Source organism: Albidovulum aestuarii, from assembly GCF_029961185.1.
Classification (GTDB): Bacteria; Pseudomonadota; Alphaproteobacteria; order Rhodobacterales; family Rhodobacteraceae; genus Albidovulum; species Albidovulum aestuarii.
Genome location: NZ_JASBQQ010000010.1, coordinates 1 through 113,705, shown reverse-complemented (window position 1 = coordinate 113,705; position 113,705 = coordinate 1). Strand labels below are relative to the sequence as shown.

At 63.9% G+C, this 113,705-nt stretch carries 108 protein-coding genes, 1 tRNA gene and 1 riboswitch (1 of these 110 running past the window's edge); of the genes, 53 read left to right on the top strand and 56 right to left on the bottom strand.

Annotated features, from left to right (window positions below):
• The 4 genes in view from QKW60_RS18885 to QKW60_RS18870 are tightly spaced (at most 59 nt apart) and all read right to left on the bottom strand, a layout consistent with a single transcriptional unit that may run on beyond the window.
• On the bottom strand, positions 1-193 hold the 5' end (the start) of the coding sequence (locus QKW60_RS18885) for an esterase-like activity of phytase family protein (protein WP_282371012.1). 704 nt of this gene lie to the left of the window's left edge; the window shows 193 of its 897 coding nt (coding positions 1-193); the start codon lies at positions 191-193; the stop codon falls past the left edge of the window.
• Entirely contained in the window at positions 166-1,062 is an 897-nt protein-coding gene (gene mepA / locus QKW60_RS18880; RefSeq protein ID WP_282371011.1) for a penicillin-insensitive murein endopeptidase, read from the bottom strand. The genes QKW60_RS18885 and mepA overlap by 28 nt, the downstream gene beginning before the upstream one ends.
• Positions 1,059-2,432: an MFS transporter gene (locus QKW60_RS18875; protein WP_282371010.1), complete on the bottom strand. Its 1,374-nt coding sequence runs from the start codon at positions 2,430-2,432 to the stop codon at positions 1,059-1,061. The genes mepA and QKW60_RS18875 overlap by 4 nt, the downstream gene beginning before the upstream one ends.
• A 59-nt stretch (positions 2,433-2,491) precedes the next feature.
• Entirely contained in the window at positions 2,492-3,022 is a 531-nt protein-coding gene (locus tag QKW60_RS18870) for an acyl-CoA thioesterase (RefSeq protein ID WP_282371008.1), read from the bottom strand.
• A gap of 139 nt (positions 3,023-3,161) precedes the next feature.
• Between QKW60_RS18870 and QKW60_RS18865 the strand changes: the two genes are divergently transcribed.
• Both QKW60_RS18865 and recQ read left to right on the top strand, forming a co-directional pair.
• Positions 3,162-3,455 carry a YggT family protein gene (locus QKW60_RS18865; protein WP_282371006.1) on the top strand — a complete coding sequence of 98 codons (294 nt, stop codon included), beginning with the start codon at positions 3,162-3,164 and terminating at the stop codon, positions 3,453-3,455.
• A gap of 63 nt (positions 3,456-3,518) precedes the next feature.
• Complete coding sequence (gene recQ, locus QKW60_RS18860; protein ID WP_282371004.1) at positions 3,519-5,564, top strand: DNA helicase RecQ; 2,046 nt, start codon at positions 3,519-3,521, stop codon at positions 5,562-5,564.
• A gap of 44 nt (positions 5,565-5,608) precedes the next feature.
• Here the strand turns inward: recQ and QKW60_RS18855 are convergent, their stop codons facing one another.
• Positions 5,609-7,852 (bottom strand): response regulator, encoded by a 2,244-nt coding sequence (locus QKW60_RS18855; RefSeq protein WP_282371001.1) that lies wholly within the window; start codon positions 7,850-7,852, stop codon positions 5,609-5,611.
• Between the two features lie 164 nt (positions 7,853-8,016).
• Here QKW60_RS18855 and QKW60_RS18850 point away from each other — a divergent pair, with 164 nt between their 5' ends.
• Together QKW60_RS18850 and pbpC are read left to right on the top strand one after the other, a co-directional pair.
• Positions 8,017-13,455, top strand: a complete 5,439-nt coding sequence (locus QKW60_RS18850; protein WP_282370999.1) for an alpha-2-macroglobulin family protein — start codon at positions 8,017-8,019, stop codon at positions 13,453-13,455.
• On the top strand, positions 13,452-15,485 hold the full coding sequence (gene pbpC / locus QKW60_RS18845; RefSeq protein WP_282370997.1) for a penicillin-binding protein 1C: 2,034 nt from the start codon (positions 13,452-13,454) through the stop codon (positions 15,483-15,485). The genes QKW60_RS18850 and pbpC overlap by 4 nt, the downstream gene beginning before the upstream one ends.
• Positions 15,486-15,581: 96 nt before the next feature.
• On the opposite strand, the gene QKW60_RS18840 is transcribed toward pbpC, so the two are convergent.
• The 4 genes from QKW60_RS18840 to QKW60_RS18825 all read right to left on the bottom strand — a co-directional run bounded on the left by QKW60_RS18840 (position 15,582) and on the right by QKW60_RS18825 (position 19,091).
• Positions 15,582-16,760 carry an acetyl-CoA C-acyltransferase family protein gene (locus QKW60_RS18840; protein WP_282370995.1) on the bottom strand — a complete coding sequence of 393 codons (1,179 nt, stop codon included), beginning with the start codon at positions 16,758-16,760 and terminating at the stop codon, positions 15,582-15,584.
• Positions 16,761-16,789: 29 nt separating this feature from the next.
• Positions 16,790-17,626, bottom strand: a complete 837-nt coding sequence (locus QKW60_RS18835; RefSeq protein WP_282370993.1) for a metallophosphoesterase — start codon at positions 17,624-17,626, stop codon at positions 16,790-16,792.
• Between the two features lie 46 nt (positions 17,627-17,672).
• Entirely contained in the window at positions 17,673-18,416 is a 744-nt protein-coding gene (locus QKW60_RS18830; RefSeq protein WP_282370991.1) for a metallophosphoesterase, read from the bottom strand.
• Positions 18,417-18,482: 66 nt separating this feature from the next.
• Entirely contained in the window at positions 18,483-19,091 is a 609-nt protein-coding gene (locus QKW60_RS18825; RefSeq protein WP_282370989.1) for a dimethylsulfonioproprionate lyase family protein, read from the bottom strand.
• A gap of 198 nt (positions 19,092-19,289) precedes the next feature.
• Between QKW60_RS18825 and QKW60_RS18820 the strand changes: the two genes are divergently transcribed.
• From QKW60_RS18820 to QKW60_RS18805, 4 genes are all read left to right on the top strand, one after another.
• Entirely contained in the window at positions 19,290-21,035 is a 1,746-nt protein-coding gene (locus QKW60_RS18820) for a DNA polymerase III subunit gamma/tau (RefSeq protein WP_282370987.1), read from the top strand.
• A gap of 10 nt (positions 21,036-21,045) precedes the next feature.
• Positions 21,046-21,399: a YbaB/EbfC family nucleoid-associated protein gene (locus QKW60_RS18815; protein WP_282370986.1), complete on the top strand. Its 354-nt coding sequence runs from the start codon at positions 21,046-21,048 to the stop codon at positions 21,397-21,399.
• Positions 21,400-21,406: 7 nt separating this feature from the next.
• On the top strand, positions 21,407-22,006 hold the full coding sequence (gene recR / locus QKW60_RS18810) for a recombination mediator RecR (protein WP_282370985.1): 600 nt from the start codon (positions 21,407-21,409) through the stop codon (positions 22,004-22,006).
• 147 nt (positions 22,007-22,153) lie between these two features.
• A complete protein-coding gene (locus tag QKW60_RS18805) occupies positions 22,154-22,546 on the top strand; it encodes a carboxymuconolactone decarboxylase family protein (RefSeq protein ID WP_282370984.1) in 393 nt (130 codons plus the stop codon).
• 77 nt (positions 22,547-22,623) lie between these two features.
• Here the strand turns inward: QKW60_RS18805 and QKW60_RS18800 are convergent.
• Both QKW60_RS18800 and QKW60_RS18795 read right to left on the bottom strand, forming a co-directional pair.
• Positions 22,624-22,700: transfer RNA gene (locus QKW60_RS18800), tRNA-Met, on the bottom strand.
• Between the two features lie 62 nt (positions 22,701-22,762).
• On the bottom strand, positions 22,763-23,773 hold the full coding sequence (locus QKW60_RS18795; protein ID WP_282370982.1) for an NAD-dependent epimerase/dehydratase family protein: 1,011 nt from the start codon (positions 23,771-23,773) through the stop codon (positions 22,763-22,765).
• A 116-nt stretch (positions 23,774-23,889) separates the two neighbouring features.
• Here QKW60_RS18795 and selD point away from each other — a divergent pair, with 116 nt between their 5' ends.
• Entirely contained in the window at positions 23,890-26,070 is a 2,181-nt protein-coding gene (gene selD, locus QKW60_RS18790) for a selenide, water dikinase SelD (RefSeq protein WP_282370980.1), read from the top strand.
• A gap of 105 nt (positions 26,071-26,175) precedes the next feature.
• On the opposite strand, the gene mnmH is transcribed toward selD, so the two are convergent.
• The 4 genes from mnmH to nudC all read right to left on the bottom strand — a co-directional run bounded on the left by mnmH (position 26,176) and on the right by nudC (position 29,501).
• The gene (mnmH, locus tag QKW60_RS18785; protein ID WP_282370978.1) at positions 26,176-27,240 is read right to left on the bottom strand and encodes a tRNA 2-selenouridine(34) synthase MnmH; all 1,065 of its coding nucleotides are present in this window, start codon (positions 27,238-27,240) and stop codon (positions 26,176-26,178) included.
• Positions 27,241-27,277: 37 nt separating this feature from the next.
• Positions 27,278-27,874, bottom strand: coding sequence for a L,D-transpeptidase (locus QKW60_RS18780; RefSeq protein ID WP_419762704.1), 597 nt, complete (start codon positions 27,872-27,874; stop codon positions 27,278-27,280).
• Between the two features lie 155 nt (positions 27,875-28,029).
• Positions 28,030-28,503, bottom strand: a complete 474-nt coding sequence (locus tag QKW60_RS18775; protein WP_282370974.1) for an SRPBCC family protein — start codon at positions 28,501-28,503, stop codon at positions 28,030-28,032.
• A gap of 38 nt (positions 28,504-28,541) precedes the next feature.
• Positions 28,542-29,501, bottom strand: a complete 960-nt coding sequence (gene nudC / locus QKW60_RS18770) for an NAD(+) diphosphatase (protein WP_282370971.1) — start codon at positions 29,499-29,501, stop codon at positions 28,542-28,544.
• A 215-nt stretch (positions 29,502-29,716) separates the two neighbouring features.
• Between nudC and QKW60_RS18765 the strand changes: the two genes are divergently transcribed.
• Together QKW60_RS18765 and QKW60_RS18760 are read left to right on the top strand one after the other, a co-directional pair.
• Positions 29,717-31,696 carry a bifunctional 2',3'-cyclic-nucleotide 2'-phosphodiesterase/3'-nucleotidase gene (locus QKW60_RS18765; RefSeq protein ID WP_282370970.1) on the top strand — a complete coding sequence of 660 codons (1,980 nt, stop codon included), beginning with the start codon at positions 29,717-29,719 and terminating at the stop codon, positions 31,694-31,696.
• 84 nt (positions 31,697-31,780) lie between these two features.
• Positions 31,781-32,119: a hypothetical protein gene (locus QKW60_RS18760; protein WP_282370968.1), complete on the top strand. Its 339-nt coding sequence runs from the start codon at positions 31,781-31,783 to the stop codon at positions 32,117-32,119.
• Between the two features lie 15 nt (positions 32,120-32,134).
• On the opposite strand, the gene QKW60_RS18755 is transcribed toward QKW60_RS18760, so the two are convergent.
• The 15 genes from QKW60_RS18755 to deoC form a co-directional block, all read right to left on the bottom strand.
• The gene (locus tag QKW60_RS18755; protein WP_282370966.1) at positions 32,135-33,415 is read right to left on the bottom strand and encodes an amidohydrolase family protein; all 1,281 of its coding nucleotides are present in this window, start codon (positions 33,413-33,415) and stop codon (positions 32,135-32,137) included.
• Positions 33,415-34,359 (bottom strand): ABC transporter permease, encoded by a 945-nt coding sequence (locus QKW60_RS18750; RefSeq protein WP_282370963.1) that lies wholly within the window; start codon positions 34,357-34,359, stop codon positions 33,415-33,417. Before QKW60_RS18750 ends, QKW60_RS18755 begins: the two co-directional genes overlap by 1 nt.
• Positions 34,359-35,408 (bottom strand): ABC transporter permease, encoded by a 1,050-nt coding sequence (locus QKW60_RS18745; RefSeq protein ID WP_282370962.1) that lies wholly within the window; start codon positions 35,406-35,408, stop codon positions 34,359-34,361. The genes QKW60_RS18750 and QKW60_RS18745 overlap by 1 nt, the downstream gene beginning before the upstream one ends.
• Positions 35,398-36,942: an ABC transporter ATP-binding protein gene (locus QKW60_RS18740; RefSeq protein ID WP_282370961.1), complete on the bottom strand. Its 1,545-nt coding sequence runs from the start codon at positions 36,940-36,942 to the stop codon at positions 35,398-35,400. Before QKW60_RS18740 ends, QKW60_RS18745 begins: the two co-directional genes overlap by 11 nt.
• Positions 36,942-37,967, bottom strand: coding sequence for a BMP family protein (locus QKW60_RS18735; RefSeq protein ID WP_282370959.1), 1,026 nt, complete (start codon positions 37,965-37,967; stop codon positions 36,942-36,944). Before QKW60_RS18735 ends, QKW60_RS18740 begins: the two co-directional genes overlap by 1 nt.
• A gap of 96 nt (positions 37,968-38,063) precedes the next feature.
• Entirely contained in the window at positions 38,064-38,759 is a 696-nt protein-coding gene (locus tag QKW60_RS18730; RefSeq protein ID WP_282370957.1) for an ABC transporter ATP-binding protein, read from the bottom strand.
• Entirely contained in the window at positions 38,760-39,461 is a 702-nt protein-coding gene (locus QKW60_RS18725; RefSeq protein ID WP_282371048.1) for an ABC transporter ATP-binding protein, read from the bottom strand. It abuts the gene before it with no gap.
• Positions 39,458-40,399 carry a branched-chain amino acid ABC transporter permease gene (locus QKW60_RS18720; protein WP_282370955.1) on the bottom strand — a complete coding sequence of 314 codons (942 nt, stop codon included), beginning with the start codon at positions 40,397-40,399 and terminating at the stop codon, positions 39,458-39,460. Before QKW60_RS18720 ends, QKW60_RS18725 begins: the two co-directional genes overlap by 4 nt.
• Complete coding sequence (locus QKW60_RS18715) at positions 40,396-41,277, bottom strand: branched-chain amino acid ABC transporter permease (protein ID WP_282370954.1); 882 nt, start codon at positions 41,275-41,277, stop codon at positions 40,396-40,398. The genes QKW60_RS18720 and QKW60_RS18715 overlap by 4 nt, the downstream gene beginning before the upstream one ends.
• A gap of 40 nt (positions 41,278-41,317) precedes the next feature.
• Positions 41,318-42,610: an ABC transporter substrate-binding protein gene (locus QKW60_RS18710; RefSeq protein ID WP_282370952.1), complete on the bottom strand. Its 1,293-nt coding sequence runs from the start codon at positions 42,608-42,610 to the stop codon at positions 41,318-41,320.
• A gap of 106 nt (positions 42,611-42,716) precedes the next feature.
• Positions 42,717-44,075: a hypothetical protein gene (locus QKW60_RS18705; protein ID WP_282370950.1), complete on the bottom strand. Its 1,359-nt coding sequence runs from the start codon at positions 44,073-44,075 to the stop codon at positions 42,717-42,719.
• Positions 44,075-44,656 carry an amino acid synthesis family protein gene (locus QKW60_RS18700; RefSeq protein ID WP_282370948.1) on the bottom strand — a complete coding sequence of 194 codons (582 nt, stop codon included), beginning with the start codon at positions 44,654-44,656 and terminating at the stop codon, positions 44,075-44,077. The genes QKW60_RS18705 and QKW60_RS18700 overlap by 1 nt, the downstream gene beginning before the upstream one ends.
• Before the next feature lie 251 nt (positions 44,657-44,907).
• Entirely contained in the window at positions 44,908-45,606 is a 699-nt protein-coding gene (locus tag QKW60_RS18695) for a fumarylacetoacetate hydrolase family protein (RefSeq protein WP_282370946.1), read from the bottom strand.
• On the bottom strand, positions 45,603-47,960 hold the full coding sequence (locus QKW60_RS18690) for an aldehyde dehydrogenase family protein (protein ID WP_282370944.1): 2,358 nt from the start codon (positions 47,958-47,960) through the stop codon (positions 45,603-45,605). The genes QKW60_RS18695 and QKW60_RS18690 overlap by 4 nt, the downstream gene beginning before the upstream one ends.
• 7 nt (positions 47,961-47,967) lie before the next feature.
• A complete protein-coding gene (deoC, locus tag QKW60_RS18685) occupies positions 47,968-48,942 on the bottom strand; it encodes a deoxyribose-phosphate aldolase (RefSeq protein WP_282370943.1) in 975 nt (324 codons plus the stop codon).
• Between the two features lie 221 nt (positions 48,943-49,163).
• Between deoC and QKW60_RS18680 the strand changes: the two genes are divergently transcribed.
• Positions 49,164-49,490 (top strand): hypothetical protein, encoded by a 327-nt coding sequence (locus QKW60_RS18680; RefSeq protein ID WP_282370942.1) that lies wholly within the window; start codon positions 49,164-49,166, stop codon positions 49,488-49,490.
• 6 nt (positions 49,491-49,496) lie between these two features.
• On the opposite strand, the gene uraH is transcribed toward QKW60_RS18680, so the two are convergent.
• Positions 49,497-49,856, bottom strand: coding sequence for a hydroxyisourate hydrolase (gene uraH, locus QKW60_RS18675; RefSeq protein ID WP_282370941.1), 360 nt, complete (start codon positions 49,854-49,856; stop codon positions 49,497-49,499).
• 146 nt (positions 49,857-50,002) lie between these two features.
• Here uraH and puuE point away from each other — a divergent pair, with 146 nt between their 5' ends.
• The 4 genes from puuE to QKW60_RS18655 all read left to right on the top strand — a co-directional run bounded on the left by puuE (position 50,003) and on the right by QKW60_RS18655 (position 54,211).
• The gene (gene puuE, locus QKW60_RS18670) at positions 50,003-51,418 is read left to right on the top strand and encodes an allantoinase PuuE (protein WP_282370940.1); all 1,416 of its coding nucleotides are present in this window, start codon (positions 50,003-50,005) and stop codon (positions 51,416-51,418) included.
• Positions 51,415-52,251 carry a bifunctional allantoicase/(S)-ureidoglycine aminohydrolase gene (locus tag QKW60_RS18665; RefSeq protein WP_282370939.1) on the top strand — a complete coding sequence of 279 codons (837 nt, stop codon included), beginning with the start codon at positions 51,415-51,417 and terminating at the stop codon, positions 52,249-52,251. The genes puuE and QKW60_RS18665 overlap by 4 nt, the downstream gene beginning before the upstream one ends.
• Before the next feature lie 71 nt (positions 52,252-52,322).
• The gene (locus tag QKW60_RS18660) at positions 52,323-52,817 is read left to right on the top strand and encodes an ureidoglycolate lyase (RefSeq protein WP_282370938.1); all 495 of its coding nucleotides are present in this window, start codon (positions 52,323-52,325) and stop codon (positions 52,815-52,817) included.
• Positions 52,818-52,864: 47 nt separating this feature from the next.
• Entirely contained in the window at positions 52,865-54,211 is a 1,347-nt protein-coding gene (locus tag QKW60_RS18655) for a uracil-xanthine permease family protein (protein WP_282370937.1), read from the top strand.
• Positions 54,212-54,256: 45 nt separating this feature from the next.
• Here the strand turns inward: QKW60_RS18655 and QKW60_RS18650 are convergent, their stop codons facing one another.
• The 6 genes from QKW60_RS18650 to bhcA all read right to left on the bottom strand — a co-directional run bounded on the left by QKW60_RS18650 (position 54,257) and on the right by bhcA (position 60,337).
• A complete protein-coding gene (locus tag QKW60_RS18650) occupies positions 54,257-54,796 on the bottom strand; it encodes a hypothetical protein (RefSeq protein ID WP_282370936.1) in 540 nt (179 codons plus the stop codon).
• A 92-nt stretch (positions 54,797-54,888) separates the two neighbouring features.
• Positions 54,889-55,875, bottom strand: coding sequence for a type I glyceraldehyde-3-phosphate dehydrogenase (locus tag QKW60_RS18645; protein WP_282370935.1), 987 nt, complete (start codon positions 55,873-55,875; stop codon positions 54,889-54,891).
• Between the two features lie 98 nt (positions 55,876-55,973).
• Positions 55,974-56,933 (bottom strand): iminosuccinate reductase BhcD, encoded by a 960-nt coding sequence (gene bhcD, locus QKW60_RS18640; RefSeq protein ID WP_282370934.1) that lies wholly within the window; start codon positions 56,931-56,933, stop codon positions 55,974-55,976.
• Between the two features lie 77 nt (positions 56,934-57,010).
• Entirely contained in the window at positions 57,011-58,174 is a 1,164-nt protein-coding gene (bhcC, locus tag QKW60_RS18635) for a 3-hydroxy-D-aspartate aldolase BhcC (RefSeq protein ID WP_282370933.1), read from the bottom strand.
• A gap of 10 nt (positions 58,175-58,184) precedes the next feature.
• Positions 58,185-59,153: a beta-hydroxyaspartate dehydratase BhcB gene (gene bhcB / locus QKW60_RS18630; RefSeq protein ID WP_282370932.1), complete on the bottom strand. Its 969-nt coding sequence runs from the start codon at positions 59,151-59,153 to the stop codon at positions 58,185-58,187.
• Positions 59,150-60,337 (bottom strand): L-aspartate--glyoxylate aminotransferase BhcA, encoded by a 1,188-nt coding sequence (gene bhcA, locus QKW60_RS18625; protein WP_282370931.1) that lies wholly within the window; start codon positions 60,335-60,337, stop codon positions 59,150-59,152. The genes bhcB and bhcA overlap by 4 nt, the downstream gene beginning before the upstream one ends.
• 174 nt (positions 60,338-60,511) lie before the next feature.
• On the opposite strand from bhcA, the gene bhcR reads away from it, so the two are divergent.
• Positions 60,512-61,321 carry an HTH-type transcriptional regulator BhcR gene (bhcR, locus tag QKW60_RS18620; RefSeq protein WP_282370929.1) on the top strand — a complete coding sequence of 270 codons (810 nt, stop codon included), beginning with the start codon at positions 60,512-60,514 and terminating at the stop codon, positions 61,319-61,321.
• Between the two features lie 98 nt (positions 61,322-61,419).
• Here the strand turns inward: bhcR and QKW60_RS18615 are convergent, their stop codons facing one another.
• The 3 genes from QKW60_RS18615 to QKW60_RS18605 all read right to left on the bottom strand — a co-directional run bounded on the left by QKW60_RS18615 (position 61,420) and on the right by QKW60_RS18605 (position 64,641).
• Positions 61,420-61,905 (bottom strand): hypothetical protein, encoded by a 486-nt coding sequence (locus QKW60_RS18615; protein ID WP_282370927.1) that lies wholly within the window; start codon positions 61,903-61,905, stop codon positions 61,420-61,422.
• Between the two features lie 15 nt (positions 61,906-61,920).
• The gene (locus QKW60_RS18610; protein ID WP_282370925.1) at positions 61,921-63,891 is read right to left on the bottom strand and encodes a protein meaA; all 1,971 of its coding nucleotides are present in this window, start codon (positions 63,889-63,891) and stop codon (positions 61,921-61,923) included.
• 123 nt (positions 63,892-64,014) lie between these two features.
• Complete coding sequence (locus QKW60_RS18605; protein ID WP_282370923.1) at positions 64,015-64,641, bottom strand: hypothetical protein; 627 nt, start codon at positions 64,639-64,641, stop codon at positions 64,015-64,017.
• Positions 64,642-64,821: 180 nt separating this feature from the next.
• On the opposite strand from QKW60_RS18605, the gene QKW60_RS18600 reads away from it, so the two are divergent.
• From QKW60_RS18600 to QKW60_RS18575, 6 genes are all read left to right on the top strand, one after another.
• A complete protein-coding gene (locus QKW60_RS18600) occupies positions 64,822-66,249 on the top strand; it encodes a 1-acyl-sn-glycerol-3-phosphate acyltransferase (RefSeq protein ID WP_336619176.1) in 1,428 nt (475 codons plus the stop codon).
• Between the two features lie 96 nt (positions 66,250-66,345).
• The gene (gene ccrA, locus QKW60_RS18595; protein WP_282370919.1) at positions 66,346-67,638 is read left to right on the top strand and encodes a crotonyl-CoA carboxylase/reductase; all 1,293 of its coding nucleotides are present in this window, start codon (positions 66,346-66,348) and stop codon (positions 67,636-67,638) included.
• Between the two features lie 340 nt (positions 67,639-67,978).
• Complete coding sequence (locus QKW60_RS18590; protein WP_282370917.1) at positions 67,979-68,194, top strand: hypothetical protein; 216 nt, start codon at positions 67,979-67,981, stop codon at positions 68,192-68,194.
• On the top strand, positions 68,139-68,852 hold the full coding sequence (locus tag QKW60_RS18585) for a helix-turn-helix transcriptional regulator (protein WP_282370916.1): 714 nt from the start codon (positions 68,139-68,141) through the stop codon (positions 68,850-68,852). The genes QKW60_RS18590 and QKW60_RS18585 overlap by 56 nt, the downstream gene beginning before the upstream one ends.
• Before the next feature lie 71 nt (positions 68,853-68,923).
• Positions 68,924-69,556, top strand: a complete 633-nt coding sequence (locus QKW60_RS18580; protein ID WP_282370915.1) for an acyl-homoserine-lactone synthase — start codon at positions 68,924-68,926, stop codon at positions 69,554-69,556.
• A gap of 42 nt (positions 69,557-69,598) precedes the next feature.
• On the top strand, positions 69,599-71,128 hold the full coding sequence (locus tag QKW60_RS18575; RefSeq protein WP_282370914.1) for an ATP-dependent DNA helicase: 1,530 nt from the start codon (positions 69,599-69,601) through the stop codon (positions 71,126-71,128).
• Positions 71,129-71,174: 46 nt separating this feature from the next.
• Here the strand turns inward: QKW60_RS18575 and QKW60_RS18570 are convergent, their stop codons facing one another.
• Positions 71,175-71,960, bottom strand: a complete 786-nt coding sequence (locus tag QKW60_RS18570) for a HalD/BesD family halogenase (RefSeq protein ID WP_282370913.1) — start codon at positions 71,958-71,960, stop codon at positions 71,175-71,177.
• A 102-nt stretch (positions 71,961-72,062) separates the two neighbouring features.
• On the opposite strand from QKW60_RS18570, the gene QKW60_RS18565 reads away from it, so the two are divergent.
• Entirely contained in the window at positions 72,063-72,947 is an 885-nt protein-coding gene (locus QKW60_RS18565; RefSeq protein ID WP_282370912.1) for a LysR substrate-binding domain-containing protein, read from the top strand.
• Here the strand turns inward: QKW60_RS18565 and QKW60_RS18560 are convergent.
• A complete protein-coding gene (locus QKW60_RS18560; RefSeq protein ID WP_282370911.1) occupies positions 72,934-73,254 on the bottom strand; it encodes a DUF1244 domain-containing protein in 321 nt (106 codons plus the stop codon). The two genes, QKW60_RS18565 and QKW60_RS18560, sit on opposite strands and share 14 nt — an antisense overlap.
• Before the next feature lie 15 nt (positions 73,255-73,269).
• Positions 73,270-74,013 carry an N-formylglutamate amidohydrolase gene (locus tag QKW60_RS18555; protein WP_282370910.1) on the bottom strand — a complete coding sequence of 248 codons (744 nt, stop codon included), beginning with the start codon at positions 74,011-74,013 and terminating at the stop codon, positions 73,270-73,272.
• A gap of 135 nt (positions 74,014-74,148) precedes the next feature.
• Between QKW60_RS18555 and pyk the strand changes: the two genes are divergently transcribed.
• The 6 genes from pyk (at position 74,149) to pheT (ending at position 80,491) form a co-directional block, all read left to right on the top strand.
• Positions 74,149-75,594 carry a pyruvate kinase gene (gene pyk / locus QKW60_RS18550; RefSeq protein ID WP_282371047.1) on the top strand — a complete coding sequence of 482 codons (1,446 nt, stop codon included), beginning with the start codon at positions 74,149-74,151 and terminating at the stop codon, positions 75,592-75,594.
• 129 nt (positions 75,595-75,723) lie between these two features.
• Complete coding sequence (rpmI, locus tag QKW60_RS18545; protein WP_282370909.1) at positions 75,724-75,924, top strand: 50S ribosomal protein L35; 201 nt, start codon at positions 75,724-75,726, stop codon at positions 75,922-75,924.
• Between the two features lie 12 nt (positions 75,925-75,936).
• Positions 75,937-76,299, top strand: a complete 363-nt coding sequence (gene rplT, locus QKW60_RS18540) for a 50S ribosomal protein L20 (protein WP_282370908.1) — start codon at positions 75,937-75,939, stop codon at positions 76,297-76,299.
• A 129-nt stretch (positions 76,300-76,428) separates the two neighbouring features.
• Entirely contained in the window at positions 76,429-77,511 is a 1,083-nt protein-coding gene (gene pheS / locus QKW60_RS18535; protein ID WP_282370907.1) for a phenylalanine--tRNA ligase subunit alpha, read from the top strand.
• Complete coding sequence (locus QKW60_RS18530; RefSeq protein WP_282370905.1) at positions 77,511-78,080, top strand: hypothetical protein; 570 nt, start codon at positions 77,511-77,513, stop codon at positions 78,078-78,080. The genes pheS and QKW60_RS18530 overlap by 1 nt, the downstream gene beginning before the upstream one ends.
• Before the next feature lie 2 nt (positions 78,081-78,082).
• Positions 78,083-80,491: a phenylalanine--tRNA ligase subunit beta gene (gene pheT / locus QKW60_RS18525; protein WP_282370903.1), complete on the top strand. Its 2,409-nt coding sequence runs from the start codon at positions 78,083-78,085 to the stop codon at positions 80,489-80,491.
• Here pheT and QKW60_RS18520 read toward each other — a convergent pair.
• Positions 80,481-81,392, bottom strand: coding sequence for a LysR family transcriptional regulator (locus QKW60_RS18520; protein WP_282370901.1), 912 nt, complete (start codon positions 81,390-81,392; stop codon positions 80,481-80,483). The two genes, pheT and QKW60_RS18520, sit on opposite strands and share 11 nt — an antisense overlap.
• 85 nt (positions 81,393-81,477) lie before the next feature.
• On the opposite strand from QKW60_RS18520, the gene QKW60_RS18515 reads away from it, so the two are divergent.
• Positions 81,478-82,137: a class I SAM-dependent methyltransferase gene (locus QKW60_RS18515; RefSeq protein ID WP_282370899.1), complete on the top strand. Its 660-nt coding sequence runs from the start codon at positions 81,478-81,480 to the stop codon at positions 82,135-82,137.
• Positions 82,138-82,157: 20 nt separating this feature from the next.
• On the opposite strand, the gene QKW60_RS18510 is transcribed toward QKW60_RS18515, so the two are convergent.
• Positions 82,158-82,448 carry an Rdx family protein gene (locus QKW60_RS18510; protein ID WP_282370897.1) on the bottom strand — a complete coding sequence of 97 codons (291 nt, stop codon included), beginning with the start codon at positions 82,446-82,448 and terminating at the stop codon, positions 82,158-82,160.
• A 251-nt stretch (positions 82,449-82,699) separates the two neighbouring features.
• Between QKW60_RS18510 and QKW60_RS18505 the strand changes: the two genes are divergently transcribed.
• The 9 genes from QKW60_RS18505 to QKW60_RS18465 all read left to right on the top strand — a co-directional run bounded on the left by QKW60_RS18505 (position 82,700) and on the right by QKW60_RS18465 (position 91,671).
• Positions 82,700-83,953 carry an arylsulfotransferase family protein gene (locus QKW60_RS18505; RefSeq protein ID WP_282370895.1) on the top strand — a complete coding sequence of 418 codons (1,254 nt, stop codon included), beginning with the start codon at positions 82,700-82,702 and terminating at the stop codon, positions 83,951-83,953.
• Complete coding sequence (locus tag QKW60_RS18500; RefSeq protein ID WP_282370893.1) at positions 83,946-84,185, top strand: hypothetical protein; 240 nt, start codon at positions 83,946-83,948, stop codon at positions 84,183-84,185. The genes QKW60_RS18505 and QKW60_RS18500 overlap by 8 nt, the downstream gene beginning before the upstream one ends.
• Position 84,186: 1 nt before the next feature.
• Complete coding sequence (locus QKW60_RS18495) at positions 84,187-84,558, top strand: hypothetical protein (RefSeq protein ID WP_282370891.1); 372 nt, start codon at positions 84,187-84,189, stop codon at positions 84,556-84,558.
• The gene (locus tag QKW60_RS18490) at positions 84,551-85,579 is read left to right on the top strand and encodes a sulfotransferase (protein ID WP_282370889.1); all 1,029 of its coding nucleotides are present in this window, start codon (positions 84,551-84,553) and stop codon (positions 85,577-85,579) included. The genes QKW60_RS18495 and QKW60_RS18490 overlap by 8 nt, the downstream gene beginning before the upstream one ends.
• 160 nt (positions 85,580-85,739) lie before the next feature.
• On the top strand, positions 85,740-87,221 hold the full coding sequence (locus QKW60_RS18485; RefSeq protein ID WP_282370887.1) for an AMP nucleosidase: 1,482 nt from the start codon (positions 85,740-85,742) through the stop codon (positions 87,219-87,221).
• Between the two features lie 141 nt (positions 87,222-87,362).
• Positions 87,363-87,650 (top strand): HU family DNA-binding protein, encoded by a 288-nt coding sequence (locus tag QKW60_RS18480; protein ID WP_282370885.1) that lies wholly within the window; start codon positions 87,363-87,365, stop codon positions 87,648-87,650.
• Between the two features lie 180 nt (positions 87,651-87,830).
• A complete protein-coding gene (gene ilvD, locus QKW60_RS18475) occupies positions 87,831-89,660 on the top strand; it encodes a dihydroxy-acid dehydratase (protein ID WP_282370884.1) in 1,830 nt (609 codons plus the stop codon).
• A 21-nt stretch (positions 89,661-89,681) separates the two neighbouring features.
• On the top strand, positions 89,682-90,557 hold the full coding sequence (locus QKW60_RS18470; RefSeq protein WP_282370883.1) for a DMT family transporter: 876 nt from the start codon (positions 89,682-89,684) through the stop codon (positions 90,555-90,557).
• 154 nt (positions 90,558-90,711) lie between these two features.
• Complete coding sequence (locus QKW60_RS18465) at positions 90,712-91,671, top strand: MBL fold metallo-hydrolase (RefSeq protein ID WP_282370881.1); 960 nt, start codon at positions 90,712-90,714, stop codon at positions 91,669-91,671.
• A gap of 14 nt (positions 91,672-91,685) precedes the next feature.
• On the opposite strand, the gene QKW60_RS18460 is transcribed toward QKW60_RS18465, so the two are convergent.
• The 3 genes from QKW60_RS18460 to QKW60_RS18450 all read right to left on the bottom strand — a co-directional run bounded on the left by QKW60_RS18460 (position 91,686) and on the right by QKW60_RS18450 (position 93,910).
• On the bottom strand, positions 91,686-92,171 hold the full coding sequence (locus QKW60_RS18460; protein WP_282370879.1) for a flavodoxin family protein: 486 nt from the start codon (positions 92,169-92,171) through the stop codon (positions 91,686-91,688).
• Positions 92,172-92,210: 39 nt separating this feature from the next.
• Positions 92,211-93,314 carry a chorismate synthase gene (gene aroC, locus QKW60_RS18455; RefSeq protein WP_282370878.1) on the bottom strand — a complete coding sequence of 368 codons (1,104 nt, stop codon included), beginning with the start codon at positions 93,312-93,314 and terminating at the stop codon, positions 92,211-92,213.
• A gap of 125 nt (positions 93,315-93,439) precedes the next feature.
• Positions 93,440-93,910 (bottom strand): nucleoside deaminase, encoded by a 471-nt coding sequence (locus QKW60_RS18450; RefSeq protein WP_282370877.1) that lies wholly within the window; start codon positions 93,908-93,910, stop codon positions 93,440-93,442.
• A 106-nt stretch (positions 93,911-94,016) separates the two neighbouring features.
• Positions 94,017-94,124: riboswitch (TPP riboswitch) on the top strand.
• Positions 94,125-94,163: 39 nt separating this feature from the next.
• Here QKW60_RS18450 and QKW60_RS18445 point away from each other — a divergent pair.
• The 7 genes from QKW60_RS18445 to QKW60_RS18415 all read left to right on the top strand — a co-directional run bounded on the left by QKW60_RS18445 (position 94,164) and on the right by QKW60_RS18415 (position 99,895).
• Entirely contained in the window at positions 94,164-95,159 is a 996-nt protein-coding gene (locus tag QKW60_RS18445) for a thiamine ABC transporter substrate-binding protein (protein ID WP_282370876.1), read from the top strand.
• A 2-nt stretch (positions 95,160-95,161) separates the two neighbouring features.
• The gene (locus QKW60_RS18440; protein ID WP_282371045.1) at positions 95,162-96,724 is read left to right on the top strand and encodes an ABC transporter permease family protein; all 1,563 of its coding nucleotides are present in this window, start codon (positions 95,162-95,164) and stop codon (positions 96,722-96,724) included.
• A complete protein-coding gene (locus QKW60_RS18435) occupies positions 96,717-97,412 on the top strand; it encodes a thiamine ABC transporter ATP-binding protein (RefSeq protein ID WP_282370875.1) in 696 nt (231 codons plus the stop codon). The genes QKW60_RS18440 and QKW60_RS18435 overlap by 8 nt, the downstream gene beginning before the upstream one ends.
• A gap of 87 nt (positions 97,413-97,499) precedes the next feature.
• The gene (gene parA, locus QKW60_RS18430) at positions 97,500-98,132 is read left to right on the top strand and encodes a ParA family partition ATPase (protein ID WP_282370874.1); all 633 of its coding nucleotides are present in this window, start codon (positions 97,500-97,502) and stop codon (positions 98,130-98,132) included.
• A 62-nt stretch (positions 98,133-98,194) separates the two neighbouring features.
• Positions 98,195-98,494 (top strand): TFIIB-type zinc ribbon-containing protein, encoded by a 300-nt coding sequence (locus QKW60_RS18425; RefSeq protein ID WP_263739320.1) that lies wholly within the window; start codon positions 98,195-98,197, stop codon positions 98,492-98,494.
• Positions 98,495-98,562: 68 nt separating this feature from the next.
• A complete protein-coding gene (locus QKW60_RS18420) occupies positions 98,563-98,880 on the top strand; it encodes an antibiotic biosynthesis monooxygenase family protein (protein WP_282370872.1) in 318 nt (105 codons plus the stop codon).
• A 115-nt stretch (positions 98,881-98,995) separates the two neighbouring features.
• Entirely contained in the window at positions 98,996-99,895 is a 900-nt protein-coding gene (locus tag QKW60_RS18415) for a bestrophin family protein (RefSeq protein WP_282370871.1), read from the top strand.
• Here the strand turns inward: QKW60_RS18415 and QKW60_RS18410 are convergent.
• The 4 genes from QKW60_RS18410 to QKW60_RS18395 form a co-directional block, all read right to left on the bottom strand.
• Positions 99,888-100,910, bottom strand: a complete 1,023-nt coding sequence (locus QKW60_RS18410) for an LLM class flavin-dependent oxidoreductase (RefSeq protein ID WP_282371043.1) — start codon at positions 100,908-100,910, stop codon at positions 99,888-99,890. The two genes, QKW60_RS18415 and QKW60_RS18410, sit on opposite strands and share 8 nt — an antisense overlap.
• Positions 100,911-101,086: 176 nt before the next feature.
• Positions 101,087-102,358 (bottom strand): bifunctional folylpolyglutamate synthase/dihydrofolate synthase, encoded by a 1,272-nt coding sequence (locus QKW60_RS18405; RefSeq protein WP_419762705.1) that lies wholly within the window; start codon positions 102,356-102,358, stop codon positions 101,087-101,089.
• A 92-nt stretch (positions 102,359-102,450) separates the two neighbouring features.
• A complete protein-coding gene (gene accD / locus QKW60_RS18400; RefSeq protein ID WP_282370866.1) occupies positions 102,451-103,368 on the bottom strand; it encodes an acetyl-CoA carboxylase, carboxyltransferase subunit beta in 918 nt (305 codons plus the stop codon).
• Between the two features lie 64 nt (positions 103,369-103,432).
• Positions 103,433-104,332: a CPBP family intramembrane glutamic endopeptidase gene (locus tag QKW60_RS18395; RefSeq protein ID WP_282370864.1), complete on the bottom strand. Its 900-nt coding sequence runs from the start codon at positions 104,330-104,332 to the stop codon at positions 103,433-103,435.
• 144 nt (positions 104,333-104,476) lie between these two features.
• Here QKW60_RS18395 and QKW60_RS18390 point away from each other — a divergent pair, with 144 nt between their 5' ends.
• The 5 genes from QKW60_RS18390 to QKW60_RS18370 all read left to right on the top strand — a co-directional run bounded on the left by QKW60_RS18390 (position 104,477) and on the right by QKW60_RS18370 (position 109,679).
• On the top strand, positions 104,477-105,172 hold the full coding sequence (locus QKW60_RS18390; protein WP_282370863.1) for a hypothetical protein: 696 nt from the start codon (positions 104,477-104,479) through the stop codon (positions 105,170-105,172).
• An 82-nt stretch (positions 105,173-105,254) separates the two neighbouring features.
• A complete protein-coding gene (locus QKW60_RS18385) occupies positions 105,255-106,028 on the top strand; it encodes a DUF6478 family protein (protein WP_282370861.1) in 774 nt (257 codons plus the stop codon).
• 11 nt (positions 106,029-106,039) lie between these two features.
• Entirely contained in the window at positions 106,040-106,417 is a 378-nt protein-coding gene (locus QKW60_RS18380; RefSeq protein ID WP_282370860.1) for a hypothetical protein, read from the top strand.
• 186 nt (positions 106,418-106,603) lie between these two features.
• A complete protein-coding gene (locus QKW60_RS18375; RefSeq protein WP_282370859.1) occupies positions 106,604-108,622 on the top strand; it encodes an NADPH-dependent 2,4-dienoyl-CoA reductase in 2,019 nt (672 codons plus the stop codon).
• A gap of 151 nt (positions 108,623-108,773) precedes the next feature.
• Positions 108,774-109,679, top strand: coding sequence for a LysR family transcriptional regulator (locus QKW60_RS18370; RefSeq protein WP_263739309.1), 906 nt, complete (start codon positions 108,774-108,776; stop codon positions 109,677-109,679).
• A gap of 32 nt (positions 109,680-109,711) precedes the next feature.
• Here the strand turns inward: QKW60_RS18370 and QKW60_RS18365 are convergent, their stop codons facing one another.
• The 4 genes from QKW60_RS18365 to QKW60_RS18350 are packed head-to-tail and all read right to left on the bottom strand — an operon-like array spanning position 109,712 to position 112,665.
• Positions 109,712-110,641, bottom strand: coding sequence for an OmpA family protein (locus QKW60_RS18365; protein WP_282370856.1), 930 nt, complete (start codon positions 110,639-110,641; stop codon positions 109,712-109,714).
• Positions 110,638-111,204: a peroxidase-related enzyme gene (locus tag QKW60_RS18360; RefSeq protein ID WP_282371041.1), complete on the bottom strand. Its 567-nt coding sequence runs from the start codon at positions 111,202-111,204 to the stop codon at positions 110,638-110,640. The genes QKW60_RS18365 and QKW60_RS18360 overlap by 4 nt, the downstream gene beginning before the upstream one ends.
• Before the next feature lie 25 nt (positions 111,205-111,229).
• A complete protein-coding gene (locus QKW60_RS18355) occupies positions 111,230-111,937 on the bottom strand; it encodes a GNAT family N-acetyltransferase (protein WP_282370855.1) in 708 nt (235 codons plus the stop codon).
• Positions 111,934-112,665, bottom strand: a complete 732-nt coding sequence (locus tag QKW60_RS18350) for a competence/damage-inducible protein A (protein ID WP_282370854.1) — start codon at positions 112,663-112,665, stop codon at positions 111,934-111,936. The genes QKW60_RS18355 and QKW60_RS18350 overlap by 4 nt, the downstream gene beginning before the upstream one ends.
• A 99-nt stretch (positions 112,666-112,764) precedes the next feature.
• Here QKW60_RS18350 and map point away from each other — a divergent pair, with 99 nt between their 5' ends.
• The gene (map, locus tag QKW60_RS18345; RefSeq protein WP_282370853.1) at positions 112,765-113,592 is read left to right on the top strand and encodes a type I methionyl aminopeptidase; all 828 of its coding nucleotides are present in this window, start codon (positions 112,765-112,767) and stop codon (positions 113,590-113,592) included.
• The last annotated feature ends 113 nt before the right edge of the window (positions 113,593-113,705 follow it).

Below are 113,705 nucleotides of genomic sequence, written 5' to 3'. Positions count from 1 at the left end.
CAGTGTCGGAGATGGCAAAAAAAAGCACACCGCCATCGGTCAGATCGAACCCGGAGAAACCTCCGAAATGCGGGTCATCGGCCAGTTGCCAGATAAAAGTTCCGACATAAGTCGCACGCGGCGGCGCCGATGCACCTCCCGCTACGATCAGCGTCGCGGTCAGGATTACTGCGAGGCGAGAACGGCTGAGCATTGCTTGGGCAGATCGGCCATTGTGAACTCACGCGCGCCTTTCTTGCGCGGCCCCTTCTTCTTTGACGGCTTCGGCGGGTTTCTGAGCTGCTCCAGATAGTCCGTCACCCACCAGGTCAGGGTCTCGTCGCAGCCGGTTCCGCCATTGGACAGGTCCGAAACCGTCGGTGTCTGGGTCTGACAAAGGCCCGAGCCTTTCGGGCATTTAAGCCGCACGTGGAAATGCGTGTTGTGGCCGTAGAGCGGGCGGATCTTCTGAAGCCAGGACTTGTCCGACCGCTTGGCGGTCTTGCACATCTCGACTTTCACCGCGGCCGCGACAAAGATCCGGTCGACGCGCGGGTCCGAGGCGGCGGCCTTCAGGAGTGCATGATGGGTGCGTGTCCAGTTGCCATTGACGCGGGTCTGATCCTCGGTCCGCACGGAAATGGAGCTGATGCTCTCCCGCTCGCCCCGGCTAAGGTTCAGGCGTTTCGGCGGCAGCATCCAGATGTCGGCGTCGAGCCCGATCTGGTGACTGGAATGGCCCGATGTCATCGGCCCGCCGCGCGGCTGGCTCATATCGCCGACATAAAGCCCGGCCCATCCCATCTGTCGGGCCGTAACCGACAGGTCCATGACATATTGCACAAGTTCTGGATGGCCCCAGTTGCGGTTCCGGGAAAGCCGCATCGCCTGCCAGGTCGGCCCGGTTTCCGGCAGTTCCACGAACCCCGCGCCGCAGCCCTTGGCATAGGTGCCGATCGCATGCGGCTTTTGCGTCGAGGCGGCGCGCTTGGCGCCGAACAACTGGTTCGCCAGCGGATCGGCCAGAGCCGGGCCGCCGGCAGCGAGTGAAAAAGCCAGAAAAGCCGCGAGTATCCGCCTCATGCCATTCCTCTGTCGCCATCGGGTTTCACCCAGACTAGCAAGACAAGGCCGATAAGAAAAAGACCGATAAGCGGAGTAATGCCCAATTGCTGGCTGCCGGTCATCGTCGACATGATCGCGATCAGCCCCGGCGCAAGGAATGACGTCGCCTTTCCTGAAAGCGCGAAGAGGCCAAAGGCCTCGGCGGCGCGGTCGGGCGTCGTATGGCGCACCATCAATGTCCGGCTGGCAGCCTGAATCGTCCCGCCTGCCGCACCGATCAGGCCGCCGCAGACATAGAAGATCACGTCGGGCAGGGCGGAGTTCGCGGCGATAGCGATGCCGACGATGCTTTCCCGGTTCATCCCTGCAACGATGCAGCATACGGCAATCAGCACGAGGATCGAGGCCTTGATCACCGGCTTCGGCCCGAACCTCTGGTCGGCGTAGCCGCCGAGCCAGCTTGCCAGAGCCGCCGTGACCCCGCCCAGAATTCCGAAAATGCCGATCTGGGTGATCGACCAGTTAAGCACACCAGACGCATAGACCCCGCCAAAGCCGAACAACCCGTTCAGCGCGTCGCGGTAGAACATCGAGGACCCGAGATAGGCGGCCAGGCTTCTGCGCCCGGTCAGGCCCCGTATCGACTGCCAGAGCCCCGTCAATGCCGCGCCCGCGCGCTGCACCATCCCTGCGGGGCGCTTTGGTTCACGCACCCAGAGGAAGAACGGGATCATGAAGACGATGAACCAGATCGCCGAGAACGGCCCGACAAAGCGGGTGCCCTCCAGCGTTGACGGATCAAGCCCGAAAGCCGGTGCCAAGCCGATCAGCGTGCGCCCGGTGTCGCCATTCTCGGCAAAAAACAGAAGCATGATGATCAGCGCGATCAGCCCGCCGAGATAACCGAAAGCAAAGCCGCTGCCCGAGACCGAGCCGAGCTTTTCATCCTCGACCAGCGAGGGCATGAGCGCATTGGTGAAGGTCGTGGCAAACTCCATCGCGATGAAGCCGATGCCGAAGAAAAAGACCGCCTGCGCCAGCATCGGTGCCTCGGGCGTCAGTTGCCAGACGCCAAGGGCACCGACGACATAGAGGAGCGAGAAGAACCAGATCCAGACCATCCGCCGCCCCGACCCGTCGGCAATGGCCCCAAGGATCGGCGACAGAATGGCGATCGCAATCCCGCAGATTGACAGGCCAAAGCCCCAATAGGCCTGCGCCTCGGCCTTGGCGACGGATTCCGTCAGTCCCGCGGCCATGAACTCCGCCGTCGCGACCTTGGCGAAATAGGGGCCGAAGATGAAGGTAAGCAGCAGGGTGTTGTAAGGCTGGCTTGCCCAGTCGAAGAACCACCAGCCCCAGATGCGCTTGCGTGCCGATACGGTCATTTTCCTGCCCTCGCCTGTTGGCGGCGATCAAGCCCGAAAAGCCGCCCGCGCGCAAGCACTCAGCGAAGCGGCGGCCAGGGGCGTTCGGCATCCGCCGCGATCCAGCCCCGAACCCATCCAGGCAAATCGGGGCTCGTCGCCTCCAGACCAAGCGCTTCAAGCACCTCGGCCGGCGGCACAATCCCTTGCGGCGAGGTCACGGCAGAACGCAATAGCATATGGCTCGTGCATTCGCCTTTCCGCCACATGCTCTGTTCCATGTAGATGAACCGCGCGTCCCAGCCGATGCAGCGGCTGAGAATCTCCACCCGGTCGAACATCCGCACCCGGCGGCGATAGCGCACGGTATTGCCCGCCACCGTGATCGCCCAGCGTTTCTGCCGCAGTACCCGGCCAAGGCCGGTGCGCACCGCGAGGGGTATGCGCCCCAGATCGAACAGGGTCAGCGTGCGGCCGTTGTTCAGTTCGGCCCAGAGGTCGAGGTCCCAGGGCCAGCAGATGTGATGCGAGACATGGGTGTCGGTCAGGCCAAGCGGCGTGGCCCGGCTTGAGGTCCAGATTTCCTTGGTCATGCGGAGGAAAGGATACATCGGGCTCCTCGCGGGAATTGGCGCGCCGCTGGCCTGCCGCAGGCTGACCGCGCCGTCAATCAGTCACGTTGCGTAAGATGTTGCGCCGGGTCGTCCCGGCCATTACTTCTGGCCGGACCGAGATATGCCGGAGCACCTGATGCAGTCGTTGTACCAAATCCTGATGTTGATCCTACAAATCGTCTGGGTCGTCATGATCGCGCATATCGTCATGTCGTGGTTGATCAGCTTTCAGGTGCTCAATCTGCGCCAACCGCTGGTTTCGCAGATCTGGTACGGGCTGAACCGGCTTCTCGAACCGATCTATGCCCCGATCCGCCGATTCCTGCCCCATACGCCGGGGCTCGACCTCGCGCCGCTGGTCGCCTTTATCGGCCTGATCGCCATCCGTATCGTTCTGACCAACAACGCCGGCTTCTTCTACGGCTACTGAGCCTTGCCCCTACCGGGGGCATGTGAAAAGCTCCGGTCATCGAGCCAACAAGAACGCGAGCCCATGACCCGCGCCGAGGATTTTCTCGCCTCCATATTCGGATTTTCGGCTTTCCGACCCGGACAGGCCGAGATCGTCGCCGCCGTCGCGGACGGGCGAAATACGCTTGCCATCATGCCCACGGGCGGCGGTAAGTCGCTCTGCTTTCAGCTTCCGGCCCTGATGCGCGATGGCGTGACGGTGGTGATTTCACCGCTGATCGCACTGATGCGCGACCAGGTTCGCGCGCTGCGCGAAGCGGGGGTGGAAGCTGGGGCGCTGACCTCGGGCAATACCGAGGAGGAAACCGAAGAGGTTTTTCAGGCGCTGGATGAGGGGCGGCTGCGTCTGCTTTACATGGCGCCAGAGCGGCTCGCCTCGGGCGGCACGCTGACGCTGCTAAGACGGATCGGCACCAGCCTGATCGCGGTGGACGAGGCGCATTGCGTCAGCCAATGGGGTCACGATTTCCGCCCCGACTATCTGCGCATCGGCGAATTGCGCCGCGCGCTGAACGTGCCCTTGGCTGCCTTCACCGCAACGGCGGATGAGGAGACACGGGCCGAGATCGTGACCCGCCTGTTCGACGGGCACGCGCCAGAAACCTTCCTGCGCGGCTTCGACCGACCGAACATCCATCTGGCTTTCGAGGTCAAGGACCAGCCCCGCCGCCAGATCCTGACCTTCGCCGCGACGCGCAAGGGACAGTCGGGCATCGTCTACTGCGGCACGCGGGCCAAGACTGAGACGCTGGCGCAGGCCTTGTGCGAAGCTGGGCACATCGCATGCGCTTATCACGCCGGTCTCGACCCCGATACAAGGCGCGAGGTCGAGGGCAGGTTCCAGCGCGAGGACGGGCTGATCGTCGTGGCCACCGTCGCTTTCGGCATGGGCATCGACAAACCCGATATCCGCTGGGTCGCCCATGCAGACCTGCCGAAATCGATTGAGGCCTATTATCAAGAGATTGGCCGCGCCGGACGCGACGGAGCGCCAGCCGAGACGCTGACGCTTTACGGTCCCGACGATATCCGCTTTCGCCGCACGCAGATTGACGAGGGGCTGGCGCCCGCTGACCGCAAATCCGCCGATCATGCACGCCTGAACGCTCTGCTGGGTCTGGCCGAGGCGACCTGCTGCCGCCGTCGTCGCCTGCTGTCCTATTTTGGCGAAACCGCAGAGCCCTGCGGCAATTGCGACCTCTGCGACACCGCGCCGGACCTGTTCGACGGCACGGAAGCGGTGAGGAAGGCGCTGTCAGCGATCCTTCGAACCGGGGAAAGTTTTGGTGCCGGGCATCTGATCGACATCCTGACCGGCAGTGTCACCGACAAGGTCCGCCAGCGTCGGCACGATGAACTGCCGACCTTCGGCGTGGGCCGAGACCTGCCCAAGGTGCAGTGGCAGGCGATATTCCGGCAGATGATGGGATACGACCTGATCCGCCCCGATCCCGAACGCCACGGCGCCTTTCGCATGACCGATGCGGCGCGGCCAATCCTGAAGGGTGAAGCCTCGATCACGCTGCGCCGCGATACAATCCGCAAGGCGGTGGGAAAGCCTGTGGTGAAGACACTGGTTTCGGAAGAAGATGCGCCACTTCTCTCGGCGCTCAAGGCCAAGCGCCGGGCACTGTCCGAGGCCGCGCGTATGCCCGCGTACATGATTTTTCCCGACCGCACCTTGATCGAAATGGCCGAAACCCGGCCCACAACACTGGACCAGATGGCGCGGGTCAGCGGGGTCGGTGCGAAAAAACTGGAAAGCTACGGTCAGGCGTTTCTTGAGGTGATCACTGGCGCCGGAGAGGAGATGCACCCAACCCGCCGCAAGCTGGCCGGCCGTGCTGAGGGTGAACTGTTCGACCTCCTGATGCTGGCACAAGCCGAATTGTCGCGCGGATCCGATGGAATCGACAAATACCTGAGCTGCACGCATTCGACGCTGAAGAAAATCGCGGAAGCCCGACCGAGGACCCTCGCTGAACTGGGGCGCATCCAGGGTATGGGTGAGCAGAAGGCCGAACGGTTTGGCGCGGCGTTTCTGGGCATTCTCACGACGGAAGGCTGAAAGGGCGGGAAGGCAGTCGGGTTTGTTCCCACCTCACGTCAGGGTCACACCGTGTGTCGTGTATCACCCGCTGCGGGCCTCGTGCCTAGCGGTGGACGCGCCTCGACCGGACATAGTTCTCCGATTTTGTCTGCAATCGCTGCTTTCTTGAGTGGCTTGGTCAGATAGTGGTCAATCCCGGCAGCGAGAATGGACTCGCTATCACCATCCATGGCATGGGCAGTAAGTGCGACGACGGGTGTGCGGACCAATCCGCGCTCGACTTCAATGGCCCGGATCGTACGGCTGGCCTCACGTCCATCCATTTCGGGCATTGAAATATCCATGAAAACCACATCTGGTCGGAAGCTGCGCCACTGCTCCACCGCCTCGCGTCCGTCATTCGCGAATTGCAGGTCGATGTCGAAATCCGCCACCATCTTGCGGAAAACGAGCTGATTGGTGCGATTGTCTTCGGCCGCCAGCACACGCATCTGGCGTTTCTCTCCCAAAGTTGGGGGCGGTGCGGCGGGATCAAGTGGCAGGAACGCCTCCTTTGGGCCGGGATAGGACAGGTCCTGAAGTACCCGGAACAGCTCGGATCGCAGGATCGGTTTTTGCAGGACAGCTGCCATGTCGCTGGTTCCGCCCTCCGCCGCATCGGGATCCGACGACAGGAGCAGGATCGGCGATACGATCCCGGCCGTGCGAAGCCGGGCCGCCAATTCCGGCCCCTCCAGCTCCGGCATGTCGTGATCGGTCAGGATCACGTCGAACGCGTCGCCACCCGCCACCGCCTGCAGCGCCTCGGCCCCGCTGCGGCACATCGTGACCTCCAGCCCGTAGGTCTGAAGCTGGCGTTCAAGGATCACCCGGTTGATCTGCACATCATCGACAATTAGCGCACGTTTTAAAAGGATCGGACGATCGGGCTTGTCAATGACCTGTACCGGCTCGGCCGGGGCGAAGGTCACCCGAAAGCCAAAGCACGATCCCTGACCGGGTTCGCTGTCGACCCAGATCGTGCCGCCCATCAGTTCCACCAGTTGACGGGTGATAGCCAAACCCAGCCCGGTCCCTTCGAACTTGCGGTTCGACTGCTCCTCGACCTGATTGAACTCGCCGAAGATGTGGTCAATGTAGTCCGGCGGGATGCCGATTCCGGTATCTTCGATCGTGATATGCAGGTCGAACCGGCGGTCAGGCAATTCCAGCCCGACGACACGCGCCAGCACATGCCCTTCGGACGTGAATTTGACCGCATTGCCCAAAAGGTTCGTCAGTATCTGCCGCATGCGCCCCGGATCGCCGACATAACGGGTCGGCAGGAAGAGGTCGAAATCGACCAGCAGCTTGATCCCCTTGTCCCGGGCCGAGGGTTGCAGCAGCAGCACCACCTCGTGCAGGCAGCGTTCCAGATCGAAGGGTTCGGGATAGAGCTTCAGCTTTTCCGCCTCGATCTTTGAGTAATCGAGTACGTCGTTGATGATCGTCAGAAGCGCCTCGCCCGATGACTTGATCGTCTCGGCAAAAAGCCTTTGCTCCTCGTTCAGATCAGTGTCGATGAGCAGTTCGGCCATGCCCACGACACCATTCATCGGCGTGCGGATTTCGTGGCTCATATTGGCGAGAAAGGCCGACTTCGCGCGGTTCGCGGACTCGGCCCTCGCCCTCGCTTCCTCCAGTTCCGCCTCGCGGTCCACCGCCTCGGTGATGTCGAGCGCCATGGAAACCATGTCACCCTCGGATCCATGCCGGTCAATGAAACGGATATAGCGGCCGTCTGTCAGCCGCACCGTCTTCGGCGGGATTTCGGCCCGGGTGATCCGTTCAGTCATTTCGTGACGCCAGTCGTGTATGTCGCTGTTATCCAGATCGACGATCCCGGCCTCGGCCAGTGTTGCAATCATCACGTCGTAGTGGATGCCGGTTTGGATATCCGTCCGACCATCGAAGAGCGCAAACCACGCCCCGTTCGCCGCCACAAGCCGCATCTCGGTGTCAAAGACCGCGAACCCGTCCTGAATGGTCTCAACCGCTTCCCACAGGCGCCGTTCGGCGATCTCGGCCGCGTCGGTGGCGCGGCGCAGGTCGCACATGACCTGGCTGTTCTGCCCCTTGAGCGATTCGGCTTCGCAGCGGGCCTGTTCCAGTCCATGACGCTGTTCGACAATCTGGTCCGACAAATGACGCGCATGAAGCGACAGTTGTGAATTGGCCGCGAACAGCTCGCGCTTTTTCTGTTCCAGCAGGCGTTCGGCCGCAAGGCGCGCGCGCCGTTCCTTGGCGAGTTTCTCGGCTATGCTCACATCCTGTCTCCGGCCCGTCCGCGCTGGATGATGCCCACGCGTTTTCGACAATCGCGGAAGGGGGTGAAGGAACGCTTAAATGCCGTGACTTTCCGAAGCGCCTGACTTGCGAATCCTGCCCCCGCCTGCCAGCATCAGAGCATTGACCGGAAATGGAGATTTCGATGCGCGCCCTTGTGACAGCGGCCCTCGCGGCTAGTCTTCTGGTGGCTGGTGAAGCGCCGGCGCAGGATCTGATCCCCGATCGCCGCGCGGTTCTGGTCGAGAATATGGATTTTCCGGGCGGTGATCTGCGCGCGCTTTATGACATTGGCTTTGATGCGTGCCACGCGGCTTGCCTTTCCGACAACGCCTGCACGGCATTCACCTATAACCGCCGCGCCTCTTCCTGCTTCGCGAAATCCGGTGCCGGGGAACCGGTGCCTTATGACGGCGCGATCTCGGGCCACATTCTGGAAGCCGCGCCCGGAGCCGCAGAGCGCGCTCAGGTCCGGGCGGCGGAGCTTGGCTTTCTGTCACCGGACGACCTTCAGGCGGCCTACGATCAGGCGCGCGATCTTGCCGCCGAACATGTGTCAGGTGGTGCGACTGCCGCAGATTTGCTCGCCGCAGCCGATACCGCCCGCCGGAACGGCAATACGAAAGCCGCGGCAAACCGGCTGGGCGCCGCGCTGAACATCACCGATGCCGCAGATCAATGGGCGGATTATGCCGACCTGCAACTGGACCTGCGCGACTATGCGAATGACAAGGTCCGGCAGAACCCGCGCAAATCGGCCTCTGCCGCGATCAATGCCTATCTTCGGACCGACAATACGGGCCTGAGGGTCACGGCCTTGGTGACCCTGGCCCGCGCGATGGAGAAGATGAAACGGGGTCGCGACATGATTCCGGCCCTGCGACTGGCGCAAAGTGTCCAGCCACGTGATGACACGGCGGCGATGCTAGACGACGCCATCGGCAAATACGGGTTCCGCATTTCCGAAACGCAGGTCGAGGCGGACGGCGCCAGCCCACGGATATGTGCCTTCTTCAACGAAGACCTCGTCCGGTCCGGCACCGACTACGCCCCCTTTGTGAAACTGCCCGAAGCGGGCCTGTCAGTGGAGGTATCGGGACGCCAGATCTGTGTCGTCGGCTTTACCCATGGCACAAGGGCAACGCTGACTTTCCGCGAAGGGCTGCCCGCCGGTTCGGGTGAGGTTCTGGCCAGGGATATCCAGATCACCCAATACATCCGCGACCGCTCGCCTGCGGTCCGCTTCCCCGGCCGCGCCTATGTCCTGCCGCGCGTGGGGGCGAAGGGCATCCCGGTCGAGACGGTGAATGCCGATACGCTCGACCTCACGCTTCTGCGCCTTTCCGACCGCAACCTGATCCGCGCGATTCAGGGCGGCATGTTCGGCCGCCCGCTCGACTATTGGTCGGCCGAGAACCTGAAATCCGAGGTGGCCGAAGAAGTGTGGCAGGGGACTGGCGAGGTCACGTCAGAGGTCAACCGCGACATGACCACGCTGCTGCCGCTTGACGGGATCATGTCCGACCTCGGCCCCGGCATCTATGCGCTTCAGGCCGCCATTCCGGGCAAGGACCCCTATGACAATCCCGCCGCGACGCAGTGGTTCGTGATCTCCGACCTTGGGCTGACGGCGATGGAAGGCGTGGACGGGCTGCATGTCTTTGTCCGCGCCCTGTCAGACACTTCCGCCAACGAGGGCGTGACCGCCACGCTGCTGTCGCGCGCCAATGCGGTAATCGGGACGGTGACCACGGATGCCGGGGGGTATGCCCGGTTCGATGCCGGGCTGACCGCGGGAACGGGCGGGGCCGCGCCGGCCTTGGTGATGGTCGAGAAGGGCGAGGATATGGCCTTTCTGCCTCTGACCGAGGCCGAGTTTGACCTTTCAGACCGCGGCGTCGCGGGGCGTGAGGCGGCCCCGCCTATCGACGTCTTCCTCTCGACCGACCGGGGCGCCTACCGCGCGGGCGAAACCGTGAACGCCACCATCCTTGCCCGCGACCAGAAGGTCGACGCGCTGGCCGGGCTGCCGATGACCGCGCGGCTGATCCGCCCCGACGGGGTCGAATATTCACGCGCGCTTCTCGACCACGCAGGCGCGGGCGGTTTCGTCGGCAATCTGCCGCTTGCCGGAAGCGCACCGCATGGGACATGGCGCATCGAGGGCTTTGTCGAAGAGGGCAAGCTGCTCGCCTCACAGAGCTTCCTTGTCGAGGATTTCCTGCCCGAACGCATCGACTTTGACCTGACCCTGCCCGAAGGTGCCCTGCGCCTGACCGACCAGCCGCCGCTGACGGTCGCGGCGCGCTACCTCTTTGGCGCGCCGGGGGCGGAACTGGATGTCGAGGGTGATCTGCGGATCACGGCGTTGACCGCGCTCGACGCCTTCCCCGGCTATATCTTTGACCGCTACGATGAGCCGTTCTCGCCCCATCGCGACGCCTTGGAGGACGCGCCACAGACCGATGCCGATGGAAGCGCAGTCCTCTCGGTCAGCTTCCCCGATCTGGGCGAGGCCGCGAACCGGCCCTTGGAGGCCAGCATCGCCGTGCGGGTCAAGGAAGGGTCCGGCCGTCCGGTCGAACGCAGCATCGCCCGGCGCATCCTGCCTGATGACCCGGTCATCGGCATCAAACCCTTGTTTGAGGATGGCACAGTGCCGCAGGGGGCCGAGGCCGGTTTCAACCTGATCGCGGTCGGGCCGGATGAAGAACCGGCCACCCGCAATGTCACCTGGACGATCAACCGGATCGAACGGAACTATCAGTGGTATTCGCTCTACGGCAACTGGGACTGGGAGGTGACGACAACCCGCTCCCGCGTGGCAAGCGGCGAGGCGCGACTGACGCCCGAAGGGCCGGTGGGCATTTCCGCCCCGGTCGACTGGGGCAATTACGAACTGGTGGTGGAGGCGGCGGAGGGCGCCCATACCGCCTCATCTGTCGAATTCTACGCAGGCTGGTACGTCCCCGCCGATGCTGCGGAAACGCCTGATACGCTGACCGTCGCACTCGACAAAGACGCCTATCGGCCGGGTGACACGGCGCGGCTCAGGATCGAACCGCGCAGCGACGGCGTGGCGCTGGTCACGGTCCTGTCGAACCGTCTGGTCGACATGAAGGCCGTCCCGGTGACGGCGGGTGAGAACGTGATCGAACTGCCGGTCACCGATGATTGGGGCGCGGGGGCCTATGTCACCGCCTCGGTGATCCGGCCCCTGAACGATGATGCCGGCCGGGCGCCGACGCGGGCGCTGGGCCTCTCCTACGCGCCGGTCGATCCCGGCGCACGCAGGCTATCCGCCGCCTTCGAGGTCGCGGCGGAAGCCGATCCGCGCGGGCCATTGCCCGTCGCGCTGAAGGTCGATGCGCCCGAAGGGGCGGAGGTCTTCGCCACCATCGCCGCAATCGATCTCGGCATCCTCAATCTGACCGGTTTCCAATCCCCCGACCCCGAGGGTCACTATTTCGGCCAGCAGAAACTCGGCGTTGGCATTCGCGATCTTTACGGGCGGCTGATCGACGGTCAGACCGGTGCCATGGGCGCTGTCCGCTCCGGCGGCGATGCGGCGGCGGGCATGAAGATGCAATCGCCGCCCCCGACCGAGGAACTGGTCGCCTATTTCGCGGGGCCCCTGACCATCGGCGCCGATGGCTACGCGCGCACGGAATTCGACCTGCCGAGCTTCAACGGCACCGTCCGGCTGATGGCCGTGGTCTGGTCCGACAAGGCGGTCGGGCAGGCGGAAAGTGATGTGCTGGTGCGCGACCCGGTGGTCGTCACCGCCTCGGTCCCCCGCTTCCTCGCACCCGGCGATCAGGCGCGGATGCTGCTGGAAATCGTCCATGCCGCCGGTCCTGCCGGGCGCATGGGGCTTGATGTGACGGCCTCCGGTCTGAGCCTTGGCAATGCGCCATCGGGTCTCGATCTGGCCGAAAAGGGCAAGACCGCGATCACCGTCCCGGTCACGGCAGGCGGGGCTGAGGGTCTGGGCATGATCCGGGTCGCGCTGACGACTCCCGACGGCAAGCAACTGGTCAAGGACCTGACCATCCCGGTTCAGGCCAACGATCCCGAAACCGCGCGCCAGACCCGTTTCGATCTGGCCGCCGGTCAAAGTTTCACGCTGGATCAGAATGTCTTCGCCGACCTCCTGCCCGGTTCCGGCCGCGCCACTCTGGCCGCCGGACCGATTGCCCGCTTCGATGCGCCGGGGCTTCTGGCCTCGCTCGACCGCTATCCCTATGGCTGCACCGAGCAACTGACCTCCAAGGCGCTGCCGCTCATATACTTCGAACAGGTCGCCTCGGCCGTGGGCAGCGCACCGGCGAGCGACATCCGCAAGCGGGTGGAGGAGAGCATCGCGGAGATCCTGATCAACCAGTCCTCCAACGGCTCGTTCGGGCTCTGGTATCCCGATAGCGGTGACCTCTGGCTTGACGCCTTTGTCACCGACTTCCTGAGCCGGGCGAAGGGGCAGGGTTATGCTGTGCCCGACACCGCCTTCCGCAATGCGCTCGACAACCTGCGCAACCAACTCAACTACGCCCCCGATTTCGACGAGGGCGGCGGGGCCTATGCCTATGCGCTGATGGTGCTGGCGCGCGAAGGGGCGGCGGCGATGGGCGATCTGCGCTACTATGCCGATGTCAAATCCGGGGCCTTCGATACGCCGATCGCCTCGGCCCAGCTTGGGGCAGCACTTGCCTCCTATGGCGATCAGCGGCGCGCCGACCAAATGTTCACGCAGGCCGCCGAACAGCTCAACCGGCGCGGCTTCAACGAAAACCGGATCTGGCGGGCCGACTATGGCACCAACCTTCGCGACGCGACCGCCCTGCTGACGCTCGCGGCCGAGGCCGGATCGCAGGCCGTGAATGCCGATACGCTTGGCAACACCGTTGCATCCGTCATGGCGGGGCAACGGCTGTCCACGCAGGAAGCGAGCTGGGCGCTTCTGGCCACCAATGCGCTGATTGACCGGGCGGGGGCAGAGGGCTTCACCGTCAATGGCGCTGCTGTTGACGGTCCGATGGTCCGGGTGCTGGACGCCGATACGGCGATCCCGCAGGTGATCACCAACACCACGGCCCGCGACGCAACCGTCACGCTGACCACCTTCGGTGTGCCGACAGAACCCGAACCGGCGGGCGGCAAGGGCTATGCAATCGCGCGCAGCTACTACACGCTCGATGGCGAACCGGCCGACATCGCGACGCTCAAACAAGGCACCCGCCTTGTCGCGGTGATCGAGGTCACGCCGCATGACGGCAGCGAGGCGCGGCTGATGGTCAACGATCCATTGCCCGCCGGGTTCGAGATCGACAACCCCTCGCTTCTGCGCGCGGGCGATATCGCGGCGCTCGACTGGCTGGAGACGGCGGATACGCGGATGACCGAGTTCCGGCAGGAACGGTTCCTTGCCGCCGTTGACTGGGGATCGGACCGGCCCTTCCGGCTGGCCTATATCCTGCGCGCCATCACTCCCGGCACGTTCCGCCACCCGGCGGCGAGCGTCGAGGATATGTACCGACCCGATTACCGGGCACGGACGGCGGTCGGGCAGGTTGCGGTGACGGAGTGAAACGCCACGCGGCCTTCCTGCTGGCCGGTCTTCTTTTTACGACCGGGCTGGCACGGGACGCGGTTGATCAATGGATCGACCGTACCGACCTGCCACTCCTGACCGTCGAGACCGGGACCGAGGTTGTCGCCCGCGACGGCACGCTTCTGCGCGCCTTTACCGTGGCCGACGGCCGCTGGCGGCTCGATCCCGGCCCGGTCGATCCGGGTTTTGTTGCCATGCTGATCGCCTATGAGGACAAAAGGTTCTACGACCATCCCGGTGTCGATCCCATTGCGATGCTGCGGGCGGGCCTGCAGGCCGCGTGGAATGGCCGCGTGGTTTCGGGCGGCTCGACCCTGACCATGCAGGTGGCGCGGCTGCTGGAGGAAAGCGGCACCGGCAGGCTGGAGGGCAAGCTGCGCCAGATCCGTGTTGCGCTGGCACTGGAACGGCGGCTGACCAAGGAGGACATCCTTGGCCTCTATCTTCGCCTCGCACCCTATGGCGGTAACCTCGAAGGCATCCGCGCGGCCACACTCTCATATTTCGGCAAGGAACCGCGCCGCCTGACCCCCGCCGAGGCAGCTCTGCTGGTAGCCCTGCCTCAATCGCCCGAAACACGCCGCCCCGACCGCTACCGGAACGCGGCTTCCGAGGCCCGCACCCGTGTCCTCGACCGGATGGTCGCCGACGGTGCGATTGGACCAGACCGCCGGGCCGCCGCTTTGACCGAACCCGTGCCAGACATCCGCCTGACATTCCCTGCACTTGCGCCACATCTCGCCGAACGCCTCAGGCGTGAGATGCCAAAAACCCACCGCATCGAAACCACGATCGACGCCCGCTTGCAACAAAGCCTTGAGGCGCTGGCCGCCCGCAGCGCCCGCTCCTCGTTCGCGCGTGCTTCGCTCGCGCTTCTCGTCGCCGATCATCGCACGGGCGAGATCCTCGCCTCCGTCGGCTCGCCGGACTGGACGAACGACAAACGGGCGGGCTTCATCGACATGACCCGTGCGGTGCGGTCCCCCGGCTCAACCCTGAAACCCTTTGTCTATGCGCTGGCCTTCGACGAAGGCCTCGCCCATCCCGAAACCCTGATCGAGGACCGACCCATCGCCTTCGGCACCTATGCCCCGCAGAATTTCGACCGGCAGTTCCGGGGCACGATCACCGCGCGCGAGGCGCTGCAATTGTCACTGAACATCCCCGTGGTTAGCCTGACCGAGGCGATCGGTCCGACCCGGCTTCTTAGCGCCTTGTGCCAGTCAGGCGGGCATCCGGACCTGCCCGGCGGGCAGCCCGGCCTTGCCGTCGCGCTCGGCGGCGTGGGGATTACTCTCGAAGACCTCGTTCAGGCCTATGCCGCGCTTGCTCGGCTCGGCGAGCCGATCCGGCTTCGTACAATTTCTGATGCGCCCGAAGCGACAGGCCAGCGCCTCTTTGGGCCCGAAGCAGCCTGGCTCACCTCCGATATTCTCGCCGGGCTCCCCCCGCCCGCGGGCGCGCCCGCCCACCGGATCGCCTACAAGACCGGCACAAGCTATGGCCACCGCGACGCCTGGGCTCTGGGTTTCGACGGGGCGCATGTGGCGGGCGTCTGGATGGGTCGGGCCGATGGTGCCTCGGTCCCCGGCGCCTTCGGCGGCGACCTGGCGGCTCCGATCCTCTTCGACGCCTTCGCAAGGTTGAAGCCCGCGACCGATCCGCTGCCCGCGCCGCCGCCCGCGACACTGATCCTGCCCACCGCCCGGCTGCCGCAACCGCTGCAACAGTTCCGCCCGCGGGGGGCCGCGTTCGCAACCGCCGCCGACGCCCCCGAAATCGCCTTCCCGCCCGACGGCGCCGAAGTGGAAGCCGGTCCGGCGCTCGCGCTCAAGGTCCGGGGCGGCACGCCGCCCTTCACCTGGCTCGCCAATGGCGCACCGCTGATCCTCGCCGACCGCGCCCGCGAAACCGCGCTGCGCGATCCCGGACAGGGCTACCTCAGCCTCTCGGTCATCGACGCGAACGGAAAAAGCGCCACCTCCACGGTGACGCTTCGTCCCTGATCTTTTTTCAGTGCGAAAACTCCCCACCGGAGGCAGGCCTCGCGAACCGCGCGGCCCCGGCGAGTGGGGGCTCGATGCCCCCAGAGACGGCGCCCGTCAGACCCGCTCGATGGCCAGCGCGATGCCCTGACCGCCCCCGATACACATGGTGATCAGCGCCTTCTTGCCGCCGATGCGCTCCAGTTCGTACATCGCCTTGATGGTGATAATCGCGCCTGTCGCACCGATCGGATGGCCAAGCGCCACCGCGCCGCCATTGGGGTTCACCTTGGCCGGATCGAAGCCGAGCCCCTTCGTAACCGCCAGAGCCTGCGCCGCGAAGGCTTCGTTCGATTCGATCACGTCGAAATCACCGACCGACAGGCCGGTGCGCTTTAGAAGGGCCTCGACTGCCGGAACCGGGCCGATCCCCATAACTTCCGGCCGCACCCCGGCATGGGCATAACCCAGAACCCGGGCGCGGGGTTTCAAACCCGCCTTTGCCGCCGCATCGGCACGGGCGAGCACAACCGCGCCCGCGCCATCATTGATGCCGCTCGCATTGCCTGCCGTCACCGTGCCGTCCTTCTTGAACACGGTTTTCAACCCGCCAAGCGCTTCGAGGCTCGTGGCCTTCGGATGCTCGTCGGTGTCGAAAACCACGGTGCCCTTGCGCGAGGCGATCTCCACCGGCGCGATCTGATCCTTGAACCGGCCTTCAGCGATCGCCTTCGCGGCCCGCTCCTGGCTTTCCATTGCGAAGGCGTCTTGTGCCTCCCGGCTGATGTCGTGCTCCGCCGCGACGTTCTCCGCCGTCACGCCCATATGGCCGGTTCCGAACGGGCAGGTCAGCGCCCCGGTCATCATGTCCAGCGCCTTGGTGTCGCCCATCTTCTGGCCCCAGCGGGCGGCCTGCAACGCGTAAGGAGAGCGGCTCATGTTCTCTGCCCCGCCGGCAAGGGCGAAATCGGCGTCACCCAGGGCCAGCGATTGCACGCAAGAGACGATGGCCTGCACGCCCGACCCGCAGAGCCGGTTCACGTTCATCGCGGGCGTGCCGTTCGGCACACCGGCCTGCATCGCAGCAACGCGGCTCAGATACATGTCGCGCGGTTCGGTATTGATGACATGACCAAAGGCGACATGGCTGATCTTTTCACCCTCGACCCCGGCGCGCTCCAGGGCCGCCTTGGCAGCCACGGTGGCGATGTCGATGGGGGCCATGCCCGCCAGACTTCCTCCAAAGGTCCCGATCGCCGTGCGTGCGCCGGAAAGAATCACGATGTCGTCGTTCATGTCAGCCCTCCATGGATGTTGGGTGGATGTTAGATGCCGCGGCGCAGCATGACTAGTGTGATTTCGGGCGGCTGTAAAATCCGCAAGGGAAGACCGGAATACCCGATCCCGCCCGACACGATCAGATGCCGATCGCCCTCCTGGATATGACCATAGGCATAACGCCCGCCATAGCGCGACGGTGTCATTGGCCGCCAGCCGAAGAGGTTTGCCTGCCCGCCATGAGTGTGGCCGGAGATCTGAAGAAATGCGCGAGCATCACCTTCGGCGAAATAGTCAGGTTCATGCGCCATCAGGATTGCGGCCGCACCCTCGGGTACATCGGCAAATGCGGCCTCGGGATCATGAAACCCCGGCAGGTGCAGGTGTTTACGGGCGCCCTGGCTGTCCATCCCAGCCAGCCAGAAGCTGCCGCTGCCATGGGCGATTTCGCAAGACCGGTTGGCCAGATGGCTGATCGGGCTCGTCTCAAGCGCCTGGGCCACCGAGTTGCGGGCAAAACGGCTTTGCCGCGCCAGCCTGCAATCCCACCAGTCATGGTTTCCCAGAACCGCGAAGACCCCGAGCGGGGCGGAAAGCGACGCAAGCTCTGCAACAATCTGTTCCGCCTCGACAAAGCGCGCGGGCAGCTTCCTGTCGACGATGAAATCGCCCGGCAGAAGGATAAGGTCTGCTCCGAGTCCATTTACCTGACTGACCATACGCCGAAGTGCGGCAAGCGATGTCCACGGATCGCAGACATGCAGATCGGCAAAGATCGCCATGGTCAGATCCGGCAACGTCCAGCGCGGATCGGTGATGACATGGCGGACAACGCGCGGATGACTGTAGGCCGTGATCGGCGCGAAGAGCTTTCGCGGCTTCACAGAAACCGACCCTGGTCGGTTCTGGGGGGATTGTAATGCCTCGGAGTCATGCCGTGTTGGGGCGGATCGCTTCCCGTCCGAACCCATCGAGCAGCCAGACTTTGCCATCCTCAACCACCACCGTCGACAGGGCATGGCCATAACCTGCTCCGCTGTCGATGTTCAGACGGTTGCCGTAGTGGGTGACGGCATCGACCGGCGTATGGCCATGAACGACCAGGTGCCCATGATCGCCACGAAAATCATGAAAATCGCGCCGGATCCACAGAAGATCGTCCTCGCTCTGCGCAGCAAGCGGAACACCCGGCCGGATACCGGCATGAACGAAAAGCACTCCTCCCCGGGCAAAGGACGTCGGCAGACCCCGCAGAAAGGTCATATGCGCCTCGGGCACCTTCGAAGACGCCTCTTCGTGCAGGTCGTGCAGCAGACGTTCGCCTGCCCGCTCGACCCCGTAGGAGGCCAGCGTCGTTTCGCCGCCAAGACGGGGGTGAATCCAGTGCAGCTCTGCCCTGAGGCCGGGGTCGTGGCTGTCGGGATCGGCCATGAAGCCAGTGAACATCCGGTCGTGATTGCCCTTGAGCGTGACCCACGGCTTCCCGGCCTCATGCCCCCGCATCAGATAGTGGACAACGCCCCGGCTGTTGGGTCCGCGATCAACAAGATCGCCAATATGCACCACGGGCGCGTCCGCGTCGCCAACCCGCGCCCGGTCCTCGGCAATCCACCGATGCGCCTCTTCCAGCTTGTCGAGATGGCCATGAATGTCGCCGATCGCGTAGGTACGCATGTCTGTCCGTCCGAGGAGTACGGGCGGACCCTATCGCGGTGCCCGAGTGGGGGCAATGCGCCCCGGTCAGGCAACCTGCACTTCGGGATCGGGCAGAAAGGCATAGGAATGGGTGTTCACATCGCCCGACCAGCGCCAGAGCGCCAGAACCCCCTCGGGACCGGTGCGGAAGGCATGCGGCATCAGGCTTGGGTGGTGGATCATGTCGCCCGGACGACGGATGCGGCGATCCTCTCCGGCGGTCCAGAACGCTTCACCGGCTAGGATCACATAGGTCTCGTCGGCATCATGATTGTGCAGCGCATAGTAGCTGTTCGGGCTTTGGTAGAAGAGGCCAAGGCGGAGGTCCGGCGCCGGGATCGGCCCTTCCGGCCCCATGAGAGTGGTCACAGCGCAGATCGCGGCGGCGTCGTCGCTCATCCGGTCGGCCACGGGATTTGTGCCCCAGGGGATCAGGTGCTGTGCGGCAAGGATGGCCTTTGCGGCCGGAAGCTCCGCGGTCGCAAGCAGGTCACGCATCAGGGCGTCGAGTGCACAGGGCTCCTGAAGCGCGAAGGCCTCGGGCGCGGGTGTTGTCGTCAGGGCATGCGCCGTCCGCTCTGCCGCATCCCGTCCTTCGACGCGGTAGATATCGGCAAGCGCAGTCAGGAGTGCGTCAAAAACCGGCGGGTGCATATCGCGGACCTTTCAGCCAAGACTTTCGGCCAGTCTTGTGCCGTTTTTTCAGCGGAGACTGATCCAATCGCGACGAAAACCCGGTCGTTAATGTGCGATTGGGGCAATCCGCGTTCGATCCGGGTCGCGTCAGCCTTCGGGTGGACGGCAGCCACGCACCCGCCTAGTCTTCACCCGATACGAATCCCGGGAAGACCGATGAGTGAAGAGACAGGGACCCGCTACCAGGTCCTCGCCCGTAAATACCGCCCTGAAACCTTCGCCGACCTGGTCGGCCAGGAGGCGATGGTTCGTACGCTGAAGAACGCCTTCGCCGCTGATCGGATCGCGCAGGCCTTCATCATGACCGGCATCCGGGGGACGGGTAAAACCACGACCGCCCGGATCATCGCAAAGGGCATGAACTGCGTCGGGCCGGACGGTGCAGGCGGGCCTACCACCGATCCCTGCGGCAAGTGCGAGCATTGCGTGGCGATCATGGAGGGCCGCCATGTCGATGTGATGGAGATGGACGCGGCCAGCCGCACCGGCGTCGGCGATATCCGCGAGATTATCGAAAGCGTCCATTACCGGGCCGCCTCGGCGCGCTACAAGATCTACATCATCGACGAGGTCCACATGCTGTCGACAAGCGCGTTCAACGCGCTTCTGAAGACGCTTGAGGAACCCCCCGCCCATGTGAAGTTCATCTTCGCCACGACCGAGATCCGCAAGGTGCCGGTCACGGTCCTGTCACGCTGCCAGCGCTTCGACCTGCGCCGGATCGAGCCCGAAGTGATGATCGCACTTCTGAAAAAGATCGCGACGGCTGAGAAGGCCGAGATCACCGACGATGCGCTGGCGCTGATCACCCGCGCGGCCGAGGGTTCCGCCCGCGACGCGACCTCGCTTCTCGATCAGGCAATCAGCCATGGCGCAGGGGAAACCACCGCCGATCAGGTCCGCGCCATGCTGGGACTCGCTGATCGTGGTCGGGTGCTCGACCTTTTCGATCTGATCCTCAAGGGCGATGCAGCTGGGGCTTTGAACGAAATCGGCGGGCAGTACAGCGACGGCGCCGACCCGATGGCGGTCCTGCGCGATCTGGCAGAGATCACCCATTGGGTTTCTGTCATCAAGATCACGCCCGAGGCCGCCGACGACCCGACTGTTCCGCCCGAAGAACGCGCGCGCGGGCTTCAAATGGCCGACGCCTTGCCGATGCGGGTGCTGACACGCATGTGGCAGATGCTGCTGAAGGCGCTGGAAGAGGTCGCGGCCGCCCCGAACGCCATGATGGCGGCCGAAATGGCGGTCATCCGCATGACCCATGTCGCCGACCTGCCCGACCCTGAACAACTCATGCGCCGCATGGTCGAAGGCCCCGGTCCTTCCGCCCCCTCACCGACCGGACGTGGCCCCACGCCCGGTGGCGGGGTGACCTATGCCGCGCCGCGCGCGCAGGTGACGGCCAGCCCAACCGGCAACGGCACGGCCACCGCGCTCGCCCGCGATCCGGAAGTGGCGCTCTCCCGTTACGCGAGCTTCCCCGCCGTAGTCGAACTTATCCGCGCCAACCGCGATGTGAAGCTGCTTCTGGAGGTGGAAAGCCATATCCGCCTTGTTCACTACGCTCCGGGCCGGATCGAGTTTGAACCGACCGCCGATGCGCCGCGCGATCTTGCGGCCACGCTCGCCCAGCGCCTGCAAAGCTGGACCGGCGTGCGCTGGGGTGTCTCGGTGGTGTCCGAAGGCGGTGCAAAGACCATCGTCGAGGCGCGGAACGCCCGCGAAGACGCGGCCCGCGAGAAGGCAAAGGAAAATCCCTTGGTGCAGGCGGTTTTCGCGGCCTTCCCCAAGGCCCATATCACCGCTATCAGAACCCCGGACGAGGTTCAGGCCGAAGCCCAGGCAGAAGCGCTGCCCGAGGTCGAGGACGAATGGGACCCGTTCGAGGAAGGTTAAGGAGAGAAAGATGCTTAAAGGTTTGGGTGGGCTTGGTGGCCTTGGCGATATGTCCAAGATGATGAAAGCCGCGCAGGAGATGCAGGGCAAGATGGCCGAGCTTCAGGAGGGCCTCAATAACATCAACGTCGTCGGCGAAAGCGGTGCAGGACTGGTCACTGCAACCTGCTCGGCCAAGGGTGAGTTGAAGGCGTTGGATATCAACCCATCGATCTTTGATCCGACCCAGAAGGAAGTTGTCGAAGACCTGATCGTCGCGGCGATCAAGGACGCGCAGAAGAAGGCCACCGACCGCAGCCAGGACGAGATGAAGCGGCTTTATGAGAGCCTCGGCCTGCCCGCCGACATGAAACTGCCGTTCTGAGGCACCCTTGTCCGACGCGACCCGCGATATCGAGGCGCTGATCGAGCTGATGGCCCGGCTGCCGGGCCTCGGCCCCCGCTCGGCGCGGCGGGCGGTGCTGCACCTGATCAAGAAGCGCGGAAAGGTTATGGCACCGCTGGCGCAGGTCATGGCCGAGGTGGCCGCCACCGCGCGGGAATGCGCGACCTGCGGCAATATCGGCACGGCCGATATCTGCGACATCTGCCGCGATGATCGCCGCGCGACGGGTGAGATCTGCGTGGTGGAGGATGTGGCCGATCTCTGGGCCATGGAACGGGGACAGGCGTTCAAGGGGCGGTACCACGTGCTTGGCGGTACCCTTTCGGCACTTGATGCCGTGGGTCCCGAAGAACTCGGCATCCCGAAACTCCTGACCCGAATCCGCGACACTGACGTCACCGAGGTCATCCTCGCGCTGAATGCCACCGTCGACGGGCAGACCACGGCCCACTACATCGCCGAGATGCTGGAAGGCAGCGGTGTCGCGGTCACGTCGCTCGCTCAAGGCGTGCCGATTGGCGGTGAACTCGATTACCTCGACGACGGTACGATTCAGGCCGCGCTCCGGGCCCGCAAGAAGGTCTGACAACGAAAGCCGCATCTGCAACGCAAGAATGGGTGCGAGGTTGGTTTCGTCGGTCCCACATGCGAACGGATGACGGGCAAATGCCAACCCCCGTGGCGCTCCGGACATTTCCCGCTAATGTCACCTTTGAACTGACCGGAGAGAACGATGAGCACATTCGATGAAGACCTGTTCCTGAAGGGGCTGGAGCAGCGCAAGGCGACACTCGGCGCTGAATACGTTGAGAAAAATCTTGCCGCCGCCGACGATTTCACGCGCCCGTTTCAGGAGGCGATGACCGCCTGGTGCTGGGGCTTCGGCTGGGGCGACGATGTCATCCCCGCAAAGACCCGGTCGATGATGAACCTGGCGATGATCGGCGCCCTCGGCAAGATGCACGAATGGGAGATTCATTGCCGTGGCGCAATCAACAACGGCGTCACTCAGGACGAGATCCGCGCGATCATCCATGTCGTCGGCATCTATTGTGGCGTGCCACAGGCGCTGGAATGTTTCCGGGTGGCGCGGAAGGTACTGGAAGACGGCAAAAGCCCAACCTGATCTTTAGGTGGGTGTAAGCCCGCCTTAACCGACAATGTTACCTGCCGTTTGTGCCGAGTTTTCGCATGGAGGAAATGTGGTGGCGAGGGGGAGACTTGAACTCCCGACCCCACGATTATGAGTCGTGTGCTCTAACCAGCTGAGCTACCTCGCCACACCGGCGGTGTAGCTATGCCAGCCCCCGCCGCCCGTCAAGGGAGAATCTCCCCCAAAGGATCAAAGACGATAATAGTCGCGGTACCAGTCGACGAAGCTTTGCATGCCGGTGCGGATATCCGTTTGGGGCCGGTAACCGGTCAGGCGGCGCAGGAGCGAATTGTCGGCCCAGGTTGCGCGCACATCGCCCTTCTGCATCTCCATCAGATTGCGCTTCGCGACCTTGCCCGTTGCCGCTTCGATCGCCGTGATGAAATCGCCAAGTGCGACCTTCTCGCCATTGCCGATATTGACGACCCGCCAGGGTGCGACCGGCGAAAGGCTGTCGCCCGTCTCTATCGCCTCGGCGGATGACGGCCGTTCCGGCACGGCGTCCATCAACAGCCGGACCCCGCGTACAAGGTCGGTCACATAGGTAAAATCGCGGAACATCTCGCCGTGGCCGTAGACATCGATGGGTTCGCCGGCGAGGATCGCCTTGGTGAACTTGAAAGGCGCCATGTCCGGGCGCCCCCACGGGCCATAGACCGTGAAGAAACGGAAACAGGTCGTGGGCAGGTTGTAAAGATGCGCCCAGGAATGGCTCAGCGCCTCAGTCGCTTTCTTGGTCGCGGCATAGAGCGAGACCTGCGTGTCGACCTTGTCAGTCTCGCGGTATGGCATCTCGGTATTGGCGCCGAAAACCGATGAGGTGGAAGCAAGCAGCAGGTGTTTGACCCCCAGATCGCGCGACGCCTCCATCACGTTGAACGTGCCCTCGATATTCGAAGACAGGTAACTGCGCGGCGCTTCCAGGCTGTAGCGGACGCCTGCCTGCGCCGCGAGATGGACGACAATATCCGGTTTGAAGGCGGCCATGTCGGCGGCAAGGGTGGGGCTGTCCTCCAGCATACATTCGGTGAAGCCGAAACCCGGTTTCTGGTTAAGAACCGCAAGGCGGCCCCGCTTCAGATTGACGTCGTAATAATCGGTCATCCCGTCCATGCCGTGGACTCGGATGCCTTCGTCAAGGAGAAGGTCGGCAAGGTGGAAGCCGATAAAGCCGGCGACCCCGGTGATATAGACGCGCATCCTCAGCTCCCTTTCCGGACCATGGGGGCGATGAATAGCCGCATCCCCGCCGATGCGAAAGTCCGGGCATCGCCAAATGCGCGCGTCCGCGCTAGGGATAGGCCGAAGGAGGCCCGATGCAGGTGCAGATCCCGTTCACCCGCGACCTCGTCCTGATTGGCGGCGGTCACACACATGCGCTCGTCTTGCGCATGTGGGGGATGCGGCCTGTGTCGGGTGTGCGGCTGACACTGATCAATCCCCTCCCGACGGCGGCCTATTCCGGCATGCTGCCCGGCCATATCGCCGGGCATTACGCGCGCGACGAATTGCAGATCGACCTTGTCAAACTTGCCCGCCACGCGGGGGCACGGCTGATCCTCGGCCGGGCGACGGGTATCGATCTTGCGGCCCGCCGCATCACCGTGCCGGGTCGGCCTGACATTGCCTATGACATCGCGTCTATCGACGTTGGCATCACGTCAGAGATGCCCGGCCTTCCCGGCTTTGCCGATCATGCGGTTCCGGCCAAGCCGCTCGATGCCTTCGCTGACCGGTGGGAGGAGTTCGTCGCCGGTCACGCAAAGCGCGATACGACACGATCGGTCGCGGTGATCGGTGGCGGCGTCGCTGGAGTGGAACTGGCGCTTGCCGCCCGCCACCGTCTGGGTGAGGCGGCCACGATCAGCGTGATCGAACAGGCGAGGGCTTTGCCCGCGATCGGGGCGGGGGCAAACCGGGCGCTCCGGGCGCACATGACGCGGGCGCGCATTTCGTTGATCGAGGGTATGGCAGCGACAAGCGTCGAGCGCGGTGGCGTGCGGCTGGCTGATGGCCATCTGGTGCGCGCGGATTTTGTGATCGGCACGGCTGCGGCGCGGGCTGGGGGCTGGCTTGCCGATACCGGGCTCGCGCTTGAAAACGGGTTCATTCAGATCGGTCCGACCCTGCAAAGCCTGACCGATCCGGCGATTTTCGCTTGTGGCGACATCGCCCAGATGGGGTTCGCACCACGCCCCAAAGCCGGGGTTTTCGCCGTGCGGCAGGCGCCGGTGCTTGCGCACAATCTCGAAGTTGCCCTGACCGGGCGCGGGAGTATGCAGGCCTATCGGCCACAGCGCGACTATCTCAAGCTCATTTCCACCGGGTTCAGGGGCGCGGTCGCCGACAAGTGGGGCCTGCCGCTCGACAGCGCCTTGCTCTGGCGCTGGAAGGATCGGATCGACCGGAAGTTCATGGAGAAGTTCCACGAATTGCCCGTCATGGAAACACCGCCCTTGCCCGAACGCGTTGCTGCCGGGGTGCGGGACGAGCTTGGCAAGGGCAAGCCCCTTTGCGGCGGCTGCGGCGCCAAGGTCGGGCAGGCCGATCTGCGTGCGGCTCTCGCGGGTCTGCCGAGGCCGGTGCGGCCCGATGTTCTGTCGGGTCCGGGGGACGACGCGGCTGTGCTGGTGCATGGCAAGGACCAGCAGGTCCTGACGACCGATCATGTCCGCGCCTTCACTGAAGACCCTTACCTTCTGGCGAAAATCACAGCGGTCCATGCCATGGGCGACGTCTGGTCGATGGGCGCGCGTCCGCAGGCGGCGCTGGCGCAGGTGATCCTGCCCCGTATGTCGCCCCGGATGCAGGCCGATACCCTGCGCGAAATCATGACGGCCGCCGCCGAGACCTTCGGGGCCGAAGGCGCGGACGTGGTGGGTGGGCATACCAGCCTCGGGGCCGAACTGACCGTGGGGTTCACGGTCACCGGGCTCACCGCCGGCGGCGCTGTTACGCAGGCCGAAGCCCGGCCGGGCGACTGGCTGATCCTGACCAAGCCGATCGGCACCGGTGTGATCCTCGCCGCCGAGATGGCCCGCGCCGCGCCGGGCGATGTGGTTGCCGGGGCGCTCGCCTCCATGACCCGCCCGCAGGGCGCGGCGGCGCGCATTCTTGCGCCTGCGGCGGGAGCAATGACCGACATTACGGGGTTCGGCCTTGCCGGACACCTGATGACCATGATGGAGGCGTCCGGCACCGCGGCACGCATATCGCTCTCGCATGTGCCCGTCCTGCCGGGTGTCGAGGCGCTCGCAGCGGCCGGCCATGGCTCCACGCTTCTTCCCGCGAACCGGGCGGTCATGGCTCGGATGTTCCTGACCGAAAGCCCGCGCGCCGATCTGCTCTTTGACCCCCAGACTGCGGGCGGGCTTTTGGCCGCAGTTCCCGCGGATAGCGCCATGGATCTTGTCCGGCGGCTCCATGCAGCGGGCGAGGCGGCGGCGATCATCGGTGAGGTGCTGGAGGGCCCGCCTTTCCTCACGGTCGAGGACTGAACACGCCCACCACCTTCTTCTTTGCGAAAATACTCACGCCGGAGGCTGCGGCGCGGAACGCGACGCCCGGTGAGGGGGGCTCGATGCCCCCCGAGACGGCGCTGGTCAGCGGGCCGTGGTGAGCGCGCGCACCGCGTCCGCGATACGGGCGGCAACCGGGTCGAGCGTTGCTGCCGCGAGGTCGGCGGTCTCGATCACCGCCTCGCGCTCCGGCGCGAACCGGGCGCGGTGCTTTTCATAGCGCGGGTCGTAATGGGCCGCCATCAGGTCCCGCGCCAGTCCGACAAAATCATCCCTCTCGGCAAGGGCAAGCCATGCCTCGATCCGCTCAGCCGGATGCAGCGGCTTCAGCCGCGCAACGACCGCTTTCAGCCGGTCCCGGTCCCCGGTCACATCGGCATAGGCGCGGGCGAGGTAGTCGGCGCGCGCCTCCAGCGGGGCCGCGACGCGGATCCGGGGCGCGGCGCACATCGCGGCCCAAAGCTGCTTCGGCAAGACGATATTGCCAACCCGCGAACTTTCCGCTTCCACCACCACCGGCCGCGCCGGATCGAGGGTCGCAAGCGCCACGGCAAGCTGCCCCTCAAACCCCTTCTGCGCGGGCTGGCCACCCGGCATATCGCCGAAGAGCGAGCCGCGATGATTGGCGAGCGCTTCCAGGTCGATGGTCTGGACCCCATGATCGCCAAGCAGCCCGAGCAGTTCCGTCTTGGCCGAGCCGGTATTGCCGTCCAGCACCACGAGCGGCGACCGGACCGGCTGATCCTGCAGTTCCGCCACCACGAGCCGCCGCCAGCTTTTGTAGCCCCCTTCAACCAGTTCCACCCGCCAGCCCACCTGCGACAGGATCGACGCGAAGGACCCCGACCTTTGCCCGCCCCGCCAGCAATAGACCAGCGGTCGCCAGCCCCCCGGCAGATCGGCCAGCGGTCCTTCCAGATGCTTGGCGGCATTGCGCGCCACCAGTGCCGCGCCGATCTTGCGGGCGAGGAAGGGCGATTGCTGCTTGTAGACCGTGCCCACATGAGCCCGTTCCGCATCGTCCAGCACCGGCAGGTTAATCGCGCCCGGCAGATGATCCTCCGCGAATTCGGACGGCGCGCGCACGTCGATCACCGCGTCAAAGGTGAACGCAGCGATTTGCTGAAGGGAGGTCAGGGTCAGGGCCATGGCCCCTCATAGCGCCCTGTGCTGTGCTCCGAAAGGGTCAGTAGACCGTGACCGGTGCGCCGAGTTCCACGCGGTTGTAAAGGTCGATCACATGATCATTGACCATCCTCAGGCAGCCGTTCGAGACGGAACGCCCGATGGAGTTCGGTTCGGTCGTGCCATGGATGCGGATCGCCGTGTCGATGTCGTCATGGTAAAGGTAGAGCGCCCGCGCGCCGAGCGGATTCTTCGGCCCGCCGGGCATACCGTCGGCATATTTCTCATAGGCCGCCGGATTGCGTTCGATCATTTCTGGCGTGGGCTTCCAGCTTGGCCATTCGACCTTGCGTCCGACCACCGCCTCACCACGATAGACAAGCTCTGCCTTGCCGACAGCCACACCATAGCGGATCGCGGTGCGTGGCTGGACAATGTAGTAGAGGAAATGCTGGGACGATATCACGTGGATCGAACCGGGTTCGAAGCTGCGTTTCACGCGCACCACGGTCGGGTAAAGTTCGGGCGCAATCTTCAGCCCGGCGATCGGTGCGGGTGGCAGGACGATCTCGGCCCTGGTCAGCGCCGCGACAGGTGCGGCCCTTCCACCAAAAGCTGCCGCCGCAAGGGCCCCGGTCATGAGTGAACGACGATCCATCATCCTCTCCTTCTGTCCCGCCTGTATTGTGCGGGGTTTTCTTACAATACCGTAAATCTCGAACGTATTGCTGCGATTTTGACCATGAATGTGGCCCTGATAGGGCGCGCTTTGGCAATCATGCAGGCTATCCCTCCGCGCAAAGGGCTCGCTTTTCAGGATACCCCGTGCCCCAGATGCCTGAGCTCGACGTCAGCGGCAAATTTCTGCACGCGCGCTTCGAACCGGCGGCTAAAGCCCGCCTTGTTCAGCCGCACAGATTGCAGCATCAGTCGCGCCGCCAGGGTACGCGGCTTAATTTCAGCATCCACGGTCAAACGGGTCCGCTTGGGAGACAGGGCGACCAGCCCGACAGATAGCACCATGTTGAAACCAGTGCTTTCGGCGTTGACATTCAGGGCCGCTGGCCGGTCAAAACGGTCAAGCTCGCACAGGAGCCGCCGCATCTTTCCGCGCATGGGAAAGCGGACGCTCCAGGTCAGGCCCGGTCCGACCTCGGCAATCCGGTCCACCCGCGTGACTTCGGCACCACGCCGCACCGCCGCCCGTTCGAACGCTGTGAAATCGGATAAGAAATCAAAGACCTTTTCCGCGGGCACCTCGACGTCTTCCTTGGTGGAAAACTTCACGTCTCAACTCTCCCCATTTCCCGCGCCGACTATTGGCGTCAATCCAGCCGGTCCGCAACCCAGTTGGCAAGCAGAAAACCCGCGATGGCACCGTTGCGCGGCCGCCGGATCGTCGGGTGTTCCCCGGATAGTGCCAGTGCGACATCCTCCCTGCTGACCCAGATCGCATCCTCGATCTCATGCGGGTCGATGGTGATCTCTTCCGTCACCGCTTCACCCGCGCAGCCGATCATCAGCGATGACGGATAGGGCCACGGCTGACTGGCGAGATAGCGGACTGGGCCGACCCTGATGCCGGTCTCCTCTGCTACTTCGCGACGCACCGCCGCCTCAAGCGGCTCCCCCGGTTCGACGAACCCGGCGAGGCAGGAATACATGCCTTCCGGCCAACCCGGCGAACGGCCGAGCAACGTCTTGTTCCCATGCGTGATAAGCATGATCACCACCGGGTCTGTGCGCGGGAAATGGAATGTCCCGCAGGCCGCGCATCGGCGTTGCCATCCACCGTCGGCAACCGCGCTCGGTTGTCCGCAGGCCGAGCAGAAGCGGTGGCTGCGGTGCCAGCCAAGGATCGCCTTCGCGGTCGCCACCAGTTCGGCATCGCGCGGCGTGAGGTCCGCCATCACACCGCGCAGCTCTGCGAACCGGTGGTCATCCGGCAAGGCGGGGTGGCGTTGTTCGGTCGGATCGAAGAAGACACCCGCAGGCGGTGTGTCGCCGGTCTCGGGCTCCCATGCCGAGATGTCGGCGGCGAAACGCGCCTGCCCCTCGTCAAGTCCGAGAAAGACCGGCGTTTCTGCAGCCGTTTCTAGAACCGAATGGCCTGGCGCCACCCATGCTGCTGAATGCCCCGCGAACAAAGGTTTGCCGCGCCAGATCGGCAGGACGCATGCGGATCCGTCTCTCCTGCGCATAGCCAGTTCCTCGGGATTGCCCCGAAGCCAGGCAGCACGATCCAGACCCGATCCACCGAAAGTTACTGTTTCCGCGTCGCGCATACGTCTCTCCTCATGCAGGATCAGATGTGGCATGACGGAAAGGCGCGTGCAAACGGATCAATGCGCCTCAATTGCCTCCATTGAACAACTATTGGTAGAAAGTAATACTGATTTATCTCTTATTTGGTGACCCAATGGAATATCTCCGGTTAGAATCTGAGCAAAGTAGTGGTACCTTGGCGTGATCCCTGATCATCACACCAAGGGAGGTTCCCGTGACAACCACTAACCCATCGACCCTATCCCGCCGGGGCTTCCTCGCCGGGACGACTGCCGGAGTGTCTTTGATCGCGCTGCATCCCTATTCCGCCTTTGCCGCCGCCAATCAGGCGCATCTGCGGATCATGGAGACGACCGACATCCACGTTCATGTCTTCCCCTACGACTATTACTCCGACAAGGCGATCGACACCGTGGGCCTTGCCCGCACGGCCGCGATCATCGAGGGGATCCGGGCCGAGGCGACAAACTCCATGCTCGTCGACAACGGCGACTTCCTGCAGGGCAATCCGATGGGCGACTATATCGCTTATGAGCGGGGGATGAAGGAGGGCGACATGCATCCGATCATCCAAGCGATGAACACGCTTGGGTTCGATGCATCGACGCTTGGCAACCACGAATTCAATTACGGGCTCGACTTCCTGACGAAGACCCTCGCAGGAGCCAACTTCCCAGTAGTCTCGGCCAATGTCGCGAAGACGCTCGGTGCGACACCGCGCGAAGATGAAACGCTACTGAAGCCATACATCATCCTCGACCGCGAAGTCACCGACGGCACTGGGACCGTGCACCCGATCCGCGTCGGCCTGATCGGTTTCGTGCCGCCGCAGATCATAACCTGGGATCGCCGTCACCTTGAAGGAAAGGTGGAAACGCGTGACATCGTCAGTGCCGCCGAGGCTTGGGTGCCGCAGATGCGTGAGGAGGGCTGCGACATCATCATTGCGCTCAGCCATTCTGGTATAGGTTCCGCTGAACACAGCGATGGAATGGAGAACGCCTCCGTGCCGCTTGCACGCGTTGCCGGTATCGACGCGCTTCTCACAGGGCACAACCACCTCGTCTTTCCCTCACCAGCGTTTGAGGGAATGGCCGAAGTCGACATTACGTCCGGAACGCTGTCCGGCAAGCCGGCCGTGATGGCCGGGTTCTGGGGCTCGCATATGGGCTTGATCGACCTTCTCCTGGAACGCGACGGCAATGAATGGCGGGTGATCAGCTTTACGACCGAAGCCCGGCCGATTTCCAAGCGGAATGAGGACCGGTCCGTCACGGCGCTGGTCGAAAGCGTGCCGGGTGTATTGGCATCGGTGCAAAAGGAACATGACGAGACGCTCGGCTATATCCGTCGTGCGGTGGGCAAGACCTCGGCCCCGCTGCATTCCTACTTTGCGCTCGTGGCCGATGACCCTTCGGTGCAGATCGTCTCCATCGCCCAGAAATGGTATATTGAGGAGATGATGAAGGGCACCGCGCATGAGGGCCTGCCGATCCTCTCGGCGGCGGCGCCGTTCAAGGCTGGCGGGCGCGGAGGCCCGGACTATTACACAGATGTGGCACCCGGCGACGTGGCGATCAAGAACGTGGCCGACCTCTACCTTTACCCCAACACGATCCGCGCGGTGAAGGTGACGGGCGCGCAACTCAAGGACTGGCTGGAACGCTCGGCCGGCATCTTCAATCAGGTGGTGTCGGGCGAGGCTGATCAGGTCCTGCTGAACGCTGAATTCCCGTCCTACAATTTCGATGTGATTGACGGTGTCACCTATGAGATCGACATCTCTCAGCCCTCGAAATACGGGCCCAAGGGCGAGAATCTGAACCCCGATGCCAGCCGCATCGTCAACCTGATGTATGACGGCAAACCGGTCGATCCGGCGGCCGAGTTCGTCATTGCCACAAATAACTACCGCGCCTCGGGCGGCGGAGATTTCCCGGGGGCAAAAGGCGACACGACCATCTTCGAGGGGCCAGACACCAACCGCGACATCATCGTGCGCTATATCGTTGAACAGGGCACGATCAACCCGGCGGCCGATTCAAACTGGCATTTCAAGGCCCTGCCGGGGACGAGCGTGCTGTTCGACACCGGACCAAAGGCGGCCGATCATATCGGTGACGTCAAGGCCGTGAAGATAGAACCGGCGGGTGACGGGCCGGACGGCTTTGCACGGTTCCGCATCGCGCTCTGACCTGCGTTAGCGGCTTCTGGCGGGGCTCGACAGTGATCGGCCCCGCAGGCATAACCATCGGCAATCTGTCGGTGGAGGTGTCGTATGTTCAAATGGGTGGTTCTGCTGATCGTCCTCGCGGCGGGTGCGGCGTGGCTGACGAAACCCGGTGAAGCCGCCTTTGACGACATGCTGCGGGCAGAGCTTCAGCACCGGATCGCGACCGAGGATATCGGTCAGCAGGGTGACCCGATCGCCGCCATCGCCCTTGTCGCGTGCAAGCTCAGCCCGTCCGATTGCTTTTCGATGGTGCGCGACGGGCTGGATGTTTCGGTTGAAGACCGGGTGCTTTACACCCGTATCCGCGCCGAGGGGTTCGGAAAGCGCACGATCTGCACCGGCGTCTTTACCAAACTTCTCTGCCGCGAGGAGGGAGCAGAGTAAGCCTCCGGCGCCCGTCTACCGTTCCGGCCCCTCATGCCGCCGCCGCACAGACTCTGGCCGCCCCGCCAGCGACAGGCAGGTATCGTTGCGGTTGTGCCGGGCGATGACCTTGCCCTTTGACACAACGGCAAGCCGTTCGGCCCTGAGCCGCAGCGCCTCGGTCGGGTTGCCCGCATCGAGGATCACAAGCGACGCAAAATCGCCATTCTTCAGGCCATAACCCTCCAGCCCCATGATCCGGGCATTGTCCTCCGTCACCATGCGGAAACAGCGGGCCATTTCCTCGGGATGGGTCATCTGGGCGACATGCAGGCCCATGAAGGCCACGTCCAGCATGTCGGCGGTGCCCAGCGAATACCACGGGTCCAGAACGCAGTCCTGCCCCCAGCCGACAGTGATGCCATGGGCCTGCATCTCTTTCACCCGCGTCAGGCCACGGCGCTTCGGATAGGTGTCGTGGCGGCCCTGCAGGGTGATGTTGATCAGGGGGTTGGGGATCGCGGTCATGCCGCTTTCGGCGATCAGCGGCAGCAGTTTGGAGACATAATAATTGTCCATCGAATGCATCGAGGTCAGGTGGCTGCCCGCCGCCCTGCTACCCAAGCCATGGCGCGTGACTTCGCGGGCCAATGTCTCCACATGACGGCTCATCGGGTCGTCGGTCTCGTCGCAATGGATGTCGATCCTCAGCGCCCGTTCGGCGGCGACGCGGCAGAGGTCGCGCAAGGATTCTGCGCCCTCCTCCATGGTGCGTTCGAAATGCGGTATGCCGCCGACGACATCCACGCCCATGTCGAGGGCGCGGAGGACATTCGCGCGGCCGGTGGCGGTCCGGTAAAGCCCGTCCTGCGGAAAGGCCACGAGTTGCAGGTCGATATAGCCCGCGACGCGGCGCTTCACCTCCAGCATCGCCTCGACCCCGCGAAGGTGGTCCGGCGTCGTATCAACATGGGTGCGGATCGCCAGAAGCCCCATCGAGGCCGCCCAGTCGCAATAGGTCAGCGCGCGGGCGATCATCTCATCCACCGTCGCAATCTCGCGCAACTCGCCCCAGAGCGAGATGCCTTCCAGCAACGTGCCGGAGGCGTTCACGCGTGGCAGGCCGTAGCTCAGCGTCGCGTCCATGTGAAAATGCGGATCGACGAAGGGGGGAGAGACGAGGTCGCCGGTCGCGTCGATCACCTCGCTTGCGTCGCCTTCGACGCGTCCGGTCGCGGCGATCCGGTCGCCCGCAATGGCGATATCGGACACCGTGCCATCCGGCAGCGTGCCACCCTTGATCAGAAGGTCGAACATCACCGCTCCCCCTTGTTGAACGGAACCATCAGCGCTGCCGGAACTTCGGCCCGTCGCGACATCAGGATCAGCGCGAGAATGGAGAGCACATAGGGCACCATCAGGAAGACCTGATAGGGCACGACCGCCCCCATCGGCGTCTGTTGCAGCCGGACCTGAAGCGCGTCGAACCCGGCAAAGAGGAGCGCACCCAGAAGCGCCTTGCTCGGTTTCCACGCGCCGAAGACCACCAGCGCGATGCAGATCCAGCCACGGCCGTTGACCATCTCGAAGAAGAAGCTGGAAAAGGCCGACATGGTCAGGAAGGCTCCGCCGATCGCCATGAGACCCGATCCGACGATCACGGCCCCCATGCGGATTGCGGTGACGGAAAGCCCCTGCGCCTCGACCGAGGCGGGGTTTTCGCCTGCGGCCCGCAGGGCAAGGCCAAGCGGCGTGCGGTAGAGGATGAGCGAGACTATCATGACAAGGATGAAGGCCAGATAGGTCAGCGCGGTCTGCGAGAACAGCGCCGGACCGATCAGCGGAATGTCCGACAGAACCGGAATCTCCCATGGCTGGAAGGGCGTGATCTTGGGCGGCGAGGTGACCTCGGGCAGCGACAGGCGGTAGGCGAAACTGGCCGTAGCCGTGGCCAGCAATGTGACGCCAAGGCCCACGACATGCTGCGACAGACCGAAGGGCACCGTCAGCGTCGCGTGCAGAAGGCCGAAGAGCATCCCCGCCAGCATGGCAACCCCGACCCCGGCCCAGAGGCCGGTTCCCAGATATACCGCCATCCAACCCGCAAAAGCGCCGATCACCATGATGCCCTCGATCCCAAGATTCAGCACGCCCGCGCGTTCGCAGATGAGTTCCCCGAGGGTCGCGAAGATCAGGGGCGAGGCGATGCGGATCACGGCGGCCCAGAAGGTGGCGGAGAGGAGGATGTCGAGAATGTCCATCAGCGCCACCTTACCCGTGTCGTGGTGAGTTTCAGCGCCAGAACCATGGTCAGAAGCGCCGTCGCCATCAGGATGTCGGCGATATAGGTCGGCACACCTGCCGCCCGGCTCATGCTGTCCGCGCCGACAAAGACGCCCGCGACGAAGATTGCGGAGATGACGACGCCAAGGGGGTTCAGAAGCGCCAGCATCGCGACGATGATGCCGGTGTAGCCAAAGCCAGGCGAGAGGTCCAAGGTCAGGTTGCCCTTCAGCCCCGCAACCTCGGAAAACCCGGCAAGGGCGGCGAGGCCGCCGGAAAGAAGCGCCGTCTTGACCATGACGCGGCCCACCGGAATGCCCGCAAAACGCGCAGCCTCGGCATTGAGGCCAACGGCGCGGATTTCGTAGCCCAAGGTCGTGCGGGTCTGGATCACCCAGACCGCGATGGCCGAAAGGATCGCCAGCGCGAAGCCCCAATGCAGCCTGAGCCCCTCGACAATGCGCGGCAGGCGCGCGGCCTTGTCGAGTGCGGGGGATTTCGGCCAGCCCATGCCCATCGGATCCTTCATCGGCCCTTCCAGAAGGTAAGAGACGAAGAGCAGCATGATGAAGTTGAAGAGAAGCGTGGTGACGACCTCGTCCACGCCCAGCCGCGTCTTCATCAGGACCGGTCCCAAGAGGATCAGCGCGCCCGCAAGCATCGCGGCAAGGGCGATGACCGGAAGCAGGAGGAGGGAGGGCAGGGGCAGCGCCCCGGTGCCCAGCAGAACCGTCACAATGGCCCCGCCGTAAAGCTGTGCCTCAGCGCCGATATTCCAGAGCTTGGCGCGGAAGGCGACGGCCACCGCCAGCCCGGTGAAGATCATGGGAGTGGCCCGATTCAGGGTCTCCAGCAGCGCGAATTTCGACCCTGCCGCACCCTTCAGGATCAGGCCGAGTGTGGCAAAGGGATTGGCGCCCGCCAGAAGCGCGAGCGCCGAGGCGATGAGGACCGTTAACGCCAGCGCCCCGGTGGGCAGGCCGAAGCGGCGGAGGGCCGAGGGGTTCGGAATCGGTTCAAGCCGCATCTGCACCCCCTTCAAAACCCTGCCCGGCCATCCAGACGCCGAGTTCCGCGGGCGTTTTCTCGCCACGCGGGAAGGCGGGTGACAGATGGCCTTCGTAGATCACATGGATCAAGTCCGACAGCGCCATGACCTCGTCGAGGTCTTCCGAGATCAGCAGAATCGCCGCGCCCGCGTCGCGCGCCGCGATCAGGCGGTTGTGCACGAAGGTCACCGCGCCGATGTCGAGCCCGCGCACCGGCTGGTTGGCGAGTATGATCTGAGGGCCCGCCTCCAGCGCGCGGCCGAGGATCAGCTTTTGCATATTGCCGCCGGACAGAAGCCGGATCGCTGCCTCGGGGCCCGGACAGCGGACATCGTAGGTTTCGATGATCTTCTTCGCAAAGCCTTCGGCGGCGGACCAGTCCATCCAGCCCTTCCGGCTGTAGGGGGCGTTTTCGTAAGCCTCCAGAACCGCGTTTTCGGTCAGTGTGAAATCAGCGACCGTGCCGGTCTTGTGCCGGTCCTCGGGGATGCGGGCGACGCCCGAGGCCAGCGCCGCACGGGGTGACCAGTCGCCGGAATGTTCTGGGTGAAGCACCATCGTTCCGCCGGTCGGCATCTCAAGTCCGCCGATCAGGTCGGCGAGGGCCGACTGGCCGTTGCCCGAGACACCGGCAAGTCCGATGATCTGGCCCGCCCGCAAGGTCAGGTCGATGCCCGACAGACCCGGCGCATTGCCGCGTGGGGCCGTGCGGATGCCGGTCAGCGTCATCAGTGCCGCGCCCGGCGCGCGGTCGGCCAGTTTCGGCGCGGTGATCTCGGCGCCCACCATCATCTCGGCCAGTCTGTGGCGGTCGGTCTCGGCAGTCGCGACCTCGCCCACCAGACGCCCGTGGCGGAGAACCAGCACGCGGGAGGAAATCGCCATCACCTCGTTCAGCTTGTGCGAGATGAAGATGATCGAGAGGCCGAGCGCCACCGCCTTCCGAAGTGTCTCGAACAGGGCCGTGGTTTCCTGCGGGGTCAGAACGGCGGTCGGCTCATCAAGGATCAGAATGCGGGCATCGCGATAGAGCGCCTTGAGGATCTCCACCCGCTGACGCTCGCCAACCGAGAGGCTGCCGACTTTGGCATCGGGATGGACCGACAGCCCGAAATCCGCCGAGAGCTTCTGCACCTTGGCCTTCGCCGCGCGGGCGTTGAGCCGGGCGGAAAGAAGCGAACCGGTGCCAAGCAGGATATTTTCCAGCACTGTCATATTGTCGGCCAGCGTGAAATGCTGATGCACCATGCCGACGCCTGCCGCCAGCGCCGCGCGTGGATGACCGGGCGGGAGTGTCTGGCCGAACACCTCCACGCTGCCCGCATCGGCCGTGTAATGGCCAAAGAGGATGTTCATCAGCGTCGTCTTGCCTGCGCCGTTTTCGCCGAGAAGGGCGATGACCTCGCCCTTCTTCAGATCGAAACTGATCGCGTCATTGGCGACAAGCGGCCCGAACCGCTTGGTGATGCCGTCGAGGCGGAGGACAACCTCCGCCCCCTCGCGCCCCGCCATCAGGACGACGTCGGTTCTTCGTCGTTGATCTCGACGGTGAAGCTGCCGTCGCGGATCGCCGCCTCCCGCTCGGCCACCAGCGCCATTGCCGCTTCAGGCACCTTGCCCTCAAACGTGCCTAGGGGGGCGAGCGAGCAGCCGCCTTCCTTGAGGAAGCTATAGGTGCCGTAATTGTCGGCAGTGAAGCTGCCATCGGCGACACGTGCGAGGGCCGCGTTCAGCGTCGGTTCGAAATGCCAGAGCGCCGAGGCGACGACGGTTTCGGGATAGTCCGCTTGGGTGTCAATCACATTGCCGACGGCAAGGATGCCACGTTCCTGCGCCGCATCCGAGACGCCGAAGCGTTCGGCATAGAGGAGGTCCGCCCCGCCATCGATCATCGCAAAGGCGGTTTCCTTGGCCTTCGGCGGATCGAACCACGAGCCGATGAAAGAGACCTGGAAGCTGGCATCGGCACGCGTCTCGCGCACGCCCGCCATGAAGGCATGGATCAGTCGGTTGACCTCAGGGATCGGGAAGCCGCCGACGATGCCGATATTGCCGGACTGCGTCATCGCGCCCGCGATGATGCCGGAAAGGTAGCTCGCATCCTGGATGTAGTTGTCGAAAACGGAAAGGTTCGGCAGCGCCGGGTCATGCAGGAAGCTTGAGCCAAGCAGGAACGCGGTTTCGGGATAGTCGGCCACGACCTCGCGCGCCTCCTGCTCCACCCCGAAAATCTCGCCGATGATCAGCTTGTAGCCCTGTTCGGCATATTCCCGCATCACGCGCGGATAGTCGGTATTGGCGGTGTTTTCGGTGTAGGTGTACTCGGCAGCACCCGCCGCTACGGCGGCTTCAGCCGCGACATGGATGCGGCTGACCCATTGCTGTTCGACCGGTACGGTATAGATGCCCGCGACCTTGATCGGATCGGCGGCAAAAGCCCGCTTCGGCAGACCGACGATCCCCGTCGCTGCTGCGCCCGCCGCGGTCGCCATCAGATGCCGCCGGTTCAGCCCGGCCGGTTTGAATATTGAAGTCATAGTCAGCCCCCTGTCGTTTGATTGCGGTTCAACGGAAAATTTTTATCAATTGGTAAAGTTTTTTCGGATTCGCGCAAGAAAATTCTGTATGTGGCGTCAGACGCCGACGTAGGAAATGAACTGAGGCGCGCCGGACGTCAGGTCGCCGACCTGCACCGTTTCGGCAACGCTCCCCCCCACCATGAAGGCGATGCGGTCTGCAACGGACAGCGCGGCATCCACGCGCTGTTCGACCAGCACCGTCGCCACCCCGGTTTTCTTCAGCGCCACGACCGTGTCGCGGATCAGCGCAATCATCGAGGGTTGCAGGCCCTCGGTCGGCTCATCCAGAAGCAGGACCTTGGGTTCAAGGCAAAGCGCGCGGGCAATGGCCAGCATCTGCTGCTCGCCGCCCGAAAGTGTGCGGGACATCTGCCCCATGCGTTCGCGCAGGCGCGGGAAGAGGTCGAGCACGTGGTCACGCACCCGCGCCCCGCGCCCCCGCGTCATCAACCCGACCTCGATATTCTCGGCTACGGTCAGATCACCGAAAAGCCGCCGCCCCTGGGGGACATAGCCAATCCCGTAGCGGGGCACTTCATGGGCGGGAAGGCCGTCAATCCGGGTCCCGTCAAGCTCGATCGTCCCGGCGCTTGCCCGGACCTGTCCCATGATTGTTTTCAGCGCTGTGGATTTGCCCGCGCCGTTCCGGCCCATCAGGCACAAAACCTCGCCCGCCGCGACCGACAGCGTGAGGCCGCGCAGCACCTGCACCGCGCCGTATCCTGCCTCGATGCCATCGAGCTTCAGCATTCAGCCCCCCAGATAGGCGGTCTGTACCGCCTTGTCGGCCCGGATCGCCTCTGGCGTGCCGGTGGCCAGAACTTCACCGAAATTCAAGACCGTGATGCGCTGGGCAAGGTCCATGACCACATCCATGTTGTGCTCGATCAGAAGAACCGTCGCCGCCGGCACCACGCCGCGCACGATGTCCTTGAAGGTCTCGATCTCGCCCTGCGCCAGTCCCTGCGTCGGCTCGTCGAGGATCAGGAGCTTTGGGTCAAGCCCCAGGCCCATGGCGACTTCCAGCAGCCGCTGGTGGCCGTAACTCAGCGTCCCCGCTGTCTGGTCGGCGCGGTCCTGAAGGCCGACCCGGGTCAGCGCCGCCATCGCATCATCGCGCAGGCGGTGGGAATGGCGGCTTTGCACCGCAAGGGCGACGTTGTCGAAAACCGTCAGCGCACCATAGACCTGCGTGATCTGGAACGTATAGGCGATGCCGAGCCGGACGCGGGCATGGGCGGGCAGGTGCGTGATGTCGCGCCCGGAAAAGCGGATCGTGCCCGACTGTACAGGGATGCGGCCCGACAAAAGGCTGACAAATGTCGTCTTGCCCGCGCCGTTGGGGCCGATCAACGCGTGAATCTCGCCCTGATGCAGATCGAAATCTACCCCGTCGACGGCCTTCAGCCCGTCGAAATGGCGGGTCAGACCGCGCGCTTCCAGCAGGGTCACGGCAGCCATTTCAGCCCCCGTTCGCGGATCGTGCCAAGAATACCCTTCGGCGCGAAAAGGATGAGCAGGACCAATGCCACGCCGGTGACGAACTGATGGGCGTCGGTGATCGAGGACGCATAGTCGATCAGATAGAACATCAGTAGCGCGCCGAGGAACGGGCCGATAACAGTGCCCGCCCCGCCGAGAAGGACATACAGGAGAGGCAGGATCGAGTATTGCACCGAAGCAAGGCTTGCGCCCGCATAGCCGAACATCAGCGCATAGGCCGCCCCCGAAAGCCCCGCATAGAGGCCCGATATGGTCAATGCAGTCAGTTTCACCGTGTAGGGGTTGTAGCCGAGCATACGGCTTCTTTCCTCATTCTCGCGCATCGCCACCATGATCCGCCCGCGTGGCGAGCGGGCGAGCCAGAGGTTGACGAGGAGGGCAACCGCGAAGAGCGCAAGCGCGACGAGGTAGCGGGTGTTGTCGTCGGAAAGGTCGAGCGAGGCCAGCATCCGCCCCGCTTTCGGGATCACGATGCCCTCATCCCCGCGGGTATAGCTGCCGAAATAAAGCACCGTCAGATAGCCCGCCTGCGCGAACATCAGGGTCACGATCATGAAGGCGACTCCGGCGGTGCGAAGCGCGAAGAGGCCAAGCGCAAAGGCCACCGCTCCACCGGCAAGAAGCCCCGCGATCAGCCCGATCCCCGCCGTTCCGTCCGCGTGATAAGCAAGCAACCCAGCGGCATAGAGCCCCGAGCCGAAGAACAGCGCATGACCGAGACTGAGGAGGCCCGTATAGCCGAACGCGATATTGTAACCCATCGCATAGATCGCCAGCACCATGATCCGGGCGATATTGGTGTGGTGATAGGCGGGTGCCACGAAGTGGAACGCGAGAAGTGCGGCGATCAGGCCGAGATGCAGGAAAAGCGCCCGGTCCACAGTCATGCCGCACGTTTCCCGAAAAGGCCCTGCGGCCTGAGAACGAGGATCAGACCGACGGCGAGCGTGGCGAGGATCTTGGCCAGTGTCGGGGCGAAGAAGGTGGAGATGACCCCATCGCCAAGGCCGATGATCAGCGCCGCGACCAGCGTGCCGCGCAAGGACCCAAGGCCGCCGATGATCACCACGATGAACGAGAGCAGCAGCGGATCGCCCCCCATCAGGTAATGCGCCTGCTGGATCGGCACGATCAGCACGGCGGCGATGGCCGCCAGCCCCGCGCCCATGGCGAAGACGCCGGCATAAACGCGGTCGACATTGATGCCGAAGGCCCGCGCCGTGTCGCGATCGATCTGCGTCGCCCGCATGATCAGACCGGCCTTGGTATGCTTCAGGATCAGCCACACCATCAGCAGCACCAGAGCGGCCCCGACAATTACCGCCAGCTTATAGCCGGAATAGCCAAACCACGGCAGTTGGATACGGAAATCCAGCGGCGCGGGGACGGGGCGCGCATCGGGTCCGAAGAAACTCAGCGCCGCCTGTTCGAGGATGTAGAGGAGGCCGATGGTCGCGACGATGGTCGCCTCGGGTTCATAGTTCAGCCGTTTCAGGACAGCCATGTCGGCCGCCGCCGCGATGGCGCCGACGATCAGCGGGCAGACCACAAGCGCGACGGCAAAGGACAGCCCGGCAGGCCCCGGCACCCACTCAGACACGAACCACGCCAGCACCGCGCCCAGCATGAAGAACGCGCCATGGGCGACATTCACGACCCGCATTATACCAAAGACCAATGACAGGCCTGACGCCGTCAGCGCAAGCACCGCGGCGGTCACGAGCCCCTCCATCAGGGCGAGAAGCAGGAATGGTCCGAAGGCCAAGCGCAAATCGGGCGGGGGTTCAGCCCCGCCCGTCCCGAAATCAGAAACTCATCGTCGTGTAGTCGACTTCGTCTGGGTAGAACCCGTCCTCCATCGTGGTCTGATGCACGCGCACAAGCTTGCCGCCCTCGACCTTGGTGATGGATTGCAGGCCGAAGGTTTGGTGGGTCTTGCCGTTGAAGGTCTTCGGCCCCTGCGGATGGGCCTGCCCCTCGGCAAAATCCGTCATCGCTTCGATGGCTTCAACGATCTTCTGCCGGTCTGCCGGGCCCTGATAACCCGCTGCTTCCATCGCGTGCTTGATGACGAACAGCGTCTCCCATGTGGAGAACATGTGGGCATAGGTGGCGATATCGGCGGGGTCGGAGACCGATGCACCGTTGTCATCGACACCCACCGCCGCGCGATAGAATGCCTCGTGCTCGGACGCATCCGCCTGCTTGTAGCGCGGATGACCTTCCCAGAAATGCGATCCGTCGAGGAATTCGAGGCCCGGCGAGTTGATGTCCACTGCCTCAAGCGAGTCGATGAAGCCGAAAAGCTGCGGCCGCGCGCCCGAGCCGTAGAACTCGCCCAGTTCCTTCACGAAGGTCAGGACGGCGGGGCCGACCATGACGTGATAGATCACATCGGTATCCGAGGGGATCTGCGGGAAATAGCGGGTGAACGAGGTTTCGGTCGGCGGGATCGCGATATGTTTGATCACCTCGCCACCCTGGGCTGCGACGGCAGCCGTGAAATAGTCGCGGTGATCGTGGCCGAAGGCGAAATCGGGGAAGATCATCGTGATCTTCTTGCCAAGGTTCGAGGTCACGAAAGGCGCCATGCCCTGAACCTGGCTTTTCACGTCCGTGATGCCGGGCTGCATGGTCCAGCGGTTCAACATGCCGGAGGCCACGTGATGACCTTCGGAGCAGACCAGATAGGGCACCTTCAACTCGCCCGCGCGGGGGGCAGAGCCGATTACGACATGGGAAAAGAGCGTCCCCATCACCAGATCGCAGTTCGACTGGGTGGTAAGTTTCTCGACGACTTCCGCGCCGCGCTTGGGGTCGGTACCGTCATCCTCGAAGACCAGTTCGACCGGGCGTCCATTGATACCGCCGCCTTCGTTCAGCACGTTCAGCGCGGCGGTGGCGGTGCGTTCGTACCAGCGGCCATAGGATGCGCCGATGCCGGTGCGATGAAGCTGGAAGCCGATGCGGATCGGCTCGGACGACTGGGCTTGCGCGAAGCGCGCGCCGAGGCCGGTAGTCAGCAGGGCGCCGCCAGCTGCCATGCCCGTCAGAACCGAGCGGCGGGTCGGGTTCAAGGGGGTTGATTTGTTTGCCATCAAACATCTCCGCTGTTGGAAATAAGCAGCTCTCGCCGATTTTCGTTCCGGCGTTCCTGTTCCTTTGGTTACGGAACACGGAGTCGCGCAATAATGCAACTCTTTCTTACCCGGCCGTAGGCGAGGAAAGCAGCCAGAGACCGAAAACCGTGTAGGCGATCATCAGCAGCGTCATCGGCAGATGTGCCCTGACGCCATCTGCTTCAGGAAAGCGCTCGGTCAGTTTCAGGTTGAGAAGAACAGCCAGAAGATGCGCGCCAAGGATGACCGCAAACTGCGCCATCCAGATCATTTGCACACCGGAATGCGTCGTCAGGAACCCGAAGGACACCCAGTGATCCGGCAGGCCGAGCAATTGCCAGCCGCGCCCGAACGGATCGTTCAGCGCGGCGATGGCATATTGTCCGTTGGTCAGCAGCGCGATGAAATAATGGGCGACGTGATAGCCCGCCGCGATGGGAAGGAACGACAACATGACCGCCCCCACCCCCTGACGGAACGTCTCATGCGGCAACCCTGCCCTGATCGCGCCAAGGATCAGCGCGGCGCTGACGGTCCAGAAGGCGAGGAGCGCAGCCGAGTTGACCCCAAGGACCGCCGAGCGGCCGGGAAACTCCAGCGGGTTGATGCCAAGCCGTGCAAGCCACCAGAAGGTTTCGGTCAGCCCGTCGAAACTGACGGAAGCGAGCACGAGCGTGACGAAAGCAATGGCCGAGGGCGTCAGCGGTGGCAGGCGCAGAATCTGCGCACCGGGCAGCCCTGCCATCGTCTTCACCCGTGTTTCTTCATGTTCGGCCCAGAAGGGCGCGATGCGGGAGACCATTGCGAAATAGACGGTCATGAATTCACCCCGCTCCAGCCAGTCCTCACCTTCCAGCACGGCCAACGCGAGGATCAGGAGGTAGTAGCCCGCCGCGACGCGGGCGAGGTCGAGGGGGTCGGCGGGTGACAGCGAGACGATCTCGAACCACGCGAAGCCCAGATAACCTGCAACGGCGGGCCAGTGGCAAAGGTGCGACAGTCCGACGTTTCCCGTGCGGGCCATCAGGTGGCGGATGGTTCGGGCGGGCCCGGTCCAGGGCTCGATATCGCGCCAGAGATTGCCGAAGAGGATCGAAGCGAGTGTGAGGCCGACCCAAAGCACCGTCCACACGGTCAGCGGCAGAAGATTGCCCAGCGGATCGCGCGTGCCCCAGATGCCGGTGGCGATCAGCGACCAGAAGGCGAAGGCCGCAAGCCAGCTTATCGTTGTCCGGGAAAGGATCGCGCGCCGTTCGAACAGAACCCGCGCCCTGAAACCGGGTAGGCGCCCGGCCATCAGCCCGGCAAGGGCTGTCAGCGCCACCGCGATGCCCGCCCCCAGCATGTACCAGCCGGTGGGCAGGGTCAGGATAACCATCCGCTCGGAGGCATGGGCAAGGGCCGCGCCTGGGATCAGCGCCAGACAGGCCGCGAGCCACCGCATCAGCGCAGGCCGTCCTCTCCCTTGATCTGATGCGCCTCAAGCCCGCCCATCCGCGAATGGATGCGCGGACCCTTCGCCATGCAGAGGGCAAAGACGATCTCATCCGGTTTCGGTCCGTCCGGCACCATCACCGTCATCGTGTCGAAATGGCTGCGCACATAGGCCGCGTTGATATGGGCGAGCGGCAGGTCGAGCGTGGTGCCCGCCGCGCCGACCTTCTTCACCGAGGGCACGATGGCCTTGCTCTCCCCCAGAAGCGCCCGCATTCCGTAACCTCCCGGCGCATGCCAGAGTGCGCCGTGTTCCAGTTCGCCGTTCAGGCCGACAAGCGCACCTTTGCCATAGGCGTCGATGCCCTCCGGCCCGCCAAGCGCCTCGATCAGGCGTTTGCCCATGGTCAGGGCGAGCGGCTTGAGAGCCTCCATCGCCGATTGCAGATCGGGCTCATACCGCCCCGCGAAAGGGTTCGAAACCACGGCCAGAACGGCTGCTCGTTGACGTGGCGATTCAATGTCCGCACCGCCGTCGTGATGAGTTTCGTCAAGGACAAGGCAAAGCTTGCGAAGTCGGAAATCTGTCACGGGACCGCTCCTTCTGAATTGGACAGACCCTGCCGCAACCGGACCCGCAAGGCAATGCCATCGTTCGGCTGTCCCGGCGCGTCGGAAAGGTTAACGATGGGGCGCTGCTCGGGCGTGATGAGAGGGTAAGTTTTTGTATTATAACAAAAACTGCGATCTGCAAAACGTCGGCAGAGTGTCGGCAAAACGTATGGCAACCTGTCTGTCTGCGGCGAGAGACAAGATGCACGTTGTCCGGGTCAGAATCCGCCCTATCCGGCGGGTGCGATCGTCAGCGTGACGGGCGACAGCCCCTCCACCTCACCGTGGAGCATGTCACCCGGGCTGACTGGCCCGACCCCGGCAGGCGTGCCGGTGAAGATCAGGTCGCCGGGGCGCAGATGATAGAGCGTCGAGAGATGGGCGATCAGTTCGGCCACCGACCAGACCATGTCGGACAGATGCGCCTGCTGCACGGGTTTGCCGTTCAGATGCAGCGAGATCGCCTGCGGTCCCGGCGCGCCGAAATCCCCGGCGCGGGTGATCGGCCCGATTACGGCGGCATTTTCGAAATCCTTGCCGGTATCCCATGGGCGGCGCTTGTCCTTTGCCACCCCTTGCAGGTCGCGGCGGGTCATGTCGAGGCCGGAGGCGTAGCCGAGGACGAGGTCCATCGCATCCGCCTCGGCGACCCGGAACCCCGGTGCGCCAATGGCCACGACGAACTCCATTTCATGGTGGAAATCGGCGGTGCCGGGCGGATAGGGGACGGTCGCGCCTGAATGGATCAGATGGGCGGGCGATTTGGTAAAATAGAAGGGTGCTTCGCGGTCGACCTCATGCCCCATCTCTTTCGCATGGTCGGCATAGTTGCGGCCGACGCAGAAGATGCGGCTGACGGGAAATGCGGCATCCTCGACCCGCATTGGGACGGTGACCGGTTCGGGGGTGGGAAAGAGAAGCTTTGTCATTCGCCGTAGGGAACCCAGATGTTTTTCACCTGTGTTGCCCGTAGCAGGAAGTCGCGGCCCTGACCATCGGAACCGTGCCAGTCGCGGTTCGCGAAGGTCCATGTGACCTTGAGATTGCCCGAGCTTTCCGCCTCGGTCATCCGCGCGCCGTCCGGCCCGCCGCAATACCACATCGCGGCGACATCGTCGTGGCCCGCCAGCGTCTTGGCCAGTTCATCCTTGGCCCCGGTCACGATGTTCACGACGCCCCCCGGCAGGTCGGATGTGTCGAAGACCTGATAGAGGTCGGTCGCGGCGAGCGGCATCGACGCGGATGGGATCGCCACGACCCGGTTGCCCATCGCGATGGCGGGCAGGATCAGGCTGAGGAAGCCGAGGAGTGGCGCGTCATTGGGGCAGGCCACGCCCATCACACCGAAAGGTTCCGGCATGGCCAGCGTCACATGCGCCGATTTCGTGGAATGCACCGCGCCGTCGAACTTGTCGGCCTGCGCGGCGTAGTAGAAGGCGCGGCGGATGGAGGTGGCGACTTCATCAGCGGCTTTCGCTACGCCCGCCGCTTTCAGCCGGGCGGTGAATTCGGCCTTGCGGGCCGAAAGGTTCTCGGCGAGGTAATAGAGCACCTGCGCCCGGTTGTGCCCGGTGGCCTTGCCCCAGCCCGACGCCTTATGCGCTGCCTCGACGGCGTTGCGGATGTCCTTGCGGTTGCCGAGGCCCGCCAGCCCGATCTCGCCCGCCTTTCCCATCACCGCGTAGGAATAACCGCTGTCGGGCCGTTTCTGCGCCCCGCCGATATACATCTTTGCGGTGCGGTCGATGGGGGCGGGTCCTTTCGACGGCGCGCCGGGAACCGGGGCCGCCGACAGGTCCGGTGCCTCGGCTTCGGGCTTTGCCTTCACGACGGGGGACGAGAGGTATTCCCGCATCCCCTCGCGCCCGCCTTCGCGGCCGAAGCCGCTTTCGCGGTAGCCGCCGAAACCCGCGCCCGCGTCGAAGATATTGGTGGAATTGACCCAGACGACGCCCGCCTTCACCTTCGCGGCGATGTCGAGCGTGAGGTTCACGTTTTCCGACCAGATCGAAGCAGCGAGCCCGTAGCGGCTGTTATTGGCCAGTTCCACCGCCTCGGCGGGGGTGCGGAAGGTGGTCAGCGTCGCGACCGGGCCAAAGATCTCGACCTCGGAGACGATATTGGCGGGTTGGACATTGGTCATGAAGCCCGGCGCAAAGAAGCATCCCTTAGCGGGCAGTTGCGCCTCGGCTTGATGCAGCACCGCGCCCTCGGCCTCGCCCTTGGCGACCAGATCGCGGATGCGGGTCAGCTGGACGGGATCGACGATGGCGCCGACATCGGTGGACTTGTCGAGGGGGTCGCCCACGCGCAGCTTGGAAAGCCGCGCCTTGAGGCGGGATTGAAAGGTGGCCGCAATGCCCTCCTGAACCAGAATGCGCGAGCCCGCGCAGCAGACCTGCCCCTGATTGAACCAGATCGCATCGACCACGCCCTCGACCGCGGCGTCGAGATCGGCGTCGGCGAAGACGATGAAGGGCGATTTGCCGCCAAGCTCCAGCGTCAGTTTCTTGCCCGTTCCGGCGGTTGCCTTGCGGATCGCGCGGCCGACCTCGGTGGAGCCGGTGAAGGCGATCTTGTCGGCGTCCGAGCCGACCAGCGCCGCGCCGGTTTCACCGTCGCCGGTCACGATGTTCACCACCCCCTTCGGCAGTCCGATCTCGGCGCAGATCTCGGCGAAGGCGAGGGCCGTCAGCGGAGTGTATTCAGCGGGCTTCAGGACGACCGTGTTCCCGGCGGCAATCGCGGGTGCGATCTTCCAGGCCAGCATCAGCAGAGGAAAGTTCCACGGGATGATCTGGCCGCAGACGCCCACGGGTCTGGCGCCGGGGAACTCGTCCTCCAGCATCTCGGCCCAGCCGGCATGATGGTAGAAATGCCGCGCGACGAGCGGCACGTCGATGTCGCGCGCCTCGCGGATCGGCTTGCCGTTGTCCATGACCTCCAGCACCGCGAGGAAACGTTCCCGCTTCTGGATATGCCGGGCGATGGCGTAGAGCCATTTGGCCCGTTCATGGCCTGCCAGTTTCGACCAGCCCGGAAGGGCGGCGCGCGCGGCCTTCACCGCTGCCTCCACGTCTTTCTGCGTTCCTTGCGAGACCTTGGCCAGTACCTCGCCATTCGCGGGGTTCGCGCTGGCAAAGCCCTTGCCGGGTTTGGTGAAGGCCCCGTCGATGAAATGGCCGAACTGCCCCCGCGCCTTCAGCCAGGCGGTCACCTCTCCCGAAGCCTCCGGTGCCGGTCCGTAATCCATCGTTTCCAGTATCTCGGTCACTGTTGGCATCGGTCCCTCAGGCAAGTGCATGACGCGAGGACGCGGAGTAGCGTCCGGTGATGTGGTGTTCCAGCTGGCGTTCGATATCGCCGAGCATCGAGGACGCGCCGAGCCGGAAGAGGTGCGGGCGCAGCCAGTCGTTCCCCATCTCTTCCTTCATCAGGATCTGCCAGGCGATGGCGTCCTTGGCGGTTTTCATGCCGCCTGCAGGCTTGAAGCCGACCCGGTGGCCGGTGCGGTCCATATAGTCGCGGAGCGCCCGGACCATGATGAGCGAGACGGGCAGGGTGGCGTTTACGCCCTCTTTCCCGGTCGAGGTCTTGATGAAGTCCGACCCCGCCTGCATCGCCACCATCGAGGCCTTGTAGACGTTCCTCAGCGTCTGCAGATCGCCGGTTGCAAGGATCGCCTTCATATGGGCCGCGCCACAAGCCTCGCGCATTGCTGCGACCTCGTCGTAAAGCGCGGTCCAGTTGCCATCCAGCACATGGGCGCGGGTGATGACGATGTCGATCTCTTCCGCGCCCTGATCAACGGCATAGCGGATCTCGGCCAGCCTGAGGTCGAGGGGCATCAGCCCCGCAGGAAAACCGGTCGCGACGGAGGCGACCGGGATGCCGGTGCCCGCCACGGCCCTGACGGCGGCAGCGACCATCGTCGGATAGACGCAGACCGCACCGGTCGTCAGATGCTCCAGCCCCAGTCCCGCCATGATGTGGTCGGCGAGCGGCCGCACCGCCTTGGCGCAAAGCCTGCGCACCCGATCCTCGGTATCGTCACCGGCGAGCGTCGTCAGATCGATGCAGCGGATGGCATTGACGAGCCACGCCGCCTGCCATTCCTTTTTCACAGTCCGACGCGTGGTCAGCGTCGCCGCCCGGCGTTCGGCCGCCTGCGTGTTTACCGCGATCTGGTCGAACCAGTCGATCCTGAGCGGCATGCCCGGATTGCGGTCGGTATTGGAAAGGGCGGGGGCCGCGCTCTGCGACATGGTTCAACCTGCGGTCACTGTGCTTTGATCCTGACACATCACGCTAGCGTTTGTCCCGGTTAACTGCAACGCGAAAACCTGACCAAAAGGTCAAACATTAGCCGCCACCTGTCAAACTTGTTGACTCGCAGGAGGAAAACAGGGCCCAAGTGGCCCGGAATTTGGTTGCGAGATTTCAGGCCGGCAGGGGAATACGGTACGACCGGCGCAAGTAAGACGGGATGGCCGATTTGGAAAAGGTGCATTTCGCGATCGAGCAGTTGCTCGATACGCCGGAAGGCTGGCGACCGCTTGTCCGCAATCTCGTCGCGCGCTGGCCCGACGCTCCGGCTGCAGAACTGGTCTATGTGCTCGTGAGCGCCGCGAGCGAGATCGAGGCCACCTTCGCGGCAGGCAGCCCGGCCCACGAGTCCGCTGCAAAGGCCTGGCGGCTGGCCGCGCTGCTCGGCGTCGATTTCTACGCGATGGATGCGGCAGGCCTGACGTGCGCAAGGGCCGCCGATATGGTCGACTACTGGAATATCGACCCCTATTTTCGCGACCTCTGATCCGGATCAGCTTCCGCGATAAGTCGAATAACCGAACGGCGACAAAAGCAGCGGCACGTGGTAGTGCGAACCGGGGTCCGAGATACCAAAGCGGATCGGGATTTCATCGAGAAAACGCGGAGCCTCGGGCGGCACGCCGGTCGCGTCGAGATAGGCGCCGGTATGGAAAACAAGCTCATATGTGCCGGTGAAAAAACGGTCCTTTGGCAGGATCGGGCTGTCGGTGCGCCCGTCGTCATTGGTGACCGCCTCGGCAATCTTCTCGCGCCCCTCGCCAGACAGACGGAAGAGCGTGATGGCAATCCCCTCAGCGGGAACGCCCCGCGCAGTGTCCAGAACATGCGTGGTCAGATAACCCTCGGCCATGGTGCTCTCCCTGTTGCGGCCCGCATCATGGCGCGGAAACGGCCGGAAGGCGACATTGCCAGAGCCTAATAAGTCTTTCAGTTTTTTATTGATAATGCTCTGGCGGTTGCGAGACTAGGGTCGGGACAGTTTTGGGAATCCTGCAGATGAACCGCTACCCTCGCGATATGTCCGGCCACGGGCCGACCCCTCCTGACGCCAAATGGCCCGGCGGTGCGAAAATCGCCGTCTCGCTCGTGCTGAACTATGAGGAGGGCGGCGAGAACTGCATCCTGCATGGCGATGCGGCGTCAGAGGCGTTCCTGTCGGATATTCCCGGTGCCGCCCAATGGTCGGGCCAGCGCCACTGGAACATGGAATCGATTTACGAATACGGCGCCCGCGCCGGGTTCTGGCGGCTTCACCGTCTCTTCACCGGCATGGATGTCCCGGTCACGATCTACGGCGTCGCCACCGCGCTCGCCCGTTCGCCCGAACAGGTCGCGGCGATGAAATCCGCGGGGTGGGAGATTGCGTCCCACGGGTTGAAATGGGTCGAACACCGGGACATGGCGGAAGACGAGGAACGCCGCCAGATCGCCGAGGCGATCCGGTTGCATACCGAGGTGACGGGCAGCCGCCCGACCGGCTGGTATACCGGGCGCTGTTCGGTCAACACCGTGCGCCTCACCGCCGAGCAGGGACTCGACTGGATTTCCGACACCTATGACGACGACCTGCCCTATTGGCTGGAGGTTGGCGAGCGCGATCAGTTGGTCATTCCCTATACGCTTGAGGCCAATGACATGCGGTTTGCCACCGCGCCGGGCTATATTACGGGCGAGCAGTTTTTCCAGTACCTCAAGGACGCCTTCGATACGCTCTATGCCGAGGGTGAGGCCGGGGCTGCGAAGATGATGAGCGTCGGCCTTCATTGCCGCCTGATTGGGCGGCCTGGCAAGATCGCCGGGCTGAAACGCTTCCTCGACTATGCCAAGGGGCACGCGGGAGTATGGTTCCCCCGCCGCATCGACATCGCCCGCCACTGGGCGAAAACCCATCCGCCGCAGCGGTACGAACGGCCGAGCCGGATGGACAAATCCACATTCGTCGCCCGCTTCGGCGGCATCTTTGAACATTCCCCCTGGATCGCCGAACGCGCCTTCGCGCTCGAACTGGGTCCCGCGCACGACACGGCGACCGGCCTCCATAACGCGCTCGCCCGCATGTTCCGCACGGCCTCCCGCGCCGAACGGCTGGGGGTGCTGACGGCGCATCCCGATCTTGCGGGCAAGCTCGCCGCCGCCAAACGGCTGACGGCAGAGTCCACGGCCGAACAGGCCAGCGTCGGCCTCGACGCGCTGACCGACGCGGAACGGAACGAGTTCACCGACCTCAACAACGCCTACACGACGCGCCACGGCTTCCCCTTCATCATCGCGGTCCGGGACAATACCAAGGCCTCGATCCTCGATGCCTTCCGCCGCAGGCTGGAACAGGACAATGAAACCGAGTTCGACGAGGCTTGCCGTCAGGTCGAACGCATCGCCGAATGGCGTCTGAAGGACATGCTGCCACGATGAGCCCCTATTACGCCCCCGAAGGCGGCCTGCCGCCGCAGACGCAGCTCATGACCGGCCGCGCGGTCTTTACCGAGGCCTATTGCGTGATCCCCAAGGGATGCTTTTCCGACATTGTCACCAGCGCCTTGCCCGGCTGGAAGAACACCCGGCTCTGGCTCATCGCCCGCCCGATGTCAGGCTTTGCTGAAACCTTCAGCCAGTATGTGATGGAGGTCGGCCCCGGCGGCGGGTCGGACTTGCCCGAACCCGATCCGGTCGCCCAAGGCGTGATCTTCGTCACCGATGGCGAGGTGCGGCTCTCGCTCGACGGCACCTGGCATGACCTCGGCACCGGCGGCTACGCCTATATCCCGCCCGGCTGCGACTGGAAGCTGCATAACGGCACCGATCATCCGGCGCGGTTCCACTGGGTCCGCAAGCTCTATGAATATGCGCCGGGCATTGCTGCGCCCAAGGCCTTCGTGACTTCGGACAAGGACGTGAAACCGGTGGCCATGCCCGATACCGGCGGGCGCTGGGCGACCACCCGCTTTGCCGATCCCGACGACATCGCCCATGACATGCATGTCAATATTGTCACCTTCCAGCCGGGCGGCGTGATCCCGTTCGAGGAAACCCATGTCATGGAACACGGGCTGTATGTTTTAGAGGGCAAGGCCGTCTACAAGCTCAACCGCGACTGGGTGGAGGTGGAGGCGGGCGATTTCATGTGGCTCCGCGCCTATTGCCCGCAGGCCTGCTACGCCGCAGGCCCCGGTCCGTTCCGCTATCTCCTTTACAAGGATGTCAACCGCCACGCGAAACTCAGAGGACCCGGCGCGTTCGGGCGCTGATCCTTCACTTTCTGTCCGGAAATACTCCGGGGGTCCGGGGGCAGCGCCCCCGGCCTGAGCCAAGGAAACCGATGACCGAGCCGATCCTGACCGAAAAGCTGACGCCAACCGCCTTCGCCCCGTTCGGCGATGTTCTTGATGCGTCGGGCGACCCTGACCGGATCATCAATCAGGGGCTCTGCGGGCGGTATCATGACCGGGCGCGGCTGGATTTCGGGCCCGGCGGACGGGCGGGGGTCTCGATCTTCAAGGCCGAACCGCGCGCTTTGCCCTACCGGCTCGACATGGTCGAACGGCATCCCGAGGGCTCGCAGGCCTTCATCCCGATGTCGATGGACCCGTTTCTGGTGATTGTTGCTGAAGACGAGGATGGCGTACCGGGCCGCCCGCGCGCCTTTCTGACCGCGCCGGGACAGGGGATCAACCTTCACCGCAATACCTGGCATGGCGTGCTGACACCGCTTAACGCACCGGGCCTTTTCGCGGTCATCGACCGGATCGGCGATACACCCAATCTTCAGGAACACTGGTTCCCGACGCCCTTTCTCGTGGCGTCCAATATCTGACGAGGCCGGTAAACGGCCCGAAACGCGCGAAAAAGAGGGAGAGACCCATGACCGATGTTTCCATCGGGACGCCGGAGCAACTCCGCGATCCCGACTATACACCGCCTTTGGCCAAGGCCGTGCCGCTTGGCATCCAGCATGTGCTGGCGATGTTCGTCTCCAACGTGACACCCGCGATCATCGTCGCGGGCGCGGCGGGGGTGGGTTTCGGCTCGGATGACCTGACGCCGATGCTTTACATGATCCAGATGTCGATGCTCTTTGCCGGCATCGCCACGCTCTTTCAGACCATCGGCATGGGGCCGGTCGGCGCAAGGCTGCCGATCGTGCAGGGGACGAGCTTTGCTTTCGTGCCGATCATGATCCCGGCTGTCGCTGGGCTTGGCACGGCGGGGCTGGCCGGGCTGATGACCGGGGTGGTCATCGGCGGGCTTTTTCATTTCTGCCTTGGCTTCGTCATCGGCCGCATCCGCTATGCGCTGCCGCCGCTTGTCACCGGGCTCATCGTCCTGATGATCGGGCTCGCGCTGATCAAGGTCGGCATTCAATACGCCGCCGGGGGCGTTCCGCTGATCGGCAAGCCGGAATACGGCTCGCTCGCGATGTGGTTTCCGGCGCTCGTGGTGATCGTCGTGACCTTGGCGCTGAAGTTCTTCACCCGCGGCTTCATGGCCGTGGCTGCTGTCCTGATCGGCATCGTCGCGGGCTATGTCGTCGCGGCGATGATGGGGCAGGTGAATTTCGGCCGTATTGGCGGCGCGGCGCTCTTCGCACCCCCTTTGCCCTTCAAATGGGGGTTCGAGATCAATGGCGCGATCATCATCGGCATGTGCCTGATGGCGGTCGTCTCGGCCATCGAGACCGTGGGCGACACGTCGGGCATTACCAAGGGCGGCGCGGGACGTGAGGCGACCGACAAGGAAATCGCGGGGGCGACCTTTGCCGATGGTCTTGGCACGGCGGTGGCGGGTGTCTTTGGCGGATTGCCGAACACCTCCTTCAGCCAGAATGTCGGCCTGATCGCGATGACGGGATTGATGAGCCGCCATGTCGTCACCATCGGCGCGCTCTTCCTCATTGTCTGCGGGCTGATCCCGAAGATCGGTGCAGTGATCCAGACCGTGCCGATCAATGTGCTCGGCGGCGGGGTGATCGTGATGTTCGGTATGGTTGCGGCGGCGGGGGTCAACATGCTGGCCGATGTCGTCTGGAATCGCCGCAACATGGTGATCTTTGCCATCGCGCTCTCAATCGGCTTCGGGTTGCAGCTTGAACCCGGTGCGTTGCAGCACCTGCCGAAAACGGCGCAGATCCTGATAACCTCTGGCCTGCTGCCGACCGCGATCATCGCGATCATCCTGAACCTCGTTCTGCCCGAGACGATCGAGGAGTGATCCAAAGGCAGGTCCGCAGGGCAATCTGGCGTGGCGGCGGCGGATCTAGGCCGTCGCCACGATCTCCACTTCGGCCGCCTCAAGCCGACGCAGCAGCGCCAGACGCCGATAGAGCGGCCACCATTCATAGAGAAACGTCTCGGCCGGCTTCCAGTTCGCGACCCAGCCGAGGATCGACAGACCCTCGCCCAGGAACCGTGCCAGCGGTGTGTCACCCATCAGCGATGGCAGCGACTGCTTTGCCAGAAGGCAGAGGGCAAGCACGCTGAGGCCGATGGCGACATAACGCCGCCCAAGCCTGAACTGTTCGCGTCGGTCGCGCTGGACCGATCCGATCCAATAACCGAAATTCGCGCGGATCGCTGCTGCCACATCGACCGAATTCGCCCGCTCGGCCTCTGACGCAGGCAGATGCAGGCGCAGGCGGAAACGGTGGTCGGACGGATATTCCCGCGCCCAGCCGAGGATGTAGTCGAACGCTTTCTGGTCAAGGTCCCGTTCGTGGAAGGGCGAGGGATCGAGTGTTTCGAACAGCGACTCGATCCGCGTGATGCGGAGGTCGATCGTGGCGGTCGGGGGTGTCACTTGCGGCACCTTTCAGGCTCTGCTCATCGGGTTTGGCCGACATCCTAGCGCAACCGCACCGGGCTGGCCGAGAAATCCTTTGCGGCGGAACGTTAAAGGCTGACCATCAGCCGCGCAGCATCGAGCATGCGGTTGGAAAAGCCCCATTCGTTGTCGTACCAGCCGAAGACCCTGATCAGCCCGCCCGCAGTCACATGGGTTTCGGGCAGCGCCATGACGATGCTTTCGGGCCGGGCCCGAAGATCCGACGAGACGAGCGGCTTTTCGGTCCAGCCGATCACCCCGCCCGCCTCTTGCAGCGCGGCATTCACGGCGGCGCGGTCCGGTTTTGCCCGCGTCATCACCGAAAGATCGACCGCCGAGACCGAGGCGACCGGCACCCGGACCGCCGCGCCCTCGATCCGGCCCGCGATTTCGGGCAGGACCACATCGAGAAGCCGCTGGGCCGAGGTCGTCGTCGGCACCATCGACAAAGCCGCCGCGCGGCTCCGGGCGAACTCGGCCCCGGGCGCATCAACCGTGGGCTGGCTGCCGGTGTAGCAGTGGATCGTCGTCATCCAGCCGGTTTCCACACCCCATTGCCGCTCGATCAGCCGGGCGAGGGGCGCGAGCGCATTGGTGGTGCAGGACGCGTTCGAGACGATGCGGTGATCGGGGGACAAACGCTCCTCGTTCGCGCCGATCACGAGCGTGAAATCCGCCGTTTTCGAGGGCCCGGAAACCAGCACCCGCCCGGCACCGGCCCTAAGCCCCGCCTCGGCGAAGGAGCGTTCGCCGCCGAGCCCGGTGCATTCCATGACGATATCGATGCCGGAAAGGTCGAGCGTCGACAGGTCGCGGGTGCCGGTCAGCCGGATGTGCCGCCCGTTGACCGTCAGGGCCCCATCGGTCAGCTGCACCTCGCCCGCCCATGGGCCGAAGGTGCTGTCATATTCAAAGAGATAGGCCGCCATTTCGGGCCGCGCGATGTCGTTCACCGCAACGATGTCGATATCGGCATGGGCAGGGTCGGACAGGGCCGCGCGCAGCATCGACCGCCCGATCCGGCCAAAGCCGTTGATTGCCACCCGAACCGTCATGCATGGTCTCCGACTGCCCGCTTTATGCTCTCAAAGCACGAAGGCGCGCCGTCCGAAACCCCGAATTTGTACCCGATACGCGGGGGCAGTGTCCGCGTTCAGACATCGACCTTGATGGCAAGGCCCCTCTCTTCGGCGATGCGCACGGCTGTGCTGGCGACGGCGAGGTCTTGGAGGCCGACGCCTGTGCCGTCGAAGAGGGTGATCTGGTTGTCCGACTGCCGCCCCTCAGCCAGACCGGCGATAACCGCGCCGATGGGGGTGATGGCTTCGGCGCGGATCAGCCCGGCGGCGACGGCGTGCTGGGCCTCGCCGATGGTGACGGATTGGGCCACTTCGTCGGTGAAGAGGCGGGCGCGGGCGAGGAGGGCGGGTTCCACCTCCTGCTTTCCCTTGGTGTCGGTTCCCATACAGGCCAGTTGCGTGCCGGGGCTGACATGGGCGGACATCAGCGATGCGGCGGGCGAGGAGGTGATGGTGACGATCACGTCGGCCTCGGTCATCCGGTCGAGCGTGACCGCCTCGAACGGCAGGCCGAGTTCGGCGGCGACCTCACCGAGCTTCGGCAGCATGTCCGGGTGGTAGTTCCAGGCGATGACCTTCTCGAACTCCCGCACCTTGGCGGCGGCGCGAAGCTGGAACTGCGCCTGATGACCGGCGCCGACCATGCCCAGTACCTTCGCATCCGTCCGCGCCAGCCGGTCGATGGAAATGGCCGAGGCGGCGGCGGTGCGCAAAGCGGTCAGAAGGTTGCCGCCGACCATCGCGGTGGGCCGCCCGGTCTCGGGATCGAAGAGGAAGACCGAGGACTGGTGGTTGATCAAACCCTTCGCGGCATTGCCGGGGAAATAGCCCCCGGCCTTCACCCCCATCACCCCGCCCGCGCGGTCAAGGCCCGACTTGAACCCGTATTGCCGCCCCTCGCCCAAGGCCTCGCGGATGACCGGGAAGTTATAGGCCTCATCCCGCGCCATGGCGGCGAAGCAGGCCTCGATGGCGCCAAAGGCGTCTTCGGCGGTGACGAGCCCGGCGATCAGGGCCTCGGGGACGATGAGCATGGCGCACCTTTCAGTCATAGAGTGTCGTAACAAAAGAGGGCCGGGCGTACCCGGCCCACAGTCTCAGGGAGGTTTTCTCAGTAAGCCTTGCCACGGGCCGAGACCGGCCAGACGGTTTCGACCTTGCCGTTCCGTACGCCCACGTACCAGTCGTGGACATTGCAGGTCGGGTCGCAATGGCCAGGCACCAGTTTCAGCTTGTCATTGACCTTCAGGGCCCCATTCGGGTCCTCGACCACGCCATGTTCGTCCGAGCATTTGATGTATTTCACGTCATCCCGGCCATAGACGAAGGGCAGGCCGCTATCGACCGACTGCGCTTTGAGACCCGCATCCACAATGGCCTTGTCGGCCTTGGCATGGCTCATCACGCTGGTCAGGATGAAGAGCGCGTTTTCCCATTCGCCCTGATCAATGCGCTTGCCATCCTTGTCGAGGATGCGACCGTAATCGGCATCCATGAAGGCGTAGGAACCGCATTGAAGTTCGTTGTAAACGCCGGAATTCGACTCAAAATAATAGCTGCCGGTGCCACCGCCGGAGACCAGCTCCGGTTCCAGCCCGTTGGCCTTCAGCCCCTGAACCGCATCCTTGACCATGGCGACGGCGGTATCGAGTTTCGCCTTGCGGTCCTCGTATTTGTCCATGTGCTGCATCGCGCCCTGATAGGCCTGAATGCCGGTGAACTTCAGCCCCGGAGCTGCATCGACCGCCTTGGCGATGGCGACCACATCCTGCGTCGTTGTCACGCCGCAGCGCCCCGCGCCACAGTCGATCTCGATAAAGACCTCCAGTTCGGTGCCATGTTTCTGAGCTGCCGCCGACAGGTCGGCCACGTTGTCCAGATCGTCGACACAGACGATGATCCGGGAGCCCAGTTTCGGCAGCCGCGCCAGCCGGTCGATCTTGGCCGGATCGCGCACCTGATTGGAGACGAGCACATCCTTGATGCCGCCGCGGACAAAAACTTCCGCCTCGCTAACCTTCTGACAACACACACCTATCGCGCCGCCGAGGCTTTCCTGAAGCTTCTGCACATCGACCGATTTGTGCATCTTGCCGTGGCTGCGGTGGCGCATCCCGTGGGCCTTGGCATAGTCGCCCATCTTCTTCACATTGCGCTCCAAAGCGTCGAGGTCGAGGATCAGGCAGGGCGTCTGGATATCGGCCTCATCCATGCCGGGCTTGGCGGGAATGTCGTAGCCGACTTCGAAATCTGCGTAACGGTCCTGAGCGTTCATTTTCTTCTCCTTAGCCCTGCATCCAGGGCAGTTTGTCCAGATCGACATTGCCGCCGGTGATGATCACCCCGACGCGCTTGCCGCGGAAATGGTCCTTGTTTTTCAGGATGGTGGCGAGCGGCACGGCCGAGGACGGCTCCATCACCACCCGCAGGTGCTTCCAGATCAGCTTCATCGCATCAATGATCTCGGGGTCGGAGGCGGTGAAGATGTCGCTGACATGGGTCTTCACGAAATGCCAGGTCAGGTCTTTCAGAGGCACCAGAAGCCCGTCGGCAATAGTCTTCGGCGCGTCATCGGCGATGATGTGACCGGCCTTGAAGCTCCTGTAGGCGTCATCGGCCTGCTCCGGTTCGGCGGCGATGACCTTCGTCTCGGGCGCGAGCGTCGAGAGCGTCAGGCAGGTGCCCGAGATCATGCCGCCACCGCCGATGGGGGCGACGACGAAATCGAGGCCGTTGGTCTGCTCGACCAGCTCCTTTGAGCAGGTCCCTTGCCCGGCGATCACGCGGGGGTCGTTGTAGGGATGGACGAAATCGCCCCCGGTCTCGGCCTGCACCTTGGCGAAGGTCTCCTCGCGCGATGAGGTGGAGGGTTCACATTCGGTGATCCGCCCGCCGTAGCGGCGCACGGTGTCTTTCTTTGCCTGCGGCGCGGTGCGCGGCATCACCACGTTGCAGGGAATGCCGCGCAGCATCGCCGCATAGGAAAGGCAGGAGGCATGGTTGCCGGATGAATGGGTTGCCACCCCGGCCTTGGCCTGTTCGTCGGAAAGGCCAAAGACCGCGTTGGTCGCGCCCCGCACCTTGAAAGCGCCCGGTTCCTGAAAGTTTTCGCATTTGAAGAAGAGTTGGCAGCCTGTCAGCTCATTCAGGTAGTCCGAGGTCCGGACCGGCGTGCGGCGGATATGCGGCTTGATACGCTCATGCGCGTCCAGCATGTCCTGATAGGAAGGGATATACATGTCCAAGTCCTTCATGCAGCGGCCTTTTTTGCGGGCGCGCCGTGGCGGTACCAATCCTGCGCGGCGGCGACACCAGAGCCGAGTCGGATCGGCAGGCCAAGGTCGGCCATGACCATTTCGGCAGCGGCGATGCCGGAAAGGGCCATCACATCGGTCATCGAACCGAGATGCCCGATGCGGAAGACCTTGCCCGCGACCTCGCCGAGCCCCGTTCCGAAAGCTACACCATACTCCTTTGCGGCGCGTGCGACGATATCGGTGGCGTTGAAGCCCTCCGGCGTGCGGATGGCGCTGACCGTATCGGAATAGAGGTCGGGCGATGCAGCGCAAAGCTTCAGACCCCAGGCATTGACGGCGCGGCGCACGCCTTCGGCGATGCGGTGGTGGCGGGCGAAGACATTGTCGAGCCCTTCAGCCAGAAGCATGTCGCTGGCCAGCTTCAACCCGTTCAGAAGGCCGACAGCGGGCGTATAGGGATAGCCATTCGCGGCGTAGCTTTTCTCCATGTCGCGGATGTCGAAGAAGGTGCGGGGCAGGGTGGCCGACTTGCCCGCCGCCATTGCCTTGGCCGAAAAACCGAGGATGGCGAGGCCTGCGGGCAGCATGAAGCCCTTCTGGCTGCCGGTCACGGCGATATCGACACCCCAGTCGTCCATGCGGAATTCCATCGAGCCGATGGAGGACACGCCATCGACGAAGAGCATCGCGGGGTGCTTGGCGCTGTCCATCGCCCGGCGGACGGCGGCAATGTCAGAGCGGACACCGGTCGCGGTTTCATTATGCGTCGCCAAAACCGCCTTGATTTGATGGCCTTTGTCGGCTGTCAGGATCGCCTCGAAACGGGCGGCGGGGATGCCCTCGCCCCAAGGCGTTTCGACCACCTCGACCTCCAGCCCATGGCGGCGGCACATGTCGATCCAGCGGTGGGAGAACATGCCATTCCGGGCGGCAAGGACCTTGTCGCCCGCCGAGAGCGTGTTGGTCAAAGCGGTTTCCCAGCCGCCGGTGCCGGTGGAGGGGAAGAGAAAGATCTCGGCCGAGTCCGACCGTAGCACCTGTCGCACATTGGCCCGCGCGGGGTGCAGCATCTCGCCAAAGAGCGGCGAGCGGTGGTCGATCGTCGGCATGTCGCAAGCTTTGCGGATCGCCTCGGGGATATTCGTCGGGCCGGGAATGAAGACCGGGTTCTGGAAGGACATGGCGTGCCTCTTTGCAGGGATGCTGCAAATTTAGACTCTTGCCGTCTCGGAGCGCAATTTTTTCGAAAACATTTTTCGCAATGTGAAAAATATACTTTCCGTATTGAAAAATAAGAAAAATTTGTTTTTCATGTGTCGAAATCGTTTTTCGATCATGCAAAGAAAGGGCCCAGAATGGCCGAATCCCGCCCCCGGGGCCGCCCGAAAAGTTTCCATGACAAGACGGCCGACAATACGATCCAGTCGCTTGACCGCGCACTGATGATCCTGACCTCGGTCAGCGAGGCGGGCGGGCTGACGCTGTCGGAACTCGCCAGCCGGACGGGGCAGTCGGCGCCGACCGTTTACCGGGTGCTGACCACGTTCCAGACCCATGGTTTCGCCGAGATGGAGGAGCCCGGGCAGCTTTGGCATGTGGGGGGCGGGGCGTTTCGGGTGGGGTCGGCCTTTCTGCGCCGGACCAAGGTGGCTGAGCGGGCGCGGCCGGTGATGGACCGGCTGATGCGGGCGACCGGCGAGACGGCCAATCTGGGTGTCGAGATGCGCGATCAGGTCCTGTTCCTGAGCCAGGTCGAGACGCATGAGACGATCCGCGCCTTCTTCCCGCCCGGCACGCTGGGGCCGATGCATGTCTCGGGCATCGGCAAGGCGCTTCTGGCCTGGTATCCAGAGGCGCGGATTTTATCCATTGCAAAGAATGGCTTGCCGCGTTTTACCGAACGGTCCGTGGGCGAGGTTGAGGACCTGCTGGCCGACCTTGCCGCAACCCGCGCGCGGGGATATGCGCTGGATGACGAGGAGCGGGCAGAAGGGATGCGCTGCGTCGCTGCCCCGATCTTCAATGCTTATGGCGAGCCGGTGGCGGGGCTGTCGGTCTCGGGCCCTGCCTTCCGTCTGCCGCTGGAGCGAACCGGAGAGATCGGCGAAATGGTGCGGGCCGCCGCCGACGAGGTTACAGCGACGACCGGGGGAAGAAGCCCGTGACCGGACCGGGAAATCCGCGATCGGCGAAGCGTCGGCAAACTGTCGGCAAAACGTATGGCAACGTGTCGGGCGCGGTGACGGGCCGACCCTAATGAAGGTCACGCGAAAGACCGCGCCTCTTCCAGATAGCGGTGCAGGTAGGACAGGCTGTTCCCGTCGCCTGCCAGTTCGGCCCGGGCGAAGTCGATGATCGCGACTTCATGCGCGATCAGAAGGTCGGCATGGGGGCGGAAGTCGGGATTGACGGCGGCGCGGATCCCTTTGAACTCCGTCACATAGGCGTCGTAGCCGTCCCGCATGCTGGTCAGAAATTCGGTCCAGCTGCTGCCGCGCAACGCTTCGGCGTCGTCGCGCCCTTCGCGCACAAGCTCTTCGGCGCTGCGCGGATGCAGCCCCGCCGCGTCGAGCACGGGCCGGAACAGGCGCGCGGTCACGACCTCCATTTCGGCGATCAGCATCAGCGCTTCGCTGGCGCGGCCGTCATGCTGTTCGGCAAGCGCGGCGAAATAGGCCTCGCCCGAAACCTCTTCCTCATAGGCGGTCAGAAGGGATTCGTTCGCATCCGCAAATACCCGGGGCTTCACCGCGTGTCCCTCTCGTTACTCTGCCGCTACAGCTTTTGGTTCGGCGAGCGCCACGATGTCGAACATGATCCGGTTCAGTTCGAAATCCTTTGGCGTATAGACACGGGCGACGCCCATTTCGCGCAGCCTTGCGGCGTCTTCGTCGGGGATGATGCCGCCGACGACGACGGGGATGTGGCCAAGGCCCGCCTCGCGCATCCGCTCCATCACCTCGGCAATCAGGGGCAGGTGGCTGCCCGACAGGATCGAGAGGCCGACGACATGGGCGTCCGCCTCTCCCGCTGCCGCGACAATCTCGGAGGGTGTCAGGCGGATGCCTTCGTAGTTGATCTCCATCCCGCAGTCGCGGGCGCGGGCGGCGATCTGTTCGGCGCCGTTGGAATGGCCGTCAAGGCCGGGCTTGCCCATGAGGAACGACAGGCGACGGCCAAGCCGGGTGGAGACCTGATCCACCGCATCGCGGATATCGTCGAGCCCTTCGGTGCGGTTTGAGGGGTTTTTCGACACGCCGGTCGGCCCCCGGTACTGGCCATGGACCTGGCGCATGACGCCCGCCCATTCGCCGGTGGTGACACCCGCCTTGGCGCAGGCGACGGAGGCGGGCATGACATTCTGGCCCGCCGAGGCAGCGGCCCGCAGATCGGCGAGTGCGGCATCGACTGTGCCCTGATCGCGGGCCCCGCGCCAGTCGTTGAGGCGCGCGACCTGATCGACCTCCACCGCCGGATCGACGGTCAGGATCGATCCGTCGCCCGCGGTCAGGGGCGAAGGCTCGGCCTCTGTCCACTTGTTCACGCCGACGACGGTGGTCTCGCCCGCCTCGATCCGGGCGATACGCTCGGAGTTGGACTCTACGAGCCGCCCCTTCATGTAGTCGATTGCGGCGATGGCGCCGCCCATGGCGTCGAGCGTCTTCAGCTCGTCCCGCGCGCCTTCCTTCAGCGCCTCGACCTTGGCGGTGATCGCCGGGTTGCCGTCGAAAAGGTCGCCATATTCCAGAAGGTCGGTTTCATAGGCAAGGATCTGCTGCATCCTGAGCGACCATTGCTGGTCCCACGGGCGGGGCAGACCAAGGGCCTCGTTCCAGGCGGGAAGCTGAACTGCCCGGGCGCGGGCGTTTTTGGAGAGCGTCACCGCGAGCATTTCCAGCAGGATGCGGTAGACGTTGTTTTCGGGCTGTTGTTCGGTCAGGCCGAGGGAGTTCACCTGCACGCCGTAGCGGAAGCGGCGGTATTTTTCTTCCTCGATCCCGTAGCGTTCAAGGCAGATCTCGTCCCAGAGCTCGGTGAAGGCGCGCATCTTGCAAAGCTCGGTGACAAAGCGGATGCCGGCGTTCACGAAAAAGGAAATGCGGCCGACCATGGCGGGGAAGCCTTCGGCCGGGACCTTGCCCTTGAGGCCGTCAAGAACCGCGATACCGGTGGCCAAGGCGAAGGCCAGTTCCTGTTCCGGTGTCGCGCCTGCCTCTTGCAGATGATAGGAACAGACATTCATCGGGTTCCATTTCGGCAGGTGTTCCGCCGTATAGGCCGCGACATCGGTGATCATCTTCAGGGAGGGTTTCGGCGGGCAGATATAGGTGCCTCGGCTGAGGTATTCCTTCACCAGATCGTTCTGCACGGTGCCTTGCAGGGCCGCGACATCGGCCCCCTGTTCCTCGGCCACCGCGATGTAGAGCGCCAGAAGCCACGGCGCGGTCGCGTTGATCGTCATCGAGGTGTTCATCTGCTCAAGGGGAATGTCCTTGAACAGGGTCCGCATGTCGCCGAGATGGCAGACCGGTACACCGACCTTGCCGACCTCGCCCTTGGCAAGCTCATGGTCGCTGTCATAGCCGGTCTGGGTCGGCAGGTCGAAGGCGACCGACAAGCCTGTCTGCCCCTTGGCGAGGTTCGCGCGGTAGAGCGCGTTCGACTTTTCTGCCGTCGAATGGCCCGCATAGGTGCGGAACAGCCAGGGGCGATCACGCTCGTTCTGGACGGTCATTGGCAAAACCTCGCGGCAACATAATTCCTTGGTGGCGAACCTAGACGGAAGAATGTTGCGCGTCCAGATGCTGCGGTGCAAAAAATTCAGAGCCGCACCGCAGCACCAAGGCTTTCGAAACGGTCAGTTCGAGGCGAAACAGTACAGGAGCCCGTCACCACCGGTGCCGCGCAAGGCCTCCAGCCCGCATCCGCCGCGCGAGGAATGCGAGGAGTTCCACGATTTCGCGGCGTCCGATTCGTCGAGGCCCATCCGGTCGTGATGGCCAACCATGCCAGCGGTGGTCTCGGCATCCGAGGTCCAATCCTCGCAAGTCGCGCCCTCGGCCACTGTGCCGTCCGGCAGAGACCCGGTCAGGATATCGTGGCGGTTCGGGCTGTCGCCGCGCCCGTTCACGACCTCACCCTTCTCATTCAGGCCGGTTTCTTTGGTCAGGTTGTTGTCGGCGCTGTGCAACTGGTCCACGCTTTCGGCGATGGTGACGCCTGCGGCGTTCATCCACGGCCCGGCACCGATCCGGTCGCGGGCATTCTCACTGCTGGTCGAGAGGTAAGCGTGCCATGACTTGCCAGAGACACCCGCCGCCTCGGCAAGCGCGGCGCAATGAGCATCCGCACCTTCGATCCCGCCAAAATTGCCGCCAGTGCCGGGGTTTTCGCTGGTGATGAAGAAGCTCATCCCTGCATCCTGCGCGGTTGCGGTGCTTGCCCCGAGTGCCATCGCGGCGGCCAGAATGATGCGCATCGTCATATCGAGTGCCTCCCTGTTGCTGTTACTTTTTTGAAAGGGAGATGGTAGCGGACTGAGCGGGTATGGACAGTCTCAAAGGTTGCACTGGCCCTGTGAAACTTTGCGGATTTCCCGTGGTCTGATGTCCGCGATTTACGTGACGCGGATTTCCTGCCAGTTTTCCTCACGATGCTGCAACCGGTGACGCTGCCCCTTTGGCTTTTCGTGCTGATCCTCGTCTTCGCCGGGGTGACGTTCGCATCGCATTTCCTGTTTCCGTCGGTGCGCTGGTTCTTTCGCCACCGGATGGAGCGGGTTGTGGCCAAGCTGAACACGCGGTTGGAACGGCCGATCCAGCCCTTTAAGCTGATGAAGCGGCCCGACATGATCATCCGGCTGGCCCATGACCCGAAAGTGGCCGAGGCAATCGCGGCAGAGGCGGCCGAGACGGGCATTCCCGAAACCGTGCATCTTGAACGCGCGCGGCGCTATGCGCGCGAGATCGTGCCGGGCTTTTCGGCTTCGGTGTATTTCGGCTTTGCTGCGCGGGCGGCGAAATGGCTGGCGCGTCTGATCTACCGCGTCCGGGTCGGGCAGTTCGATGCGGAGGCGATTGCCGGGATCGACAAGGGCGACACGGTGGTTTTCGTCATGAACCACCGGTCGAACATGGATTACGTGCTGGTGACCTATCTTGCCGCCAGCCGCTCTGCCCTGTCCTACGCGGTTGGAGAATGGGCGCGGGTCTGGCCTTTGTCGTGGCTGATCCGCTCGGCGGGGGCCTATTTCATCCGGCGCAAGTCCGGCAACCAACTCTATCGCCGGGTGCTGGCGCGTTATGTACAGATGGCCACTGAAGAGGGCGTGACACAGGCGATCTTTCCCGAAGGGGGGCTGAGCCTCGATGGCCGGGTCGGCACGCCGAAGCTTGGGATCCTGTCCTATATCGTCGATGGCTACCGCGAGGGCGGGCGGGATGTCGTCTTCGTGCCGGTCTCGCTGTCCTATGACCGGATCATCGAGGACCGGGTTCTGGTCGCGGCCCATGCGATGGGAGTCCGGCGGTTCCGCGCCTCTTTCTGGTCGATCCTTAAATTCGTCGGGCGGCAGGTACGCCGCGTGCTGAGCGGGCGGTTCGAGAAATTCGGCGTGGCCTCGGTCAGTTTCGGCGCGCCTTTGTCGCTGGCCGAGTTCCTGCGCGTTCCGCATGAGGATGTGACCGCCGAGCTGGCCGACGAGATGATGGCGCGCATCGCCCGCAATGTCTCGGTCCTGCCGGTGCCGCTGATTTCGGCCGCCATAGGCGAGGATACGGATCTGCCGATGGATGCGTTGACCAAGCGGGTGGAGGCGCTGGCGGAGCGCCTTGGCGCGGCGGGTGCGTATCTTGAACTGCCGGACGGGTCGGTGGACAAGGCGGTCAAGCGGGCGCTGGACATCCTGACCTTGCGCAAGATCGTGCGGCGCGAGGGCGGGCGGATCACCGTGCCGCCGAAGGACCGGGCGCTGATCGGGTTCTATGCCGCCGCCGTAGAGCAGCATCTTGCTGCACCTGCGGCATCAAAAACCGGGAAAATCCCGCCGAAACGCAACGTTCGTCATCCGGCGGGACATAAAATTACAAAATAACTACCGCAACCTATTGCAATGTTACCGCGCCGATCCTATTCCATGCCTTGAGCCCGCGTTGATTCTGCGATGCGGCGAAGATGTCAGGAGAGGTAGATGGCCTTGGATACGCAAACCGAAATCGCGCCCTACGACGCGCCCGAAAAAGACCTCTACGAGATCGGCGAGATGCCGCCTTTGGGCCATGTGCCGAAGCAGATGTATGCCTGGGCGATCCGGCGCGAGCGCCATGGCGAGCCCGAAACCGCGATGCAGGTCGAGGTCGTCGATACCTGGAAGCTGGACAGCAACGAGGTGCTGGTTCTGGTGATGGCGGCGGGCGTCAACTACAACGGCGTCTGGGCCAGCCGGGGTGAGCCGATCAGCCCCTTCGATGTGCACAAGCAGGATTATCACATCGCCGGGTCCGATGCCTCGGGCATCGTCTGGGCCGTGGGCGAGAAGGTCAAGCGCTGGAAGGTCGGCGACGAGGTCGTCATCCACTGCAACCAGGATGATGGCGACGACGAACACTGCAATGGCGGCGACCCGATGTTTTCGCCAAGCCAGCGGATCTGGGGCTATGAGACCGGCGACGGATCGTTTTCGCAGTTCACCCGCGTGCAGGCGCAGCAGTTGATGCCGCGTCCCAAGCACCTGACCTGGGAAGAATCCGCCTGCTACACGCTGACGCTGGCCACAGCCTACCGGATGCTCTTCGGCCACGCGCCGCATGACCTTCAGCCGGGCCAGAACGTGCTGGTCTGGGGCGCGTCGGGCGGTCTCGGCTCTTACGCGATTCAGCTCATCAATACGGCGGGCGGCAACGCGATCGGGGTGATCAGCGACGAGAGCAAGCGCGACTTCGTCATGGGGCTGGGCGCCAAGGGCGTGATCAACCGCAACGATTTCAAGTGCTGGGGACAACTGCCCAAGGTCAACAGCCCCGAATACAACGCATGGCTGAAAGAGGCGCGCAAGTTCGGCAAGGCGATCTGGGACATCACCGGCAAGGGCGTCAATGTTGACATGGTCTTTGAGCATCCCGGCGAGGCGACCTTCCCGGTCTCGTCTCTGGTCTGCAAGAAGGGCGGCATGGTCGTGATCTGCGCCGGTACCTCGGGTTTCAACTGCACCTTCGACGTGCGCTACATGTGGATGCATCAGAAGCGCCTCCAGGGCTCGCATTTCGCGCATCTCGCGCAGGCCTCGGCCGCGAACAAGCTGATGCTGGAGCGCCGTCTCGATCCCTGCATGTCCGAGGTCTTCCCCTGGGATGAAATTCCGGCCGCGCATATGAAGATGCGCCGGAACGAGCACAAGCCGGGCAATATGGCGGTGCTGGTGCAGGCGCCGCGTACCGGGCTCCGGACCTTCGAGGACGCTTTGGAGGCGGGTCGGCGGGGCTGATCACGCGACTGGCGGCGTCATTTCGGACGGCTGGAAATACGGAATGGGAACCAGTGCCGCATATTGTGCGGCACTGGCGTCAATATGTGCGACAGAGTTCTGGCGGCAATCGCGGTGGCCAAGATACTAAAAACCGCTCCGCGTTCAGTCTTTCGGGGCCATTTAATTACCCTGGATTTTCGAAATGATAACGAAACTCACTCACGAATCAAATAAAATCAATATGTTATAAAGTTCACCCCCATCATAATCGGGGAGTTGATCGAATAGGTCCGCTAAGGAACATTTTACATGCTGGGGTTGTAGTAGGCTCGCCAAACCACTTTTCACGAGAGTAAAGATGCAATACGAATGGATCCTAGATGTGCTGACCGATCTCAAGGCGTTTGCACAGGCGAACGGATTGTCGTCGTTGGCAGAGCAGCTTGACGACACATCGCTGGTGGCAGCAGGCGAGATCGCTCAGGTGGCGGGGGTGATGGCCGGAGGTTTCGCCGCGAATGCAGGCAAGACTGGCGGAGTTCATAGATCGACTTCAGCGGGCGAAAACGCTTGATGATCTTCAATCGGTGATCCTTGGGCTCAGGGATCACTTCCCGGTCGAACATCTGGTCTATCACTCCGTCAACTCAACCGGCCAGCAATACGCCGTCCTGACCTACGACCCGGCCTGGGTCGAACGTTACGTCGATGAAGACTTCGCACGGATCGACCCGGTCGTGCAGGGATGCTTCCGTCGCTTTCACCCGGTTGACTGGAAACGTCTGGACTGGTCGGGGCGGCTGTCGCGAAACTTTCTGGGCGAGGCCCTCGACGCGGGGGTGGGCAATCAGGGATATTCGGTGCCGATCCGTGGCCCGAACGGCCAGTTCGCCATGTTCACCATCTCTGATCACATGAGTGATACGCGGTGGGAGAAGTTTACCGGCGAATATATGGGTGACCTGATCCTTGTTTCACATTTTGTCAACCAGAAGGCGCTGGAGATCGAGCGGGGAACCGATTTCTACGCGATGCAGAACCTTTCTCCGCGCGAGGTCGATGTTCTGACCATGCTCGCGATGGGGCTGAACCGGGCACAGGCCGCCGACAGTCTGGCCATTTCCGAACATACGCTCCGCGCCTATGTCGAAAGCGCCCGCTTCAAGCTGGGCGCCAGCAACACGACGCAGGCCGTGGCCCGTGCCATCGCCGAAGGTCTTGTGTTGCTTTAACCTTAACGCTGCCCTAGCCGCGAATTAACCAAGTTTCGCTAAGCCCTTCCGTCATCCTGATGGAGGGCACGATGCTGCGATTTCTGACGGCCGAAGAACTCGGCCATTACCCGCTGTTGCGGGACACGATGTTTGCCGACCGCGCGACGCAGTTCCGCGAAAGGCTGGGCTGGGCGGTCAGCGTGGACCGTAACGGGTGGGAGCGCGACGAATATGATGCGTTGAACCCGACCTATGTGATCTGGCAGATGCCGGACGGGCGCCATGGCGGATCGATGCGGTTCCTGCCGACGCTGGGACCGACCATGGTCAACGACCACTTCTCATCGCTGGCGGCCGGGCGCAGGTTCGCCCATCCGAAGGTCTGGGAATGCACCCGGTTCTGTCTTGCCGAACATACCCCGCCGACGACGTCGGCTGCGCTGATGCTGGGCGGCGCGCAGCTTGGTGTCGGCTTCGGGCTGGCGCGGGCGGTCGGGGTGTTCGATGCGCGCATGGTGCGGATCTACCGGCTGCTGGGTTGGCAACCGACCGTGCTGGGCACCGAGGGACAGGGGGCTGATGCGGTCAGCCTTGGCATCTGGGAGTTTTCCGAGGAAATCCGGCGCAAGATGGCGCGCAAGGCGGGCATTTCGCCCGAGGTGTCGCAGCTCTGGTTTAACCGCGCTTTTGGCGATCGCACGGACCTGCCGGCGGCCGGCTAAACCGGCTGGCATCCCCCGGGCGCGGCCTATAGGGTCGCGCCCATGTCCGGGTCCGCCCTTACCTTTTCCGAAGACCAGGCCGAGGCCTGGGACCGCGTCGCCGATGTTCTGGGCAGCGCGGGCGTCGATCTGCTGGGCGGAACGCTGATGCCCGCCGCGACGGGCCGGGCGAGCGTTCTGGCAGTGATTGGCAAGGCCGGATCGGGCAAGACGATGCTCTTGGCCGAACTGACCAAGGCGCTGGATGCCGCCGGGGTCGACACGATCTCGGGCGATTATGAAGGCAAGCGGCGCAAGGACCGGCGCACATTGGCGGTGCTTGCGCCCACCAACAAGGCGGCGAGCGTCTTGCGCGGGCGCGGCGTGCCCGCGACGACGATCCACCGCATCCTCTATACCCCGGTCTATGACCCGGAATACGAAAAGATCGCCGAATGGCTGGCGGGAAATGGCGACCGGCCGACGGTCGAGGGGCTGACCGAAATCGCGCTCGACCGTGCCAAGGCCTTTTACGATCAGGTTAAGTCGATCCCCGGCGCGCTGGCCGCCGCTGGCCTTAGGGGCTCGGATTTCATCAAGGGCTGGAAACGGCGCGAGGACCCGCTGGATATCGGCTTTGTCGATGAGGCGTCGATGCTGGATGAACGCCAGATGGACGACCTGAAGGAAATCTTCCCGACGCTTGTCCTGTTCGGCGATCCGGCGCAGTTGGCCCCGGTGGGTCAGTCAGGCGAGATGGTGTTCGACCGGCTGTCCGAGAGCCGCAAGCTGGTGCTGCACCGCATCCACCGGCAGGAAGAGGACAACCCGATCCTCGATCTTGCCCATGCGCTGGCCGATCCCGACCTGACGTTTGAGGGGTTCGAGCGGATGGTTGAGGCCGCCGCGCGCAAGGATGAGCGCATCCAATGGGCCGAGCGGGTGGATGCCGGTCTGATGGCGCGGTCGCCGGTTCTGGTCTGGCGCAATCAGACCCGTATCCGGCTGATACAGGCGTTCCGGGCGGCCTATGGCGCACCGCCGGACGATCTTCTGCCCGGTGAGCCCCTGATCTGCGACGGGATCGAACTGCCCCTGAAGCACCGCAAGAAGCGCATTGATCTGGAGGCGCGGGGGCTGATCAAGGGCGCGCAGGTCATCTATCTCGGCCCCGGCAAGAAGGCGGGGTTCGCGAAGCTGCATGTGATCGGCGCCGAGGACCCGCAGGTTTCCGCTGCCTCGATCATCAAGATCGAACTGCCGGATGAGGAGGAGCCCTTCATCCCCTCCGCAGCCCATATGGGCGCGGCTTTTCTGCATGGCTCGGCGGTGACGATCCACAAGGCGCAAGGCTCGCAATGGCCTGACGTTCAGGTCTTTGCGCCCGACCTTTTCGTCGCCGCGAAGGTGGGGCGAATGGAGGCGGGGATTCCCTTGTGGAAGCGCCTTGCCTATGTCGCGATCACGCGGGCCGAGACGCGGCTGCACTGGGTTGTCAGGAACCGCCTTGCCCGACCGGCCGAGCCGCTGACCACCGCCGACCTGCCGAAGGGCGTGGCGCCGCTGTCGCTTGTCGCCGAAGCCGAAGAGTGATCCTAGAAGTCGCGGGCCATCTTTTCGGCTGCGAAGACATCACGGTTCATGCCGCGCGCCCGTAAAATCCGATGTTTTCCTCGTCGGTGAAGCGAACACCCGGGCGTTCGTAATATGTCAGGACTGTGATGATCCGCGCGCGGCCGCCCTTCACGGGCGTGACCCGGTGGGCGGTGTTCTTGCCCTTGAAGACGTTGAGTGTGCCCGGCGTCACGGAGAGCCGGTGGAGCATCGGGTCTTCACCGGCCAGAAGTTTCGCGACGCCGTCGTAGTTCGGGTCGTCGTCGCTCCTCAAGTCCGAGCGGTATTCGAACTCGCCGCCTGCTTCGGGGGCTTGCAAGAGAAGGGTCGTGGTGAATTCCGACCGGTCGAAATGCCAGTTCAGCGCCTGACCCTCGTTATAGGACATGAGGTTGACGCAGGCGAGGGGGTCGGCCATCGGATGAAGCTGCGGCTTTTCCATCGTCGCGGCGATGAAACTGGCCAGTTCCGGCCAGCGGTACATCTCGGTCAGCGGGCCTTGGATCTGGTCGCCGCAGAGGGTGCGGTTGCACGTCTCGAACTGGCGCAGGGCGGGGTGATCGGGGGCGAGGCCGGGGATATCCTTCTTGAAATAGATGTTGTGGCGCCGGGCATGGGTGAAGCTCTCGGTGTCGAATTTCGGCGCAAGATCGGCCACGACGGACGCGATCACCTCCGGTCGCATGAACCCTTCGAGGTTGAACATGCCGTTCGCCGCAAGGTCGGCGCGGGCCTGCGTCACCAGTGCCTGCCATTCCGGACTGCCGGGGCGGTGGAGCGTGTAGCGGTCGAGATCGAGGATATGGTGCATCGGGGCCTCCCTTGGATTGCGGCGAGGGTGGCAACGGAAGGGTCACCTTGCAACGGGAGAAAATTTCCCGGAGCATAAGAAAAACTTTCGAGAGATAGGGCAATGCTTCCGCCGCTGAACGCAATGCGGGCTTTTGAGGTCGCCGCCAGAACCGGCAGTTTCGTGCAGGCGGGGGTAGAGCTTGGCGTGACCTCGGCTGCTGTCAGCCAGCAGGTTCGGGCGCTGGAACAGCATCTTGGAAAGCACCTGTTCCTGAGGCAGGGCAACCGGATCACGCTGACCGATGCGGGGCGCGCGATCTATCCACGAATCGAGCAGGCGCTGACCGATCTCGCCTCGGTCGCCGACGAACTGGCCGAAGGGCGCAACCGGGCGCGGCTGGTCGTCTCGGTTTTGCCGAGCGTGGCTGAGTTGTGGCTCGCCCCGGCCATGGTGGGCTTTGCCTCAGACGGAAAGGTGGAAATACGGGTGGAGGATGACCCCGTCGCCTTCGCCCGCGATGGCGTGGACCTGAGGATCACCTATGGCGCGGATTATTATGCCGACCATGTGACGGAGGTGCTGTTCCGGGACCGGATCGTGGCGGTCGCCGCCCCCGGTTTCACAATGCCCGAGGGCGGGGTGGAGGCGCTCCCAGACAGCGCCTTCATCCACACCGACTGGGGACCGGCCTTCGCGACCCAACCGGCGTGGAACGCGTGGTTTGCCGACCGGTTGAGTGATCGGCGGCCCGATCCGGGTGCCGGGCTGAAGGTCGGGATGATCGCGGTCGCAGCCGCGCTTGCCCGTGCCGGTCTGGGGGTCGCGCTGGTGCCCGAGCGCATTGCCGGGGACGATATCCGGTCGGAACGGCTGCTGGTGGTGGAGCCGCATTCACTGCCGATGTCACGCGACTATGTGATGGTCTGGCCAAGCGCGATCGCGCGGCGCACGTTGCTGCGGGCTGTTGTGGCGCATCTGCGGGAAGCGGCCGTCAGGGTTTCGTAGGATCGCCGACGTTCTCGGCAAAGACTTTTTTGAAAACCTCCTGCTTGGCGGCATCGGCTTCGGTCTGGTTCGCCGCGCACCAGTCCTCGTAGGGCATGCCGTAATAGACTTCGCGCGCCTCGTCCTTGGTCATCTCGATGCCGCGTTCGGCGGCGGCCTCCTGATACCAGCGGGCAAGGCAGTTGCGGCAGAAACCGGCGAGGTTCATCAGGTCGATATTCTGCACATCGGCGCGTTTTTCCATCAGATGATGGCGGAGCGTCCGGAAGGCGGCGGCTTCGATCTCGATGCGGGTCTGGTCGTCCATGATCTTCTCCTCGACTCAGAGATTGATATCCGCCAGCGCGGCTTCAAGGATCGGCGCCAGCCGGTCGGCCCAGGCGATCTGGCCGTCCTCGGTGCGGATCAGGTCGTGGCGGATCTCGATCAGCACATTGGGGCGGCCCTTCTTCAGCGCATGCCGGTCGATGGAATCGCCGTCGAGATGGCCGCCGTAAGGTTCGTTTTCGCCCACGTTCAGGTCGGGCTCGGCGCGCAGCCGGTCAAGAATGGCGAGCGACAGTTTCGGGTCGAGGTGGGAATAGAGGATTCCCACCTGCCAGGGCCTGTCGCCGCGCCCGAAAAGCCGGGGCGTGAAGCTGTGGACCGCGCAGATGACGGTATCGCTGCGGCGGATCGCGAGCCCTTCCAGCGCGTCGTGATAGGGCCGGTGGAAGGCGTTCAGGCGGCGCTCGGTTTCGTCGCCATCGACATCGCGGTTCACCGGGATGATCGTCGAGTCGTAAAGCTTCATCACCAGCGTCGGGTCGTCCTCACCCCGGTTGGGGTCGATGACGAGCCGCGAGAAGTCCGAGAGGATCGCAGGCGCGTTCAGCCGCTCGGCCAGTCGCCGCGTTACCCCCGCCGCGCCGATATCATAGGCGATATGGCGTTCCATATCGCCGGGAGAAATGCCGAGGCTGCCGCCGCCGATGCAGTCGGGCACCCGGTTGGTCGCATGATCGCAGGTCACAAGCCAGCGCGAGGGGCGTTCAGCGCCGACGATCTCGAAAGGTTGTGTCGTCATCTCACCGTCATCTTGGAATGTCATCCGTCCCTTACCCCGGCGGACGGCAAAGCGCCAGTTGCCGTGGCGCGGCTTTTCGGCCATAGAGGGGCGGATTTCGATGATAGCGCAAACGGAAGAGATGCCATGGCCGGGATGAGACGCCTCAGGAACGTAAAGATCGTCGCCACGCTCGGCCCCTCGTCGAGCGATTATGAGACGATCCGGGCGCTCTTTGAGGCGGGTGCGGACGTTTTCCGGCTGAACATGAGCCATGGCAGCCATGAAGAACAGGCCGCCCGCCATGCGATCATCCGCAAGATTGAGGCCGATACCGGTCGCCCGATCGCGATCCTCGCCGACCTTCAGGGTCCGAAGCTGCGCACGGGTGTCTTTGCGAAGGGCGAGGAGGAACTGGCGGAAGGGGCTGCTTTCCGCTTTGATCTCGACCCGGCGGAAGGCGACAAAACCCGCGTCTGCCTGCCGCACAAGGAGATCTTTGCCGCCCTTGAACCGGGGGCCTCGCTTCTCGTCAACGACGGCAAGATCCGGCTAAAGGTCGAGACCTGCGGCGCCGATTTTGCCAATTGCACCGTGACGACGGGCGGCACGATTTCGAACCGCAAGGGCGTGAATGTGCCCGACGTCGTCCTGCCGTTGGCGGCTTTGTCCGACAAGGACCGGGCCGATCTGGAATTTGCCTGCGAACTCGGGGTCGACTGGCTTGCCTTGTCCTTCGTGCAGCGCCCCGAAGACGTGCAGGAGGCGCGCGGGCTGGCCAGGGGCCGCGCCGCGATCCTGTCGAAGATCGAAAAACCCGCCGCCGTGAAGGCCTATAAGGAGATCCTCGCCGCCTCCGACGGGATCATGGTCGCGCGCGGCGATCTGGGCGTCGAACTGCCGGTCCATTCGGTGCCGCCGATCCAGAAGCAACTGGTGCGCGGTGCGCGGGCGGCGGCGAAACCGGTCATCGTCGCGACCCAGATGCTGGAATCGATGATCGAAAGCCCGATGCCCACCCGGGCGGAGGTCTCCGACGTCGCCACCGCGATCTACGAGGGCGCCGATGCCGTCATGCTCTCGGCCGAAAGTGCGGCCGGGGACTATCCGGTCGAGGCGGTCACGACGATGGACAGCGTGGCAAAATCGGTGGAGGCCGACCCGACCTACCGCGAGGTGATCGAGGCTTCACGCCGCGTCAGCCGCACCACCATTGCCGACGGCATCGTGGCGGCCTCGCGAGAAATCGCCGAGGCGACCGACATTCACGCGATCTGCTGCTTTACCCAGTCGGGCACCACGGCAAGCCTCGTCGCCCGCGAACGGCCCAGCGTGCCGATCATCGCGCTGACGCCGATCCCCGCGACGTTGCGCCGCCTTTGCCTGACCTGGGGGGTGCATTGCGTGCTGACCGACACGGTCGACCGCTTCAAGATGGCCGTCGTCTCCGCCGCCCGCGCGGCGCGCGAATACGGTTTCGCGACCGAGAAGGATCAGATCGTGGTCACGGCAGGCGTGCCCTTCAACGTCAAGGGTACGACCAACATCCTGCGCGTGGCTCCCTGTGACGAACGGCTGATCTTCCGGACCGATCCGGAATAGTACCGCAAGGCGGATGCGGTACTTGCCAAACCCGCCCATCGCGTCTATACGCCGCCTCTCGAATACCCCGCGCTTCCGGCCAAGTGGCATTGCCGAGTCGCGCGTTCACGTCTGACACAGGAGATGAAAATGCCCAAGATGAAGACCAAATCGGCCGCCAAGAAGCGGTTCAAGATGACGGCCTCGGGCCGCGTCAAGGCTGGTGTCGCCGGCAAGCGTCACGGCATGATCAAGCGATCGACGGACTTTATCCGCAAAGCCACCGGCACCATGCTGCTGTCGGATGCGGATACGAAGATCGTCAAGAAATACATGCCCTACGACCGCTGAGGAGACAGACACATGGCTCGCGTTAAATCCGGCGTCGTCACGCACGCCCGTCACCGCAAGGTCATCAAGAAGGCGAAAGGCTACTACGCCGCGCGTTCGACCAACTTCCGCACTGCCACGCAGGCCGTGGACAAGGCGAACCAATACGCCACCCGCGACCGCAAGGCCCGCAAGCGCAACTTCCGCGCCCTGTGGATCCAGCGGATCAACGCGGCGGTGCGTGCGGTGGACGCCGACATGACCTATTCGCGCTTCATCAACGCGCTCGGCCTTGCCGGGATCGAGGTGGACCGCAAGGTGCTCGCCGATCTCGCCGTGCATGAGCCGGCGGCGTTTGGGGCCATCGTCGAAAAGGCGAAGGCCGCGCTCGCGTAACTCCTCTTCACCGAGGGACAGTTGAAACCCCGCGAGTGGCCGTGAAAGGCCTCCGCGGGGTTTTTCTTTGGGCAGCTTGAATTCAGGGTGCCGTGTGATAGCAGAAGGCCGGTGATGCCGGAGGGACCGATGGACGGATTGGACGCGCTGAAGGGCAAGTATCTGGAAGGGATTTCCGGGGCGGGGGATGAGGCCGCGCTGGAGGAGCTGCGCGTGGCGGCCCTTGGCAAGAAGGGCGAGATTTCGCTGAAGATGCGCGAACTTGGCCAGATGGACCCCGCCCAGCGGCAGGAAGCCGGGCAGGCGCTGAACCGGCTCAAGGATGAGATCGACGCCGCTTTGAAGGCGAAGAAATCCGCGCTGGCCGATGCCGCCCTTGATGAGCGGCTGAAATCCGAATGGCTCGACGTCACTTTGCCGGGCCGTCCGCGCCGTCAGGGCACGATCCATCCCGTCAGCCAGGTCACCGAGGAAATCACCGCGATCTTCGCCGATATGGGGTTTGCCGTGGCCGAAGGCCCGCAGATTGAGTCCGACTGGTACAATTTCGACGCGCTCAACATCGCGCCCGAACACCCCGCCCGGCAGGAGCATGACACCTTCTTCATGCACCGCGCGACAGGCGACAACCGCCCGCCGCATGTCCTGCGCACCCACACCAGCCCCGTGCAGATCCGCGCGATGCAGACCCATGGCGCGCCGATCCGCGTCATCGCGCCGGGCCGCGTCTACCGCATGGACATGGACCAGACCCATGCGCCGATGTTCCACCAGATCGAGGGGCTGGCCATCGACCGCGACATCTCCATGGCCAACCTCAAATGGGTGCTGGAGGAGTTCTGCCGCGCCTTCTTCGAGGTTGACGATGTCGAACTGCGCTTCCGCGCCTCGCATTTCCCCTTCACCGAACCCTCGGCCGAGGTCGATATCCGCTGTTCCTGGGACAAGGGCCAGCTGAAGATCGGCGAGGGCGATGGCTGGATGGAAATCCTGGGCAGCGGCATGGTCCACCCGCATGTGCTGCGCGCAGGCGGTGTCGATCCCGACGAATGGCAGGGCTTTGCCTTCGGGATGGGCATCGACCGGCTGGCGATGCTGAAATACGGCATCCCCGACCTGCGCGCGTTCTTCGAAAGCGACCTGCGATGGCTGAGGCATTACGGGTTTACCAGCCTCGACATGCCGACGGTGGCCGGGGGGCTGAGCAGGTGATGGAACTTGCCAGCAAGCTATGGGACAAACTTGATCCTGCTCACGACTTCATAATTTCCATCGCCCTTGCGCTGGTGACTGCCTTTTTGCTTTGGCTGCTTCGAGCCAGAGTAAAGCTTATCTGGGGCTCCACGAGTTCTAACTATCACCAGTTCAAATTGCGGGAAGATGGCGAAAAGATCTCCATCTGGACCGAAAAGTTCTTCGTGCAGAATACTGGCAAGAAGGCCGCCTCCAACGTTGAGATTGTGTTCAGTGAGCATTTGACTAGCTTCAATCTCTGGCCCCCCCGCGACCACACTCCGAAGCTACTAGAGAATGGGCATTTCGTTATCCATGTCCCCTCAATCGCTCCGGGCGAACTCGTAATAGTCGACATGATCGATATCGACGCCAGAGGGCCAAGATTGCTTTCTGTTAACTGCCCGGATGCGCTTTCGAAAACCGTTCGCTTCATGGCTACAAGACAGTTTTCTTGGCCAATCAATCTACTCATTGGGTACCTAATGATCGCGGGGCTCGTCGGAACGATCTATCTGGTGCTGCAGCTAACCATCGGCAGGATATGACAATGAAATTCACCCTCTCCTGGCTGAAAGACCATCTCGAAACGCAAGCCACGCTCGACGAGATCCTCTATGCGCTGACCGATCTTGGCCTTGAGGTCGAAGAGGTCGAGGACCGCGCAGCACGGCTCTCTGCCTTCACCCTCGCCAAGGTGCTCCATGCCGAACAGCATCCCGATGCCGACAAGCTCAGGGTCTGCCGGGTGCTGACCGATGAGGGCGAAAAGCAGATCGTCTGCGGCGCGCCGAACGCGCGGGAAGGCATCACGGTCGTCCTCTGCAAGCCCGGCGATTATGTGCCCGGCATCGACGTGACCCTTGGCGTCGGCAAGATCCGGGGGGTCGAGAGCCATGGCATGATGGCCTCGGAACGGGAACTTGAACTTTCCGACGAACATGACGGCATCATCGAACTCCCGTCGGGCGAGGTCGGCGAGCGGTTCGTGGACTGGCTGGCGAAGAACCGCCCCGGCGCGGTCGATCCGATGATCTATATCAAGATCACCCCGAACCGCCCCGATGCTTTGGGCGTGCGCGGCCTTGCCCGCGATCTGGCGGCGCGGGGCCTCGGGCGGCTCAAGCCGCTGAATGTCGAGCCGGTCAAGGGCGGGTTTGAGAGCCCGATCAAGGTGGTGATCGACGAGGTCCTGAAGGAAAAGGGTTGCCCCCTCTTCACCGGCCGCCTGATCCGCGGTGTGAAGAACGGGCCGAGCCCGGCCTGGTTGCAGGCGCGGCTGAAGGCCATTGGCCTGCGCCCGATCTCGGCGCTGGTCGATATCACCAACTTCTTCACCTTCGATCAGAACCGGCCCCTGCATGTCTTCGACGCGAGCAAGGTGAAGGGCGATCTGCGCATCCATCCGGCGGCGGGCGGCGAAACCATCGAGGCGCTGGATGAGAAGACCTATACGTTCCGCCCCGGTATGATGGTGATTTCGGATGATCAGGGCCCCGAAAGCATCGCCGGTGTGATGGGCGGCGCGGTTTCCGGCTGCACCGAGGAAACGACCGATGTCTTCCTTGAAAGCGCCTATTGGGACCCGATCACGATTGCCACGACGGGCCGGGCGCTGAAGATCAATTCCGATGCCCGCTACCGCTTTGAACGCGGCGTGGACCCGGACTTCACCCTGCCGGGGCTGGAACTGGCGACGCGGATGATCCTTGACCTCTGTGGCGGCGAGGCCTCTGAGGTCGTGATGGATGGCGCGGTGCCGGTCAGCGACCGGGCCTATCGGTTCGATGCGAAGAAGGTCGTGAGCCTCGTCGGCATGAACATCGCCGAGGGCGACCAGCGGGCGACGTTGGAGGCCCTGGGCTTCGCCCTGAAGGGCGATATGGCCCATCCGCCCTCCTGGCGGCCCGATATTCTGGGTGAGGCCGATCTGGTCGAGGAAGTGGCGCGCATCGCGTCGCTGACGAAGCTGGAAGGCAAGCCGATGCGGCGGGCGAAACCGGGCGTGCCGAAACCGATCCTGACGCCGATGCAGATGCGCGAGAAGGCGGCGCGGCGGGTGCTGGCGGCTTTGGGTTACAATGAATGCGTGACCTATTCGTTCATCGACGGCGCGTCCGCTGCGATGTTCGGCGGCGGGGGTGAGGCGACGCGGCTGGAAAATCCGATCTCGTCGGAAATGACCCATATGCGGCCCGACCTGCTGCCGGGTCTCTTGCAGGCCGCCGCCCGCAATCAGGCGCGCGGCTTCATGGACCTCGCGCTGTTCGAAGTCGGCCCCGCCTTCCATGGCGGCGAGCCCGGCGAACAGGCGCTGATGGCCACGGGCCTTCTGATCGGTGCGACCGCGCCGCGCGACCCCTATGGCTCGCGCCGCATGGCCGATCTTTACGACGCCAAGGCCGATGCCGAGGCGGTGCTGGCCGCTTTGGGTGCTCCCCAGAAGGTGCAGATCAGCCGCAGGGCCGATGCCTGGTGGCATCCGGGCCGGTCGGGCGTGATGGGTCTGGGGCCGAACGTGATCGCCACTTTCGGTGACGTGCATCCGAAGGTGTTGAAGGCGATGGATGTGAAGGGGCCTGCGGTTGCCTTCACAGTAAGGGTTGAGGCCGTGCCCTTCCCGAAATCGAAAACCACAACCCGCGCCGCCCTCGGCCGGTCCGACCTTCAGGCGGTCGAGCGCGACTTTGCCTTTGTCGTAGGCAAAGAGGTCGAGGCGCTGACGCTTGTGAACGCCGCACAGGGCGCTGACAAGGCGCTGATCGAAAGCGTTGCCGTCTTCGATCAGTTCACCGGCGAGAAGGCCGAGGCGCAGATGGGCACGGGCAAGAAGTCACTCGCCATTTCCGTCCGCCTGCAACCGCGCGACAAGACCCTGACCGACGAGGAAATCGAGGCGGTTTCGGCCAAGATCGTCGAGAAGGTCGCGAAGGCCACGGGCGGCGTCCTCAGGGGCTGATCCCCGCCAGCGGCTCGCGCGAGAGGAACTCCGCAAGCAGATCGAAGACCAGCCGGATGCGCCGGCTGGTATGCAGCTCGCGGTGGGTCGTCAGCCAGATCGGGAAGGTGATCGGCTTCAGGTCGGGCAGGATGCGTTCCATTTCCGGGTTGAGGCGCGCCAGATCGTCCCACATCGGCGCGATGCCGAAGCCCTGCCGCGCCAGTTCCCAGGCGACGATGCCATTGGCCGAGCCGATGCGGAAATTCGCCTCGGTCACCGGCATTCCGAGGGGCTGGAGGTAGTCGAGCATGCGCCGGTTGTCACCGAAGCCGATGAAATCGTGCCGGGCGAGGTCGGCGAGGGTCCTTGGGCGGCCCCGTGCCGCAAGATAGCCGGGTGAGGCATAGAAATACGCCCTTGCCTCGCGCACCAGACGGGCGATGAGGTCGGGCTGTTCGGGGCGGACATGGCGGATGGCGATATCGGCCTCCCGCCGCATCAGGTCGCGGATATCATTGGCGGCGACGATGTCGATCTCCAGCCGGGGGGCGACCTCTCTGATCCGTTTCAGTGCGGCGGGCAGGATATGGGCGGAGAGCCCCTCGCTCGCCGTGATCCGGACCATGCCCTCGATCGACTGGGACTGGCCGTTGGCCGCGAGTGCAACGCGGTCCGCCGCGGCTCCCATCGCCCGGACATGGCCCAAGAGGTCGCGCCCGGCTTCAGTCAGGTGCAACGTGCGGCCGACCCGTTCGAAGAGAAGGATGCCGAGGTCCTGCTCCAGTGCCGCGACCTGTCGGCCCAGCGTCGGCTGGGTGAGGCCCAGCACCCGCGCAGCGGCGGAAAGTGAGCCTTTCTCGGCGGTGGCGAGAAAGGCGCGGACATGGTTCCAGTCAAAGCTGCCGGGGCGCTTATCCATGCATATTTGTATATTCAAACAACGTATTTCGGCAATTTATTTATGAAAATCGCATGAGTATCTCCGTGATCAAAGGAGACACATCATGCAAGACACAGCAAAATTCTGGGACGGCATCGCCGAGAAATATGCCAAATCGCCCATCAAGGACATGGACGCCTATACCTATACTCTGGAGCGGACCCGGTCTCACCTGTCCGGGAAGGACAGGGTGCTGGAACTGGGCTGCGGCAGCGGATCGACTGCGCTCCTGCTCGCACCGGGTGTGGGCGAGATTACGGCGAGCGATGTCTCGCCCGGAATGATCGCGGTCGGGCAGCGCAAGGCCGGGGCCGAAGGTGTGAAGAACATCCGTTTTGTTGCGGCCGATGTTCACGACGCGGCGTTGGACGACGGACCCTATGACGCCGTCCTTGCCTTCAACATGCTGCACCTTCTGACCGATCTGCCGAAGGCGCTGGACCGGGTGAACCATCTTCTGAAACCTGGCGGCCTCTTTATTTCCAAGACCATCTGCCGCCCCGTTGCGGGATCGGGCTGGACGCGCGAACGAATGTTTCTCACCTTTATGATGGGTGTCCTGCCGCTGATGCAACTGGTCGGCAAGGCGCCGTTCGTGCGGATCGGGCATATCGCGGAACTTGAAGCGGCGGTCATGAAGGCCGGGTTTGAGATCATCGAGACCGGCAACCACCCCGCCCAGCCGCCCCGCCGGTTCATTGTGGCGCGAAAGATCAGGACGTGATGACGCGAACGAGCTGTTGATCAGCCCTTCGCGCGGTCGATATGACCCAGATCACGGTCCGGGTCGATCCGGTCGCGGACCATCTGCTTAAGCGCCTTGACGTCCGGAAAGCCGCCGTCGCGCTTGCGGTCCCAAACCAGCTCATCCCCGACCCGGATTTCAAAGGTGCCGCCGGTGCCGGGGATCAGCGTCACGCCGCCGATATCGGTGCCAAAGGTCGACAAAAGCTCCTGCGCCATCCAGCCGGACCGCAAGAGCCAGTTGCAACCGGTGCAGTAGGTGATTGAAATTCGGGCTTTCACCGTTGACAATTCATTCCTCCGTCCAGGTTTCGTTCAGCGGCTTCTGTCGGGAACCCTGATTCTACCCGGAAAAAGTCCGCTGCTATTGACGCCAAGTAAATTTCTACTTTCCATGGCCGCAATCGTTGTAGCAGCCTTCCTGCAAAGTGTGGTCCGGTTTTATGAAGAGATTTCTGTTCGCGCGTATCGAAGCCTGGGTGTTGTGCGTGTTTGCCCTGATCGGACTTTTGGGGCTGATCGCGTTCGGCGGGCTCGTCCTATTGCGCGAACGCGGGTCCTCATTTGCGGGAGGCGTTGGTGCTGCCGCTCACGCGCTGGCTGAACTTCCGCTGGTCTTCAAACGGCTGCGCGATCCCGATTCCAGGATAAATCACTACGCCAAACGGTTCGACGCGATTCCGAGCGGCTGGTCGTTCGGCGATGCCGGGGCGCCCGGATTGGACGGTTATGTGCTTCTTAGCCGGATCGACGGTGATCTGCAGCGTCAGTCTATTGAACTTGTCAGCCTCAGTGACATGAAAACCCACTACACGTGGTTGCCGGACGTCAACGAGCTCATGGCCGATGTGGACCCGATCCCGCAACGCTCAGAGAACGAAAGATGGACGCTGTCGCATTTCCAGACACTCCACCCCTTCGTGAATGCCGATGGCGGTCTGATCCTCAAGGATAATTACAGCCCTATGGTTCGGACAGATGCCTGTTCGCATCCGATGTGGCTACTTGCGGACCGCATCTATTCGCATTCGACCGAGGTCGACGCGAATGGTGATTTCTGGGTACCTGCTCATCCTCCGCAAGAACCGGACAGCCGTTGGCCCGCATCCTACGCCAACGATTCGCTTGATCGCGTTACGCTGGACGGAAAGCGTGTCGAAAGCATTTCTCTGACCAAGGTTTTCACCGATCACGACCTTTTGGGGAAATTGTTTCCGATCCTGACATATTATGACGACCCTCTGCACCTGAACGACATTCAGCCGGTCCTCGAAGATGGTCCCTTTTGGAAGAAAGGCGATCTTTTCGTCAATCTGCGCGGGCCGTCCATGGTTATGCTCTATCGCCCTTCAACGAATGAAATCATCTGGATGAAGGAAGGACCGTGGTTGAAACAGCACGATGTCGACATACTCGACGATCATCGCATCTCGGTTTTCAGCAACAATGTAAGGGATTACGGCAAGGGCACCCGTGTCGAAGAGGTGGTCGATGTAATGATATACGACTTCTCCACGGGTGAAGTTACGAGGCCCTGGCGGGACGCATTCCTGAAGTATGATGTCGAAACGACCTTTGCGGGACTCTCGGAGGTGCTTCCCGGCGGGAACCTCATGGTCGAGGAGACTTTTGGCGGAAGATTGCTGATTTTCGACAAAGACGGGAATATCGTCCAGCAATATCTCAACCGTGCTGGCGACGGGCAAGTTTACGCAATGGCGTGGACCCGCTACATTGAGCCGTCCGTTGGCGACGCATTGGTCAAGGTGCTTGAGAAGGTAAACTGCAATGGTTAAGCGCGAAGTTCTGATCGTAACACTTGCCGCGGCGATCTTGATGTCGCCTCAGATGGCAATGGCCTATATCGGCCCGGGTGTCGGCGCGGGGGCGATTGCGGCCGTTCTCGGCGTGATAGGGTCAATCTTCCTCGCGATTGTCGCTGTGCTTTATTATCCGATCAAACGGATGCTGAAGGGTCGCAAGTCAAAGGTGGCCAAGGGATCGGGCGACGGCGAGCCCGCAGAATAAAATGGTCTGGATCTTTGTCCTGCTCGCCGGCGTACTCGCCAGCGAGGCTTTTTTGCGCCTGCCGCTTCTACCGGTGATCCGCAAGGTTACGGCGACGGCGCAGAAATCCGGGCGGGTGCTGAAAAGCAAACGTATCTCGGATCACTGGAAGGAAAAGATCCTGCCGTCCTATTCCTGGACGATCGGCAAGGGGTCGATCCAGTTTTTCGTCATGCTGATGCTGGCACTCACGCCTGTGCTGCTTCTGGGACTGGTCTTTCCCGGTGGTTTTGCCGTTTGGGTTGAGGCGCTTCTCCGACCTGCCGTGATCGGGGCATTGTGCGTGGTCTCGATCCTTTACATCTGGCTCCGGCTCAAGGTGACGCGTGGCTGATTACTCGGCGCTCGACCGGATGCTGCACAGGCTGGCGCTGGCCTCGCCCGCGACTGCCGAGATGATGCATGACATCGAACGGGGAATGCATCTGAAGACTACCCCTGAGGATACCGGGTGCCATGTCTTCGTCACCGGCCTTGCCCGCGCGGGCACGACGATCCTGATGCGCGAGATCCACCGCACCGGGGAATTCGGCTCGCTCACCTATGCCGACATGCCATTCGTGCTGGCCCCGAACCTTTGGGCGAAGCTCAGCCGCAAGGGACAGAAGCCTGGTGTGAAGGCCGAACGCGCCCACGGTGACGGGATTGAGGTGGATACCCAAAGCCCCGAGGCGCTCGACGAGGTCTATTGGCGCATATTCGATGGGAAAAGCTATATCGGCGCGGACGGGCTGAAGGTGCACAAGCCCGATGCCGATCTGATCGCCGGATACCGTGACCTGATCCGTCTGGTGCTGAAGAAGACCGGCAAGGCCCGCTACGTCTCGAAGAACAACAACAATATCCTGCGGCTCAGCACGCTGGCCAAGGCCATGCCGAAGGCTGAATTTCTCGTGCCGCTTCGCCGTCCGCTCGACCATGCGGCGAGCCTTCTGGGGCAACATCAGCGCTTTCTCGATGCCGACCCGTTCATCCGTGACTACATGACTTGGCTCGGACATCACGAGTTCGGCGCGACCCATAGGCCCTTCATGTTCAGCGGTCGGCCAGAGGGTGATCCGGGCAGCATGGATTACTGGTTGCGCGTCTGGATCGCGGCCTATTCGGCACTCGACCCGGTTGAAGCCGCCGCCGAGAACGTGACTTTCGTACCGTATGAGGCGCTGAGCGCGGATCCTGCCGTCTGGCAGGCCGTTGCGACGCGGATAGGCGTCACGCCCGACATGCCGCAGCAATTGCGCCCGGTCGCCGACCGCGCGCCGGAGGCGCATGATGCGGATCTGGCTGCTGAGGCCGAGGCGCTGCATGCGCGTCTTTCCGACCGCGGCTTTGCTGCACTCGGACTTGGTGAGTAGAAGCCGATCCTTCCGGCAAGGATAGTTTCAATCTACCCGCCGTAACGGTCCCGCCTTGCGGGCGCTGGGCCGATCTGCCAGATTTCGGCATGTCCGACCGAAGCCAGCCCCACATCCCTTATCCCGACCCGTCGCACCGGATCTCAGCGGAGCTTTACGCATGAACGCACAAGGCGAATTACCGGTCCTGATGCCGCAGGTCGCAGCACCCGAGGCCTTTACCGATGCCGAGGCGGCGGTATCGCGGCTGGAGGCGCTTTACACCCAAGCCACACGGTTCCTGTTTGATAAGTTCAGCGAGACCGTCGCGGGCGTGCGCCCCAAGACAAGGGTCCGCGCCTTCTATCCCGAAGTCCGTGTGACGACCACGAGCCATGCCAAGGCCGACAGCCGCCTGAGCTTCGGCCATGTCGCCATACCGGGCACCTATGCCGCGACGGTCACCCGGCCGGACCTGTTCCGGAACTACCTTGTTCAACAGTTGGGCCTTCTGATCGAGAACCACGGCGTACCGGTCATTGTTGGCCCCAGCGCCACGCCGATCCCGATCCATTTTGCGGTGGCCTCCAATCCAGCCGTCTCGGTCCCGCAGGAAGGCGTGCTGGACTTCCCGCTGCGCGATGTCTTCGACGTGCCGGATCTGGCCACGACCAACGACGATATCGTCAACGGCACTGCCGGGCCGAATGCCGATGGGTCGGGGCATCTGGCGCCCTTTACGGCGCAACGGGTGGATTATTCACTGGCGCGTCTCGCGCATTACACCGCGACCGATCCGGTGCATTTCCAGAACCACGTCCTCTTCACCAACTACCAGTTCTACGTGGATGAGTTCGAGGCCTTCGCCCGCAAGGCGCTGGGCGATCCGGCCTCAGGCTACACCGCCTTCGTCGCGCCCGGAAATCACGAGATCACCGCCGAGGATGGCGACATCCCGCAACTGCCGAAACTGCCGCAGATGCCGACCTATCACCTGAAGCGGCGCGGCGGGCAGGGGATCACGCTTGTGAATATCGGCGTGGGGCCATCGAACGCCAAGACCGCGACCGACCATATCGCGGTCCTGCGCCCCCATGCCTGGCTGATGGTCGGCCATTGCGCGGGGCTGAGGAACAGCCAGTCGCTTGGCGATTTCGTGCTCGCCCATGCCTATCTGCGCGAGGACAAGGTGCTGGACGACGACCTGCCGGTCTGGGTGCCGGTACCCGCCTTGGCCGAGATTCAGATCGCGCTGCAGGAAGCCGTCGCCGAGGTTTCGGAAATCGACGGGTTTGAGCTGAAGCGCATCATGCGCACGGGCACCGTCGCCACGGTTGACAACCGCAACTGGGAACTGCGCGACCAGACCGGTCCGGTTCAACGCCTCAGCCAGTCCCGCGCCATCGCGCTGGACATGGAAAGTGCGACGATCGCGGCCAATGGATTCCGGTTCCGTGTGCCCTATGGCACGCTTCTTTGTGTCTCAGACAAGCCTCTGCATGGCGAGCTGAAGCTGCCCGGCATGGCCACGGATTTCTACCGTACCCAGGTCAGTCGCCACCTTCTGATCGGGATTCGGGCGATGGAGCGCTTGCGCGAAATGCCGCTTGAACGTATCCACAGCCGCAAGTTGCGCAGCTTTGAAGAGACCGCTTTCCTCTGAGACCCGACGGAAAGGGCAAAAAAACGCCACAAACAAGCGGAAAACGCTTGCCAGAGGCCACAAAAGATTGTGTAGCAACACTACATGACGCTAAATGGCGCAGGATTACCCCAACCGACGGGGCACAGTGAGGAGACAGATATGTCCAAACCGATGACCAAGACCCAGCTCGTCGCCGCTCTGGCCGAAGAAATGGGCTCGGACAAGAAAACCGCCTCGGCGGCTCTCGACGCAATCTCGGCCGTTGTCACGCGCGAAGTCGCTGGCGGTGGCGCCGTCACCCTGCCGGGCATCGGCAAGGTCCAGTGCCGCGCCCGTCCCGAGCGCCAGGTTCGCAACCCGGCCACGGGCGAGACGATGATGAAAGCCGCCGACAAGGTCGTGAAGGTTTCCATCGCCAAGGCGCTGAAGGACAGCGTGAACGGCTGACGCCTTTCACCGGTCAGGAATCGCAAGGCCGCCCCAAGGGGCGGCCTTTGTCGTTCCCAGCGGCATCGCGGCCGTTGAAAACTTGCAGATTCTCGGTCTCGCCGCGTTGGACCACACGTTTCTGCATGGAACACGGGCGGAACCTCCGCTAGTGTCGCGCCGCTTCACGGAGGAACGCTCATGCCCGCATATCGCTCTCGCACAACCACCCACGGACGCAACATGGCTGGCGCGCGCGGCCTTTGGCGCGCGACCGGGATGACCGACAGCGACTGGAACAAGCCGATCATCGCCATCGTGAACTCGTTTACCCAGTTCGTGCCCGGCCATGTGCATCTGAAGGACCTTGGTCAGATGGTGGCGCGCGAGGTGGAAGCCGCGGGCGGTGTCGCCAAGGAGTTCAATACAATCGCTGTCGATGACGGCATCGCGATGGGCCATGATGGTATGCTCTATTCGCTGCCCTCGCGCGAGGTGATCGCCGACAGCGTCGAATACATGGTCAACGCCCATTGCGCCGATGCGATGGTCTGCATCTCCAACTGCGACAAGATCACGCCGGGTATGCTGATGGCGGCGATGCGGCTGAATATCCCGGCGATCTTCGTTTCCGGCGGGCCGATGGAGGCGGGCAAGATCAGCCCCGACGTGATCGACCATGACCTCGATCTTGTCGATGCGATGATCGTGGCCGCCGATGACAGCTATACCGACGAACAGGTGCTTGAGATCGAAAAGGCCGCCTGCCCGACCTGCGGGTCATGCTCGGGGATGTTCACCGCCAATTCGATGAACTGTCTGGCCGAGGCACTGGGTCTGGCGCTGCCGGGCAACGGGTCGATGCTCGCCACCCATGCCGACCGCAAGGCTTTGTTCCTGCAGGCCGGGCGCACCATCGTCGAGGTGGCGCGGCGGCATTACGAGGTGGAGGACAAGGGTCTGCTGCCGCGCGATATCGCGACCTTTGAGGCGTTCGAGAATGCGATGAGCCTTGACATCGCCATGGGCGGGTCGACCAACACCGTTCTGCATCTTCTGGCCATCGCCCATGAAGGCGGGGTGAATTTCACCATGGAGGATATCGACCGCCTCAGCCGCAAGGTGCCGGTCCTCTGCAAGGTGGCACCCGCCAAGCAGGATGTGCATATGGAGGATGTCCACCGCGCGGGCGGCATCATGGGTATTTTGGGCGAGATGGAGCGCGCAGGGCTGCTGCATACCGGCGTCAGCACGGTCCATACTGAAACCCTTGGCGAGGCGATCCGCAAATGGGACGTGGTTACCGCTAATGACGATGCGGTCGATACGTTCTATCGCGCGGCGCCGGGCGGTGTGCGCACGACGCAGGCCTTTTCGACCCAGAACCGCTACAAGGAACTCGACCGCGACCGCAAGGCCGGTGTGATCCGCGCGGCGGACCATGCGTTTTCCAAGGATGGCGGGCTGGCCGTGCTTTACGGCAACATCGCCGAGGAAGGCTGCATCGTGAAGACGGCTGGCGTCGACGAATCGATCCTGAAATTCACCGGCACCGCCCATATCTTCGAAAGCCAGGATGACGCCGTGCTCGGCATCCTCAACGGCAAGGTAAAGCCGGGCGAGGTCGTGCTGATCCGCTACGAAGGCCCGCGCGGTGGGCCGGGGATGCAGGAAATGCTCTACCCGACCTCGTATCTGAAATCGAAAGGGCTCGGGAAGGTCTGCGCCCTTGTGACGGACGGGCGTTTCTCGGGCGGGTCATCGGGGCTTTGCATCGGCCATGTTTCGCCCGAGGCGGCCGAGGGTGGAACGATCGGTCTGGTCGAACAGGGCGACACGATTGAAATCGACATCCCGAACCGCCGCATTCATCTGGCCGTTGACGACGCCGTGCTGGCCGAACGCCGCAAGGCGCGGGATGCCAAGGGCTGGCAGCCCGACGCGCCGCGCAAGCGCAAGGTTTCGACCGCGCTTCGTGCCTATGCTGCGCTGACGACCAGCGCATCGAAGGGTGCTGTCCGCAACATCTGACACCAAAGGCAGGGGTACCCCATGGATATCCGATCGATCTTCATGGGGCTCGCCTTTGCCTTCATGTGGTCCTCGGCCTTCACCTCGGCGCGGATGATCGTGGTCGACGCGCCACCCCTGACCGCGCTCAGCTTGCGGTTCCTGATCTCGGGCCTGATCGGCGTCGCTATTGCCCGGACGATGGGTCAAAGCTGGAGGCTCAGCCGGGCGCAGTGGCGGTCGGTCGCGATCTTCGGCCTTTGCCAGAACGCGCTCTATCTGGGCCTGAATTTTGTTGCCATGCAGTGGATCGAGGCCTCGCTGGCCGCGATCATCGCCTCCACCATGCCGTTGCTGGTCGCACTCCTCGGTTGGCTATTCATGGGGCAGAAGGTGCGACCCCTAGGCATCGGAGGACTTATTGCGGGTGTGATCGGGGTGGCGATCATCATGGGGTCGCGCTTTTCCGGCGGGGTCAGCATTCCCGGCCTCATCTTCTGCGGCATCGGCGCGCTGGCGCTGGCGGTGGCTACGCTGACGGTGCGGGGGGCGTCGTCGAAGGGCAATGTGCTGATGATCGTCGGGCTGCAGATGTTCGTCGGCGCGGGCATTCTGGCGATCGCCGCGATGCTGACCGAAAGCTGGCAGGTCAACTGGACCCCGCGCCTTGGTCTTGCGTTCGTCTATACGACCTTGGTGCCGGGCCTGATCGCGACATGGGTGTGGTTCCGCCTTGTAGAGCGGATCGGCGCGGTGCGTGCCGCGACCTATCACTTCCTCAACCCGTTCTTCGGTGTGGCCGTTGCGGCGGTTTTGCTAAGCGAACGGATTGGTCTGGCCGATATCATCGGAGTCGTGATCGTCGCGGCGGGCATTCTGGCTGTGCAGCTTTCCAAGGCCGGGGCGACGACAGGATAGGCCCGTCCTGACCCCGGGTCGTGTACATTTGCCGGGGATTCGGTAAATCGTGTTGCTTGATGCCATGGGTCGGGAAAATGCTTTGACCGCTCGGCGCGGCGCGCCCATACCTTTGGTCCGACGGCTATACCGGCCAGAACGAGGTTCCACCATCATGTCCCGATCCGCGACATCGCCACGCAAACTGATCCGGGCCGTGGTGGTTCTTGCAGTGCTGGTAATTGCGCATCTTGGCGTTTCATACTGGCTTTACGACTTGGATGACGTGCTGGCCAACCGTGAGGGGAAGGGCATTCCCGACGGGCTGACGGGGCCCGCGCATATCACACCACTGCGGGACGGGATTTTCCTGATCGGGGCGTCTGGAAAGAACGTGGTTGCAGTGATCGGCACGGACGGCGTCCTTCTGGTTGACAGCAACGAGCCGCCGGAACTGGAGCGGGTGCAGGCTGCCCTCGATACTCTCACGGACCTGCCTGTGCGCTATATCATCAACACTCATCCGCATGGCGACCATATCGGCGGCAACGCGTTCTTCGCACGGGACGGAGCGCAGGTCATCGCGACGCGGTCGGCCGCCGCGCGTATCCGTGAGGACGACGCAGCGAACGGCCGGAACGGGCCGCCGCCCTCAGGTACGGTTCCCGATACCGTTTTTGACGACAGCTACCGGATGACCTTCGGCCCTCATACGGTCGAGATCACCGAGATCCCCGATGCGCATAGCGAAGGCGACGCCGTCGTACGGTTCGTCGAAGCGAACGTGATCGCTGCGGGCGATCTCTTTATCAATGAAGGTCTGCCCTATATCGCCACCGACATGGGACGCTCGATCGACGGCTATCTGGCTGGGATGGGGCTGCTCATCGCGATGGCAGACGATGAGACCGTTATCGCGCCCGGACATGGGCCCGCGGGCGACATGGCGCGGCTGGCTGAAACCCGTGACCGCCTTGCCGGGGTCCGCAATGCCGTCGCCTTTCGCAAGGGGCTTGGCCTGTCGCAGAAGCTGATCATCCTGACATATCCCGCGCATGACTGGCCTGTTTCGTGGCAGCGGTACGGTGTGGCGCGGAAGTGGTTCGTAAAGGCGGTTTACCGCAGCCTGCAATAGGCGTTCCGGACGCCTCAGAAAACGCCCAAGCTGAGCCCCGCCGCAAGAGCCGCACCAAGCTCGCGGCAGCGGTCGAGTTCGGCGTCCGGAATGTGCTTTTCGGCGAGGATCGCCTCGGGCGTCTGGGCATGGGTGCAGAGGATCAGCGGCGGCTGCACCTGTTTCAACCGCCATCCCGTGGCGATCCGCGCGGTCTGGCGCGCGGCATTCTCACCATCTGACCCTGCGCAGATCATCTGGGCATAGGGGCGCCCCTCGATGCGGCCCAGAACCGGGTAATAGCACCGGTCGAAGAAGTCCTTCATCACGCCGGAAATCGCAGCAAGGTTCTCGGGCGCGCAGAAGATATAGCCATCCGCGCGCAGGAGGTCCTCCGGTCCGGCCTCATCGGCAGTTTTCAGAACCGTCGGCGCCTCACCCCGGGCGGCTTCGGCGGCGGCTTCGGCCATCTGCCGGCTGCCGCCGGTCCGGGAATGATAGACGATGAGAAGTTCGGCCATCTCTCCCCTTTCTGACATCGGCATTTCAGTCCGGAGCGTTCAGCCAATCCGGCCGCGCTGGCCGCCGGTCTGGCCCCGATCGAGGAGCAGGTGATCAAGGATCACAGAGGCCATCATCGCCTCGCCTACGGGCACAGCGCGGATGCCGACGCAGGGATCGTGGCGGCCCTTGGTGATGATCTCGGCCTCCTCGCCCGCGACGGTGATCGTCTTGCGAGGCGTCAGGATCGAGGAGGTCGGCTTGACGGCGAAGCGCACGACCACATCCTGCCCGGTCGAAATGCCGCCAAGGATGCCGCCCGCATGGTTGGAGCTGAAGCTCGGGCGCCCGTCATTGCCCATGAAGATCTCATCGGCATTCTCGACGCCGGTCAGTTCCGCCGCCGCCATGCCCGCGCCGATCTCCACCCCCTTGACCGCGTTGATCGACATCATCGCGGCGGCGAGGTCGGTGTCGAGCTTACCATAGATCGGCGCGCCAAGGCCTGCGGGAACGCCGGAGGCCACGACCTCCACCACGGCACCCACCGAGTTGCCGGATTTGCGCAACTCGTCCAGATGTTCGGCCCAGATCGCCGCAGCCGTCGCATCGGGGCACCAGAAGGGGTTCTGCTCCACCTCCGCCATATCGAAGCGGTCGCGGTCGGCCTTCAGTCGCCCCATCTGCACCATATAGCCGGTGATCCGGACGTCGGGCGCCAGCAGCTTCAGTGCCTCGCGGGCGACACCACCCGCCGCCACCCGTGCCGCCGTTTCGCGGGCGGAGGAGCGGCCACCGCCGCGCGGATCGCGCAGCCCGTATTTCTGGTGATAGGTGATGTCGGCATGGCCGGGGCGGAACTTCTGGGCGATATCGCCGTAATCTTTCGACCGCTGATCGGTGTTCTCGATCATCAGCTGGATGGGCGTCCCCGTTGTGCGCCCCTCATAGACGCCGGACAGGATGCGGACCGCATCCGGCTCCCGCCGCTGCGTCGTATACTTGTTCTGCCCGGGTTTGCGGCGATCGAGCCAGTGCTGCAACATCGCCTCTTCCAGCGCCACACCCGGCGGGCAGCCATCGACCGTCGCGCCAAGCGCGGGCCCGTGGCTTTCGCCCCAGGTCGTGACGCGGAAAAGGTGACCGTAGGTGTTCAGGCTCATGGACGCGCTCCTTTGCCCCTGCGGTCTAGCGAAGCCCGCGCCCGCGCTCAAGCATTCTTGGAGGTCCCGCCCTGCGTTGCGGCCGATTGTCGGTTGGCAGGGTTTCGGCGCAACGGCCGCCCCCGCTACCAGAAGCCCAGATGGTCCTTGACGATCTCGTCTTCGATCTCGGGAAACGGGCCGCGCACCGTCACCGGGCGTTGACCGGCGGCGAAAACCTGATGGCAGCTCAGGTCCAGAGTTAGGTTTTCGGGGTTGTCGCCGGTCAGTTCCGCCAGTCGTTTCTCCGTAAGCCCGTAGACCACGGCCCCGATGCCGGCCCAATAGCAGGCCCCGGCGCACATGCAGCACGGCTCAACCGAGGTTACGAGCGTGCATTTCTCCAAAAAGCCGGGCTCGTAGGTCCGGGCCGCCGCGCGCGCCACGTTGGTTTCGGCATGGCCCACGCCCCGATCGTCCGAATAGGTATTGCCCGAGGACAGCAGAACGTCCCCGTTCGGTCCGACAAGAAGCGCGCCAAACGGATGATTGCCGCTGGCGCGGCTCGTTGCTGCGATTTCCACCGCAAGTCGCAGATAGTCGATGTCACTGCGCATGTTCGCCCCCATAGCGCGTCAGTCGTCCGTTCGGGCGACCGTCCGATTGAGACCGATGTTACATCAACAAGTCATCTTGCGAACAGCGGTTCTGATCTGTAGGTTCCGCCTCACCTCGGGGTGTCCCGGATCTGATCCGGGACTGAGATGCGAAAGCGGACCCGTTGAACCTGAACCGGTTAGAACCGGCGGAGGGAAGGTAAGGCGATCCTGCCACACCATCTCCGCCCGCCTGACCATTGGAGGACGAGAGATGAAGAAAACACTGTCTCCGGCCCTGATGATCGCGGGATGTCTAGCTTCCAGCAATGTGCTGGCTGCCGACACACCCGAACTGATCGTCTATGCGCCGGATTATTTCGGATCGGAATGGGGCCCGGGCCCGGCGATCGAGGCGGGATTCGAGGCGCTATGCGCCTGCGACCTGAAATTCGTCACTGGCGATGTGATGTCGCGGCTGAAGCTGGAAGGCGAGGGGACCGAAGCCGATGCGGTCATCGGCCTGACGACCGACCAGACGGCCGCCGCCCGCGCCACGGGCCTTTTCGCTGCGCATGGCAAGGACCTGTCGGGCCTGACCCTGCCCGTCGCATGGGACGATGACACCTTCGTGCCCTTCAACTGGGGCGAAACCGCCTTTGTCTATGACAAGACCCGCCTTGCCGAACCGCCCGCGAGCTTCGCCGCCCTGCTCGACATGTCCGATGACGTGAAGATCGTCATTCAGGACCCGCGCAGCTCGGTTTCCGGCCTCGCGCTTGTCCTCTGGATGTCGGAGGTGTTCGGCGACGGGACCGAAGAGGCGTGGCGCAAGCTGAAGCCGAAGATCCTGACCGTCACCCCCGGCTGGTCGGAGGCTTACGGCCTCTTCACATCGGGCGAGGCCGACATGGTTCTGTCGTTCACCACCTCGCCCGCCTATCACATCATCGCCGAAGAAGATGAGACGAAGGTCGCCGCGATCTTCCCCGAGGGGCACTACTTCATGACCGAACTGGTCGCGAAGATCGGGGCAACCGATCAGCCGGACCTCGCGGACGCTTTCCTCGACTACGTGTTGTCGGACGATTTCCAGGGCATGATCGCGACCGCCAACTGGTCCTATCCGGCCCGTGAATTCGAGGGCGCGCTGCCTGCGGTATTCGCGAGCCTTCCCCGCCCGGACAAGACGCTCTTCCTGCCTGAAGCTGAGGCCGAGGCGCGGCGCGAACCGGCCATCGCCACCTGGCTGAAGGTGATGAGCGAGTGACGATGCAAGCCCCGGCGCGACCGATGAGCCGGGCGCTCAAAACCGGCGCGGCATTGGCCGCCGCGCTGGTCCTTACCTTGACACTGGGCACCCTCGGCGCGGTCCTGACCCGCGCCGAGGGTTTCGCCGGGCTTGGCGCTGCCGACTGGTCGGCGCTGCGCTTTACGGTGACGCAGGCGGCGGTGTCGGCGGCGCTGAGCCTACTTCTGGCCATTCCCGCCGCCCGCGCGCTGGCCCGCCGCCGGTTTCCGGGGCGCGGGGTGCTGATCACGCTCCTTGGCGCGCCCTTCATCCTGCCGGTCATCGTCGCGGTGATGGGCCTTCTGGCGGTCTTTGGCCGCTCGGGGTTTCTCAATGACGGGCTCGCCGCGCTCGGGTTTGCCCGTGTCTCGATCTACGGTTTCGCCGGTGTCGTGCTGGCTCATGTCTTCTTCAATCTGCCGCTCGCTGTCCGGCTTCTGCTGCAGGGCTGGCTCGATATTCCCGCCGAACGCTTCCGCCTGGCCGCTGCGCTTGGTTTCGGTCCCGGCGACATCGCCCGGCATCTGGAATATCCGATGCTGCGGGCCCGCACGCCGGGCGTCTTCGTCGCAATCTTCCTGATCTGTCTGACGAGCTTTGCTGTGGCTCTGACGCTCGGCGGCGGGCCGAAGGCGACGACGGTGGAACTCGCGATCTATCAGTCCTTCCGCTACGATTTCGACCTTGGCCGCGCGGCGATGCTGGCGGCGATCCAGCTTGGGCTTTGCGCCACGGCGGCGCTTCTTGCCGCCCGCTTCACTCTGCCATCGGGCTTTGGCACCGGGCTTGACCGCCCCGTGGCGCGTTGGGATGCGAACGGCCCCTTCCTGCGGACGCAAGATATTGCCGTGCTGATCCTCACGAGCCTCTTCCTGCTCGCGCCGCTCCTGGCCGTGATCACGGCGGGTCTGCCGCGACTGGGCAGCCTGCCCGCCCCGGTCTGGCAGGCTGCCCTGCGCTCGCTCGCCGTTGCGGGCGTTTCGACCCTTGCTGCAATCGCCATGGCCCTGCCGCTGGCGCTCGCCAGCGCCGCGCGGTCCGGGCGGCGGGGATTGGAGACCATCGGCATGCTGCCGCTCGCCACCTCATCGCTGGTCACCGGTACCGGTTTGTTCCTGCTGCTGCGCCCCCTCGCCAATCCCGGCGATATCGCGCTTGCCGTCACTGTCGCGGTCAATGCGGCGATGGCTTTGCCATTCTGCCTCCGCGCCCTCCTGCCCGCCGCGCGGGAACTGGAAGCGGATTACGGTCGCCTTGCCCAAAGCCTCAACCTGACCGGCCTTGCGCGGCTGCGCCTCCTGACCCTGCCGCGCCTCCGCCGTCCCTTGGGCTTCGCCGCCGGATTGACGGCTGCGCTTTCCATGGGCGATCTCGGCGTCATCGCGCTTTTCGCCGATGAGGACAGCGCGACGCTGCCCCTGCAACTCTACCGTCTGATGGGTGCTTACCGTATGCAGGATGCGGCCGGGGCGGCGGTGCTGCTCTTGGCCCTCAGCCTCGCGCTTTTCTGGGCGCTTGACAGGGGAGGACGCGCCGATGCTTGAGCTTCAGGATGTCACCATCACGCAGGGTGCCTTCCGCCTCAGCGCCGATTTTGTCGTCGCAAAAAGCGCACGCGTCGCGGTGATCGGCCCCTCGGGCGCGGGGAAATCGACGCTTCTGTCGGTGATCGCGGGCTTCTACCCGGCAGAGTCGGGGCGCATCCTCTGGGACGGCACCGACATCACCCATATCCAGCCCGGCAAACGGCCTCTGTCGATCCTCTTTCAGGACCAGAACCTCTTCCCGCATCTGACCATCGCCCAGAATGTCGGCCTCGGGCTGCGGCCCGACCTAAGGCTGAGCCCCGCCGACCATGAGGCCGTGAGCCGTGCACTGACCCGTACCGGCCTTCAGGGCATGGAGGCGCGCAAGCCCGCGACGCTTTCGGGCGGTCAGCAGGGCCGGGTGGCGCTGACCCGTGCGCTACTCCGGGCGCGGCCCCTGATGTTGCTCGACGAACCCTTCGCCGCGCTTGGCCCCGCGCTGAAAGCCGAGATGCTGGACCTCGTGGCCGAGATCACCGATGAGACCGGCGCGACCGTTCTGATGGTCAGTCACGCCCCCGAGGATGCACGCCGTTTCGCGCCCGAGACCATTCTTGTCGCCGAGGGGACCGCGCATCCGCCGCACCCGACGACGGCCCTTTTGGACAATCCGCCTCCGGTTCTTGCCGCCTATCTAGGGCAATAGCGGTCCTGCGACATTTCGCCCGTGCTTTCCTGGGGGAATCGCCCTATGCTGCGGCGCAGCAAAACGTGACGCAGCATCGGGGGCATCATGTCGGGCAAGGTCATCGCGGTCGTCCAACAGAAGGGCGGATCGGGCAAGACGACGCTTGCCGTCAACATCGCCGTCGCCGCGATCCGGCGCGGCATGAGCGTAGCGCTCCTCGACACCGACCCGCAGGGCTCGCTTGGCCGATGGTTCATGACACGGCGCGAAAGGCTGGGCGAGGCGGGGCTGGAATTTTCCACATCCTCGGCCTGGGGTGTGTCATACGAATGCGAAAAGCTGAAGCGTGAGGCCGATCTGGTGATCGTCGACACGCCGCCCAAGGTCGATGCCGATCTGCGGCCCGCACTTCGCGAGGCAGATCTGGTGCTGGTGCCCGTCGCCTCCTCGCATGTCGACCTCTGGGCGACGGAAGGCGTGCTTGACCTCGCCGCCCGTGAAAGCAAGCGCACTTGGCTCGTGATGAACCGCGCCCGGGCGGGAACACGGCTTGGCGACGATGTCGCCCGCGCCGCTGCCGAACTGACGGCGGGCGTCACTGACGCGCGTCTGGCCAACCGCGTCGTCTATGCCGAAACGCTGGGACAGGGTCTTGGCGCCATCGAGGCGGGCAAGAGCGCCGCGACGGCAGAGGTCGGGGCGCTGACGGATGAGGTCCTGCGGCTTCTTGCCGAGTGACTTGCACGGTCGCAAGCCGACCCCATATCGGACGGGAACCCTTGAAAGGAGAAACCCGACCGATGAAATGCCCTGTCGACCATACGACGCTGGTGATGACCCAAAGAAACGGCGTGGAGATCGACTATTGCCCAAGCTGCCGGGGTGTCTGGCTGGACCGGGGCGAGCTCGACAAGATTGTCGACCGCAGCCTCGCCGATGCCGCCCCACCTGTGGCGCTGAAAGAGCCCGAGCGTGACACGCGCCCCGCACCGCGCCGCGATGACCGCCGCCGGGACCGTGACGATGATGACGATGACGATGACCGCCGCTATCGCAGGAAAAAACGCGAGAGCTTCCTGTCGGAGCTCTTCGACTTCTGATCACCGGTTTACAGGCCGCCCCCCGGGCGCGATAGTCAAGCTGAACGCGCCCGGAACGGAGTGAGCCCATGCCGACGATTGCCAAGGATTTCAGCGGCCAGACCGTCATCACCACATTCGAGATGACGCCCGGCACGGCGCAGGACCTGATGGACGAGCTGCGCGATGCCTATGACACGTTCATCCGCCACCAGCCGGGCTTCATCGGCGCAGGGCTCCATATGAACGACGCCCAGACCCGCATCGCCAATTACAGCCAGTGGCGCGACCGCAAGGATTTTCAGGCGATGCTGCGCACGCCCGAAATGCGCGAAAGAAACCGCCGCCTTGCCACGCTCTGCTCGCGGTTCGAACCGGTGATGTACGAGGTGATGGACGCGTTCTGACCGGCACCGATCCGCAGCCCGTGGCGGATGCGGCGGGGTAAATGTCGCCTTTGCGCTGGTGAGGACGCCGCGAACAGGGCAGGAGAAGGCAGCCGTTCCAGCCATCCCGTGCCCCATGATCGTCCGCGAAACACCAAACCTCCTGCAACTCGTCCTCGTGATGCAGGGCTCCATCGTGCCGAAGATCCTCGGCCGCATCCTTGCCTTTGCCGGGTTCGCGCTGGCGGTGCTGCTCATCGACCGCCATATCCTTGCCCTGCCGCATGTCTCCATCGCTGCGATGGGGGTCTTCGGCATTGCGCTGTCGCTCTTCCTCGGGTTTCGCAACAATGCCGCCTATGACCGCTGGTGGGAGGCGCGCAAGCTCTGGGGGCAGATGATTGCCGACACCCGCAGTCTGGGGCGTGAGACGCTGATTTTTCTCGGGGCGGGACCGGCGCGGGATCGGATCATGACCGGGATGGCCGGGTTTGCGCATCTGCATCGCGGCTGGCTGAGGGGTGTGACCGCGACCGAAGGCGCCGCCGCATGGGACGGGCGGGCCATGGATCATGCCGGACACCGCAACCCGCCAGATGCCGCGCTCAGGGCCATGGCCGGGGTGCTGCGGGAAGAGGCCGAAAGCGGGCGGCTCAGCGATATGGGCCAGCGGGCGCTGGCAGAGCGGCTCGGATCGGTCGCGCTGGCGCAGGCAGGTTGCGAGCGGCTCGCCTCGGCGCCCATTCCCTTCGTCTATTCACTGCTCGTCCTGAGGACGAGCCATCTTTACTGCCTGATCCTGCCCTTTGCGCTGATCGACACTGCGGGCGCCTTCGCCCCGGTTGTGGCCGCCATCGTCGCCTATGTCTTCTTCGGTCTGAACGCGGTCAGCGACGAGTTGGAACACCCGTTCCGCGATGCCGCGAACGGACTGCCGCTCGATGCGATGTGCCGGGTGATCGAGATATCGGTGGCCGAGGCGCTGGGCCGCGAACCGCCACAACCCCTTCAGCCGGTGGACGGGGTGCTCAGCTGAGCATGTCCCGCACCATCGGCATGACACGTGTCCCGTAAAGCTCGATGGACCGCATCTGCGCGTCATGGGGCATAGGGCCTGAGGAATATTTCATCTCGAAGCGGCCAAGCCCAAGGGCTTTGACGGTGTCCGCGATCTTGCGGGCAACCGTCTCGGGGCTGCCGACATAAAGCGATCCATGGCTTATTTCGCGATCGAAATGCGCGCGGTCGGTCGGAGGCCAGCCACGCTCGCGGCCGATGCGGTCATGCAGCGCCTTGTAGCCCGGCCAGATCTCTTCCCGCGCGGCTTCGTCCGTAGCGGCGACATGGCCGGGCGAGTGCACGGCGATGGGCTGCGGATCGCGCCCCAACTGGTCGCAGGCGCGGTGGTAGAGGTCGACAAAGGGGCGGAAGCGCGACGGCGCGCCGCCGATGATGGCGAAGATGACGGCGAGGTTGTAATGCACCGCGCGCGCCACGGATTCCGGGGTGCCGCCGACGCCGATCCACGCCTTCAGCGGCTGCGACAGCGATGGATAGACCGGCTGATTTCTCAGCGGCGGCCGGATGCTTCCCGACCAGGTGACACGCGCTTCGCGCAGAAGCCGGGTGAAAAGGTCCAGCTTTTCATTGAACAGCGTCTCGTAATCCGACAGGTCGAAACCGAAGAGCGGAAAGCTTTCAGTGAAGGACCCCCGTCCCAGAATCACTTCCGCCCGCCCTTCCGACAGCGCGTTCAGCGTCGAAAATCGCTGGAAGACCCGGATCGGATCGTCCGAGGAAAGGACCGTGACGGCCGTACCAAGCCGGATGCGGCTTGTCTTCGCGGCGATCGCGGCCAGGACCGTCTCGGGCGCCGAAATCGCGAAATCGTCGCGGTGATGCTCGCCGAGCCCGATGAAATCGACCCCGACCTGATCGGCCAGCACTGCCTGTTCGACCACATCGCGGATCACCTGATCCTGCGGCTTGAGCGTCCCGTCCGGGCCGAACGTCACATCCCCGAATGTATCGAGCGCCATTTCCAGCGCCATCTGCGGCCTCATGTTTTGTTATCTTGCCTCGTTTACGTGAGAGTGCGGTTGCGACGAAAGAGGCATGTTGGAAGGCACCCTGTGCGCAGGGGCACAGGCTGTTTCACTTTCTGTCCGGAAATACTCTCGGGGGTGAATGCCCCGGACCTGTCCGGGGCAGAGGGGGCAGAGGGCCCCTACCCGTTTTCCCTCAGCACGCCACCCGCAAGGTAGAGCGATCCGCAGATCAGAATGCGCGCGCCGGGGTCCCGCGCGGCGATGCTTTTGACCGCGGCCAGCACACTCTCCGCCATCCCGGCCTCGATCCCAGCTTTCGCCGCCGCGGCCTGAGTGTCCTCGGCTGTCAGCGTGTTGGCCTCGCCCGGGATCGAGACGGCGGTCAGCGTCTTGGCCGCCGCCGCGACCGGGCGCAGATAGCCCGCGATATCCTTGGTGTTGAGCATACCGAGGATCAGATGCGTGGGTTTCGCGGGCAGACGCGCCAGCGTCGCCGCGACCGCGATACCGCCCGCCGGGTTGTGGCCGCCGTCGAGCCACAGCTCACAGTTCCCTGCTGCCTCGACCAAAGGCCCATGGGTCAGACGCTGCATCCGCGCGGGCCAGTAGGCCTTGGTCACCGCCGCCTCGCAGGCCGCCTCATCGGCACCAAGATGGCGTAGCGCGGCGAGCGCCGCCCCGGCATTGTCGATCTGGTGCGGACCGGGCAGGTTCGGCAGCGGCAGGTCGAGAAGACCGTTCTCATCCTGGAAGATCAGCCGCCCGCGTTCTTCCCAGACCTGCCAGTGCTGACCCTGCGCCAGAAGCGGCGCACTGAGTTTTGCCGCCCGCGCCTCGATCACCTCCATCGCCGGTTCGTCCTGCGGGCCGACCACGCAAGGCACGCCGCGTTTGATGATCCCGGCCTTTTCGCCCGCGATCTCGGGCAATGTCTCGCCCAGATATTGCTGGTGGTCGAGGGAGATGGGGGTGAGGATCGTCAGGCAGGGCTGATCGACCACATTGGTCGCATCGAGCCTGCCGCCAAGACCGACCTCCAGTAGCGTGTAATCCGCCTTCGTCCGCGCGAATGCCAGAAGGGCCGCGCAGGTGGTGATCTCGAAATAGGTGATCGGGATGCCGCCATTGGCGGTTTCGCATTCGGCGAGGACCTCGCTGAGGTAGTCTTCCGAGATAAGGTCCCCCGCCAGCCGGATGCGTTCGTGAAAGCGGGCAAGGTGGGGTGAAGTGTATGCGTGGACGGATTTGCCCATCGCCTCCAGCCCGGCGCGGATCATCGCCTGCGTCGAACCCTTGCCATTGGTGCCCGCCAGATGGATCACCGGCGGCAGGTCGCGTTCGGGATGGCCGAGTGCGGCCAGAAGCCGCCAGACCCGGTCGAGCGTCAGGTCGATGATCTTCGGATGCAGCGCCATCATGCGCGAAAGGATCAGATCGGAGCCGTCATTCATCGCCATGGCCTATCCGGTTTGCTTGCCGGAAAGGCCGGGGGGCCGTCTGCCCCCCGGACCCCCCGAGAGTATTTTCAGACAGAAAGTGAAGATCAGGTCGCGGGCTTCGTGCCCTCTGCGGGCTTCGCCTCGGGTTTCGGCAGGTCGCCCTTCACCGCCGGGGGCTGGCCGCTCAGCATGCGCAGGATCGTCGTCAGTTCGTCCTTCAGCGCCTTGCGGTGGGTCACCCGGTCAAGCATGCCGTGATCGAGCAGGTATTCCGACCGCTGGAAGCCTTCGGGCAATTTCTCGCGGATCGTCTGTTCGATGACGCGGGCCCCGGCAAAGCCGATCAGCGCATTCGGTTCGGCAAGCTGCACATCGCCCAGCATCGCGTAAGAGGCTGTAACGCCGCCCGTGGTCGGATGGGTCAGGACAACGATGTAAGGCAGACCCGCATCCTTCAGCATCTCGACCGCGATCGTGGTGCGCGGCATCTGCATCAGGCCGAGGATGCCCTCCTGCATCCGCGCGCCTCCGGCGGCGGAGAAAAGCACGAAGGGCCGCTTCAGCTTCACCGCCCGTTCCGCACCCGCGATGATCGCGTTGCCGACATACATCGACATCGACCCGCCCATGAAGGCGAAGTTCTGCGCGGCGGCGACGATGGGCGTGCGGTTGATCTCGCCCTCGGCAACGAGCATCGCTTCTTTTTCACCTGTGGCCTTCTGCGCGGCCTTCATCCGGTCTGGATATTTCTTCTGGTCGCGGAAATGCAGCGGGTCGGCGATGGGTTCGGGCACCTTCACCTCGGCGAAGACGCCGCCATCGAAGAGCGTCGCGAACCGGTCGCGCGGGGTGATCGCGAGGTGATGGTCGCAATTCGTGCAGACGTTGAGGTTTTCGCTCACCTCCCGGTGAAACAGCATCGTCCCGCATTCGGGGCATTTGGACCAGAGATTGTCCGGGACCTCGCGCCGCGAGAAGATCGAATTGATCGTGGGCCGGACGTAGTTGGTGATCCAGTTCATCGGGGCCTGCCTTCGCGTCTTTGCGTCAGCTTCCTGAGATAGTCCGGGCGGGCTGGAAATGCAATCAGACGCGAAGCGCGAGCCGCGCGAGCAGCCACGACACGATCATGGTGGCGAAATCGACGATGAGAGCAGGGCGCGCGACTGCCGGATCGGTCAGATCAATGGGCAGCGACCAAAGCGCCAGACCGTCGAGCGTGCCGCCGACGCCGACGATCAGCAGCGCCACGACATTGTTGGCCATGTGAAAACCAAGCGCCGCGCCGAGGCTGCCGCTGCGCGCGGTCAGATCAGCCGCCAGCACGCCAAAGACAGCGGCCCAGAGTGCGATCATCCCGGCATTCGCCCCATATTCCTCGGGCAGATAATGCCCCCAGGCGAACAGCGCAGAGGGAATTCCGATCCAGATCAGGGGCGAGCGGAAGCGGGCGGCAAGCTGGCTTTGCAGGTAGCCGCGAAACAGCACCTCCTCGGCGCCGGTCTGGATCAGGATGCCGGTGAGCGCGAAGGGAAGATAACCAAGCAGGGCGGCAAGGCCGATCCCCGGCTGCAAATCTGCACCGCTGAGGGTCAGCGGCATAAGGACGACCTGCAGTGCCAGAACCGCGAGGAAAACTCGGGTGAATGCGCTAAGCGTCACCGACATCGACGGGCCAAAGAGCGTCCCCGCCCCGCGTCCATGAATCATCCTGACAGCCGCCATCGGGCCAAGCGCAAGGCCGAGAAACGTCCAAAGCAGCAGAAGCATGCCCCCCGGCGTATCGCCGCGAACCATCCGCTCGATCAGTGCGGCGGTGATCAGGCTGCCATATTCCGCCGTCAGAAAGGCCGACAGCACCAAAAGCGGTAGCGTATAGGCGCAGGCGATCAGGATGGCTGCCGGCACTAGACGCCACAGTTCCGACCGCTGCCGGGCGGGCGCGATCAGTACTTCATAGACGGAATACGAGGGCGGCAGAGGCATGGCGTCCAGACCCTAGCGTCGGGCCCGGGCATCCGCAATCGCCGATCGGCAGGACCCGGCCACGCAGCGCCAACTGCGGGCCAGTTGCTTGTCTCGGCGTCGCGCCTCGCCTAATGCAGGGGCGAATCCGAGCCTGGGGAGCAGATGAACCGCAGCATCCACAATCCTGTCCTGCCGGACCTTTCGCCGCGCGGCCCTCATCGTCGCGGAGCAGGGCGGCGACCATTGGTCAGCTTTGCTTTCCTCGCGGTTTTGCTGTCCGCCTGCGTGACGGGCGGTCCCGCCACGGTTACCCGCGCCATGGCGGTCTCGGGCGGGTCGGTCGTGGTTGCGGGCCCGCCGGGCTACTGTATCGACCGCGCGGTCAGCCGGGACAAACCGGATGGCGCCTTCGTTCTCTTCGGCACCTGCGCGGCTTTGTCGGGATCGCGTGCGGCCGGTCAGCCCGCCTCTCCGGCACTCCTGACGGTATCCGTTTCCTCTGGTGCGCCGGATGGTGAAACCTTTGCCGAGAGCCTGCCGGCGCTTGCCTCGTTCATGCGGTCCGTGCCGGGCCGCGCGGCCCTCAGCCGCTCCGGCGATGCCGAATCGGTGTCGGTAGAGGACACCCGGATCAAAGGCGATGTGATGTTTCTCAGGGTGCGTGACAGGTCCGATGCCTCTGACCGGCCGGTGGAACCGGAATACTGGCGCGCGATCCTGCGCGTGGAGGGGCATATCGTGACGCTGACCGCCCTCAGCCCCAGCGAACAGCCGGTGGCGGCGACGGACCGGTTCCGCGCGCTCGAAGCCCTGGTCCGGGCAATGCGGGCGGCGAACAAGGGCAGCACCGCTGACTGAACCGGCCTTGCGTCACCGCGAAAGGAATGGGTAAGACTTGGCTGGTTTCCTGCAGTCGCAGGACAATGAAGGCAGCGGCAAAATGAGTCTGAAAATCGGCGGACTGTTCGATCGCCTGCTGATGCGGCACGCGCTCCGGCGTTGGCGCGCGGTTGCGGCCGGGGCCGAAAGGGTGGACCTTGCAACGCTCAGGGCGATGCGGGGATCCGCCCGCCAGACAAGACGCGAGATCGACCGCTTGCTGCATGTGGTGGATGGGCGGTTGTCGCTGCCCGCAATCGGCTCCGATGTGATCCGCAAGCCGCTGATGTCCGACTGGTCGTGGCGGCCCGAGCTCTGGCGAGGACCGGTCAGCCCGCCCGGGCTGGCTGCAGTGGAAAACCGCGCTACGTTCGGGGCCGAGGCGACAGTTTTTCACGATTGCGAACGGAGTGAGCTGACCCTTCGGCAGATCCGCAATACGCGCGAACGCGATTTGGCGCCGTTCGGAGTCCGGATGGACGTCTTCCGGTTCAGCGGTTCCTTCCTGTCGCTTGTCATCGACCTTCCGGCCGAGGCCGTGACCGGTCTGACCCTGACCCATGTGATACGGATGGAGGCAGCGGTCGAGATGGAGCGGCCGCTGGAAATCTTTGCCCGGCTCAACGTGCGCCATGGGCCGAACACCGAGCAATTGGTGCGGGAACTGCCGCTGCAATCCGACGAGGTGATGGTGGAATTCGATCTCGCCTATACGAAGATGAACGAAAAACGCGTGGAGCGTGCATGGATCGACCTCATCTTCGAAGGGCCCGAGATGAACCAGATCATCCTGCGCGATGTGACATTCAGCCGCCGCCCGCGGGCAGAGCTATAGAGGACGACGTGATGAACGAACCGGCATTGGCGGGCGGACGTATTCGCGCAGGGCTGTGGGAGGCGGAATTGTCTGCGCCCGGGGAGAAACCGCCTGCGGTCGAAATCTGGCATCTGGAAAAGAAGCTCGACGGTGTGAAGGTCGGCGCGCGCTCGGCCCGGGGCACCTGGCCGGTCTCGGCACCGATCCCCGCCGTGCTTCTGTCGGAGGGGGTTCAGACCTTTCTGGTGAAGGACGCCGCAAGCGATACCCCTCTCGGTCAGTTCACCATCGTCACCGGCGCGCCCTTGGAAGATGACATCCGGGCCGAACTGGATCTCTTGCGTGCCGAGCTTGATCTGCTGAAAAAGGCGTTCCGCCGTCACTGTCTGGACAGCGCCGGTTCGTAGGGAAAAATCTTGGGACAAGATTTTTCCGTCGGCCGACCGGCCGGAAGAAAATCCTTCATGAAGGATTTTCGGGTTTTCCGCAGAGTTTTCACGAAAACTCTTCCCTACGCCCGACCCTGACGCAGCGTTCGGCGTGACCCCGCTTCACTTCTGCGCCATCGTGCCGCCAGTTTCTGGAGGCCGGATATGACGCAGTACCCCCATCTTCTTTCGCCGCTCGATCTCGGCCATGTGACCCTGCCGAACCGGGTGCTGATGGGGTCGATGCATACCAACCTGGAAGAAACCAGGGACTGGAACCGGGTTGCGGAGTTCTATGCGACCCGGGCGCGGGGCGGGGTCGGGCTGATGGTGACGGGGGGCATGGCGCCGAACCGCGAAGGCGGGGTCTTTCCGGGCGCGGCGGGCCTCTTCACGCCGCAAGACATTGCCAACCACCGCATCGTCACGGACCGGGTTCACCAAGCGGGCGGGCGCATCGCCATGCAGATTCTCCATGCCGGGCGCTATGCCTATGGCGAGGCCTGCGTCGCCCCCTCGGCGATCAAGGCGCCGATCTCGCCCTACCGACCGACGGAACTGGACGAGGCGGGGATCGAAAAGCAGATCGCCGACATTGTCACTGCCGCCGCCCGCGCTCGTGAGGCCGGTTACGACGGGGTCGAGGTGATGGGGTCCGAGGGCTATTTCCTCAACCAGTTTCTTGTCACCCATACGAACAAACGCACCGACCGCTGGGGCGGCAGCCCGGAAAACCGGATGCGTCTGCCTATCGAGGTCGTGCGTCGGGTACGCGCGGCCGTCGGCCCCGATTTCATCCTGATCTACCGGATTTCGCTCATCGACCTCATTCCGAACGGCCAAAGCTGGGACGAGGTCGTGACACTCGCAAAGGCGATCGAGGCCGCGGGCGCGTCGATCCTGAATACCGGGATTGGCTGGCACGAGGCGCGTGTGCCGACGATCGCCACCTCGGTCCCGCGCCGCGCCTTTGCCTGGGTGACGAAGAAACTGATGGGCGAGGTCGGAATTCCGATAATCACTTCGAACCGGATCAATATGCCGGATGTGGCCGAAGCGGTTCTGGCCGAGGGCTGTGCCGACATGGTCTCCATGGCGCGACCCTTCCTTGCCGATCCGGAGTTCGTCGCAAAGGCCGCCGCAGGCCGGGCCAATGAGATCGCGCCCTGCATCGCCTGTAATCAGGCCTGCCTCGATCACACGTTCAACGGCAAGATTTCGTCCTGTCTCGTCAATCCGCGCGCCTGTTTTGAAACCGAACTGGTGCTGCGCCCGACCGAACAGCGAAAGCATGTAGCGGTGGTCGGTGCCGGCCCGGCCGGGCTTTCGGCCGCGCTGGCGCTTGACGAACGCGGCCATGACGTCACCCTCTTCGACATGGCCGAGGCGATCGGCGGCCAGTTGAACCTCGCCCGTCAGGTCCCGGGCAAGGAGGAGTTCCACGGTCTTGTCGACTGGTTCCGCACCCGAGTCGGCAAAAGCCGGATCGACCTGCGTCTCGGGACCTCGGCAAGCGTCGACACCCTTCGGGGGTTCGATGAGGTGATCCTCGCGACCGGCGTCGTCCCGCGTGATCCGAAGATCGAGGGGCAGGACGGCGACAATGTGCTCTCCTATATAGATGTGCTGCGCGGCGCGCCGGTCGGTCCGAGAGTCGCGGTCGTCGGTGCCGGGGGCATCGGCTTTGACGTGGCAGAGTACCTCACGCAGGCCGGCGACAGTCCGACGCTTCATCTGCCCGACTGGCTGGCCGAATGGGGGATCGCGGACCCGTCCTTGGCGCGGGGCGGCCTGACCCAGCCGAAACCCGAGGCCCCGGCGCGTCAGGTCACGCTCATGCAGCGCAAACCTGAAAAGCCCGGACGCAACCTTGGCAGGACCACCGGCTGGATCCATCGGGCAACCCTGCAGGCAAAGGGCGTCGCCATGATCGGTGGGCTCAACTATGAGCGTATTGATTCAAAAGGAATTCACGTCAGTTCCGGTCCCGACCGGTCCGATCCGAGGCTGATCGAGGTCGATACGGTTGTGCTTTGCACCGGTCAGGAAAGCCTGCGCGATCTTGCGGCACCGCTCACTAAGGTGGGAAAGACTGTCCATATCATCGGTGGCGCCGATCTTGCTGCTGAACTCGATGCAAAGCGCGCGATTGACCAGGGTGTTCGCCTTGCGGCCACAATCTGACCCTGTGTCGTTAGGGAATTGGAACATATAGGCGGAATCTTGCCACACTGGTTCCCGACATTACCCAACCTTTGTCCGCCAAGCTCCGCAATGTTGCCCGAATTGCCCCTGATACATGTCCTCGGCGGGCAATACAGAGTACGGGTGCATAATGGATCGTCTGACGGAAATGGAGGCCTTTGCCACAGTGGTAGACCAGGGGGGGTTTACTGATGCGGCCAAGAAGATGGGGATTTCGAAATCCGCCGTCTCCAAACATGTTTCTTCGCTGGAAGCACGCCTCGGGGCGCGGCTTCTGAATCGCACGACACGGCGCGTATCGCCGACAGAAATCGGACTGGCCTATTATGATCGCGCCCGCCGCGTGCTCAATGATGCCGGAGAGGCCGATGCACTGGTGACCTCGATGCAGTCGGCGCCCTCGGGCCTGCTGCGCATATCGGTCGCCACCGATTTCGGCGTGAATCTGCTGTCGCCGATCCTTGGGGACTTCCTGCTGGAGTTCCCCGACATCACGGTCAACATGGTGCTGAACAACCGGTATGTCGAACTGATCTCGGAAGGCTTCGACATGGCCATCCGGGTCGGAGAGCTGGAAGATTCGACCCTGCGGGCCCGCAAGCTGACCGAAACCGGTCGCCGCATGGTCGGTTCGCCGAGCTATTTCCAGAAATTCGGCCGCCCGCAGAAGATCGACGATCTGAACGAACACAAGCTCCTGCATTATTCCAACCAGTCCGCTGGCAATGTCTGGAAGATCACCGCCCCGTCAGGTGAAAAGCGCCAGGTGCGGACCGCCGGCTGGCTGACCGTCAATGATGGCCAGTCGCTTCTGAACGCGGCCGTCTCCGGCCTCGGCATCGCCTATCTTCCGACCTTCCTCTACGCTGATGCGATGCGTCAGGGTCTGGTGGAAGAGGCCATTCCCGATCTGCCGGTCGAAACCCTGGGGATCTACGCTGTTTATCCGCCGGGCCGGTTCACCCAGCCCAAGGTCCGCGCCTTCATCGACTTCCTGGCGCAGTCCTTCGCGGAGAAGGGTCCGGACGCCTGGTAAAACCGGGTACGGAGCAGAGTGACGTCAACCACTCATTGGGTCGAGGTGATCATCGCCTCGACCCTTCTGTTTTGGGTCCGGCCTTCGGGCGTGAGGTTGGATGCAATCGGGCTGAGGAAACCGACGCCATCGGCTGAAAGCTGGTTCGGGTCGACGCCGTGAAGGGCGACCAGCCGTTCCAGCACCGATTGCGCGCGTTTGCGCGACAGCGCCACATTCCCGGCAAGCGAGCCTTCGGCATCGGTATGGCCGACCAGCGCGACGGTCTTGTCGGGATTGGCCTTCAGGAACGCGGCAAGGGCGGCAAGTGATGCAAAGCGTCCCTCGCCAAGATCGGTTGAACCCGAGCCGAAATCCAGATCGTCCAGCACGACCTTGCCAGCAGTTGTCAGTTCGTCGTCGACAGCGTTCGGGCCCGGTGCCGCCGTGCGGGCGGTAAAGTTGGCCTTGGCGATCGGAACGGGTTCGGAGAGCGCGGCCCCGACGCGGACCATCTGGACAAAGCCGCTATCGGCCGACCGGCTGACCATAAGGCTGACATAGTCCGGCTCGGGTCCCGCGACCCGACGGGCCGAAAGGAAGCGGAAGTCGCCGAGATCGACATGCATTTCGGGTTCCGGCAGAACCGGTGTCCCAAAGCGGAAATCGAAGCCGCCGCAGGCATCGGTATCGCATTCAAAAAGCACCTCGAACCCTTCGCCGCGCAACTGCTCGCGCAGATGCTTCAAGACGGCCATGGTCGAAAGATCGCCCTCGCGGATGCGCCATGCGGTCTGGGTCACCTCGCCTTCCGTCGCTACGGTCTCGATCTTTCCGTTCTCCCAGGGACCGATCGGCAGGGCATAGCTGCCCATCCGGGTCGAATCCTCAACGGTCCGCGCCGCCGAGGGTGGCAGCGACAATGTGGGCGCGGCATGGGCGGCCGGGGCGGCAAGCAGAAGCGCAATCGCGAGACGTTTCATCTGTGCGCTCCATGATAATCCGCGTTCGGCTCCATTGCGGTGGCCGAGGCGATACGGTTCGTCATGTTGAAGAAACCGGTGACCGATGCGATGTCCCAGATATCGCGGTCGCTGAACCCTGCATCACGCAAAGCCTGACGATCCGGTTCCTCGATCTTCGACGAGGCGACCGTCAGCTTCTCGGCAAATTCCAGCATCGCGCGCTGTTTCGGCGACAGGGGCGCCACCCGCCAGTTCATCACCAAAGCCTCGCCTAGAACCGGGTCGCCCGAAAGCTCCCGCACCGCGGCGCCATGGGCAACCTGACAATACCAGCAGCGATTGATGGACGACACCGCAACCGCGATCATCTCGCGTTCAAGCTTGGTCAGGCCGCTCTCGGCCAGCATCAGGTCGTTGTAGATCGTGGTGAAGGCGTTCAGCTTGTCGATGTCGAAGGCATAGGCCTTCAGGACGTTGGGAATGAGACCCAGCTTTTCGGCGCAGATGTCAAAGTACTTCCGGGTTGCGTCCGGAAGGGGCTCGACCATGGGCAGGTCGAGGGCCGTGGGGGTGTGGCCTATATCTTTCAACTGCTCCCCTTGCCTCTTACGGCTTATATGAGCGGTAGTGATAGTGTCCCACAAGTTGCATGTTCAGGGAAGTATAGAGCGCAATCGCCGCGTTGTTTGATTGCACAACCAACACAGAAAACCGTTCCGCCCCATGATCTTGCGCCCATCTGGCGGCTTCTCGCATCATATTGACGGCGGATCCTTGCCGACGCTGATCCGGGACAATGTGCAAAGCGTGCAACATAGCGGTTTTCCCGTGAATCGCGATATAGGCCGCACCTGACGCACGGTCGTTGACACGCCCGAGGACGGTCGTTTTCGGCTCCTCCGCGCGCTCCATCACCGCGATGCGGTCCGGCCCGATCCCGCCCTCGGCCCAGATGTCGCGCATGATGGCGAGGGGCGGCCAGATGGTGAAGGCCGAGAGGCGCTTGACCTCTCCCAGAAGCGCGCTGACGGGGGCCTCATAGAGGTTGACCGGGTCCTTGATCGCATAGCCCCGTGCGGCAAGCGCCGCATCCAGCGCTGTATCTTCCGGCCGGATCATGAACAGTGGATGCTGGCCCAGCCCCTTTTGCGCCGCCTCGACCGCGACGATATCGGTCCCGGTCCAGTCGTCCTCAGCCGTCGCGGCGGATACGCGCTGTCCGCCGCCCTTGCCCTCGCGCACAAGGAAGGGTCCGACCTCATGAAAGGCGGCGGCGGGCCAGGTCGCCTCGGTGACGGCGAAAAGGTCGCTCATGCGCCGCCTCGCGGGAAAAGCGCCGCCAGCCGCGCCATAGCAGCGTCGATCCGTGCGGGGTCGGTGCCGCGGATGACGATGTTCGACCCATAGGCGCCATTCTGGATGAACGGGTAGGAACCGAAGGAGAGGTCATCGAACTCTGCCGCAAGTTCGGCCAGCGGCGCGGCGATCACGCCCTCGCCCTGATCGATCCGCAAGGTCTGGCTCAGAAGCGGATGGCCACCGGTCAGGCGCGGCAGGAGCGAGGCGACCATGGCCTGAAAGATGTTCGGGACGCCGGCCATGACATGGACATTTTCCAGCGAAAATCCCGGCGCGGCGGAGATCGGGTTGTCGATCAGAACAGCGCCCTCGGGGATCCGCGCCATACGCTGACGGGCGGCGTTGAACTCCAGACCCGAGCGTTCGTAATGCGCGGCAAGAAGCGCGCGGGCATCCTCGCGGATGCCAAGCACCATGCCAAAGGCCTCGGCCACCGCGTCGGCGGTGATATCGTCATGCGTCGGCCCGATCCCGCCGGAGGTGAAAAGGTGGTCATAGGCAGCACGAAGCGCGTTCACCGCCGCCACGATGGCAGCGCGGTCGTCGCTGACAACCCGCACCTCCTTCAGATCAATCCCGATCCGCGTCAGTTCGCCCGCAAGATAATGCATATTGGCGTCGCGGGTGCGGCCAGAAAGGATTTCATCCCCGATGATCAGGATGGCGGCGCTGGGATTGGGCATGGGCGTTACCTCGTTTGGCAAAAGCTTTACGCAAGGGGCGGGGCGGGGGAAAGACCCGGCCTCTGGCCATCGCGGCTTTTGTTGACTATCTAGACCGGCATGAGACAGAAGGAGAGCCCCGTGGACGATCCCCGCGGCCGTCTGACCAAGGACGGGATCAGACTTTATGAGCCCGGCGATTTCGCCGGGATGCACGCGGCCGGTCGGCTCGCGGCCGAGATTCTCGACGAGGTGGCGGCACTTGTGGAGCCCGGTGTGACGACCGAGGCTCTCGATGACTTCATCCGCAATCGCGTGGAGACGGCGGGCGCGCGGTCCGCGACGATCGGCTATCGCGGCTATCAGCATGCCTCCTGCATTTCGGTCAATCATGTCGTCTGTCACGGCATTCCGGGGCCGAAGGTGCTGAAGGATGGCGATATCCTGAATATCGACGTCACCGTGATCGTTGATGGTTGGTACGGCGATACCAGCCGGATGTATGTGGCGGGTCAGCTCTCCCGCAAAGCCGAGCGGCTGATACAGGTCACCCATGACGCGCTGATGCTGGGGATCGAGGCGGTCAGACCGGGAAATACCTTCGGCGATATCGGCTTTGCCATCCAGTCCTATGTTGAGGCGCAACGCATGTCAGTCGTGCGCGATTTCTGCGGCCATGGGCTCGGCCGCGTTTTCCACGCGCCGCCGAATGTCCTGCATTACGGCCGCGCCGGTACCGGTCCGCGTCTGGAAGAGGGCATGTTCTTCACCATCGAACCGATGGTCAATCTCGGTCGTCCCGAGACCAAGGTTCTCGCCGATGACTGGACCGCCGTGACGCGCGACAAGTCGCTTTCGGCGCAGTTCGAACATTCGGTCGGCGTGACAGCCGATGGCTGCGAGATCTTCACGCCCTCGCCAGCCGGGCGGTTCCACCCGACCAGGTAAAGCCACGCAAACCGCTCGAATTATTTTCAGTAATTCCCTTTGACTCGTTCTTTTGTTGGGTCGAAGTGCGGGAAGGGTGTGATGCGGGCTTTGAGGCGTTTTTGGTCGCCGTC

Bases quoted from the DNA above. Each gene is read 5' to 3' on its own strand.
- mepA (WP_282371011.1), bottom strand. From the start codon at position 1,062: ATGAGGCGGATACTCGCGGCTTTTCTGGCTTTTTCACTCGCTGCCGGC.
- QKW60_RS18875 (WP_282371010.1), bottom strand. From the start codon at position 2,432: ATGACCGTATCGGCACGCAAGCGCATCTGGGGCTGGTGGTTCTTCGAC.
- QKW60_RS18870 (WP_282371008.1), bottom strand. From the start codon at position 3,022: ATGTATCCTTTCCTCCGCATGACCAAGGAAATCTGGACCTCAAGCCGG.
- QKW60_RS18865 (WP_282371006.1), top strand. From the start codon at position 3,162: ATGCAGTCGTTGTACCAAATCCTGATGTTGATCCTACAAATCGTCTGG.
- recQ (WP_282371004.1), top strand. From the start codon at position 3,519: ATGACCCGCGCCGAGGATTTTCTCGCCTCCATATTCGGATTTTCGGCT.
- QKW60_RS18850 (WP_282370999.1), top strand. From the start codon at position 8,017: ATGCGCGCCCTTGTGACAGCGGCCCTCGCGGCTAGTCTTCTGGTGGCT.
- QKW60_RS18840 (WP_282370995.1), bottom strand. From the start codon at position 16,760: ATGAACGACGACATCGTGATTCTTTCCGGCGCACGCACGGCGATCGGG.
- QKW60_RS18830 (WP_282370991.1), bottom strand. From the start codon at position 18,416: ATGCGTACCTACGCGATCGGCGACATTCATGGCCATCTCGACAAGCTG.
- QKW60_RS18825 (WP_282370989.1), bottom strand. From the start codon at position 19,091: ATGCACCCGCCGGTTTTTGACGCACTCCTGACTGCGCTTGCCGATATC.
- QKW60_RS18820 (WP_282370987.1), top strand. From the start codon at position 19,290: ATGAGTGAAGAGACAGGGACCCGCTACCAGGTCCTCGCCCGTAAATAC.
- QKW60_RS18815 (WP_282370986.1), top strand. From the start codon at position 21,046: ATGCTTAAAGGTTTGGGTGGGCTTGGTGGCCTTGGCGATATGTCCAAG.
- QKW60_RS18805 (WP_282370984.1), top strand. From the start codon at position 22,154: ATGAGCACATTCGATGAAGACCTGTTCCTGAAGGGGCTGGAGCAGCGC.
- QKW60_RS18795 (WP_282370982.1), bottom strand. From the start codon at position 23,773: ATGCGCGTCTATATCACCGGGGTCGCCGGCTTTATCGGCTTCCACCTT.
- selD (WP_282370980.1), top strand. From the start codon at position 23,890: ATGCAGGTGCAGATCCCGTTCACCCGCGACCTCGTCCTGATTGGCGGC.
- mnmH (WP_282370978.1), bottom strand. From the start codon at position 27,240: ATGGCCCTGACCCTGACCTCCCTTCAGCAAATCGCTGCGTTCACCTTT.
- QKW60_RS18780 (WP_419762704.1), bottom strand. From the start codon at position 27,874: ATGGATCGTCGTTCACTCATGACCGGGGCCCTTGCGGCGGCAGCTTTT.
- nudC (WP_282370971.1), bottom strand. From the start codon at position 29,501: ATGCGCGACGCGGAAACAGTAACTTTCGGTGGATCGGGTCTGGATCGT.
- QKW60_RS18760 (WP_282370968.1), top strand. From the start codon at position 31,781: ATGTTCAAATGGGTGGTTCTGCTGATCGTCCTCGCGGCGGGTGCGGCG.
- QKW60_RS18755 (WP_282370966.1), bottom strand. From the start codon at position 33,415: ATGTTCGACCTTCTGATCAAGGGTGGCACGCTGCCGGATGGCACGGTG.
- QKW60_RS18750 (WP_282370963.1), bottom strand. From the start codon at position 34,359: ATGGACATTCTCGACATCCTCCTCTCCGCCACCTTCTGGGCCGCCGTG.
- QKW60_RS18745 (WP_282370962.1), bottom strand. From the start codon at position 35,408: ATGCGGCTTGAACCGATTCCGAACCCCTCGGCCCTCCGCCGCTTCGGC.
- QKW60_RS18740 (WP_282370961.1), bottom strand. From the start codon at position 36,942: ATGGCGGGGCGCGAGGGGGCGGAGGTTGTCCTCCGCCTCGACGGCATC.
- QKW60_RS18735 (WP_282370959.1), bottom strand. From the start codon at position 37,967: ATGACTTCAATATTCAAACCGGCCGGGCTGAACCGGCGGCATCTGATG.
- QKW60_RS18730 (WP_282370957.1), bottom strand. From the start codon at position 38,759: ATGCTGAAGCTCGATGGCATCGAGGCAGGATACGGCGCGGTGCAGGTG.
- QKW60_RS18720 (WP_282370955.1), bottom strand. From the start codon at position 40,399: ATGACTGTGGACCGGGCGCTTTTCCTGCATCTCGGCCTGATCGCCGCA.
- QKW60_RS18710 (WP_282370952.1), bottom strand. From the start codon at position 42,610: ATGGCAAACAAATCAACCCCCTTGAACCCGACCCGCCGCTCGGTTCTG.
- QKW60_RS18705 (WP_282370950.1), bottom strand. From the start codon at position 44,075: ATGCGGTGGCTCGCGGCCTGTCTGGCGCTGATCCCAGGCGCGGCCCTT.
- QKW60_RS18695 (WP_282370946.1), bottom strand. From the start codon at position 45,606: ATGACAAAGCTTCTCTTTCCCACCCCCGAACCGGTCACCGTCCCAATG.
- QKW60_RS18690 (WP_282370944.1), bottom strand. From the start codon at position 47,960: ATGCCAACAGTGACCGAGATACTGGAAACGATGGATTACGGACCGGCA.
- deoC (WP_282370943.1), bottom strand. From the start codon at position 48,942: ATGTCGCAGAGCGCGGCCCCCGCCCTTTCCAATACCGACCGCAATCCG.
- QKW60_RS18680 (WP_282370942.1), top strand. From the start codon at position 49,164: ATGGCCGATTTGGAAAAGGTGCATTTCGCGATCGAGCAGTTGCTCGAT.
- uraH (WP_282370941.1), bottom strand. From the start codon at position 49,856: ATGGCCGAGGGTTATCTGACCACGCATGTTCTGGACACTGCGCGGGGC.
- puuE (WP_282370940.1), top strand. From the start codon at position 50,003: ATGAACCGCTACCCTCGCGATATGTCCGGCCACGGGCCGACCCCTCCT.
- QKW60_RS18665 (WP_282370939.1), top strand. From the start codon at position 51,415: ATGAGCCCCTATTACGCCCCCGAAGGCGGCCTGCCGCCGCAGACGCAG.
- QKW60_RS18660 (WP_282370938.1), top strand. From the start codon at position 52,323: ATGACCGAGCCGATCCTGACCGAAAAGCTGACGCCAACCGCCTTCGCC.
- QKW60_RS18655 (WP_282370937.1), top strand. From the start codon at position 52,865: ATGACCGATGTTTCCATCGGGACGCCGGAGCAACTCCGCGATCCCGAC.
- QKW60_RS18645 (WP_282370935.1), bottom strand. From the start codon at position 55,875: ATGACGGTTCGGGTGGCAATCAACGGCTTTGGCCGGATCGGGCGGTCG.
- bhcD (WP_282370934.1), bottom strand. From the start codon at position 56,933: ATGCTCATCGTCCCCGAGGCCCTGATCGCCGGGCTCGTCACCGCCGAA.
- bhcC (WP_282370933.1), bottom strand. From the start codon at position 58,174: ATGAACGCTCAGGACCGTTACGCAGATTTCGAAGTCGGCTACGACATT.
- bhcB (WP_282370932.1), bottom strand. From the start codon at position 59,153: ATGAAGGACTTGGACATGTATATCCCTTCCTATCAGGACATGCTGGAC.
- bhcA (WP_282370931.1), bottom strand. From the start codon at position 60,337: ATGTCCTTCCAGAACCCGGTCTTCATTCCCGGCCCGACGAATATCCCC.
- bhcR (WP_282370929.1), top strand. From the start codon at position 60,512: ATGGCCGAATCCCGCCCCCGGGGCCGCCCGAAAAGTTTCCATGACAAG.
- QKW60_RS18610 (WP_282370925.1), bottom strand. From the start codon at position 63,891: ATGACCGTCCAGAACGAGCGTGATCGCCCCTGGCTGTTCCGCACCTAT.
- QKW60_RS18605 (WP_282370923.1), bottom strand. From the start codon at position 64,641: ATGACGATGCGCATCATTCTGGCCGCCGCGATGGCACTCGGGGCAAGC.
- ccrA (WP_282370919.1), top strand. From the start codon at position 66,346: ATGGCCTTGGATACGCAAACCGAAATCGCGCCCTACGACGCGCCCGAA.
- QKW60_RS18590 (WP_282370917.1), top strand. From the start codon at position 67,979: ATGCAATACGAATGGATCCTAGATGTGCTGACCGATCTCAAGGCGTTT.
- QKW60_RS18585 (WP_282370916.1), top strand. From the start codon at position 68,139: ATGCAGGCAAGACTGGCGGAGTTCATAGATCGACTTCAGCGGGCGAAA.
- QKW60_RS18580 (WP_282370915.1), top strand. From the start codon at position 68,924: ATGCTGCGATTTCTGACGGCCGAAGAACTCGGCCATTACCCGCTGTTG.
- QKW60_RS18575 (WP_282370914.1), top strand. From the start codon at position 69,599: ATGTCCGGGTCCGCCCTTACCTTTTCCGAAGACCAGGCCGAGGCCTGG.
- QKW60_RS18570 (WP_282370913.1), bottom strand. From the start codon at position 71,960: ATGCACCATATCCTCGATCTCGACCGCTACACGCTCCACCGCCCCGGC.
- QKW60_RS18565 (WP_282370912.1), top strand. From the start codon at position 72,063: ATGCTTCCGCCGCTGAACGCAATGCGGGCTTTTGAGGTCGCCGCCAGA.
- QKW60_RS18560 (WP_282370911.1), bottom strand. From the start codon at position 73,254: ATGGACGACCAGACCCGCATCGAGATCGAAGCCGCCGCCTTCCGGACG.
- QKW60_RS18555 (WP_282370910.1), bottom strand. From the start codon at position 74,013: ATGACGACACAACCTTTCGAGATCGTCGGCGCTGAACGCCCCTCGCGC.
- pyk (WP_282371047.1), top strand. From the start codon at position 74,149: ATGAGACGCCTCAGGAACGTAAAGATCGTCGCCACGCTCGGCCCCTCG.
- rpmI (WP_282370909.1), top strand. From the start codon at position 75,724: ATGCCCAAGATGAAGACCAAATCGGCCGCCAAGAAGCGGTTCAAGATG.
- rplT (WP_282370908.1), top strand. From the start codon at position 75,937: ATGGCTCGCGTTAAATCCGGCGTCGTCACGCACGCCCGTCACCGCAAG.
- pheS (WP_282370907.1), top strand. From the start codon at position 76,429: ATGGACGGATTGGACGCGCTGAAGGGCAAGTATCTGGAAGGGATTTCC.
- QKW60_RS18530 (WP_282370905.1), top strand. From the start codon at position 77,511: ATGGAACTTGCCAGCAAGCTATGGGACAAACTTGATCCTGCTCACGAC.
- pheT (WP_282370903.1), top strand. From the start codon at position 78,083: ATGAAATTCACCCTCTCCTGGCTGAAAGACCATCTCGAAACGCAAGCC.
- QKW60_RS18520 (WP_282370901.1), bottom strand. From the start codon at position 81,392: ATGGATAAGCGCCCCGGCAGCTTTGACTGGAACCATGTCCGCGCCTTT.
- QKW60_RS18515 (WP_282370899.1), top strand. From the start codon at position 81,478: ATGCAAGACACAGCAAAATTCTGGGACGGCATCGCCGAGAAATATGCC.
- QKW60_RS18500 (WP_282370893.1), top strand. From the start codon at position 83,946: ATGGTTAAGCGCGAAGTTCTGATCGTAACACTTGCCGCGGCGATCTTG.
- QKW60_RS18495 (WP_282370891.1), top strand. From the start codon at position 84,187: ATGGTCTGGATCTTTGTCCTGCTCGCCGGCGTACTCGCCAGCGAGGCT.
- QKW60_RS18485 (WP_282370887.1), top strand. From the start codon at position 85,740: ATGAACGCACAAGGCGAATTACCGGTCCTGATGCCGCAGGTCGCAGCA.
- QKW60_RS18480 (WP_282370885.1), top strand. From the start codon at position 87,363: ATGTCCAAACCGATGACCAAGACCCAGCTCGTCGCCGCTCTGGCCGAA.
- ilvD (WP_282370884.1), top strand. From the start codon at position 87,831: ATGCCCGCATATCGCTCTCGCACAACCACCCACGGACGCAACATGGCT.
- QKW60_RS18470 (WP_282370883.1), top strand. From the start codon at position 89,682: ATGGATATCCGATCGATCTTCATGGGGCTCGCCTTTGCCTTCATGTGG.
- QKW60_RS18465 (WP_282370881.1), top strand. From the start codon at position 90,712: ATGTCCCGATCCGCGACATCGCCACGCAAACTGATCCGGGCCGTGGTG.
- QKW60_RS18460 (WP_282370879.1), bottom strand. From the start codon at position 92,171: ATGGCCGAACTTCTCATCGTCTATCATTCCCGGACCGGCGGCAGCCGG.
- aroC (WP_282370878.1), bottom strand. From the start codon at position 93,314: ATGAGCCTGAACACCTACGGTCACCTTTTCCGCGTCACGACCTGGGGC.
- QKW60_RS18450 (WP_282370877.1), bottom strand. From the start codon at position 93,910: ATGCGCAGTGACATCGACTATCTGCGACTTGCGGTGGAAATCGCAGCA.
- QKW60_RS18445 (WP_282370876.1), top strand. From the start codon at position 94,164: ATGAAGAAAACACTGTCTCCGGCCCTGATGATCGCGGGATGTCTAGCT.
- QKW60_RS18440 (WP_282371045.1), top strand. From the start codon at position 95,162: ATGCAAGCCCCGGCGCGACCGATGAGCCGGGCGCTCAAAACCGGCGCG.
- QKW60_RS18435 (WP_282370875.1), top strand. From the start codon at position 96,717: ATGCTTGAGCTTCAGGATGTCACCATCACGCAGGGTGCCTTCCGCCTC.
- parA (WP_282370874.1), top strand. From the start codon at position 97,500: ATGTCGGGCAAGGTCATCGCGGTCGTCCAACAGAAGGGCGGATCGGGC.
- QKW60_RS18425 (WP_263739320.1), top strand. From the start codon at position 98,195: ATGAAATGCCCTGTCGACCATACGACGCTGGTGATGACCCAAAGAAAC.
- QKW60_RS18420 (WP_282370872.1), top strand. From the start codon at position 98,563: ATGCCGACGATTGCCAAGGATTTCAGCGGCCAGACCGTCATCACCACA.
- QKW60_RS18415 (WP_282370871.1), top strand. From the start codon at position 98,996: ATGATCGTCCGCGAAACACCAAACCTCCTGCAACTCGTCCTCGTGATG.
- QKW60_RS18410 (WP_282371043.1), bottom strand. From the start codon at position 100,910: ATGGCGCTGGAAATGGCGCTCGATACATTCGGGGATGTGACGTTCGGC.
- QKW60_RS18405 (WP_419762705.1), bottom strand. From the start codon at position 102,358: ATGAATGACGGCTCCGATCTGATCCTTTCGCGCATGATGGCGCTGCAT.
- accD (WP_282370866.1), bottom strand. From the start codon at position 103,368: ATGAACTGGATCACCAACTACGTCCGGCCCACGATCAATTCGATCTTC.
- QKW60_RS18395 (WP_282370864.1), bottom strand. From the start codon at position 104,332: ATGCCTCTGCCGCCCTCGTATTCCGTCTATGAAGTACTGATCGCGCCC.
- QKW60_RS18390 (WP_282370863.1), top strand. From the start codon at position 104,477: ATGAACCGCAGCATCCACAATCCTGTCCTGCCGGACCTTTCGCCGCGC.
- QKW60_RS18385 (WP_282370861.1), top strand. From the start codon at position 105,255: ATGAGTCTGAAAATCGGCGGACTGTTCGATCGCCTGCTGATGCGGCAC.
- QKW60_RS18380 (WP_282370860.1), top strand. From the start codon at position 106,040: ATGAACGAACCGGCATTGGCGGGCGGACGTATTCGCGCAGGGCTGTGG.
- QKW60_RS18375 (WP_282370859.1), top strand. From the start codon at position 106,604: ATGACGCAGTACCCCCATCTTCTTTCGCCGCTCGATCTCGGCCATGTG.
- QKW60_RS18370 (WP_263739309.1), top strand. From the start codon at position 108,774: ATGGATCGTCTGACGGAAATGGAGGCCTTTGCCACAGTGGTAGACCAG.
- QKW60_RS18365 (WP_282370856.1), bottom strand. From the start codon at position 110,641: ATGAAACGTCTCGCGATTGCGCTTCTGCTTGCCGCCCCGGCCGCCCAT.
- QKW60_RS18355 (WP_282370855.1), bottom strand. From the start codon at position 111,937: ATGAGCGACCTTTTCGCCGTCACCGAGGCGACCTGGCCCGCCGCCGCC.
- QKW60_RS18350 (WP_282370854.1), bottom strand. From the start codon at position 112,665: ATGCCCAATCCCAGCGCCGCCATCCTGATCATCGGGGATGAAATCCTT.
- map (WP_282370853.1), top strand. From the start codon at position 112,765: ATGAGACAGAAGGAGAGCCCCGTGGACGATCCCCGCGGCCGTCTGACC.